The sequence below is a fragment of the Candidatus Dependentiae bacterium genome, from assembly GCA_035445995.1.
Taxonomy (GTDB): domain Bacteria; phylum Babelota; class Babeliae; order Babelales; family Vermiphilaceae; genus DAOMRS01.
This window is the reverse complement of sequence record DAOMRS010000001.1, coordinates 865,074-980,416: the sequence shown is the minus strand read 5'-3', so window position 1 is coordinate 980,416 and position 115,343 is coordinate 865,074. Positions and strand designations below refer to the sequence as shown.

The following is a 115,343-nucleotide window of genomic DNA, read 5'->3' as shown; positions in this document are numbered from 1 at the left end:
GCATGTATATGACATTGATGTATTTTTGAAAAAATTATCATCACTATCCAAAGCAAAAAACTTCACACTATTCATGTCATCAGGAGCAAACACCTTAAATCCCCGGATTAAAAATAAATTAATCAAGCATCATCATGAACACGAATATCAAACTAGACAAACTACATCTGGTCACAAGCAACGTGATTGCCTGGAAGGATTTCTGTCTGTTCGTAGAAATATTATTAAAGAGTATGCACCCGCTCTATCAGACGCTGAACTAAATCATCTAGCACAAGCTACACGAGGCAAAATTAAAAATGATATTTATACCACAATAGATACATATAAAAAAAATAAGCTTTTACCTGCAATTCCAATTACCTCCGACACATGTGATCCGCATACAGGCAACTGGTCAGAACATTTACTCGATCCTTACCACCTGAAAAATATTTTATATAAACAAGGATTAAATGCCCAGGTACTGTGTGGTTATTATGGTCATCAATCACGTACCATCAAAAAATATGTATGTAATCTATTCAATGCATGTATCACATTTGCACCAACCACATTAGCTTTACGGCTTGCTCCTTTTTATACAATTTATGGTAAAAAAAATTAATAAAAATAATATTTTCGCAATCCCTGCCAATACCCTTGTACATAATCCAAGCGTCGATACAATAATGCCTCTACAAACAATCCCAACACACTCCACCAGTAACAAATAATTTTTAATCGATTATATGGATAAAAATTCTTAAAGAATAAATAACTATAATTGTGTATAAACATCGCACGATTAGTTATTACCTTATCACGACTGATCGGACTATTGTAATGGTATAACTGCGCAGCCGGATTGAAAAACAATTTGCTCGTCAATGAAACCCGACGAGAAAAATCACAATCCTCCATATATGCATAACCACTCAGTTGTTCATCAAATTGTTGTGTTTTAAATACTGATGCACGATACGCCATACAACATCCACCTAGTACTTCTACCTCTCGCATGGCATGTGTACCATACGCATGCGTAGGCATGCCGGACCAGGTAAAACTACCTGTTGCATGCACACGACCCAACAAAAAAATTCTACGTATTACTCTACACCATAATTGTGCACGAGGCGGAATATTCTGCACCGTTCCCATACCGCCACTATAAATCGGTTGCTCAGAAAACACTTGTTGCATGGCAGCAAGATAGTTCGGCTGCAACTCTACATCATCATCAAAAAAGTAAAGCACATCACCAACCGCATATTGCACACCAATATTGCGTTGGTATGGTAATCCTGGCGTAGTATGTACATACGTAAGTTGAGTTGTAGGAAAAACATGAGATGCAAAAATTTTTTGGAAATTTTGGTTATATTGCAACGGTATATCACTACTATCTACAATAACAAGCTCTGTTGGTAGCTGTGTCTGTTTTTGCAAGGAATATAAAAATTTTTGTATATCATCCAGTCTGTTGCGTGTGCATATGATCACGCTGTTGGTCAATTGCGCCATACCCCTTCTCCTTCAAAGCCATATCTATTTTTTGAACCAAGTCATCTACATCACCTTGTTGATATAATATGGTGCCTTCCGGCCGCGTGCATACATTGCTTGCTATTGCAGGAGTACCTAACCATAATGATTCAGCTACACTTATACCAAACGTATCTGCACATGTCGGACGGACAAACACATCTACCATTTTTAATAGTGGCCATAATTCTCGATTTCCTGAAAGTATAAATATATGATCAATCAAATCATACATCTGTATTTGTTTCAGAATTTTATGAAAATGATATTCATCGCCTATTTGAGCTATTGCAATTACCATACCAATTTGCGGATATGTATTGCGCATAATGTTGAGCATCTCAATTGCCTGGTCAATACCATATAAATCTTTATGTTGCCATAATACAATACGAGATGCATTCATACCAATAATCGGAGTATATTGTTGCAAAAACGAAACCAATTCTTGCGGATATGTTGCCAAAATAGATTTTTCTGCGTGAACATTTGGTGGTAAAAAAGGACTTTCTATCGAATAATCATGTAGCTGTATACCGCCTGCTTTATATATTTTATACGTAACATCACCAATGGGTATTACATGTACCAATTGAGCATAGTAGTTAAATATATATTTCCAAATCCTACCTCGCGTATATATGTGACGCGCATTATGATCAACAACAATTACTTTAAATCCATATATCAATTGCACACAATTAATAATCCCCAATTCTACCAACGCTAGCTTTGAATACATGGTGTGGTACACAACATACGCTGGGTATTTGTACAACAACCAGAAAAAAAAATAGAGAAAATACAACAAGTAGGTAACTAATTTAAATGGTAAAAACCTTAGCCATCTAAATTTATATAATCGATCATTATAAAAATGAAACACCTGATTATTTTGCTGTTGGAGTTTATGCATCACCCGTTCAATATGAACAGAAATCCCTCCAAGCGGCGGCGGATAGGGGCCAATAATTACAACACGAGAATTATTAATGGAATCTGAATAACGATGTATAAAATCCATTATTGTTTAAATAAAAATCTCAATGGTGAATACCGTAACCGTAACTTCACAATTGACCCTAACATATAAAACCCTGAACGCAAGGTAAGTTTGCTTCCCGTTTGATCATGCCAAACTGTCGGGTGCTCCTTGATTACAAATCCATTTCGTTTGCATAAACATAATAATTCAACATCAAACGCCCATTGGCGAATTCTTAATCCAGGTACTATTTGTTGAAGCGTATGCCGCTTGAACACTTTTGCGCCACATTGTAAATCATCATACTGCAATCCAAATAATAACCAGACTAATGATTCATAAATTAATCGACTTCCCCACCGCTTAATCCATGGGCGTGGTGGATATACCACCGAATTTGACATATAACGACTTGCAATCACACCATCACATGCATCAAGGTTAATTACCAAATCATCAAATGCCTCTGGTGCAGTTGCCATATCAGCATCTACAAAACCAATCACATCACTATCACGCGTTAATGCATCTGCAAAACCAAGCTTAATCGCAAGTCCTTTGCCCGCATCACATGTATCAATGATATATAAATTATCCATGGAACTAGCAACTTCTTGTACAATGCCTAGCGTGTTGTCTTTACATCCATTGAGTACAACAACTAATTCAAAATCAAAATCACCACGCCGTTTTACCTCAGTAAAAAATTGATGGTACGCTTGCAATGTACGTCTAATACGACGTTCTTCATTATATGCAGGAATAATAATACTTAGTTTCATACGTTATCGAAATTTAAATTTGCGTAATGCAATAGAACTCATCCCCAATAAAATAAACCCATGCCAAAATCTTCTAATATTGGTTTGCCCATACGTGCGACTTTTATATGGCACCGGTAAGTCAACTATCTTTAAGGTACGTTTTGCCGCGCCAAAAAGCAAATCAAAATCACCAAAAGGATCAATTAAACCAAAATAATGACGGTTTGCCGCAATGCGTTCATAATCTTTGCGCCACAGAACTTTGGTACCACACAACGTATCTTTTATTCGTTGCCCAAGCGTCCAAGAAAACAACACGCCAAAGAAAAAGTTTGCAAGCATATTCAAAAACCGCATGGCACCTGGTTCCATACTATACACCAAGCGCGACCCGTTAATAAATTCTCCTTTACCACTCACAAGCGCGTCAAAAAACTTCGGTAACTGTTCAGCGGGCATGGTCAAATCACCATCTAAAATCATTAATATGTCACCCGTTGCATGTGCAAACCCTTTACGCACTGCATCACCTTTACCTTTGCCACCTTGTACAAACCATTTAATGTCATGCGTATCTTTGTATGCATGTGCTACACGTTGAATTTCTTCTAGCGTATTATCTTTAGAACCGCCTTCAACAAAAATCAATTCTGTATGTGACCCTAGGCGTGGGCATTCTTTGACTACACGTTCAATATTACCTGCTTCATTGCGGCAGGTAATAACAACCGATACCGTAGCATTTTTCTTGTGCACACGCGGCATAGGGCGTGCCACCACCCACTTGTGCAAACATAGGTTGCGTATTACTGGTAACGGCGCAATCCATGCATTAATAAACCATGAAACAACAGGTATATACATGGGTAACAACATATACGATCCGGTAGTTACTACATCAAATCCCGCAAGATGCAGTATATTGTTCAAGTCGGCAGATGCTAACCAATTCTTAAACTTGGTCTGCCGTCGTAATCCTAATTTTTGTGCGATACGCAAGATTGGCTCCCACACATAGGAATATGTTTCGACTACAATACGTGTGTGTGCATGTGCATGGTGCTGCACGTTTTCTAGCAATGCCTGCACATCATCGCATTCCATGGTAACAAAGGATAACAGAATATAATCAAATGTTTGCGTGCTATCTAAGGCATCCAATGTACCCTGCACAAATTGATAACGCGGATAGTTTTTTCTTGCGTATGCAATGCACTGTGGATCTACATCAAGACCAATTGCATGCATCGGTTTAATCGCATCAATCAGATAGCCATTTTTACAATTAATATGGAGCACCGATGTATCATGAGGAACTATAAATTTATAAAATGATTGAACTAATGAATGGTAATATTTATTTTTGTTGAGCCAATACGAAAAACTCTGTCCATTAATATTCTCTTGCGGTTGTATCGGCGGTTGAGAATTTTGAGGTAGTACATCAGATGTTTGTTTTTGCATACCCTCTCCTTCATGTTATGCTAGACATGCACATGTACTTATAACGTAAATACCGTATAGTGACAAGAAATGATTATTTTTAAACCGCATCAAGTATTTGATCATATAGATCCCTACTTACCGGAGCACCCGATCATTATAGAAGCAGGTGCATTCACCGGACAAGAAACAGTAACCATGGCAACTCGCTGGCCACATGCAACCATACATGCATTCGAGCCGGTACCTGAACTTTTTGCACAATTAGTTGAACGCACTAAAAACTTTCCAAACGTACATTGTTATAATCTTGCACTCAGCACAACAAATGGTACTGCCACCTTTTATATTGCAGAAAAACCTGACAAACCCGGTAGACCTTCGCAAGCTGGCTCTTTGCAAAAACCAAAAGAACGTCTCAAGCATTCACCTATACAATTTCCATACACCATAGAAGTACATACCATCACGCTCGATAGTTGGGCACAACAATACAACATCGATCATGTGGATATGCTTTGGCTCGACATGCAAGGACATGAATTGCCAGCCATGCAAGCAGCACCACACATACTCAAAACAGTATCTATAATTCACACCGAAGTTGGATTTATTGAGGCATATGAAAGGCAACCAACGTATGCAATAGTAAAATTATGGCTTGAACAAGAAGGATTCACTTTGATTGGAAAAGATTTTATTGATGAGCACCAATGGTTCTTTGGTAATGCATTGTTTGTGAAGAAATAAACTAATTCGATCTTTTATATATTCAGTATTTTTATAATTTAATGTCCATTTCCTCTTTATTCTTGCTCTATAATTTTCAAATATATTATTTTTAAAAAAGTATACTATCTATTAAAAAATAGGGGAAAATATGGTAATGACACGTACCTTCATACTGGGAATATTTTTAGGAATAATCAATTGTTTTATTATAGGCAAACCACTTGAGTACATTACCAGCGATGCACTCATTACACGCGAGCTTGCTCATGATGCTATTATTAGAAATGAACCTGACTTTGAAACTGATTTCTTAGTATTGCATTGTTTGATAAAAAAATATCAACCTAAAAAATTATTTGAGGTTGGTACTTGTCAAGGATATGGAACGCTCATTATGGCCAATGCTTGCCCAACTTGTACAATTATTAGCCTTGATCTTCCACCGCATACTCCTCCATTTAACTTAAAGCCATCTGATATTGGTCGTATGTGTAAAGGACGCTATCAACAAGTTTTTGGCGAAAGCCTTACATATAATTACAAACAGCATTTCCCTATAGATGCATGGTTTCTTGATGGAGCCCATGATTATATACATGTAAAACATGAAACAGAACAAGCACTTCAATCAGAAGCAATATTAATTGTATATCATGATACTGATATCCCGGAAGTGCTACAAGCTATCATAGATGTCTTAGACAATACTGAATATAAAATTTATCGGATTACCGATACACGCGTAAGTTATGCTGTTAAAGAATAACAATATTGATTTATAGGAAATTATTATGAAAAAAATAATAAATGTATTGATTTACTTATTCATACATACAGCAGTAATAGCCTCAGATAAAGTTCTTATTATTACACACCAATTTAATCGTCCAGACCTCATAGGAATACAACACAAAACATTTCAACATTTTTTAGAAGATGAGTATGAATTTGTAGTATTTAATGATGCTAATAATGAAAATATGGCAGCTCAAATTACCAACGCATGTATCAGTTGCAATATTAGATGCATACGAGTCCCCCAAGAAATACATACTCGCCCCTATCTACCGCGAGAACCTAGAGATCCACTACATCGCCCTAATATTAGACATGCTAATTGCATTCAATACTCAATGGATATACTCGGATTTGACCACAATGGCATAGTGGTAATTATTGACTCTGATATGTTTCTCATTCGACCATTACACATCACTGCATACATGCAAGATAAAGACATCGCCTCACTGGTAAAAGGAAGCATTAATGATGTAATTTATTTGTGTCCAGCATTATCTTTTTTCAATATGAGTACATTGCCAGACAAAAATTCATTAAATTTCAATTGTGGTATGGCAAACGGTGCCATTGTAGATTCAGGCGGCTGGACTTATTATTATCTGAAAAATCATCCTAATATCCAAATAGAATATTTTGATTCTATTTGGAGCTACAATTTGTTTTGTTCACATAACATTGAAAGTAAACCTGTAGATAATTCTACCCCTAGAGAAATCAAGATAAACACTTATAAACAATTAGGATTTAATGATAAAGAAATTAATTTTTTTCTCCAGCAACCAGATACCTTTGAAATCTACTTTGATAAACACTTCTTACATTATCGTGCAGGCACAAACTACAATAATTTATCCCAAAATTTTCACCATCATAAGTTAAAAATATTCAATGAGTTTCTTGATAATATTTTACAAGATTAATCATTTTGATAGAAACCATCATCAGTAATACTTAGGAATACGTCATTTTGTACTAATAACAACAATGATCATAAGTTGCAAACAATACTAAATTATGTATGTTTACAATTTATGATCACTTTTAAACAATAAAAATGAGTAATATTATGAAGTATAAAATCCTATCATATCTTTTGTTCTGTCTATTTTTTCACAATATATCACAAACCACCCAAAATAATTTAGAGTTATTTGAGAATAAAAACATACTGATCACCGGAGGCACAGGTTATCTAGGGCGTGCTCTGACCACAGAAATTCTCAAATATAATCCTCATCGCATAGTGATATTCAGCAGAGACGAAGTTAAACATTTCAATTGCTCAAAAATATTTAATAATAATCCCAAGATACAGTATGTAATTGGCGATATCAGAAATTATGAATCATTACTCAGAGTAACTAAGGGTATAGATATTGTGCTGCATGCAGCAGCGCTTAAACGCATTGACATCCTAGAAACTAACGTCTGTGAATGTATACAGACTAACATCATTGGATCACAGCATATATTTGATGCTTGCGTGGCTAATAATGTAAACACGGTACTATTTGTATCCACAGACAAAGCTTGTTTGCCAATCAATACCTATGGTGCATGCAAGTTCATTAGTGAAAAAATATTTACCAATTATGATCAAAGTACCATTAAAACAAGATGCTTAGTTGTGCGCTACGGTAATGTACTCGAAAGTACTGGATCAGTAATTCCTATTTTTACCGAAAAAATAAAAATGGGGCAAGATATTCCACTAACCGATAACAGAATGACTCGATTTATTATAGATAAACAAGAAGCAGTTGAACTTATTTTTGATGCATTGCGCTATGGTATTGGTGGAGAAATATTTGTAAAACAACTACCGGCATTCAAAATAACCGATCTTATTGAAATTCTTAAAGAAAAATTTAGTGCTGATAACAACGTTACCATAACCGGTATTAGACCTGGTGAAAAATTACATGAAGCAATGGTTAATCATACTGAAATGTTACGTGCATATGAATTCAAAGATTATTTTGTAATTATTCCTTCTACACAGCAAATATTTTATAACCAAGAACCTATATACATGCAATATGGCACATTATTTAGCACAAAATTTGAACAAGATGTGTATAGCTCCGATCAAGCAGTTATTACCAAAGAACAAGTTAAAGACTTATTCGAAAAACTTGGTTTATTATAAATAAGAAGCTTACTTTTTTTTCTTTAATAATGCATAACTTACACAACTATTAATTTTTATACCACTATTAAGAACTTTGGCGTCTCTATTACGTCTTTCATAATACACAAAGTTATCTTGATTTGATCTAATAACATCACCTACAATTACTGCATCATCCTGATATAAAGTAAAATAATCCTGAATTAAACTAAGAAATTCCGGCAGACCGAATGACCGCTTTATTCTTTTGAACAACCCATTTTGCATAAGGCTTTGTTCCAAAGTATTCCAGCCATTACTATAGGTTATTGGTTCATTCTTATCCCATTCTTCATCCAATGTAATAACTAACAAACCATCATCTTTCAGAACTCTATGTGCCTCTTGAATTGATTTCATAAAAATATCATATGGAATATGTTCAAACGTACTAATACAATATGCAACATCAAAATATTTATCAGGGTATTCGAGCTGAGCCATATTCATGTACATAATTTCAAAATTATCTTGAACAATCAACTCCTTGCGCATCCTACCATCAAAATCTATGCCTGCATAAAATGCCGGTTGTAAGTTGTTAACTACATAGTGATACCAATTGTATTGCGATGGTAATCCAACGCCTAAATCTATAACTTTTTTACCTTTAACCGGAACTATGCAACTTACCCACGCATATTCATAGGGGCGACTTCCCCAATTGCCATACCTTATGTTTCTAATAACAGGGTCTGATGGAATAAAAATACCAACATACTTTCTGTTGCGATAAAGGATATCTAACTGAGTATTATCAGATTTAATGGTAAAAACAGACATTAACGACACTATCAAAGAAAAAATAATGTTCTTATTTTGCATACTACTACCTTTTAATATAAATACGTAAAAACTAATGTAAGCAACTATAGCAAACGTAGTTATTTCGTAAACCCCACTTTTTTATATAATTTTTTTTGTTATAGTTGGTTCATGTATCATAAAAAAAGGAGTCATCTTGGTCAGAAAAATTTTGTTTGTAATACTGTTATTACCCATTAGTACAAACTATGCTACAGAAAAAATTCTTATTATTACCCATCAATATAATCGTCCTGATTTTATAGAAATACAACATAAAACATTTAAGAAATTTTTATCTGATGATTATGAGTATGTAGTATTTAATGACGCACATACACAGGGTATGGCAGATAGTATTGAAGGTACCTGCAACACACTAAACATACGCTGTATTCGAATTCCGCAAGACATTCACACACGCCCTTATTTACCACGGCAACCAGAAGATCCACTACAAGGCACAAATGCCCGACATGCTAACTGTGTTCAATATTCAATGGATCATCTTGGATTTGAGCATGATGGGATAGTATTTATAATTGACTCTGATATGTTTCTTATTCGGCCATTTAGTATTGCTACTTATATGCATAATACAGACATAGCTACTCACTTTAAAAGAGAATATTTGAGAAGTAATAATGTCCAATATATATGTCCTGCTATATGCTTTTTGCATATGAATAAACTTCCCGATAAAAAATCTCTTAATTTTAATTGTGGCAAAATAGGTGAATTAGCCGTCGATTCAGGTGGTTGGACTTGGTTCTATTTAAACCAGCACCCACAATTGCAGTTAAAGCACATTAATATTACCTGGAGTTTTCAAGTTTTTTGCCCCCACAATATTGTAGGGAAAAAAATAAATACTGATTATTCTGATCAAGAAAAAACTATTTTTTTACAAGAACAAGGATTTAGCTCCCAGGAAATCAATTTTTTTCTTAAAAAACCTGATACGTTTGAATTATTTTTGGACAATCATTTCTTACATTATCGAGCAGGCACTAATTACAATAATCTTTCACAAAAATATCATCATAATAAGATGAAAATATTCAATGAATTTCTTGATGATATTTTACACAATTAGTCATCCATATGTTTCTTAATAAAAAAGGAAAGTATTTATGAAAAAAATAACCATATTAGCACTATGTTTTTTTACAAACTTAATAGCCGATCAATATATTATTCCTCTACGAAACACAAAAGATAGAGATTACTCACTGCAAAGCTCTTTTTTAGATATACTTGCTAATATTACCCAAGCTGACGTATTTATTGAAAGTGGCACGTTCTTGGGAAATACCACTGCTAAAGCAGCTAGGTTTTTTAAAAATGTACACTCTATAGAATTAGATCAAAAGCTATACATAAAAGCAAAAAAAAGGTTTGAGTATACAAAGAATATACAAATCCATTTCGGCAATTCTTCTCAAGTTTTGCAACAAATTCTTCCCAATATTCATGGTAAAATTTTATTTTGGCTCGATGGCCATTATTCAGGGCCAGGAACGGCCTTTGAAGGAACATGCACGCCTATATTAAATGAACTACAGGCAATCAAAGAAGCTGGCATTACTAATGCTATCATTCTAGTTGATGATATTAGATTTTTTGATCATCTGAAGGATATTTCAAATAATGTATCACATAAAGGATACCCATCCATACTTACCTTATATGAAGCAATAATGAATATTAATCCCGATTATCAATTCAAAGTTTATGGTGATATAGCCATTGCTTATACAAACGATGAGAATTTTTGCTTTTCTCCTCTTGTTGAAGCATGCACAATAAGCAGATTGGCTGATGATTTACCTTTTAATACACAAGACATACTTAAAGCAGAAATAATAATTGGAACTACCACTGGAATAGAACAAAGTATCATACAAAATCTCTACAAAATCTTTGAAGTCACTGAACATTACCATGAAGTTGGAAAACATTACAGATTCTGGAATGGCCTCACATTATTGTATCAGCATCAGCTAGAAGAAGCGGAAAAAAATTTTAAAAAAGCAATATATTTAGGATTAGATGAGGCACGGATAAATCCGCATTACTATCTATATTTACAACATATTACTGAAAGTGAATAATCATGCTAAAACAACTAATTAAATATAATTTATTTATTGTTCTTGTTTCAATATTACTTTTAGATAATTTGAATCTTAACGCATACTCATTTAACAAAATAACAATTTTAAGTAATCCTTACTCCAAAGATGGACCTGGTTCTGTATTATCTAGTTTATTAGATGGGTTACAAAAACTAAATATCAATTTCAACCACAATCCACAAAATATACAATTAGTTGGTGATGTCGTTGTTGTATTATCAGATATCAATAAACTGCGTCAAGCTATTAATTGGAAACAAAAAAAACACATCCAGCGCTTAATTGCAGGGCCTAATTTAATTCTTCGCTCTTTTGATCATGATCACATTATTGTATCTCCAGAAATAGACATGAACATCCAGCCATCTGAATGGCCTATTATACATTTGCAACAAGATGATCCCCGCCTAAACGGGCGTATAAAAGTATGGTACGCAGGTATTAATAGCAATACATGGCAACCACCATCTGAAAAAATTGATTCAAATAAAGTACTTGTGTACTGGAAATCTTCAACTCAACAATTATGTGAAAATGTTGAGAATTTATTAAAAAAATATGGTTGGGATCCAATACGTATTACTTATGGTCAATATAACCATGCACAATATAAACAAATTTTATCTGAAAGCGCTTTTGCTATTTTCCTCAGTAGATCAGAATCACAAGGTATGGCATTAGCAGAAGCTTGGGCAATGAATGTACCTACGCTTGCCTGGAATCCAAAAGAACTTTTTGCACATGGCAAACAATATAACCCCGTCTCCTCATGTCCTTATCTTACCCCTGTAACAGGCCATGATTGGAAAGAATTATATGAATTTGAAGAACTTTTAAAAACCATACCTGAGAAATTGAATGATTATTCCCCTCGTACATGGGTACTTGATAATATGACCACGACAATTTCGGCTCAAGTTTTGCTTGATATTATTAAATCAACTTAGAGAATAAATAATGAATAAACTACTTTTTATATTTATTTTTTCAGTAGCCATATTTAACTCAATAACACCTACAATACGTATCTTATATACTGCAGCATTATTAGATCATACATATGAGCTTCGTAAAAAAGAATATATTTACTCTCTCAATATCCTCGCATCATACGGCTACACACCCTATATTGTAGAAGCATGCAAAATAGGTGATACTTTTTTTGACCAATATAGTAACACCGTATGTTATTCACAAGTTAATAACTCGCAACTGCATAATAAAGGGGTAAATGAAGTTCGATCTATACAAAAAGCTCTTAAACAATTTAAGTTTAATGAAAATGATATCATCATTAAATTAACCGGGCGGTACTATTTTTCTTCTGATTATTTAATACAACTTATTAAAAATAATCCTGATACTGATGCTTTCATCAAGCTAGATTCATATGGCCAAGTATTTGGTGCCTGCTATGCCCTACGATATAAACATTTTGAAAATATGATTAATAATATAAACCTAACAACCATGGAACATAAAATGATTAATATAGAACGCATAATAGCAAATTATATCTATTCTCTTGAACAAAAAAGAGTTATGTATATAGATACTATTCACGTTAATGGACGAGTTTTTGGATGGGGAAATATATCCGAAATGAGACATTGGTAATTAATAACTAATTTTATAAAAAAGGTAAAAAATGAAAAAAATAATATTCATATTAATGTTAAATTTAATTTGCAACGTTCAACCGTATGAACAAAAAATTTATTTATATTCAAATAATAGCCACTTAAAATCCAATGTCACACTAGCTTTAGACGCATTAAACATTAAATATGAATCAGTTAATTCAATAAAACAAAATGATAGTGAAAATCTCTATATAATTTTTGATCTTTTCAAAATACATGAATCAATGCTCCCAAAATATTATATATGCTATCAAACTTTAGACTTAAGTAGTAACAGTCTAAACAATGAATATTTAAAAAAACTTTCAAATGCCATTGCTGTTTGGGATTATAGTCAGGAAAATATCAATAAATATCGATCAAAAATATATAATTATCTTTATTACCCCAATAATTATGAATTTATAGATCCGGTAGTTTTACCTTGTATTTTACCCATTTCTACTCTCAATAAATATAAGGAACTTTTAATTTACAGTAACCAAAAGGACACCGATATATCTAGCCACTTACCAACATTATTCTGTATTGGAATAGAAAAAAACCCCAAAATAATTGTAGAATGCGGAGTGCGTGGAGGTGAATCCACACAAGCATTTCGAGAAATTATTCAACATACTCACGCAAATATTATTGGAATAGACATAACGCCTGACTGCGCTGCTGCATATAGCAATATCCCCAATAGCTTATTTTTATGTATGAATGATTTAGATTTTGGTAATTATTATGAGAATAGTACATTTAAAGATTCAAAAATAGACATGGTGTTTATCGATACATCTCATTTATACGAACATACACTAGCAGAAATAAAACTATTTGATACTATGCTAAACAACGGTGGATTAATTATATTTCATGATTCAAATGTTACGCCTTTAAATAATGGCACTACCTATATTCGATTAAATGGCACTTCAGGATTTGCTGTTGGAAATACAAAAGGAGTAACACAAGCAATAAAAGAATTCCTGTCTTTATCATTTGATGAAAGCAAATATCTCAACACTACTTGTATAAAAAATGAATATTGCTGGCAAATAATACATTATCCATTTTGTAATGGTTTAACGATATTAAAAAAACAAAACATATGAGCTAAAAAATCATCTAAAATTCATTAAAAAAAAGGAATTAATAAAATGATTAATATTAAAAAGAAGTATATTTTTAATATTTTTATAAATTTTTTTTTTATATTTGTTTATGCATCAGACAAAGTACTTATTATAACACACCAATACAACTGTCCTGATTTTATAAAAATACAGCATGCAACATTCAAAGAATTTCTATCTGATGATTATGAATACGTCGTCTTTAATGATGCACCTACAGAAAAAATGGCACATAAAATTGAAAACACCTGTATAAATTTAGGCATACACTGTATACGTGTTCCGCAGGAAATTCATACTCGTCCATATTTATCAAGAAACCCAAATGATCCCTTGCAACGTCCCAATATTAGACATGCTAATTGTGTTCAATATTCCCTTGATATATTGGGCTTTAATCATAAAGGAATAGTTTTGGTACTTGATTCTGATATATTCCCAATTAGACCCTTCCATATATCTAATTATATGCATGGAAAAGATATTGCAGCCTTTATAAAAAGAGCACCTAACAACGTATTTTGTCTATGTCCAGTTTTATGTTTTTTAAATATGAATAACCTTCCAGATAAAAAATCACTAAATTTCAATTGTGGAATTGTAAATGAATCGGTAACTGATTCCGGTGGATTCACGTATTACTATTTAATAGAACATCCCACTCTAGTTGTTGAAAATATCAACGTATTATATAGTCACCAACTTTTTCTAGGTGATCGTGGTATTAATAGAGAAGCAGATGATATAAAATATGTTCCTAATGCCGTAAAAAGTGCTTTTTATACAAATTTAGGATTCAATAAAAAAGAAATAGATTTTTTATTAAAAAAACCAGATACATTTGAATTTTACCTCAATAATCACTTTCTTCACTTTCGTGAAGGAACAAATTATAGCAGCGCATCAAATAATTTTATAAATTACAAAACTCAAATATTTAATGAATTTATTAACTCTATAGTACAACCATAGGAAAGTAATATGTACAAAATATTTACATTTATCATTCTATTTATATCATTTTCTTCTGCAATAGCGGATCATCCAATACTTATCATGACTTATGTTCACAGTAGACCAGACTTTATAGAACTACATAAAAAAACATTTAAAGCCTTCTTACAAAATGATTATGAATATATTGTATTTAATGATGCACCAAGCGAATCAATGCGCAAACAGATAGAACAAACATGTAATAATCTCAGCATTCAACATTTTCGGGTTCCACAACATCTACATATTCATGGGAGAACATCTCCTGGTCATCGACATATGGATGCCATTAAATATTCACTAGAAGTAGCAGGATATAAACATGATGGCATTGTCGTAATGATTGATGCTGATATGTTCCTTGTAAAACCATTAAATATAATTGAATATATGCAAGAATATAATTTTATTGGTGGATATCAAGATCGTACCAAAGGAAATATAAAGGTTATTTATACGTCTCCGTGCCTTACCTTTATGAATATGCGTACATTACCAAATAAAGATACTATAAGCTTTGAAGGCGGTTATATTCATGGGTTGGCATGTGATGTTGGTGCTCATACATATTATTATTTTAAAAACAATCCAACCATCAACTTATACTTATACACCGCTGTATCAAAAGATAATCTGTGTAATTTGAGCAATACCGAATTACAAGCTTTAGGATACGATACAAACACCATTGATTTCCTTGCTGCCGTAGATAGAAGATATGGATTTGAATTTCATGGAGACACGTACTTTATACATTATTATGCTGGTGGCTCTAATTGGCCTGGTTATTCATCAACTTATTTACAAGAAAAAAATAATTTACTAAACAACTATATTAACCAACAAATTGAAACCTATAAAAATGAAAAATAAAACATTAATATTACTAAATTTTTTGATACTACACTCCATTTCGGCCAATTCAAAAACATTCTTGGTATTCGGTGGTAAAACTGGCTGGATAGGTCAACAACTTGTCACATTATTAGAACAACAAGGTCACACACCTATATGTGCTACATCCCGCTTAGAAAATAGAGAACACATAATTGCAGAAATAGAATCAACCAAGCCTGACTTTATTATCAACACAGCAGGAATAACTGGGCGCCCTAATGTAGATTGGTGCGAAGACCATAAAGAAGAAACTATGCGGGTAAATATTATTGGTACGCTCAATCTGATAGATATTGCACATATTAAAAATATCCATATCACCAATATATCCACCGGTTGCATTTATCAGTACGATGAAACTCATCCGCTAGGTAGTGGCATAGGGTTTACCGAATATGATGAACCGAACTTTACTGGTTCTTTTTATTCATTAACTAAAGTCCTGCTCGAAAAGTTCGTTATCCAATACCCCTATGTATTACATTTGCGCATCCGCATGCCAATATCTGATGACTTGAATCCACGTGGATTTATTGGAAAACTTGTCCAATACCCAAAACTGGTCAATATTCCTAATACAGTATCAATACTGCATGACTTACTCCCCATCATTATTGAAATGACAGAAAAAAAAATTACTGGCATATATAATTGCGTAAATCCAGGCACCTTATCACACAATGAGATTATGGAATTATACAAAAAATACATAGATCCCAGCCATGTATATGAAAACTTTAGCCTTGATGACCAAGCAAAAATATTAAAAGCGGGTCGTTCAAATTGTCAGTTGGATGCATCAAAATTATTGCAATACTTCCCTTATATTCCACACGCCAAACAATCTATTATTCAAGTATTTGAACGTATGCAACAACATATAAAATAAAATACTGCTCTTTCTAATATTAGATTTTCATGGTATACAGGAATTTATATCAATATAAAAAGGATAGATCATGAAAAAATTACTTCTGTTATGCATATTTTTTTGTACTACTCATACAACATTTGAGTTTATTGACTATAAATCACAAGGTGCTCTGAGCAAACAATTTATTAATGAAATTGTTCGTGTATTCCAGCCTAATATATTTTTTGAGACAGGTACCTATTCTGGTGCAACAACACATAATGCTGCATCATTTTTTAAAGAAATATACACCGTTGAACTGGACCAACGGTTATACCAATCAGCAAAAAGAAAATTAGCATCTTATAAACATATACAAATCTTCAACGATAAATCAGCTAATGCTATTACTCGCCTGGCATCACAACTACACGGAACTGTTGTGTTTTGGCTTGATGCTCATTACAGCGGCAATGGTACGGCAATGACATTTGATGATCCAACAGCAGCTAAAGCTATTACTCCCATACGAGAAGAATTACAAGCTATAGAAGAAGCTCATTTAGACAATTGTATTATTCTAATTGATGATATGCGTGGATTTGGCATCACTATATCAGGTGAAGAATACCTCGGCTGTTGGGCATATCCAACAATCCAAGAGATACGAGATCAATTATATCGTATTAATGGTAATTTCAATATTGTGCTTCTAGGTGATATTTTACTCGCATATGACCAGACTAAATATAATCCATCATTTTCAGAAACAGTACAAGCATGTACAAAAACACGATTATATGATGGATATAATGTAAGTGATGCTGAACTTATCGCATGTGAACAAACTATTATACATGCACCTGAGCATGAGAAAAAATTTATAAAACATCTTTATAGTTCTATGACCGAATACCGTGACCCTATGTTCTGGCATGATTTGTGGTATGGATTAACTGAATTAGGATCACATAATTATGCACAAGCATATGAGGCATTGTGCAAGGTAAAAATACGAAAAAATAAATTAAATAATGATGCAATGCCACATATGCATCCCCGTATTGATACCTATATATCGATGACGCATTAAGATACATTTAAAAAGGGAAATATAATGAAGCGACTCCTGTTATTTTTTTCTGTTGTTCTTATTAACATACTGGCCGCTTCTGAGGCTACTGTACAGCGCTTTGTAATCGTCACTGCAAGCTATAATAATAAAAACTACTGTACCAACAATATCATGTCTATTTTAAAACAAAATTATGATAATTTTCATCTGATTTATATTGATGATTGTTCAGGCGATGGCACTGCAGATGCAGTAGAAAAACTTGTAAAAGAGCTCGGGAAAGAAGAACAAATAACCTTGATTCGCAATACTGAACGACATTATGCATTAAAAAATCAATATGATGCTATACATACCTATTGCACTGATAGCGATGTAGTTGTCATTGTAGATGGTGACGATTGGTTTGTGCATGCCGATGTGCTTACGTTTCTGAATAAAATTTATACCGAGTCCCCACACATTTGGCTTACATACGGACAGTTTAGAGAATGGCCAAGTGGCCATATTGGTTTTTGCCAGCCAATGCCTGAAGAAGTCATTAAACACAATCGTTTTAGAGATCATGTTCACATACCATCACATTTGCGTACCTTTAAAGCAGGCTTATTCAAAAAAATTAAACAAGAAGACTTAATGTATGAAGGCAAATTTTTTCAGATGACAGGAGATATCGCAGCTATGTTCCCTATGATAGAAATGGCTCGCAATGGACATTTTGTATTTATTCCACAAGTACTGCTCATATATAACGCTGCAAATACATTAAATGATCACAAAGTATCTAAACGATTACAACGTGACCTTGATCTATATATTCGTAGTAATCAACGGTACCCTGCACTTGATACACTTGAATAAGGAATACCATGAAACACATAGATACGATATTTGGTTGGCTATTAATCCTATGTATTACTTCCTCACTTAATATACATGCAACTCAACAATATAATATTGGGCTTCTTATTGTAGCAACCGGTAAATATATACAATTTGTTCAACCTCTGATTGAATCAGCGCGTAAACATTTTTTACCACATCACAACATAACTTATTTTGTCTTTACCGAAGGAACACCGCCTGCCGGCAATGACATTATTAAAATTCATCAAGAACGTCTTGGCTGGCCTTATGACACCATGATGCGTTATAAAATGTACGCTGAACATGCAGACGCATACAAAGATATGGATTATTTATTCGCAACCGATGCAGACATGTTATTTGTAAATACCGTGGGAGACGAGATTTTAGGTGACCGGGTAGCTACACAGCATCCAGGCTTTGTTGGCAAACGTGGCACCTATGAAACACGCTCAATATCTAGAGCCTATGTTAAACCAGGCGAAGGTCGATATTACTTAGCCGGTGGATTTAATGGTGGCAGCAAAGATTCATTTTTACAGATGGCACAAATAATTACTCAAAAAATACTGGAAGATCTTGAACATAATATTATAGCTATTTGGCATGATGAAAGTCATTTAAATCGTTTTTATATCGACAATCCACCTACTATAATATTAAACCCTTCTTATTGTTATCCAGAAAGTTGGCAACTACCTTATCCAAAAAAATTACTCGCTTTAGATAAGAATCATAATGCAATACGAGCTTAAAAAAGGAATATCATGAGAAAAACGGCATATTATGCAATCTTACTTATATCATATACATTACCTATAATTTCTTTTTCAGCTATAACCACCAAACTCAAGCCGTATAAACAACTTCTGGAACAAGGAACTTATGAAGGTCAAGATTGGTCACATTTTAAAGAAAAACCAAAATCACGCTATTACACATTTAAAAAAGCATTTGAATATTTTGAAAAACATAATGGCACGAGTGTTGTAGAATTGGGAACTACACGTAGCTTTACTCACGGTGGACATCCGGGATGTAATAAAGATAACCCTATTTATTGGACGCCCAATAACCCAGAAAACTGGGATTGGGGTGCAGGAAGTTTTACTCGTATGGCAGCAGAATGCCTTGAACACCTTGGTACTATCATTCATACGGTAGATTTGGTAAAAGCACATATTAATCGATGTAAAATAATTACCCAAGATTTCAAGAATATTGTTTACCACGTACAATCATCACTTGATTTTTTGAAGAATGCCAAGCCAGAAAGTATCGATTTATTATATATGGACACCGGTGATATGACACCAATTGAACCATCTGCACAACTGCATCTTGCTGAAGCTAGAATAATCGTAGAACATAACGTAATTGCACCTCACGGTATTATCTTGATTGATGATGTGCGTAATCAAACTCCTAAAAAATTTGGGGAAACTTCAGATTTAGGAAAAGATAAATACTCTATTCCATACCTACTCGAGCATGGTTTTGAAATAATTGCCGATGAATATCAAGTTATTTTACGTAAAAAATGAAAACAAGGCCCTGTATGAAATTATATAATTTTTATTTTTTATTTATTATGGTGATAAGCAACATACTCAATGCATCTAGTCAATCACCCAAAATACTACATGTAAGCTTTCATCAAGGATGTATCAGAGAATTTAAGTTTATCGCTCAAGAGCTTGGGCTTGATTTAGAGTCTGTCTTCATACACGATTGGGTACGCAATAATAATTATGATGGCAAAACAACTGGCAATGCTGTTTATAATATCACTCATCAACGCGCATCTGATATATGGCAGTTACACCACCATTATTTTGAACAATTTGATGTCATTATAACATCTGATACAGCCCCACTTTCTCGCATATTTTTGCAAAATGATTGGAAAAAACCACTTATTATTTGGATCTGTAATCGCTTTGATTATGCTGATTTAGCTTCTGCACAAGGTTCATTTCCTGACCCAGCATATTATCAATTATTCAGACAAGCAACCACACAGAAAAATGTCCATCTCATTTCTTATAATGCATTTGAACATTTTTTTGCTTTACACAAAGGTATCGATATTGGTACAGATGTCATCCAACCATCAGGCATGTTCAGAAATGAAATAAAACAATCATCAATTCCTGAACATATAAATAAATCTGAAACATTCTTTGTACCACCACGTGGTAATGATGAATCAATGCGTATAGTACAAGAATGTAGCAAGCTAGGTATTTCATGTTATCGTGGTATGTATAATGGCCCTACCGATTTACAAGAATTCAAAGGAATTATCCATTTCCCTTATGCTTGGTCTAATCTTGCATTATTTGAAAACATACAATTAGGACTTCCATATTTTATTCCATCAAAAACATTTATGTTGAATGCACTACGTAGTGGGAAAGCGTGGTGGCCGGACCAAAATTATATGTATACCTATGCACATCTATCCGAATGGTATAATTCTGATAATCAAGAATATTTTATCTACTTTGATTCCTGGCAAGATTTAAAAAATAAAATTGATGCCACTGATTTTAATATGGTACATGAAAAATTAAAACGACTCGGGCAGCAACACAAAAAAAAAGTAATAAAACAATGGCAAGAAGTTTTTGATACTATAAAAAATGACAATCAATAAAGAAAACTTCCTTTAGTGTTAATCATAAATTATTCATTAAGAATCAAATAGATTTATTTTTCAACCGTTTGTATGGTTGCTTGTTCCGAATATACTGCTCACAATCACGTTGTAGTTCAGGATCAACTTTATTGTCATTCAAATTATTGTACATATTATATACATACAGCACATCCTCTATAAACTTATATTTACCATCTACCATTTCGAGCATAGGAAACATAAGTGCCATATCCCATGCCATTGGTAAAAAGTCTCCATTGCTGTCCAAAAAATCATCATACTTAATTTGCTTGAATAACCAAGCATAAAAGGTACGCAAATGAGATGTGCACCATGGTGCTTGACGATATCCAGCTTGTTGAACTATTTCCTGATCCAAAGGTTTGCAGTAACCAACATATCGCGAAGGATATTCTTGCATCTGACCATAGGTAAGCCATACGTGTGGATTTTTATATGCTTCATTTATAGTAATTAATACACTGTCTCGCTTGAACCAATCATCGCCATCAAGTAATACTACAATATCATCATCATTGCAAAATGTATAAATTGCGTAATAAATATTTGCTAATGCACCACGTCTATATTCATTCCTAACTAAGTACACCCGTTCAGCTTGATTGTATTCTTCTACCAATTGCTTAACAAAATCTGCTGTACCATCAGTTGAACAATCATCTATGTATACGAGTATATAATTATCATATTTTTGCTTGAATATTGAATCTATATTCCTACGATACCAAGTAGCATTGTTGTAACTGGGAGTCACAATTACCATGCGTCGTTGCTCGCCGAGTACTTTTCTAATTCTACTGCGCTTAGGTTTTTTCTCTTTTTTTTCAGTACTCTGTGTTTGTTTTTTTGTTAGAGATAATAAAGGATTATGCACTATTACAACAAACATTAATAATATGCTGATAAATTTTTTGTTCTTCATGAATATACTTCTACCTCTTTTATAAATACAGACCCTATGGTATAAGTATTTTACTATTAACATGACGTATAAGTTTTATCAATCGTAATTTCTAAAAAAAGGAACTTTCATGAAGAAATTATTACTTGCTATTATGAGTATACTCACATGGAACAGCATATATACCACACCGCAAACACGTTATGCTCTGCCTTTTGACAAAGTAATTATTTGGGGACATAAATTACACACACATACGCACTCATATATTCATTGGGCTTTTTCTCGTGCGTTTAAACATTTAGGATATGAAACTCATTGGGTTGACCATACTGATTCACTCGCTCATATAGATTTGAGTAACAGTTTATTTATCACAGAAGGCCAAGTAGACCGTGGCATTCCTATTCGCAACGATTGTTTATACATTATTCATAATTGCAAACCGGATAAATACAAACAACTATTTGCATCTGGTCGTTGCATGATTTTGCAAGTGTATACGCATGATTGCGTTAAGCGTAACGATCCTGAAATCTCAAAATGCTTCCATGCAGACCTAGCCAATAAAATAATATATATGCCTTGGGCAACTGATTTATTACCACATGAGATTGATGCAATAAAACAAGATTTACCTCTGGTGCATAAAAATAAATCTGCATATTTTGTGGGTACTATAGGAGCTGGTACATTCGGTAATATTGATCAAATTAATCAATTCAAAAAAGCATGTTCAGAAAACAACATTACCTTTGAATCTCGCAAATCAGTCAGCATGGAAGACAATATCAAATTAGTTCAACAAGCGTACATGGCACCCGCCCTGCAAGGTGAATGGCAATGCAAACAGGGGTATATTCCTTGCCGCATATTCAAAAATATTAGTTACGGACAAATGGGTATTACTAACTCACAAACAGTATATGAACTTTTTGAGGGTAAAATAGTATATAATGCAAATCCATATCAACTATTTTATGATGCAAAAAAGAAACTAGATAGCTTAGACATGCAAGAATTATATGAGCTTATGGATTTTGTACGGGATAATCATACGTACTTGAATAGAATTGATACATTGTTGCATTTTTTTGAGCAGATTTATGCGCAACACCAACCATAAAAAATATGAAAAAAATATTACTTTTACTCTTCATCACAACAACTGTTTTTGCGCAAGAACATAAAAAGACCATTCTCGTCACCGGTGGTGCCGGTTACATTGGATCACATACGGCATTATTACTTGCCCAGGAAAATTACCAAGTAATTATCCTTGATTTATTGTTGCACAATCAAAAATTCGACCATCCATGGGCAACACTCATATATGGTGATTGTGGTGATAAAGACATACTTAACCACCTATTTGCCACATATAATATTCACGCCGTCATGCACTTTGCAGGCAACATAGAAGTTGGTGAATCAGTCAAAAGCCCTCTTAAATTTTATTCCAACAATATAAGTAATACTATTAGCTTACTAGATGTGATGCGAGTACATGGATGTCACTTATTCATTTTTTCTTCCAGTTGTGCCGTATATGGCATACCACAATGGTTACCCCTTACCGAAGATCATCCTACAAAACCTATTAGCCCATATGGACACACCAAATTAATGATAGAACACATTTTGCAAGATTGTGAATCTGCTTATGGAATTCGCTCAGTAGCATTACGCTACTTTAATGCAGCAGGCGCATTGCCAGAATCCGGGTTGTATGAACAGCATGAACCGGAAACGCACTTGATTCCCCTTTTATTACGAGCCGCATATACAGATAAGCAATTCCATATTTTTGGCACAGATCATGCTACACCAGATGGTACGTGTATTCGCGATTTTTTACACGTGTGGGACATTGCACATGCTCACCTGCAAGCCCTACACTATCTTGAGCAAGGCAATCCGTCTGACATATTTAATTTAGGGACCGGCAAAGGAACTTCGGTACAAGAAATGATTTCTGAAGTCAAAAAGATATGTAAGAAAGATATACGCATCATCCAGGCAGACAAACGCGCTGGTGATCCAGCAATACTGGTTGCAAATGCAAATAAAGCACACAACATTCTGGGGTGGCAACCGCAACATTCTGATATATCTTCTATTTTGCAAAGTGCATATAAAAGTACCTGTTCTTTTAGATAGGATTAAGAAACTTATTACGTATACTTTTATCTCCTCGATATCGGCAATGCTTGAAGGGAACCTTGCGAGGAAGATAAATAGATTTAATATAAGGATTAAAAAAACATACATATGTAGAAACATTGCTAGTAATATGAATCAAATAATCACACTTTGCAAGAAGCAGGCAATCCATCAACGCACCAAGACCTCCTTGATAACCAGGTTTAGCTTTATGCCAATGATCAGGATGAGTAATCCAATAATTTGAATTTTCATAAATAAGCCCTGGATCTTCTTTAGCTGTTGCTCGATAGGTATCTATGTAAATTAATTTTTCTTTATATAGTCGTTTAAAATGATTTATAACCACATGACTATCAGAAGCTAAAAATATCTTAACCTTATCTGCGCTATGCCTTTTTAATAGATCATTCACTTCTTTGCAATAGGTATCTAATGATGGATGCCCATTCGGCGTTTCATTCACATGAGCTTTTGCATAGCGCACGTGAACACCAATACATACATTATCTTGCATATATTTTTTATAAAATGAATCTACTTCATCTGAAATGTGTTTTTTTATGTGAATATGCTGATTGATTTTTTCATGAACAAATAATCGGTAAGGCAAGTAATCATCATAACGTATCCATTGCGCTACACATAATTGGTCGTGTAGTTCATGCACAGAACAATTACCTACTTCATAAACCGGCTCACTTGGATCAATAGATTCTTCAATAATAACAGGTTCAAAATATAAATCCCAGCCATTTTCATAAGGTTTATCTTTAAATGGAAAAAATTGGTCAGTCCAGTCAACGTACATTGACCTTATACCATCCAGTTCATAATGAATAAGACTACTAATGACTTTTCCAAATTCAGCAAAAAAACCTGCTCCTAGATGTGTTAATATTACTGCATTGACTGAACGGGTTGCAAAGCTATCATTAACATATTTAAGAGTAATATCTACTAATGCCACATTATTCTGAACAATAAGCATTCCAATAAAAACTAAATATTTTTTCATAATCTATTTTCCAAAATTTAGAGAAAACTTATTTAAAGTCATTTTTAACGTTCAATAAACGTTAACCCATATTCCATATGTGCACTTTTATTTTGGATCTTGAATAATGGATTAATATCTATTTTAAGCCCCTGCATGAATGTTGCTAACAATTCATGTGGTGGTACGTCCATGCATCTATTCTGATATTCATGCTGCACACGATTAAGCGGCAAGTTCACAATTTTCGATTGTCCATAACATAAACCACAGCGATGTTGTACTGCATGTGTTTTCCGTGACCATGCTGCTTCTAAGGTATTGGGATGATGATACTGCATATTATAGAACCAGCTTTTTATATCTGATTTACGTACCACCGTCATATCTACTGAATTTGGATAGCCCCAATCACCTGACCCTGTGCTAATTTGCCATGAATAAACATCATCAAAAATAGCCTGTAATGGGGGTAATGGTTGTGATCGATTTAATGAATAACAATAATTCAAATTTCTACCCAAGCGTAAATAAAAGCCATAGGCATCAGTTTTTTGTAACAAGAGAGCACAATCACGCAGATCAATGTAATCTTTTACAATAATGTCATCCACCGCAAATACCACAAATGCATGTGGCGATTTGAACGTTGCATCCAACGTTAATGGCTTGAAATCTTGGCGCGGATTATTACCTTGTTTGTGATATATAGCACCTGAGAAATCACGCTGCACCATTTGGTATCCATTACCATACTGCTCATTACTTGCACGGTAAATAATATGCACCTCACCGTTGCCCGTAATATATTTTGCCGCTGATTCTAACAATGCATACAACTGCAAGGGGCGATCAAAAGAAAAAATCACCATATCAACTAAATAATCTTGATCGGTGGAGAAAGTAGTAGCAGCAATATTGAACAAAAAAACGAATACAAAAAAATTAAATCGAGAAAAAACCATACTATTTCCTTATCTACTCACTCTGAGCTCTATATTTCTCTAATACCTCACGTAACTGCTCATCTGGTAACAATTTAAATTTGTTATGTCGTACATCAGTAAAAAATTTTTCATATCTAGTATAACTCCTGATCAATTCCTGCGTTTCTGGCGTAAATAAATCTTTATACATGTTGAATTCTTTAATTGCTGCCCGTGCATTTTGTTGATTTATGTCACCACGCCGTAAATTGCCATCAGGACTTATGCGGTGCCAATAATAAGTATTTGGTACAATCACAACCTCAGTTCCAGTCAACAATTGCCGTAACCCAAATCGCCAAGTCTCAAGCGCACGACCTCGATAGCAACCAGCACGTTCATAACTAGCACGAGTAAATAAATAATTGCCAAGTAACCAGGCGCTACGTTTAATTTGCAATCCATCAGACAACGTACATACACCATTGGTAGACTTTAGACACCACGCCCATGCAAATTCACCAGGTGTTTTAAAAAATCGAACATGACCAAATGCAACTGCCTGAACATCGAGCTCATCAAGCACATCAACCAATTGTTGCACAGAATCCGGCTCTAGAATATTATCTGAATCAAGATTAAATAGTAAGTCACCCCGTGCATGCGCTATGCACGTATTACGCGCTTTGGATGGACCTAGATTATGTTCGTGTACATAGAAAAAAAAATTCTCATATCTATTTTTGTATGCTTGTAAGATAGCAATTGTATTGTCTGTTGATGCATCATCAGTTACCACTACTTCCCATGGGATTTTTAAATTGGTTTGCGCATAGATCGAATCAATTGCTGCGCAAATAGTATGTGCACGATTGTAGGTAGGAACAATAAAACTCAAGAAGTAATCCGATGAAGCAAATAGAGCATAATTTAAAAAACAAGAAAAAAAAATTGCGGCTATAAAAATTTTCATACTACCCTTGTGTTCATGATCGTTTACCATAGCTCAGCATCTAACTTTGGTCAATTAACAAAATAATATGTTTGGTGTAATTTACTTTCTTCCTCTTTGATAGCAGCATTATAACCAACAGCTGTTGATAGGCCTTTGGGGTTATAATAATATAAATTATATACACCTGGTACTTTTAAAAATTGTGCACCATTCACTGCTGCTCGTAACCAAAATTCCCAATCGCCAGCATGTTTATATGATTCATCAAATAATCCATATTTAGTGTGCATAGATTTACGCCACATGGGGTGGTTGTTCGGCAAAGGCTGTTTCTTTAATTCTTGGAGACTAAATTCAGGCATCACTCGTACATGGCTATGATTATTATTGGCAAAGGTTTCATTGGAATATCGAGTAACATAAAAATCTGAATACACAAGGTCAGCTTCTGGATGAGTATCAAGTGCTTTTTTGTGCTGCTCATAACAATCGAACTTTAGCCGATCATCAATATTAGCATTGGTTATATACTCTCCCTGGGCCATGCTAATCGCTATGTTCCACACGGCATACAACCCCGGATCATAATCTAATTTTTTATAAATAATGTTCGGATACATCTGCATGTATTCAAAAATAATATCTTCTTCATGCCCCGGCGAATTTGCATTGATAATAATAAGCTCACATGTAGAAAATATAGTTTGTTGCACTATGTCAGCTAAAAAACCAGCAATAAATTGATCACCTGTATAAACTGATGTAATGATAGATACCGATGGGATATTTGCAGGCAAAGTAACACAAAATAAAAAAAACAAAAGGTATAAATTTATGAACAAATTAAAATTTTTACTTTTAGTAGTAATCATTTTACTCATTTATACTCACCCTTGTTTATCAACTACCACTCATGTAGTAAAAAATCTTATAGAACAACACAAATCAGCATTTGTAGGCATAACATATGATCCAAACATAAACCCACTTACATTATTAGAAAATTATTTCATAAAAAAAATATTTGTTATAGATCCGTATAACCAATTTAGACAAAATACATTATGTGACAAGCATCGCTTGAGCCTCATACACCTGAGTATCAAGGAGGCAGCAATATGCTTTAATCCCGATTTACTTGATTTTATATATATCTTTGACAAATCCAATGTCCAAGAATATTTGTACATCTGGTGGAACAGCATTAAACCAGGAGGTATATTAGCAGGGAATATGCATAAAAAAACTAATTTCATAAATGAAATACAACAATTCTGTACCCAAAAAAACATTATGTATCATACGCAGGACGAGCAGATTTGGTGGCTACAAAAACCACATATTCTATCATTTATTATTCCTACCTATAATCGTGCTCATGTTATTTGCGATGCTATAGATTCCATATATAACCAGAAAAATTTGACCGTGGATTTTGAAGTTATTGTCACTGATGACGGCTCTACAGATAATACTCTAAAACTATTAGAAAAATATGCCCAAAAGTATAGCAATTTTCATTATTATCAACATGCTCAGAATCAAGGCGCTTCTGAAACTCGTAACACATGTATAGCACATGCAAAAGGTGATTTAATTTTTAATCTTGATTCAGATAATATTTTAGCACCCGACTCAATACAATCACTCATTACTCACATGGATCAGACTAACGCTGATATTGTAGCATTCGAACACCTCATATTTTTTACACAAAAAAATAAAGAAATAAATAGATGGACATTTGCAACAGACAAAGAATTTTTAGATTTCACACGTGCATTTTCACCTGAAAGTCCTCTTGCCTCTGGCAATTACCTATTTACTAAGAGAAGTTTTGATAGAGCCGGTACATACCAAGGTCGCTATGTCGAAACATGGCGATTTGGATTTAGACAAATGGCCCATGGCGCAAAAGTAGCAATTCTACCCGATTCTTTTTATTGGCATAGAAAGAGTAAGGATAGCAATTGGGAAAAGGGACAAAAAAGAAACCGTAATGATACAGAAATGTTACGAGAATTGCGAAACCATCCTGAATTGTTTTCAGACAATGCCAATAGTATTTTTGAAGCATATACTCATCGTAAAGAAAACGGGATTTTTGCTGACATACGTAATAAAAAATTTTGCTTAATACCTGATAAAGCGCTTGAACACCTCTTTGATGCTTACACATATGAACAACATCATTTATATACAGAAGCATTGAAGGAATATCATATAGCAATTGAATATGGATGCAACGTCAAACACTTAGAGTCAAGAATACAAAAAATAGAATGCCTATTTTAAATAAATATGCAATGCTGATTCCTTATCATTTATATGTTCCCATTTTATTGTAGATACTTTATCATGGCTCTTTACATATGCCTCTAACATAGATTTATTATATTGATTGTGATATATAAGTGCTCCTCTACTCACTGTTGAATAAATTTCCTCAGTATCAGAAGGCTTAATAAAAAATATTATAAGCACCTCTTTATTTGCAACTCGTATAAGTTCATCTATAGCTTTTTTATAATAACTCAGATGCTCTAAAATATGCCGTGCATAACAAACATCAAAAAATGATGACTCATATGGTAAATCTTCTATACTTGCTTGTACAACGTCCAAGCCAAGTTCTTTACCATATGCCACTAATTGCGGGGTAATATCTGCTCCATAATATTTTATGTTAATGCCGTCTTTTATATACCCTGCAAACTCCGTACATAAACCACATGGAACATCTAAAATATTTTTATACCCCTTCTTTTGTATATGCTTTCTCATTTTTACACGAGATTCAGCATTTTCATCACCAAGCCAACACCTGAGAGTTTTTATTGATTGGTCCATATTTTTAAACCACCATTGTTCATGCTCTTGTAACACAAAAGATTCATGTATAACCGGCACACTTAATGATTTATATTTCTCTTTAGCACGTATGAAAGACTCACAATTAATCTGTAATGCAGTATTAATTCTTTTACCCCTAGCACGCAAACCTTGACTTAAAACAACTGGTGTTTTTGCATAGTTACCTCCCGCCATTTCAAGCATAGGAAGCATACATGCCATGTCCTGTGCAGCTGGTAAAATATTCCCTTGTATATCTAAAAAATCATCGTACTTAATCTGCTTAAATAACCAAGCATAAAAGGTTTCTATACAAGATTGATGCCATGTGGCTATGCGATATGGAAAATTATCTACCAGGTCATGAGAAATACGATTAGTACCATATGGATAATGCTCTTGGTTATGTGTAAGCCAAACGCGTGAATCATTATATACTTGATTAATATTAGCAAATGCATAATTATCTTTAAACGTATGAGTACCATTTACCAAAACTACAATATCATCATCTTTACAATAACCGTGAACGGCATAATAAATATTAGCCAATACTTCTTTTTTTCTTCTGCCTGTTATTATATGCAATTTATCTTTATATCTCTTATTCATAATATAGGTAGAAATTAAACGATATGTGCTAGAACTAACATGGCTATCAATATAAATAACTTCATAGTTACTATATTTTTGTCTAAAAATAGAATCTATTTGTGCAAAAATATCAGATATTTTTTTTTGACTTGATACATCACGTGTATAGCTCAATATAATAACTATAATACGTCGTTCACTTACCTGAAAATTATCTATTGTTTGCGTACACATAACAGTATGAGTAACTAACACCAAGAGTAAAAAAGTCTTTGGAAAAAACATAGCTACATCCTTTTATGACAATATTTATAATAAAAGCATAGAACAGACATTCTCGCATGCTTTCACTCTCTCATATCTATCCAAATTATTGACTTTGGACCACAGCAATTTCTAAAATTTAACCATAACAAAACATAAATTAAAAAGGGATATTATGAATAAGCTAATCCTATATCTTGGATGCGCAAGTATATTACTTACGCAAACACACCAACAATATGCAGAAAAATCAGTTGACCGTACTGAATACGTTGAACAACTACGGAAAATGCAAGAACAACTTGATGAAATTAAAGGAGTACTTGCAGCACAAGAAACAGACGTGGAAAAACGCTTTTTTGGCCTAGATTTGCTCAGTACCTTATCATGCGAACGCGAAACACTGGATGACATACTGGCATCAGCACCACATTTGTTTGAGCAAGTTCTTGGATTTTTAAATACATTCTTAGCATATATTGTTGAATTACCAAACTTGGTCTTCAGTCCAGGCACATGCCCTGAAGAAGAATCTACTGTACAAACTGCTGCATAAAAGTTAATCGTAAAGCCCACTCACTAAAAATAAGTGGCTTTATTTTACTGGTAATTCGACCCAAGGTAATTTTACCGCATGACCGTGTGGATACGGCAACCATTCATAATTTCTCACCTCAGATAAATGTAAGTGACAACATTGAATGGTCAAGCATGGATTCAAAACATCCAGACCTACTCGCTGTGCTTCGTAGGCAATGCGCCCGTCACAATGATGTGTACCAATAAAAATTGCATCATCAATAAATGGTACTAATGGCGCTCTGAATACCCAGGCATCCTGGGATGCAATTGCCGGCTGACCATTTGGCCAAATATACGGCTTAATACTGCCATCTTTTTGTACATTCCACCGCGTTAACGCCAAAAATTTGTTAGTCAGATCAAAATGATCAAGTACAAACAAAGTGGCATTAAAATAAATATCTGCATTGGCAATAATAATGCGACGCCCTGCATACAATTGATTTGCTAGTTCAAAACATGCGCCATATGTTGGTCGCGCAATACAATATGAAATGTTAACTGTTTTTTCACACAATATATCGTGAATATAATTGGAATCAGTATCTTTGGTTGTATCATACAAAACATGGATTGTATCAATACCCGGATGAGAAAGATTTTTCTCCAAACAGGTAATAAATTCTGCCGCTCTATTTGAATCCTGTTCGTTGTACAATGTAGTAATTAATACAAATCCATCATGTAATGCATACGACACACTCACTCCTGCGCATAGCAGGAGCACTAAAAATTTCTTCATAGTGTCCACCCCTTTTTTGAATAACATCCCTTTAATTAGTAACGCATATGTGGCACTATTGATGCAATAATTTCATGACATCCATGCCATGTGCCAATAATGAATCGCAAAACTCTCTGGCTTAATCCATGTAGCAACATTTCCGTCTTCGCGCTGATCTTCTGGCAATGGATAAAAATAAGAAACCGGAAATAATACACACCTACTCGATGTATCACCAATCACATCAAATATGCATCGTGTGAAAAGTAAAGGCCCTGTACTTTGTAAAATGCCTAGCATACTTGTATCATCAAGTATTGTTTGTGCAATTCTATCTATGCAATTATATAAAATAGGATGCCCTGGTGCAGCACCAATGAGTCCATTATAAACAGAAACCACTCGGCCATACGCAATACCAGCAAAAAAATCACAACAGTGATGCAACATATCAAATGGCTTTATACAGACAAAATCAGTATCGACATACAGTCCACCTATACGGTATAAAATCTCATACCGCGCAATATCAGATTTTTGGCCAAGATTTTTAGCTGCATCATATATAGCTTTGTTGGTTAATCCAAATGCTTCAATTTCCAATTCTGTCCACAAGATATACTGCCAATCGGGATGATGCTGCCGCCACGATTGTTGTAACTGTTTATAATAATCAGGTAATGGACTACCTAACCAAATCTGATGAATTATTTTTGGAATGCGCGGGTGCTCTGTATATAAACGTTCTTTCAAAAAATATCGATCATACTGCTGCTTGGCTAATTGCCAATCGGTATGCATATATGCAAGCAATGGATAATAATATGTGCTTGGCGCCATTCCGGTATGAAAATCAACAAACATTATTCCCTTACATGCACCATACCATAGCAATAACCAAATAACGCTGCGTACATATATCATTTTGAACCGGGTGCGGTACCTTGATTCCATGACACATACCAATTATGGATAGCAAAAGTTTCCGGACGCACCCAATTATGCACCTGTTCATAACTATTGTATTGCAAGAATGTGTTTGGCCATGGATAAAAATAATTTACCGGAAATACAACTGCACGCCCGATAGATGGATCATTAATCATGCTCAAAAAACAACGTGTCACATGATATGGTCCAGAGGTATACAGAATATTGATAATTGGATCCTTGTGATGCACTTTGGTACAATCAAGCGTATCAATACAACGTTTTACAATCGGATGCGCCGGTACACACGCAATTAAACCCGTATACGCAGCAAATTTAGGACCAAATCCACTACCAATATAAAAATCACAGATATGATGAAATATATCATGTGGGCGGAGTGCTTCAAAATCAGTATCTACATACAAACCACCAAAACGATATAAAATCTCATAGCGTGCAATGTCTGATTTTTGTCCATAATTGGTGGCTACATCGTATGCGGCTTGGTTAATTAATCCAAGTTGTGCAATTTCCTTATCTGTCCACAGTATATAGTGCCAATCCGGATGCTGATCCAGCCATGTTTGCTGTAACTGTTTATATTTTTCCGGGAATGGACTGCCAAGCCAGACTTGATGAATTATTTTTGGAATACGCGGTTGCTGTGCATGCTCAAATTCATCAATAACATATGTATCATACAATGCCTTAACCTGTTGCCAATTAGGATCTGCTAATATTTGTGCATGAAAATAGCGATCAGAATTGGACATAGCGGCATGAAAATCTAATCCAAATCCATGAGGTACATTTTTATTTTCCATTTTGATAGCTTGTTTTACCGCAGCCAATTGGCGAATATAATAATCTGCAAAAAATTTCTCATTATGTGTAAATTTATTTTTTAACATTTCATATTGTTGTTCCAAAAATTCCTGCGTTACTTGCGCCCAATCATCAATCAACAACACAGGCAAATCTTTGAACAATGGATCAAGCGGTGAATGTTTGACTATGGGAATACAATCCATTAATAATGCCTCCCAGGTACGATGACAATCAAGACTTGATCCTGGCGGGCTCATCGTGAATTTTGCTCGCGCTAAATCACGCAAATAGCCTTCATACGGTTTGCGTTCTGCATGGTACACAAAGTCTTTGTTGGCAAAAGCATTATGAATATCTATACGTTCTTGTTGCCCTATATGTGGCGTGTTGATGTCAAAGTTAATACATAACAAAGTATCTTTTTGTATGGTTGGTAATTCTTTGCGAACCGTATCGACCACCCGCGTATCACCATGCGCCCAATATTTATTAGCAATACCCAGTGGAAGTGGAAACATTTTTGGATGATCTGGCAACATCGTATTTTTTGCAAACCAAGCAACCAATTTCGGATCATTTAAATATGATTCATACGATCCGGGTGCATGGAAGGTACTATTGTGCGTCACCAAAATATATCGTGCATTAATTTGCTGATGAATAGAGGGGAAAAAAGAATGTAGATAGTTTGGATTAACAAAAACAATATCACCATCTTGCACTGCCGCAGGATCAAAAGGAATCTTAGTCTCATCATAGATATGATCGCATAGGGCACGGATAGTATCCCCTGTTATATACGGGTAACTTGAAATACGTTGTGTCGGGTCAATAGGAATACCAGGATACAGGTACTGATTGGGTACAACTACCGATTGTGCCCCTATCAATTGAGGCATTATAAACAGTGTATATAGAAATGATCTATTATTCATTATATCCCCTTTTTCCCATCTAAACCTGTTTTTTACCAAGCATAATCAGGTTGGCTTATCAGAGTCAACAAAGGCCAGATAGTCTGACCAGGGTAAAACGTAGCCATTTGTACAAAAAAAGCATTTATTATAGACTATAAATAGCTGTTTTCAAGCTATCAAAGTTACACATAGAAAAGTTATTGGAGGTTTATCTATGTTATTCAATAAAAAGTATTTTTTAAGTCTTGGTATTTTGGTTAGTCTTACACCTGCCATGCAAGCGTTTAGCCTATTCACATCAACAGAAACTAAGCTACAAAATTCAGTTACCGTTGCTGATGTAGCAACATTTACCAAAGAACTTGAAGCATACAAAGCATCACATGATGCATCTGCCTTCAAAGCACTGTGTTCTGAATTGAACAATCAGGCAGAAACTACCAAAAAAATATTACAAGATGAGCTTGCTGCTTTGGGTGAAGGCAAAACAGTAAATGCTTGGCAATTGGCCAAAGGTATTGGGCAGACAATTATTGGGTCAGCTGCAGCTATTAGTGTAAGTAGTTTTGCCCCTTATTTGCTTTTTGATAGAGACACCATCCAATCATTTTCGTACAGCTATTATAAATTGAGTAATATTATTCGTTATCACATATCAAAGCCATTAATAATAGCACTTTATCTAGATCCTAATAGGTTGAAAGGGTATCAATATTCTTATCGCACTATTTTGGCAATTACAGCATATCAAGGCTTAAAGCATGGGATAACTAACATAAAAACTGGATATAACTACCGCCAATATCTTGAGCAACAGATTACAAATCTTGATGAGATTATAAAAATAATTGAAGTTGCACAAAAATAAGAACAATTAAACTGGAGATTTGCCCATGTTATTCAATAAAAAGCATTTTTTAATCCTTGGTATTTTGGTTGGTCTTACACCTGCCATGCAAGCTATCAGCATATTCACTTCAGCAGAAACCAAGTTGCACAATTCAGTTACCGTTGCTGATGTAGCAACATTTACCAAAGAACTTGAAGCATACAAAGCATCACATGATGCATCTGCCTTCAAAGCACTGTGTTCTGAATTGAACAATCAGGCAGAAACTACCAAAAAAATATTACAAGATGAGCTTGCTGCTTTGGGTGAAGGCAAAACAGTAAATGCTTGGCAATTAACTAAAGGTATTGGGCAAACAATTATCGGATCAACTACTTTAATGAGTATAACTAGTATTCCTGTTCTTTATTTTTTTGATAAATATACCATTAAGTCATTATTATATAGATACTATTATAAACTAAATAAACATATTGTTCCTTATATTTCAATTCCGTTAAAGGCACTCTTTTACTTAGATCCAGATTCTTTTGATTTTGATTTATCAAATCCTGTAGCACAGGGATATATATGTTCTTATTTTACTGTTCTATCAATCGCAGCATATCAAAGTCTAAAACATGGAATAGCTAACATAAAAACTGGTTATAACTATCGCCAACATCTTGAGCAACAAATTACAAATCTTGATGAGATTATAAAAATAATTGAAGTTACACAAAAATAAGAATAATTAAATTGGAGAATTACCCCATGTTATTCAATAAAAAGTATTTTTTAAGTCTTGGTATTTTAGTTGGTCTTACACCTGCCATGCAAGCGCTTAATCTATTCACATCAACAGAAACCAAGCTAAAAAAATCAGTTACCGTTGCTGATGTAACAACATTTACCAAAGAACTTGAGGCATATAAAACATCACATGATGCATCTACCTTCAAAACACTATGTTCTGAATTGAACGATCAGGCACAAACACACAAAAAAATATTACAAGATGAGCTTGCTGCTTTAGGTGAAGGCAAAACAGTAAATGCTTGGCAATTGGCCAAAGGTATTGGGCAGACAATCATTGGGTCAGCTGCAGCTATGGGTGTAAGTAGTTTTGCCACTGATTGGCTTTTTGATAAAAATACAATCAAATCATTTTCATACAGCTATTATAAGATGAGCAAATATATTCTTAATTATACTCTAACGCCATTGATAATAGTAGCTTATTTAGACCCTTCTTTATCTTCCTCAATAACTAGGGCAATGATGTGTATAGGTTCTTATTCCACTATTTTGACTATTACAGCATATCAAGGCTTAAAGTATGGGATAACTAACATAAAAACTGGTTATAACTACCGCCAATATCTTGAGCAACAAATTACAAACCTTGATGAAATTATAAAAATAATTGAAGTTGCACAAAAATAAGAACAATTAAATTGGAGATTTACTCATGTTATTCAATAAAAAGTATTTTTTAAGTCTTGGTATTTTAGTTGGTCTTACACCTGCCATGCAAGCGCTTAATCTATTCACATCAACAGAAACCAAGTTGCACAATGCAGTTACCGTTGCTGATGTAGCAACATTTACTAAAGAACTTGAGGCATACAAAGCATCACATGATGCAGAAGCCTTCAAAGCATTATGTTCTGAATTGAACGATCAGGCACAAACACATAAAAAAATATTGCAAGAGGAACTTGCTGCTTTGGGTGAAAGCAAAACAGTAAATGCTTGGCAATTGGCCAAAGGTATTGGCCAGACAATCATCGGATCAGCTGCAGCTCTTGGTGTAAATAGTGTTGCAACTCCTTGGCTTTTTGATAGAGATACCATAAAATCATTTTCTTACAGCTATTATAAGCTGAATAAAAATATTTTTAATTATACTCTGACGCCATTAATGATAGTAGCTTATTTAGATTCTCCTTTACCTCCCTCAATAACTAGGGCAAAGATATATATAGGTTCTTATTTCACTATTTTGGCAATTGCAGCATATCAAGGCTTAAAGCATGGGATAACTAACATAAAAACTGGTTATAACTATCGCCAACATCTTGAGCAACAAATTACAAATCTTGATGAGATCATCAATCTTATTGAAACTACACAAAAATAATACTACCTCATTCAAAAATAGTAAGGGATAACTACAACAATAGTTATCCCTTTTTTATTGCTTCTTTATTCTCCCTCACTTTTTTGTGTACACTCACCATTAAAGGGATAAAGGGGGAAATTATGAAAAAGCTACTATACATATTTTTGCTATATGTTCTTTCTACGCATGCGGCACATAAAATAACCATTATAGGCACTGGCTATGTAGGACTCGTCACGGGTGCTGGCCTTGCACAATTGGGCAATCAGGTAACCTGCGTAGATATTGATATGAAAAAAATTGAGCAATTGAATAACAATATAATCCCTATGTATGAGGCTGGATTAGACAAATTAGTGCACCAAAATCGCATAGCACAGCGACTTACTTTTAATAGCAATGTTGATCAGGCTATTCAAGATGCTGATATTATTTTTATTGCTGTCGGTACACCAATGGCAGATGATGGATCTGCTGATCTAACAGCAGTCCGAGCAGTGCTTAAAACCATTGCTCAACATATACATACACACAAAACTATTGTGACCAAAAGTACCGTACCCATCGGCACCGGATCATGGATACGTTCCACTTTGGAAAAAGATTACCACGTGCCATCTGATATGTTTGAGCTAGTTTCCAACCCAGAATTTTTACGTGAAGGAACTGCGGTTGCAGATTTTATGTACCCTGATCGACTGGTAATTGGCACAGAATCAGATTATGGCCGCGCCACCATGCATTCTATATATCAACAACTTATTGATGTAGACAATGTACCCGTGCTGTGGACAAATGTAGTTACCGCAGAAACCATTAAGTATGCTGCAAACGGGTTCTTGGCACTCAAACTGAGCTTTATTAATGAAATAGCAAACTTGTGCGATGCAACCGGGGCTGATGTACAAGAAGTTGCACATGGCATGGGACTTGATAAACGCATTGGTTCTTATTTTTTACAAGCGGGTCCTGGGTTCGGCGGTTCATGTTTTCCTAAAGATAGCGCTGCATTACTTCATATGGCATACGAACATAATCTGCCACTACTAACTGTACACGCATCACTCCATGCAAATGATATTCAAAAACAAAAACCGGTAGAAAAATTATTAAAACTCATGCGTCACCAACTTGCCGGTAAAACTATTGCGGTGCTCGGCCTGGCATTCAAAGCAAACACCGATGATATACGTTACTCACCAGCTAGCGTTGCAATTGCAATGTTATTGGAACATGGAGCTGATGTACGTGCATATGATCCGGAGGCCATGGATAACATGCGCATAGAATTTCCAGAGCTTACGTATTGTAATTCTGCGTATGAAGCAGTCACTCATGCTGATGCAGTACTCATCATAACCGATTGGGATGAATTCAAAACGCTCAATATTGCAAAATTAGGTGAACTCATGCACCACAAAGTATTAGTTGATGCGCGTAATATAATAAATGAACGTGAACTTGAAAAAAATGGATTTGTATTTGATTTTATTGGTCGATCCTATTTAGCGCAACATGCTGCAATACGACAACAAAGGGCAATCGCACGTGCATCAAGTGGTGCATATGGCCATGCAGCTTGATCAATACCTGCAATACTTGTGATTATTTCTTTTGGATATAGCGTCATGTTCCAATTATATGCAGCGCGCCATGCATACGCCGCATCGGCAAATTGCCATACATATATATCTTCATGCACATGCGTTAAGGGTGGTTTTTCTGGCTCTTGATCGAAATCAAGGCCTATATGAAAACTGTGCGCTTTTGTTTGCTGCAACAATTGTGCACACATGCGGACATCGATTGGTTGTATACATTGCATACGATCATGAGTAAGCATAATATGTGAAGCATCAATGGTAGTGAGCAAATGAGCCAGTTCATGCTCATGCTGTATTGTGTATACTGCATCAATACCGGTTGCATAGGTAGTTATCGATTGTCTGAGCTGTGCATCATCTATACCTCGTATAATCAGTGCGATGGTAGGATTTTGTACCGTTAGTGGTAATTGTTCTAACGGTTCATACTTACTGCGTGCACGAATCACATTATCTGCATGCACTTGTTCAATAAAAGCAATTTTATCATCATTGGTTTGAATTGAGCGATTGTACACATACAAAACTTCATCAATAAATTGTACATGCCCTTTTGCCATTTCAATCATGGGAAACATGAATGCAAGATCACACGCTACCGTAAAAAAATCGCCCTGATATAACAGATCTTGTAATTTTATCTGTTTGAATAATCCCGCATAAAAGGTACGCAAGGCTGATGTCACCCAGCTGCACTCACGATGGCAATTATGCACCACGGCAGCCGGCAACATCGGTTTACACCGTCCTACTTTGCCTGACGGAAACTCTTCATACTGTCCATAGGTCAACCAAATAGCCGGATCTGCATACGCTTGATTAACACGCTGTAATACCTGATCATGTTTGAACCAGTCATCACCATCAAGTTGTACTATAATTTCTTGATCAGCACACATATGCACGGCAGTATGGTGATTAGCAAGCGCTCGGCGTCTTGTTTTGTTTTTAACAAGCGTAAACTTATCAGTAAGATTGTATTTGGTTATATACTGTTCAACTAAATCAGCAGTTCCATCTGTCGAGCAATCATCAATGTAGATTACGCGATAATTTTCATACTGCTGTGTACGTACTGAATCAAGGTTTTTTTGATACCACTGCGCATTGTTGTAAGAAGGGATAATGACAACAAGCGGTTTTTGCGGCAAAGATTCACTTATTTTATATTTTTTCGTACGACTATTTTGAAATAAAAAAGGAAGCATACCAACAAGTATGCTTCCTGCTAGTAGTAACCAAAAAATTTTACGCACGCGCTAATGCCTTTTTGACAAATCCTGCCGGCTCGAGCCAGCTACCAGCCCAATGATGTACTGCAAATGACTCATTTTTACACCACACGTCTTTTGGTTGCATGCGTTGCTCATAACCACATGGATAGAAATAACTTGCAGGTAATGCGATATCTTTTAGCTCAGATGACCTGCCTGCAATTTTGTAAAATTCACGGGTAAAATAAATAGGCCCTGTTTTAACAATAATTTGTGGAATATGACGATAATTTTTTATATCTTCTACGCAACCGGCTAAAATAGGATGGTGCGGAATGGCACCAAATAATGCGGCACCAAGCTGCACGCGATTAGTATCTAGTGGTTGAATACCGGTATAAAAATCGTATGCATGGTGAAATATATCAAGCGGTTTGTAGCATTCAAAATCACAATCAACATAGACACCGCCAAAACGATATACAATTTCATAATCCAAGATATCGCCACGCTCGCCATAGTTGATTGATTCATCAAAAAAAGCACGGTTAGCAAATTGTAATTTATTGATATCAACTACAATCCGTAAGGAATCATTTTTGTTATCTGCAAGTAGTTTTTCCACCTCTTCAAACGAATAAACCACTATATCACCTTTATCATAATTGGCTGCGTTATCTGTCCAGAAAATAAAGGTCCATTCCGGGTGGAACTTTAGCCAACTTTCATAACATGGTTTATCTTTTTCTCGCATTGGGCTACCCATCCAAATATGGTGAATTATTTTTGGAATATGTGGTTGCTCTGCTATGGTAACTTTATTGAGTGGATTACGATTGTACAAATCTTTAAAAAAAGTCATAAGCGTTTGTGATCCTGCCTGTTTGTGCAATAAACCGGCATACGCATCAGACTGCATAGATGCATCAAATGGCACATATAAACTACGAGCCAATTTCTCGAGTTCTGCATTCCCCTTTATTCGACTATGCATCCACCAACTACTAAATCCTGCACCAAAAATTATTATAGACAAAATATATATATGTTTTTTATTCATGTTTAATCATTCCAACTTTGTGATGATTGATCATTATCAATAGTTCTAAATAGCATTGGCCGATATTGCTTTGGCATCCAACTTTTTGCCCAATGATGAACTGCAAATGAACCATTTTCTAGCCAACTAGTGTATACCTCATCGCGATTTTCCTCTTTTACAAATTGACGGCACCCAAGTGGATACAAGTAGTGCGCTGGCAATGCCACATCGCGACTTTCCTGTTGACCTGCTATTTGTAAAAAAGATTTCGAAAAATGTACCGGCCCGGATTTTTTTGGTGCACCATTATGATGCCAATCATCTTTGATAGTTGCTATGCAATGTTCCAAAATTGGATGTCTTGGATAACCGGCAAATAACGCCGCACCCAATTGCACAATCAATGTATTAAGTGGTTGCATACCGGTATAAAAATCATATGTGTAATGTAAAATATCTAATGGTCTGCCCAAACACTCAAAATCCATGTCTATGTATACACCACCGTAGCGATAAATAATTTCCCATTTTAGCAAATCTGACTTCATACCATAATTATCAATCTCATCATAAAATTTTTGGTTATCTAAGACGATTGCATGCACATCAACAACAATTGATGCCGGCAACTCATGTACCGCATGTGACACAATATCAAGTAACTGTTGTTCGGTAGTAACTACCACATCGCCATACACATAATTTTGTGGGTTATCCACCCACAAAAAATGACGCCACCCACGATCTTTATGATACTCTTTCCAACTTTGCATTAATGGTAAAAAAACTTCAGGCAATTTGCTACCAAGCCAAATTTGGTGCATATCTTTGGGAATTATTAAACCATCACTAATTGGCAACACAGATGGATTATTTTTTGCAAAAAGCACACGTGCATGATTCAAAAATTCAGCACCATCATAACCAGCAACTTGCTCGGTCACATCAATCGCTTGTTTGTGCATATGCGTCTGCATAGAAAAATCAAAATCTATGTATCGCCATGGCACCATATGTGTATAAGCTGCTTGCCAATCAGCTTGTAACCAACCTATACCTACACATACAATAATTAGAATCTTACGCATGATTTTTCCTTTCTTGAATTATGCTCGTTTCCACCACTCATCAACGTGCGGCGTTCGGAGTGCCGGTTCTTTTAATGGAGCATAACGTGGACGCTGACGAATTAAACGATTGCAATGCTGCTGCAATTGCAACTTTGTTTTAAAATCATTCAATGGAGTTGCCATATTGTATTCATACAAAACTTCAGGAATAAACTTACAACGCCCTCCTGCCATTTCAAGCAGTGGGAATACAATCGCCATATCCCATGTAACACTGAAAAAGTCACCATTATACATTAAGTCTTCGGTTTTTATTTTTTTGAATAACCATGTATAAAATGTACGTAAATGTGAAGTGATCCAGGTATAATTACGATATGCATTTTTCTCAATAACCTCACGAGGTATTGGACAACAAAAACCTTTTTTGCCATACGGATATTCAACAAACTGGCCATATGTCATCCAAACAGATTCATCTTCATATGCTTTGGCAACAATACTCAGAGCTTCATCAGTGTGGAACCAGTCATCGCCATCCAATAATACAATAATGTCTCGATCTGCACATGAGTAAACTGCATGATATATGTTTGCAAGTGCACCTTTATTTGTTTCATTTTTAATAAGTCGTACCCGGTGTGATTGCCCTTGTTTTTTTATATACTGTTCAACCAAATCTGCTGTGCCATCAGTTGAGCAATCATCAATATAAATTGCGCGCCAATTTTTGTACGTTTGAGAAAATAGCCGTGATAAATTTTTCTCATACCAATGAGCATTATTATATGAAGGTATTACCACTACAATTGATTTACTTGTTGGCATTAAGGTGGCATATCCTATTACTAGAGCACCCAATAATACCAAGCTCAACATCCATCGTTTCATAGCATTCCTTTTTTATCCATTAAGTAATGCAGCATTTCTACGAGCTATCTGCATTTCTGCTTGCATCATTTCTGTAACCAACTCTTTAAAACTTGTTTTTGGTACCCATCCAAGCAGTTCTTGCGCTTTGTGTGCATTGCCAATTAACGCATCAACTTCCGTTGGCCTGAAGTAGCGTGCGTCTATTGCAACTACAATTTCGCCGGTCATTGTATCACGCCCGACTTCCTCAAGCCCTTGACCTTCCCATGTAATGTGTATACCCACTATGTCAAAAGCAAGCTCTACAAATTCACGCACCGAATGATTTTCACCCGTAGCAATCACCCAATCATGCGGTTCATCATGCTGGAGCATGAGCCACATTGCTTCTACATAATCACGCGCATGCCCCCAATCACGTTTGGCATCAAGATTTCCTAAATAGAGCGTATTTTGCAAACCGCATTTGATACGTGAAACTGCCCGTGCAATTTTTCTGGTCACAAACGTTTCTGCACGTAATGGTGATTCATGATTGAATAGAATTCCATTACATGCAAAGATGCCATATGCTTCACGATAGTTTTTGGTAATCCAAAATCCATATACTTTTGCAACAGCATACGGAGAACGTGGATTAAATGGTGTATCTTCGGTTTGTGGTATTTCAAGTACTTTACCATACATTTCGCTACTGGATGCCTGATAAAACCTGGTAGTTTTCTCTAAGCCAGCCAAACGTATTGCTTCCAAAATGTTAAGTACGCCCACTGCATCAACTTCTGCGGTGTACAATGGTAATTCAAAAGAAACTTGCACATGGCTTTGCGCTGCTAAATTATATACTTCATCGGGTTGTATGGTTTGAATCAAGCGAGTAACAGTACATAAATCAGTAACATCGCCATAATGCAATACAAAACGTTTTGACTCAATAATATGTGGGTCTTGGTACAAATGATCAATACGTCGCGTGTTATTAATCAATGACGCACGTCGTTTGACGCCATGAACTATATAGCCTTTATTCAATAATAATTCAGATAAATAAGCACCATCTTGACCAGTTACCCCAAAAATAAGAGCTTTTTTACCCACAGATGCACTTGCATAAGCAGATATCACAAAAATACTGCACCATGCTACCCACGTATTCAGACGCTTCATGTACTTCCTTTTTTAAACTATGCAAAAATATTGTGTTCTTCGCACCATGCCACCGTTTTTTCTATGCCTGTACGCAATGAAGTAGGCGCCTGCCAGCCCAAACTATTCAAGCGATTTACATCAAGTAATTTACGTGGCGTACCATCCGGCTTAGTTGTGTCATAGACAAAGGTACCTTCATAACTAATTACATCCTTCATTAATTCAGCCAGCCCACGAATAGTAATATCTTTACCGGTACCAATATTGACGATCTCATTACCATCATAATTTTGCATTAAAAATATAGATGCATCGGCCAGGTCATCAACATACAAAAACTCACGCATTGGTGCACCAGTACCCCAGATTACTACTTCTTTTTGGCCAGTTTGTTTTGCCGTATAAATCTTTCTAATTAAAGCAGGAAACACATGTGAATTTTCTGGATGGTAATTATCAAAAGGCCCATACAAGTTGGTTGGCATACAGCAAATAAACTTGGTACCATACTGTTTATTATATGCATGACACATATCAATGCCGGCGATCTTGGCAACGGCATACGATTTATTTGTTTCTTCTAATGCACTACTCAGCAAATACTCTTCTTTAATTGGCTGCGGACAATCGCGTGGGTAAATACAAGACGAACCTAAAAATAATAATTTTTTTACCCCATGTTTATATGCTGCGTGAATAATATTACATTGAATCATCAGATTATCGTATGAAAATTCAGCCGGATAGGTCCAATTGGCCCAAATACCACCCACTTTTGCAGCAGCTAAAAATACATAATCAGGTTTTTCCGTTGCAAAAAACGTATCGACTGCCTGTTGATTGCGTAAATCAAGTTCATGATGTGTACGTGTAATTAAATGCGTATATCCTCGTTCTTGCAAGCCACGCACAATTGCAGAACCAACTAAACCGCGATGTCCTGCTATGTAGATTTTATCATTCAATTGCATATGTGCTTGTACATTCATAGCTAGTAACCCTACTAAAAAAAGAACATAAGACTTCATGTAATATCCTTTAAAAAAATGTTAATACTGTATGTGATGTATATATGACGAAGGTGTATGAATTTTTTTTTGTTCTCCTGTTTGATTATCAAAATATGCACAATCTGCTGCTACCATTATTTTTACTAACTCATTAAATGATATGCGGGGCTTCCATCCAAGAAGTTGATACGCTTTGGTGGCATCACCAAGCAATGCATCCACTTCTGTTGGCCTGAAATAGCATGGATCTATTTTTATCAATGGCTTTTTTGTTTTGCGATCAAAACCACTTTCTTGTAGTCCCACACCTTGCCACACAATATCCACACCAATTTCTTTAAATGCCAATTCTATAAATTCCCTGACCGAATGATTTTGACCACTAGCAATAACAAAGTCTTCCGGACAATGATGTTGTAACATAAGCCACATTGCTTCAACATAATCCTGCGCATGTCCCCAGTCACGTTTTGCATCCAAGTTACCAACATATAGACAATCTTGTAGTCCATACTTAATACGTGCAACTGCTCGTGTAATTTTTCTAGTCACAAACGTTTCACCACGGATAGGGGACTCATGATTAAATAAAATGCCATTACAAGCAAATATATTGTATGCTTCACGGTAATTCACCGTAATCCAATACGCATATAATTTTGCGGCTGCATAGGGTGAACGAGGATAAAATGGTGTTGTTTCTTTTTGTGGCATCTCTAATACTTTGCCATATAATTCACTAGTTGATGCCTGATAAAATTTAACTTTGTTCGCAAGACCTAAAATCCGTATGGCTTCCAATATACGCAGCGTACCAAGCGCATCTGATTGTGCAGTATATTCAGGTGTTTCAAATGAAACTGCAACATGGCTTTGCGCAGCTAAATTATAAATCTCATCGGGTTGCACTTCTTGCACAACTCGAATGATATTAGTTGCATCAGTAACATCACCATAGTGTAAGAAAAATCTTTGCCTACCATGAACGTACCTATCTTGGTACAGATGATCAATACGCGCGGTGTTAAATGAAGATGAACGGCGCTTAATACCATGTACTTGATATCCTTTTGCCAATAGAAATTCTGCTAAATACGCACCGTCTTGCCCAGTTATACCAGTAATTAATGCACGCTTCACTATAAATATCCAGCTAAATTATCTTGTTCTTTTAATTGGCTCACAATTGTTTTGACACGTTCTGCATCTTCTTTTTTGGTAATAAGCAGTACATCGTCAGTTTGTACTACACATAAATCATCCACCCCTATCAATACAGCAAGCGTATTGGAATGCACTAAATTATTATGCGCTTTGAGTGCAATGGTATTTGCTGACAGCGCATTGTGTTCTTTTTGCAAGCCAAGCAAAACACCAATATTACCAACATCACACCAATTAATATCTGTCGGCACCACCCATACGCGTGATGAATGCTCCAATACCGCATAATCTATAGAATTTTTTTTGACTTCGTTGTATGAACCGGTACCTTCAAATGCATTTTTTACACCATAAAAAATATCCGGAGCCAAGCGCTCAAACTCTCTAATAAATGTTAATATTTTGCCGCCAAACATACCAATATTCCAGAGCATGTTCTCAAGATCCATATAATATTGCGCCACTGCTTGCGAAGGTTTTTCATGAAAGCAAACTACCTTAAATGTGCCAGTCGCCATATCTAAATTATGATTGTCATATTCTATGTATCCATATCCCGTTGCAGGAAATGTTGGTTTTACCCCAAATAGAACAATTGCATCATTGTGCTGCGCAAAGGAAATGCCACGCACCAGCGTATGTTGAAATTTACCATAATTGTCCTTTGGAATAAATGCATCAGCTGCTAAAAAAACAACAATCGCATTGGGATTTTGTTCATACAATTCCAAACAACAGTACAAAATAGCCGGACCGGTATCGCGCAATCCCGGTTCTACAATAATTTTACCCGCTTGACCAGCCAAACATGATTTTATTGAAAGCACATGGTGAGGTGTAGTACTTACCCAAATGTTTTCCTTGCTATAGGCCAATGGCATTACACGTTCAAGTGCTTGTTCAAGCAATGTCTTTTCACCTACCACCGTTAACAATTGTTTGGGTTTTTCTTGACGACTTAATGGCCACAATCGCTCGCCATTGCCACCTGCAAGTAATACAAAATATACGTCCTTACTTTGCGCTATATTCATTACTGCCTCATTTGCTATAGGTATCATGCAGCTGAATAACGCTACACACATACTCACCCACTTCTTCATACTATCTCCTATATTTCTTGCTCGTATCCTTCATCTCCTACTTGATTCGTAATAAAAAAATCCATTACACCACGTGCTGGCCAAAACTGCAAACCATGATCTGCTTGTTTAGTTTGTTCATAAAACAAACCACATACATCAAGAACACGTTTTTTTGCTAACAGCTTACGATCAATAGCTTTAAAACGATCATGTCCTACTAAGAATACGGCAATATCGGTTTTAGCAAGAGCAAGAGATACATCGGTTGCATATGATCTGATCGTTGTAGGTAAATATTTTGGATTTACATGCGGTTCACATATAAGCCAAGAAACTGAATCATCATTAATCATAGTTTGTGCTATGTACAATGCTGGCGATTCACGTAAATCATCAACATTTGCTTTGTACGTGAGTCCAAATAAGGCCACGGTACATGGGCGTGTATTCTGCGTTTTCCAAGCATCTAACATCTGATTAATCTGCGCAATAACCTCTTGTGGTCGCGCATCATTGACCATACGAGCTGCATGTAATAACTGTGTATGTTCTGGAAATGTTTCAATCAAGAACCATGGATCAACAGCAATGCAATGGCCACCAACGCCAGAGGTCGGTCGTAAAATATTAACACGCGGATGTTTGTTGGCAAGCTCAATAACACGATAAGGATCAAGACCTGCTGCTCGTGCCATAGATGCAGCTTGATGAGCAAATGCAATTTCTACATCACGTGAACTATTTTCCAATAGTTTTACCATTTCAGCAGTTTTATCATCAGTCAAGTATAAAGAACCAGTTACAAACTGTTCATACAGTTGTTTTGCTTTCTTTACTGAAGTTTGGTTAATACCACCAATTACACGGTTATTATGCACAAGCTCATAAAAAATATTACCTGGTAGTACACGTTCAGGACAGTGTGCTACATAAAAATCTTTTCCTGCTATTTTACCAGTTTTTTCTGCAAGTCGTTGAGCAAGTTGTTGCGTACAGCCAACAGGAACGGTAGATTCCAAAATAACAACATTCCCTTTTTGCAATACCTTTGCAATCATATCTACCGCATGCCAAACATATGACAAATCCGCCTTTTTATCTTCAGTAAAGGGCGTAGGCACCGCAATTATAAAATAATCAGCCGATTCAGCAGTAGTAGTTGCACGGAACCTGCCTGCACCTTGCACAACATGTAGTTTTTCATAAATTTCCGGTTCATGAATTACCGGATCGCCACTATTAATTTTTTTCACACGGTTAATATCAATATCAACACCAACGACGATATAATTATGTTCTGCAAGTACAATTGCTGTAGGCAATCCAATATAACCAAGACCCAACATACACACGCGCTTCATATCTGTATCCTTTGTGGTCATATATGATTGAACAACCTGATCTTGAGGTACTATATAAGCATCTGACTGTTCAAACAAAGACCCGTATTTAGCTTGTAAAATAGAAACGATTTTTTCAGCTGCATAGCCATCACCGTAGGTTTGCGATGCAAAAGGTAAACTCAAAAAATCTTCTTGAATAACTTTTTCGATATATTGTTTTATTTTTGTTCCATCTGTCCCAACCACATGTGCAAGCCCGGTGAGCACACCTTCCATACGTTCAGTTTTTTCTCGTAGTACAAAAACTGGTTTTGATAAACTAACGGCCTCTTCCTGAATCCCTCCTGAATCAGTCAATACGAGATCAGCATGGTCAAGTAGATATACCATATCTTTGTATGAAAGTGCTTCACACATATACATATTTTCTACCTCACTTAATTGGCTTGCTAGTACGGCGTTTATTACATTGGGATTCGGGTGATATGGATAGAAACAAAATAATTCAGGATTATTCTGCAATATACTTTTTATAGTAGTAAGTACGCGCTCAATGCCACCATCAAATGATTCACGACGATGCATCGTCAAAACCATGATTTTTTTACCCTGTTCTTTGCTGTGCATTACACGACTAGCTATATCTTCACGAATGGTTACTACATTCGTTTTTATTTTCTCACGTATCAGGTGCAATGCATCTACTACCGTATTGCCGGTACAAAAAACCTGGTCTCTACGCGCACCATGCGCCAACACATTAGCAACAGCACTCGCTGTCGGTGCAAAATGATACGCAGAAACAATACTAATAATGCGTCTATTCATTTCTTCAGGAAATGGTGCATGTACATCATCGGTACGCAGTCCAGCTTCTACATGCCCAACCGGAATATGTAAATAAAATGCCGCAAGAGCTGCGGCCATAGATGAGGTAGTATCACCCTGAACTAACACTAATGATGGTCTAATGTCCGTAAAAATTTCTTTCGTTTTTTGCAAAATTGATTGCGTGATATAAAACAGATCTTGGCCCAACCGCATTGTATGCAATTGAATATCAGGAGTGATATCAAATAAATCCAAAACATCTGTTAGCAACTGGTCATGTTGCATTGTAGATACAACAACTACTGGCACACCCGCACGCTTGAGAGCGTGATATACAGGTGCCATTTTTATGCCTTCTGGACGGGTACCTATGATCATTACTATAGGGTGTGCACGCACTATATCTCCTTGTATGTCATATAAAATAATGCAAACAAGGGATAAACATAACATAAGGACTGTTCTTGGCAAGAGGCTAGTGAATCTTGCCAAATTTACCTTTTTTTGACCATTTGAAAAATAATCTATTTTCACTATACTAAAAATATAGGTAAAAATAGCCTATAAATGGAGGTTTTTATGAAAAAAAGATACTTGTTATTATATCTGACTATACTAGCGTCTAACCTGTCTGTGTTTTCTATGGAAAAAGAAACACTTGTACGCCTGCCCAATGAACTACTGGCCCATATAGGTACCTTGGTACAAGCAGGAGACCAGGGGATAAAAGACCTACAAAATTTCAGTAGTATATGTCACAAAATAGAAAAAACAGTTTCTCTCTCTTTAACACAAGCAGAAAAAAATGCGCTACTTTATGATATGGTTATCAAGCGTAATCCTGCCGGTGTATACAAGGCACTAGAAATTGGTGCACATATATCTGCCAATAAAACATTGTTACACCAGGCTATTAGACAAGCACACCAAGTAAAAGAAAAAAAGATATTACGAAAAACAAAAAAATATACGCATATTAATGATTTGGCAATTATCATGGCGCTTATACCAAATACTAGTAATCTTAATAAAAAAGATCACACGAGAAATGGTAATGGTAACACACCTCTGCATATTGCAGCAGAGCGAGAACTTCTAGATGTTGCTACATTACTACTAAGCAATGGCGCAAATCCAAACAAACAAAATAATGATGGCAAAACAGCAGCACATATATGGCCAACTAGTTATAAATTTGTGGAACTGTTACAAAGCTACCATGCAAATCTAGATATAGCAGACAATAATGGTGATAGGGCAGCTGATATATACATAGATATTTTAGGATTATTATAAATCTAAAAAAAAGACCCGGCGTTAATGCCGGGTCTTTTTGATACATTGCTCTACCATAAAAATAATGGCATATTCCTAGGTATCTTAATCAGATCAAAAAAGGAATATTATGTTTGCCTGTTTTTACACTCGTCCAACAAAAAAACAGTTTGTTTTATTGTTTCTTGCCGCTTTTATCATTCGTGCAACAATGTTTTTCTTTTTTATACAGCATACCCAACGATTCAATCGCTATCGCCAGCCAGACTCAGCTGATTACCATAATGGAGCCGTATGCTTAGCATATGGTAATGGTATGAGCCAACCGGGAAACAATAATCCTATTTTTTGGCGCACACCCGGCTACCCACTTTATTTGTCTATTTTTTATCATCTATATGGACTCAAAAGCGGTGCTTTTGAAGCCAATGAAACGGCACAAAAAGCCGCCCTATGGGTACAAATATTTGTATGTTCATTCATTCCTATTATTTTATTTTATCTTGCCTATCTACTGACTAGTAGTTACGTCATTGCATGGTTAACTGCATGGATTTCTGTATGCCATATTGGATTTATTCTTGCGAGCACATTCTTGTTAACGGAAGGGCTTGCAGTTATTTTTTTCTATCTATTTTTATTATTTTTTTTGAGGCTTTTGATTAATCCCAAAAAACAGAATTATCCAAACATCTTACTTGTAATGGCAATGCTCAGTATGTACACCTGGATACGCCCGATGGGTGAATTTGTAGCCATACTCAGTACAGCCATGTTAATTATTTTTGGGCAACATAGTTGGAAAAAAAACATACGAGATGCATTGCTTTTTTTTGGTTCTTTTTTTATAACTTTACTTCCCTGGTACATACGTAATTATCGGTTAACCGGCACATGGTTCTTTTGCCCACTCTCGGGTGTATATCTTAACGTTTTTTGTGCTCCAAAAATTCTACGCCGAACTACAGAAATGAATCTACATCAAGCGTGGCAATACTGTAGCCAACAAGCAGCGCTTGCTACTCAGCAAGCAACACAGGCATTACGTGGTACTGGCATGCTCCCTTCTCCTTTAATTAGCAAGCAACTAGCTGTACCTATTCTATGCGCTTACCCTTTGTATTTCATGTTTGATTGGGTAAAAGAAGTTTGTAAAACCACCTTTGATCTATATGCATATCAATTGATTGCAATTGCAAAAGGATCTTTCCATTACGATCCACTCGAAGAATTCTTAACTGAAAAACTTGCCGAATGTCTGTGGACCCAACCAGCACCCCTGTGGATACGCACTATTTGTTGGGCAGAATGTGCTTTTTCTATAGTGGTTTGGATTGGATTAATAGCCGGCGCATGGAAATTTTTCTTCAAAACATTTTTTGTGCAACACATAACTGATGAACAAAAAAATATACGTTGGATATGGTTACTTTGCGGCATAATAATTGGTGCAGTCATTAGTATGACTGGTGGATTTGGTTACGCACGTTTACGCTTGCCTATTGAGCCACTCATGTTAATCTTATCTGTGATGTTTTGGTATACTTTGTTCACCAAAAAAAGGACAAATAATTTATGAACCATTTATACGCGCCTTGGCGCAGTGAATACTCTGCAAGCGTAGCACATGCAAAACTTGAAACAACAACTGAAAAAGATTGTGTTTTTTGTAACCACCTACAAGACAATGCTGACGAGAAACATTTTATTCTCAAACGCTTTAAGCATACCTTTGTATTACTCAATCGCTATCCTTATAATGCTGGCCACTTGCTGATTCTGCCTTATCAACATATTGCTACACTACCAGAACTATCGCTTGAAGCACGCACTGAGTTAATGGAAGTTGCAGCGCACTGTTATACCATAGTCAAACAAGTACTTAGCGCTGATGGGGTAAACATGGGAATTAATTTTGGCAAAGCTGCTGGTGCTGGCATTCCAGCTCACCTACACCAGCACGTATTACCGCGGTGGTTTGGAGATACTAACTTCTTGCCAACACTGTCTGATACTAAACAAATATCATTTGATTTAAACGAAGTATATAAAAAACTTAAACCATCATTTGAAGATATTAAGATTACACTCCTGTAACCAACAACAATATGAAAAAACATTTATTTATACTCATTCTGCTGAGCGTTTGTTATTCTCATTGCATGGAAAAAGTGCCAGAGCAATCAAACCTTATTTTTTCACAATTATATGAACTTAATAAAGCATTGCTAGCTGCTCCATCACCAGATGAAGCACAAACATTACTTGATCAAGGCGCATGCATACACGCACGAGATGTCAATTTGAATACACCTCTACATCATGCAGCCTTAAAGGAAAATATATCTTTAGTATCTTTTTTGCTTGAACACAATGCAAACCCAAATATATGCAACCACTCTCAAGAACCACCTCTGTTTATTGCATTAGATAAAGGGTGTATAGACATAGCACAACAATTAATTACTCATAAGGCCCGCATTGACGCAGTTGATCGTCACTACAACATTATTCTACATCCGACGGCTGCGAGTGGAAATGCCAATGCACTAACGTATATATGTAATATGTTACAGGAACAACATCTATTGTCTGACATGATTAATACACCAAATGTAGTTGGCCAAACACCTCTTCATATAGCAGCGCAATACAATTATGCTACTATATTAAGGATTTTACATGCCTATCATGCAAATCTAGATATACAAGATAACTCTCATAAAACACCTCTTTATCTAGCAGCTGAAAATGGCCATGAAGAAAGTGCAACATGTTTATTAGAACTGGGTGCCAATCCGGATCACACAAAACTATCCCCTCTGCATATTACATTGATTAACCATCATAGTGCTATTGCTCGGCAGCTGATTATTCATGGTGCAAATGTTAATGCATGGGTAGCCGAAACTACTCCATTGCGATGTGCGGTAGAGCATAGTCGCGATCTGGTATCATTATTATTGCAATATGGTGCGGATCCAAACCTCGGGCGCCCTATTGATATAGTAATACAATGTGATGAAATTAATGTAGTACAACAATTGGCACAAGCCGGTGCTGATTTAGATTATACCCTACATAGAGCAATTGATTACAACGCACAAAAAACAATTATCTGGTTAGTAGAAAATCAATTAGTAGATATTAATCAACGCTTGCCTGAGTACCCATACTACCAACCATTATATATTGCAATACGCAACGGCAATGTTCCTATTGCCACATTATTGCTCATGTATAATGCTTGTGTAACGCCAATTAATGAGTACCTTTCAGCACTCAGAGACATTCGTGATGAAGCTACCATACTTAGCATGACTGCCCTACTCAAACAGCGAGGCATTGACCTTACGCATACGTTTACACAACACAACCGTAATACTTTATTGCACATTGCTGCACAAAAAGGGTTATATAAAGTGGCTCAACAACTAGTAGATGACGGTGCCTCAATTATTGCCGTCAACGCACGAGGTTTTATACCCTATAACTATGTATCACCTCAGCACGCAAATTATACTCAGTTAGAATCATTACTCAGACCACCGGCAATTTTTAAGCCAGCATCATGGGCCGTTCGTCTGGTAGCATGGCTAAAATTATCTCCCTCAGATGAAGCATCGGAACAAGAGCAAGAAATGAGTATAATAATACGGGATGATGATTGATAACCGCACGAAATCGCGATATCATAAAAATAATCACTCACTTTTAGGTCAAATATTGGCAAAGGATCGCATGAAGTCACTCGAAATTCGTAAACGTTTTTTTGATTATTTTGTAAAAAACGGCCATGAAAAAGTTGCTAGCTCATCATTAATCCCCGCTCAAGATCCTACTTTGCTCTTTGCCAATGCAGGTATGAACCAATTTAAGGACCTTTTTCTTGGTAACGAAACACGTAACTATACCCGTGCAGTATCGATCCAAAAATGCGTTCGTGCCGGCGGCAAACACAATGACTTGGATAATGTCGGATTTACAAAACGTCATCTAACATTTTTTGAAATGATGGGAAACTTTTCTTTTGGTGATTATTTCAAAAAAGAAGCTATTCACTATGCATGGGAATTTTTAACTAAAGAAATTAAACTCTCTGTTGACCAGCTCTATGTAACGGTATTCAAAACTGACGATGAGTCATTCGACATTTGGCACAACGTTATTGGTGTCCCAAAGGAAAAAATATTTCGCCTGGGAGAAGATAGCAACTTCTGGCAAATGGGTGATATTGGCCCCTGCGGTCCCTGCACAGAAATTTTTATAGACCGTGGATCAGATTTTGGATGTGGCAGTAAAGACTGTAGCCCGGCTTGCGGTTGTGATCGTTTCTTGGAAATCTGGAACTTGGTATTCATGCAATTTGAAAAGCAGCCAAACGGTGACTTAAAGCCTCTTAAACAAACTGGTGTTGATACGGGCATGGGACTTGAGCGTCTATGTTCTATTGTGCAAGATAAAGATTCAGTATTTGAAACCGATTTGTTTGCCGGCATTATTAAACGCGCCGAAGAATTAACCGGTAAAAAATATACACAATCAGATACAATCAAAGTTGCTTTTAATGTACTTGCCGACCATATTCGCGCAGCTACTTTTTTAATTGCTGATGGTTGCGCACCATCAAATGATGGTCGTGGTTATGTATTACGTAAAATTATTCGTCGTGCTGCACTATTTACTCAAAAACTAACTGAAAAAAATATATTCCCCGAATTATCTCAAGTAGTAGTACAAGAAATGGGCGATATATATCCGGAACTCAATAATAATGCACAGCTTATTTTCAAGGTACTCGATAGTGAAATTAGTAAATTTGCTACTAACTTAGAACGGGGACAAGTTATTTTACAAAATTATCTTGAAGAAGGTAAAAAACACAAAAACATCTCCGGCGAACAAGCTTTTAAATTATATGATACGTATGGATTTCCAATTGAACTTGTTGTAGCTGCTGCACGCGAACATGGTTATACCGTTGGCATGAAAGAGTTTGAGAAATTGATGCAGCAACAGCAAGAACAATCTGGCAAAAAAATGACCGATGTGCTGAGTCAGCTCGATTTTGGACAAGAAATCACCTCTGAATTTACCGGATACAAAGAACTTGAAACTGATTCTGAGGTTATTGCACTCGTGCATAATGACCAACCGGTCACCTCAGTAGCCAAAGGACAAGTTTGCTATGTAATCACCCGAAAATCACCATTTTTTATCGTTGGTGGTGGCCAAGTACCTGATCATGGTTGGTTGATTATTAAAGATCACAAAGCACCCTTAGAAAGTGTACGATTTATCAACACCGCAATTGGCGCACAAATTACCGCACCAATCGATATTAAAGTTGGTGACAAGGTAACCTCAATCGTTGATGAAACTTGGCGTACAAATGCTATGAAAAATCATACGGCTACTCACTTGTTGCAAGCAGCACTTATACAATTGTTTGGTACTCATATTAAGCAGGCTGGTTCATTGGTACATCCAGATTACTTGCGATTCGATTTTAGCTACCATGAGAATCTTACCGCAGAAGATATCAAGAAAGTAGAAGAACTAGTAAATGAAAAAATACGTGCAGATATTCCGGTTGATGTAATATATACCACACTCAAAGATGCACTTAATAAAGGAGCTCTTGCGTTCTTTGGTGATAAATACAAACCAGAAAATGTACGTATGATTAAAGTTGAAGATTTTTCTGTGGAACTGTGTGGCGGTACCCACGTACCACGCACTGGCGTAATCGGTACCTTCAAAATTACTGATGTTATTTCCCTATCTGCAGGACATCGTCGTATTATTGCAGTGACTGGTCCACGCGCCACTGAATTATTTCATGATACATTTGATACTATCAAACAATTGAGCCAAGAATTTAAAGTAAAACGTGAAGAAGTTTTACACACAGTACTAAAATTTAAAGAACAAACCAAAGAGCTACAAACACATATTAAACAACTGCGCACCCAGCTTTGGCAAACACAAATTCCTGTCTGGCTACAACACATTGAAACTATTAATGGGTTACCATTCTTATTTTTGGATTTGCAAAATTTTGCCGGGGATGAACTACGCGATATTGCACATGCACTCAATAAACAGCATCCAGGATTTTATTTTGTGATCAGTCAATTAGATGGCCGCTCATTCTTCTTTGCTGAACTCGCAGAAAAATTTTTTGACACCATTAACTTGCAAAAATTTGGCTCATGGTTGCAAGATGAACATGGACTCAGGGGTGGTGGCAAAAAAAATTCACTCCAGGGCGGTGGAGGTAAATTTGATGCAAAATTGAAAGAGTCTATGACTGAGTGGTTGATAAAACAGAAATAGATAATTAAGGGAGAGCCATGAAAAAATGTGTAATGCTTGCCATCCTATTCTCATATGGTTGGGCTTGTGGGTTTCCTATACTTGGGCATATCAACGTCATCGAAGATAATCCTCGATACAAAAAGACAACCCTAAGATCTATGCGCGCCTATGCTTTAACCGCAGAAAATAGTTCTTGCATCCCTATAGACTATGAAAAAACCACAAAAGAATTTAAAAAATCGATAGGTTCTCTATTGGCAAAACTTATAGGTCTATTTACTTATAAAAATGATCAGTATCAAAAATTGCATGAGGAATAGTAATACGCCATTGGCTTAGCATATTGTTCTGCCATAGGCTCCCAATTTCTGTATTATTTAATTTTTTACCTATTCTATTGCCTTTTAAGATAATAATCCTTTACTTTAAGTATTAGGGAGTAATTTGCTTAAAAAAAGGACCAGTATGAAATTAGGTAAAAAATTATTGATAGCCTTAGGGCTCACCGCCCTATACCCCATGGCCAGCTATGCCGGCTGGAAAAACACCTTTGTTAACAAAACAGATAGCACCATACAACTGAAGGTGGTTCATGATGCATGGTCTACTTCGACCATAGACTTGCAACCCGGTGCTTCTAAAACTATTGAAAATCCTGGTATCTCATGTGTAGTAAGGATTGAATTAAAAGCGGTAAGTGGCCAATTAAATGGCTATACTGGTCGCTACCCGGGACAAATGGGTGCCGGTGGCATCCGATGCGGTAATAATACGTATACGTTCTCACCTGCCGTAAACAATAAAGGTGAAAAATTCATTAGATATTCTTATAAATAGTAGGAAATAAACCATGAATATAAAAAAATTATTAATACTTACGATTATCGGTTCACTGTATACTGCTGGCGCATGGGCGTATAAAATCCAATTAAGTAATGAAACTGAAGGCGATATAGAAATATCAATTTTACTCGGATCATGCAAAAAACAGGTTCGCCTACTGCAACCAGGACAACAAGACACCGTTGATACCGATATATGCTGCACAGGTTCAGTAAATATTATTGGTAAGTCAGGCCCGGTAGAAGGATTACAAATTAAAAATTATCGTCCTAAATTTGGTAAAGAAGAAATAGTAGTTCCGGTATTTGGATTTTTATGTGGTAACTATACGGTACGCGTACAACAAGATCCGGCAACCAAAAAACTGCATATTGTAAACGGTAATGGTAAAATTGCAACACAAAGTAAGTAATTATAATCCTGCGTGCTCTGCAGAACTATACATATAATTCTTCTATCATACGGACTGCATCATTAATTAATTGGTCAATTTCTGCAGGGTCTTCGCTAAAGTTCTGCAACACATAATTGCCGACGTCCTCTTTGCGCTCTGGACGACCAATACCAAATCGCAGACGTGCAAAATCTTGGCCACAAAATTCCATAATAGAACGCAATCCATTGTGACCTTTTGCACTACCGCCTATTTTAAAAGACAGTTTACCAAATGGCTGCTCGAGCTCATCATGAACTACCAAGATATGTTGAGCTTCAATTCCTTTTTTGAGTAGAAATGGAATTACCTTACCTGAACTATTCATAAATGTCTGAGGTTTGATAAGTATGACCTGATGACCATTAATAGAAATATTTGCATATTCCATATGTTCTCTTGCCTGCCAGGTAGCATCATAATGCATAGCCAATTTATCAAGTACCCTGAACCCGATATTGTGCCGCTGATAAAAAAATTTAGGACCCGGATTTCCCAGACCAATAATTGCTTTGATTTCTACATCTGCAAGTAGGTTCTTATTCATACCAAATTAATCTCCACGTATGTGCATTGCATTATACCGAACTTCATGATTTGCTATTGCAGGTGTTGCAAAAGACTTGTATATTTCTTGCACTATCAGTGAGGTTATATCAAATGTATGTATTTTTGTGTTTAATGTATGCGCAGAAAGCTCTATGGTATTACTGACAAAAATTTTCTTGAATAGACTTGCCTCTATGCGCTCACACGCATCGCCTGAAAGCACAGGATGTACAAATAACCCATATACCTCACGCGCCCCATGTTCTTTTATTTTTGCACATGCTTTGATTGCCGTACCACCTGTATCAATAATATCATCAACTACAATAATTGCCTTATCCGCACAGTCACCACCTTCCATACCAATTACACGAGTTTTATTTGGCTCATAGCGCTCCTTGTGTAATACCACACAATCAAGTACAAGTTTATATGCAATGGTTTGTACTCGTTCGCGAGCACCTTCATCAGGCGCCAACAAACATGCACCTGCAGATAGGTCAATTGATTCTGCTATATAGTGTGCAATAAAATCAGTCAATTGAATATTGCGTACAGGAATAGAAAAAAAATTTTTTATAGAAGATTTGTGTAACTCAACCGTTATCAATTCATCTACACCCGCCTCTTCAAGTAATCGTGCAAGCACTTGTGCATGTCCCGGTTTGCCAAATATAGTGCTTGCATCATGCCGTGCATACCCAAAATAAGGAATTACGGCAATAACTTGCGTAGCCCCAGCATGTTTTAATTCTTGGGCTAAAAAAGCAACTTGCATAATATGTTCATGCACGGGATTATTGGTCGATTGAATAATCACCGCCTTGTTACCTATCCAATAGGTTGGATTGTCTACGGTAACTGACATTTCACCATCTGCAAATTTTTTTACAATGGCCTCATGGAGCATTTTGTTCATAGCATCAGCAATGCAACCGGCCAATCCATGTTTATTATCTATAGTAATGAGTGCAAAATTCATTTCCTCAAACCTTTTTTAATACCTATTATAAAAATATAGCGGCTGATGAATACATCAACCGCTTGTATTTTTATTTACTAAAAAATATTTATTATGCTGCTGCTTTTTTGTCAGCTGGCTTAGTAGTTGCAGCTACCGCTGTTTTTGGGGTAATTTTTTTACCATCTGTAACTTGTTTTTTAGATGCTGCATCCATGTTTGCAACAAGTGTTTTGGTCAAATCTGTTTTTTCTGAGCGATACACGATACGACCAGAAGCAGTATCTTGTATAAGGTCATAATTATTTACTTTGCCGTATTCATCGATAACTGCTTGTGCTTGTTGAGTAAGGCTTTCACTTGCATACTGCATAGCACGCTTTAGTTCATCTTCTGACTTTTTGATTTTGTTTTCTAGATCATTACGCAAGCCCATCAAGCGTGTTTCTTCTTTTTCACGCGCATCTGCACTAATAGCAGCTTTTTTACTATTGTACTCATCGACTGCTTTACTTAAAGCTTGTTCATCTTTCTGAATAGATGCAGTTAGTGCTTCACGTTTTGCTTCCATTTCTTGAGTCGCTTTCTTGCCTGCTTCTGAATCTCTCATCAGTTCCATAATATTCATAGTACCGATCTTTAAGTTGGCATCTGCTGCACCATGAGCCATATTGCCTAACCCGAGCATACCCGCTGCGGCAAGTGTCATAATTTTTTTATTCATAGAGATCCTTTCATAAATGCTGTTTGTACACGCTCTCGCTTTCAAAATATTCTAGTTAATAAGTTTAGACGCATGTCTAAAATAGTCAACTAGGCCCGTCTGAGCCATGTGTGTACTATAAACTTTCGCACCTCCTCCAAGAGTACAATTGGTGCAGAAACTGCTACTACTACAAGCCAATCATGTATATCAAGTGGCACTGTTTTGAAAATATAATTCATAAATGGCGCATATATAAGTAAAAATTGCAAACTTAACACAAGCAGTGTTGCAGCAATCAACCATCTATTTGTAAAAAGTCCGAGTTTGAATATAGATTGCGTTTCTGAGCGACAATTCCAAGCGTTAAACCATTGAAACATTGCCATGGTCAATAACGTCATTGTACGTGCATACGTTATATTAACTTCATAATAATGCCAAAACACACATAACGAGCCAATGCCCATAGGAATAGCCATAAATAACATTTTTAATAACAAAGTACTATCAACCAACCGTAACTTTTTTTGCAACCAATCTTTAGATAGTAAACCGGGCTCCTTAGGCTCCAAAGAAAGCCCTATATCCAAAAATCCATCCGTGACTAAATTAAGCCATAGAATTTGCGCTGCAGTAATTGGTAATGGCAACCCCGTCATAAGAGCAAATAATACAATTAATATTTCGCCCATATTAGTTGCAAAAAAATACAGAATTACCTTGCGCAATGTATAAAAAATATGTCGCCCTTCTTCCACCGCATTCATGATATTAACAAATGAATCATCCAACAATATGAGGTCTGCTGCTGCTTTTGCTACCTCAGTACCAATACTACCCATAGCAATACCCAAATCTGCTGCAACTAACGATGGTGCGTCATTGATTCCATCACCCGTCATGGCAACTATTTTGTGCTGATCATGGAGCAATTGAATAATGCGCATTTTTTGCTGAGGTGTTACGCGTGAAAATACCGTAACATGCGCAAGTTTATCTTTCAGCTGATCATCAGATAACGCATCAAATTGAGCACCATCAAGCACTTCATCACCTTCGCTAAAAATATCTGTTTTCTTTGCGACATATAATGCCGTTTTTTCATGATCACCGGTAGCCATAATAATATGTAACCCAGCCTCACGTGCTGTATAGACTACACGCTCAACTTCCGGACGTATTGAATCTTGAATCCCCATAAAACCAAGTAATGTCACCTCGTTTTCTAATAACTTTTTATACTGTGCACGCTGCTCACTTTCTTCTAGCTGATCACTCGGTATATCAGATGGCTTACATGTTTTTGCTCCAATGGCCACTACACGCAGTCCATCATCAAGCAATGTTACCAGCTCTTGCTCTGCAGCACTTTTTGTGCCAATCATACGATCAATCAGAGCTTCAGGCGCACCAATTACATATGCAATCACTTGGTCATCATGTTTAAAAAAACCAGCATGGTACTTTAATTGCGAATCAAATGGTATCTCATATATTTTTTTATACTCTTTTGCTAGTGCATCGTGCGTAAACCCAAGCTTTTGCGATGCTATAAGCAGCGCTGCTTCCGTTGGGTCTCCCTTGATATCAAATAAGCCTAATTTTGATAAATAGGTAATTTCTGCAGTATTGAGTAATGATGCAGCAACACCCATTTGGTATAACGCACTTGAAGGCGCTGGGGCTTCAACAACAACCCCATCTTTGAGTACCTGACCTTCTGCATAATAACCTTGGCCGGTAACCATATAATCTATATCATCGGCATATATGCGTGAAACTACCAACTCATTGCGCGTTAATGTGCCTGTTTTATCAATAACAATTACATCTGCACGTCCAAGCGATTCAACTGCTTGCAAATTTTTGGCAAGTACATTGCGCTTTGCCATTCTGAGCGCACCTGTGACTAAAACAAGTGTCAGTACAACCGGCAATCCTTCTGGTACTACACAAATAAACAATGCGGTCAGTATAACAAGCAGTTCAGTCAATGGTCTGCCAGTTGCAAAACCTATTACAAATAAAAAAACACACATTGCTAAAATAAATAGCAATATTACATATGAAAGATGTTCTAATTCTTTTCTGAGCGGGATATCTGTCTGAATTTCTTCAACTGTTTTATGGATTTTACCAATCTCTGTATCTACACCAACTGCAGTAACGATTGCTTTACCTGAGCCAGCCATGACATAGGTGCCCTTGTATACCATGTTGGTACGTTCTGCTAATGGTACTTCATCGGTAAGTAATGCTTCTGTTTTATGGATAGCCTGTGATTCGCCTGTCAGTGCTGACTCCTCAACTAGCATATTATTTGACTCTATCACACGGGCATCAGCCGGCACACGTTGCCCTTCTTGTAATAAAACAATATCGCCGACTGCCAAATCACTATCATCAACTACCATTTTGGTACCATCACGCACTACAACAGTGGTTGTTTTGATAAACCGTTTCAAACTAGCAATAATATTTTTGGTACGCCCTTCTTGAATAGTACCAACAATAGCATTCAAAAAAAGAACACCACTAATAATAAATGCGTCTAATTTATCTTCACCAACAAAAAATATAATAGTAGCAGCAATAAGCAAAATATAAATCAAAGGACTTTGAAACTGACTTAAAAAAATAGATACCCAGCCACGCTGTTTGACATCAGGCAACCTGTTAGCGCCATATGTTTGCCTATGTTCGGCCACTGCTTGTTGTGATAACCCTGTGTTTGTATTCGTTTTTAGTTGCGAGGCAACTTCCTCTACCGATTTCTGATAATATTGCATAAAAAATGCTCCCAACACTTCATTAGAAACTACGTGCTGAGAGCATAATATGAACTCCCTGCAAGATCAACCCTGATTCCTTAATCTAGACACCAGCAAAGTTCGTTTATCTTCGCGGCAACTCGTATACCAGTAAATTTGGGGTTGTCTGGACAAGGGCAAAGACGCATACCCATTTCATCAGGCGCCAAAAGAAGTGCTTGTGTAGCATATAGCAGTAATGCAGTTACAGATATTGTTATCAGTTTTGCATATCGGGATATATTATCTGTTGTCTGATATTGTTGTACTACTGCTTGCGGTGCAACGAGTACTTGCTGCGGTATATTTTTGTTTGCTAATACACTCTGAAGACTTAATCCTAATAATACTAGCATAATTATGTTATTACGCTTCATGCTACTTCCTTGTTTTAAAATTTTTTACCATTATAGGATGGTTCACAGTAATTAACAACTCTAGCACTGCATCTTGCCATTCCATGCGGGTGCCGGTGTACATATATCGATTATTAACCAATGCCATAATAAATTTTTCTGACCATCACTGTGACCAATTAAATAGCACGTATACTTGTGATCTGCTCGCTCAAGATATGAACTATACGTAAGATCAACCGAGATATAAAACTAAAGGTTACATATCATATTGTGACGCACTATACGCCAAGATCAAAATAAATCCAAACGCTGCAAGCAATGCTGTTGAATCTTGCGACATACGCTTGTACATACTTTGCAAAGTAGTGGTAATAGTTTGTGGTTTTGCTGGCATTTGTTGTGGTAAGTCTTTATGTGCTGATACTCCTTGTATACATAAAACTACGAGCAACAACATAATGAGGTGACTACGCTTCATACTATCTCCTTAATATTAGATGTTAACACCAGAGTAACATACAGTAATTTCCCATATCAACATATCTTGTCAAGCTAATTACAGGTACAATAATAATCTACTTCAATTAATTGCTCACTACCCTGTTTACTTAATTAAACGCTTGCAAATGACATTGCAGTTGCGTGACGTACTATTTTATCTTATTCTTAAATTTGAATTATAACATTTTTGTATGGTATTTTTTTATGAATGCATTTGCTCAGTTACTCACAAATCCCGCAATAATAAGTTTATTGGTTGGTGGCTTTATTGGTACATACGCCACATTAAAACTACCAAGTGCTTTTGTTGAATTAATTTCTATATATCTTATTTTCACCATAGGTTTTAAAGGTGGTTTGTGTTATGGTGCTATTGATCAATGTACAACCAGCCCGCTTGGTAGGTTGGCAATCATCGGAATATTATTAGGGTTCATACAGCCACTCATTCATTATTACATTCTAAGAAAAATAACTACATTACATAGAGAAACAATAGCAGTCATTGCTGCAGAATACGGATCCATCAGCATTGTAACATTTATTACGGCAGTTACCTTTTTAAATGAGCGGGCAATAACCTATGGCCGATTTATGCCTGCTGTTGCTGGTATCATGGAAATTCCTGCTATCATCACGGGATTATGGATTATAAAACATGATCAACATAACCTTGGCCTATTTCCATTATTGAAAAATATTATGCAGGCAATGTTAACCTGCAAAAAATTAAGCTTTATTTTTATCGGATTTGCGAGCGGACTTTTTTTAAGCCAATATCCAATAGACTTTATCAGCCAAGCAATAATCTGGCCATTCACTGCCATACTCATATTGTTCATGATTGATATTGGCACAAAAATTGCAACACAAAAAAATGCTATTAAACAGTTCAGCCCTGCGCTTCTTGGTTTTGCTATCGGCATGCCCATTATTAATGGATGCATAGGATTATTGGTAGCTTCTCAATTTGCTGAACATTTCGGGTCAGTACTACTTTTTGCAGTACTTACTTCAAGCGCATCATATATCGCCGTACCAGCAGTTATGCGCACACAAGCACCTGATGCGCAAGAAGCTATATATCTACCTCTCGCGCTAGGTGTTACACTACCCTTTAATATCATTATTGGCATTCCGCTTTATTATTATATTGGGCAATATTTACATATGTTCAGTATATAAACATTAATTACGCTTACTTTTTGTGTGAGTGTGTTCTAATGATCTTGCCATCAACTATAAATACACCATTGCCAGCATGATGTATCATCTTAACTTGTTTTTTAGTAGTACTTACCCACGCTTTGACCACCTCAAGAATAAACAAGTTATATTTTGATACCATTTTTGTATCAACTACCTTGCACTCAAGATTAGCATAACATTCTTGTATCATCGGTATTTCTACATGCGATGCTGGTTCAGCAGACAATTCAAATTTCTTAAACTTATCAATCTTTGATCCGGTAGTATTGCCAATACCAACAACCTCTTGTATAAGTTCCACTGTAGGAATATTGATAACACACTCTTTTGTTTTTTTGAGTGCCGCAAATGAATAATTATCTTCACTCATAATGCATGCAATAAGTGGTGGTTCAAATTCCACCATGGTAAGCCATGACATAGTCATAATATTTGGTTTACTCTTGTATGCAGTAGTAACCATAACAACCGGGCCTGGTTCAATCAATTGATATACTTTTGCCAAAGGCAATGACTTTTTTGTCTTCATACCATCTTCCTTTTTTGAAAACATTCAAAACAAAATTACTATAAAAATAAAATAACCACCTCACAATAGGTGGTTATCAAAACTACAAAAACTTATTTTTATATTATAGATTCTGCGCATTCAATACTTTTATATAAAATAAATTTGGTAATATATTTTGTATTGGAGCAGAAAATTCACGCTCAAAACCTTCTTTTTCGTAAAAATTATGATTAATGGTATTATCCAAATCAGTACATAACATTACTTTAGAAACTCCTTGTTTTTTGAGCTTCTGCAATGCATAGTGTAAAAGTTGTCTGCCATAGCCTTGATGCTGATACTTTGTATCAATACCAATTAATTGTATAAATCCATATCCACTAAAATACCAACTAATCAGCTTGAGTGGATCCAAAAAATGTTTAACATAAAATATTGGCTTTGTAGCATAATTTATAAAACCTATAGTGTTACCGTCCACCCGTATAACATGCGTCATATAATCAGTACTGGATAGATATTTTTTTGTTGTACCATCGGCACACCCATGAGACTCATGAGTAAGAGTTGGATATGCTTTTAAAATTTCTTCAATAGCCGACATGTCCCGTTCTTCTTGAAATTGCTCAATCGTTACTTCTGATCGAGCCTGATGAAATAAACCTGCCACTAAAAATAAACTTAGAAGCTTGGTATTCATATATCTCCTTTATTTCCTTTTTAGACCATACATTGATTTAAAAAAGATCATAAATAAGTTATGAAACATTGGCAAATAATTAGGATGATGAGACATCATAAGAAGGCTGATACAAAAACATCGAAAAGATTCACTAATAATAAATGGTCGTGCCATACGAAACTGCGCAAGCAGCGTAGTATAGTAGAGGAGTTATTATGCACTTCGAACTTTTGATTGGTCAACAAGTAAAAAAATGATATTTTTTAATATATTGCCCAAAGCCATATAATAATCTAGGTACATCATGACTACTTTACCTACCTTACTTATTAAAACACTACATAATAAAGCACTCATACAAAAAGCAAAAAAATTAGATAATACAGGCATTGTGATACAACAAAACGAATATTCTTTTCTTAAAATTAAAGATGAGTATATCCATGACTTGTATAAATTATTAGATAACACTAAAGCACAAAAACCAGATTATTTTTCTAAACCTGAAATGATTGGAGCACATATTACTATTGCATATCCAGAAGAAAATATAACATTACACACAGATGATATTGGAAAAAATCATAGCTTTTCTATAAAAAACTTTAATCATGTTACTTTGGGAAATAAACAATATCTTGTATTAATAATATCTTCACCTTCACTCATCCAGCTCCGTGCAAAATATAACTTACCGAGCAAACCTGACTATAAAGGTGTTGCTATAGACTTTCATATAACAATCGCTACGTATAGTTAAAATTTTGCAACTCCTTTCAGGATAACCTGCCAATCACCAAATAATATTGGACTAGCAGACAGGTTCAAATTAGAGAAATTATTGAATTTAAAGCTGTCATATTCATACAAAGCTCTACAATAACGTTTTACATTATAGCTTACTACCCTACAATGCTAAAATTTTGAAAAATTTCTATGGTTGCGTATTTAGATAAACACCCCTTGCAACTCCATATATAACTGTTGCAAAGGTTGGAAATGCTCCTAAAGCAAAACTTGTTAAAAAATTAACTGTAAGATCTTTTTTAAGCCCAAACATCTTCCAAAGTTTATCGCCATCACCATCGGGAATACTAATTGGCGTTAAGCCATAAATAAATTCACCAAACATTTTTGAGCTTTTTAAAATATTAAATGTCATCATAAATATATCTGAAAATGAGAGTATTTTATAATTAGCTTGTTCAACAAAAATACGCGTGATCTCATTTGAAAGATCTTTATATGCATCCCGAGGAGAACTCATACTTTGTTGTAAAGTTTCTTTATTTGATAGATTGTATTTCATTTTTTTGTGTAAAGCATTTGTCGCCACCATAATTGCATAGTTAGAAGCCATCCCTGCTAATGGACCAGCGGTAGTACCTATTATACTTTCCTTTCCAAATCCCATATATGAGCCAAAAAAAGGCATAAATACGGCTAATAAATGCTGCCCTAACTTACATTCAACATTTACTACGCCACCAAATGATCCAGTTAAAAAATAACCAAAATAATGTCCATATTCATGTGCATAAACAATTGGTAATTCCGTGATGATATGAGCGCAAAGTGCTAAACCTAAAGCAGTAGTAATCTTTGCCGTTGTTTTAACAGCATTATATGAACGACTAATTAGGCTTTCTTGTGGTGCAGTCTCTATATTGTCAGCAATTACAACATGTGAAAGCAAGGTAGAAATAAAAAAAGTAAATGCAAAAAATTTGTGAAATTTCCTCATTTTTATAGCCTCCATAGGAAAACATTAGAAGGTACTCCCAGAAAAGAAAAAATACCCTTTATATTACTGTACTTAACGGGTATTTTTTTGCAAAAGGGTACCCCAAAATAGGTACATATTCATAAAATTCTGAAAGGAATGGTTCATATAGAAAACATTCCTTAAAAAAATAGCAACGACTCAATGAGTATTAACCCAGGCGTCACTCTTCGAGCTATGCCGCATCATAATAGGCCAATAATACTTATCCGGACTTACCAGCTCGGCAAGCTTCGCAGGGCATACTTCGCTATCAATTTTTTCTATTAATATCTATTCATCTGAAAAATGACCTCCTTCGTTCTGCAAATTACGAAGGACGCCTCGCGCCATACGAAACTTTTTGAAACTCAAACAATATCTATCACAGAAAAATATCTTCGTAAAAATATGCGGCCTGCGTTAGTTTTTAGATAGTGTTCAAACCGTAAAGCCTTTGATTCTTGATCAAATCCAAGAAAACCAACCAATGCCCACGGCTTAAAATCTTTGGTATATATGGACTTTCCGGAATTATGATCCGATATTCTTTGCTTTAAATTCCGCGTAAAACCGATATATGTTTTTTCTGGAAAAGAACTCGATCTGAGATAGTAAACATAAAACATGGAAAAATATATCCTAAGATTCAGAATAATTATTATATGAATTCATTTGAAAAAACTGGCCTGCCAGTCATTTTTCAATCCTCTTTAGCGCAAAAATTCACGTCGAAGCAAATAAAAATGACTGGTGGAGGCGATGGGAATCGAACCCATGTCCGTAATACTGCAAACCGTAAGCACTACATGTTTATTCTTCGAATATACGTATATAACACCTCGAAGACACAGCATGTTATATAAGGCAGCTTCGTGATACTACAGTGAGCTACGTCTCTGCAAAACCTTGCTCACGAGTCCTATCTTGTATAATACGAATCAGCACAACTGATAGACACGTCACACTGATAAGACCACTTATCGACTAGGCGAAAGCTGGTTGGGTCATTTGACCCTCAAATGCGTTTGCATTTATTGTTTTAACTAATTGTTTAACGAGCACTTAGCCAACGCTCGACATGCTCTCAAGACCTACAATAAAACGTCGAAGCCAGTACGCCCCCAGGAATTTCAATGAAAAGTAGCCTGTAAAAAGGCTTATTTAAAGAATTGATCTACTTTTAGAGTATCAGACGTAAGCCTATAGTGTCAATCACTCGCCCTTGAGTGCCCGCCTGGTCTCTCGCTTGATATCCTTTTCTTTAAGTTCTTTTTTGCGATCAGGTGCTTTTTTATGCTTGCAGATGCCTAGCTCAACCTTGGCAATGTTACGGTTGTTAAAATAAACCTTGAGTGGAACTACCGTAATCCCCTTTTGGGCTATCATCGTAATTAATTTGTTCAATTCACGCTTGTGTACTAATAATTTACGCGTACGTTTTGCCGCATCTTCTGATTTGGTATACGCCTTATCATACGGGGTAATATGGGCATTGACCAAGAACAACTCACCCTGCTTGATGTGTGCAAATGACCCGACTAAAGAAACAGAGCTGGCTCGCATAGACTTAACTTCATCACCAGTCAGCACAATACCCGCTTCTATTTTGTCTAAAATTTCATAATCATGAAACGCTTTTTTATTCTGTGCAACTATCTTCATGCATTATCCCAGACTGCCCATGCGTTGTGAAACAATATGATGTACCACAAAATAAACAACTATACTTAATAAAAGCCCTAACAAATGCCCACCAATCATAAATGCCCAGAAAGAAATGCCAGACATACCGGTATGACGTGTAATAAAATTATTAATAGAAGATACCCAGCTTGGATTCATATACATGGCATCAATACCAAGCCAATAAAAAATATGATCACCTACTACATGGCCTGTCGCATAAATAGGAACCATGGTCCAAGGATTATTGAGTAAAATAGACACTGCAAATAAGAGCGCTGCGTTAAGAGCAAATAACCATGCAAAAAGAAAAACCATAGCCGTGTGGAACCCAACAAAGGGAGAAAATGCTATAAATACACCAAAGGCAAATGACAGCGCTGCTTTGCGTGGTGAACGTTCTATGAGTATCATCTGCTTTAATTTTTTGGTTAATGTTGCTATCATAACTTTCTTTTATAGATGGGCTATAAAACCCCTCATTTGAAAAAAACAAACAGTTTGACTATGCTAAGCTTATGTTGTGGTACGAATAGTAAAAAACCTAAACGTTTATATAAGGGATAATCAATGATTAAATATACGTACCTGTATAATGCCCATGCTACTTTTTTAGTATTGCTTATTTTAGCTTCTTTGACAAGCCAATGCGCTAACCCTCATACACCATTAATGCTTGGTTCTATGCAATTCCCACAAACAGTAGAATCCATACCTGTTCCGAGTGTATATTGGATGGGGAAAAAGATTCCATGTGAAGTACACGATGCCACCAAAAAAGTTACCTTCGATTTTCCTAAAGGAAACAAAATCCAACATTTTTACATTCTAGCAACCGAATCAATTAGCTATCAACTAAAAAAAAGTAAAAAGCTTGATCAACAAACTATCGATTATATAAAAGTTGATCATGATCAACATTATAAACTCTATAAGCTCAGTCCATCTACAAATATCAATGATGATCAAACTACGTATGTCTGGAACATACAACCGATTAACCTCAACAGTCAGACACGCCGTATCCCCGATGCAACCATTATTGTACTTTGCAACCCTGATTATATAAAAGAATTAGAAGGTGGTAATGAATTAACACTCCCAACTATTGTTATGCAAGCAGACATGGTAGAACGTGCAGGCTCACAAGAAAAATTACAAGAGAATGCTATTGTCTTACAACTTGCATCACTTGATACAGATACTATACATGCACCACTCAAGCACGTAGTAAAAAATATTGGCCATCGAACCTTAATTGCACCAACTACTTAATATGAAAAAATCACTTTTGACCCTTGGTATAGAAACATCGTGTGATGAAACTGCTGCAGCAGTTTATGATAGCGAACGCGGCATTCTTTCTAATGCCCTTTTTTCCCAGACAGAATTACATAAATTATTCGGTGGGGTAATACCAGAACTCGCTTCTCGTTCGCAGCTGGAAAAAATTACGCCTATTGTGCAGGCAGGACTTGCCAATGCCGGCGTCAACTTAGCAGATATTGATGTAGTAGCGGTCACAAATAAGCCAGGATTGCCTGGTTCATTATTAGTAGGCGTATGCTTTGCAAAAAGTATTGCGTACGCTACCAAGAAAAAAATAATTGGTATCAATCACTTAGAAGGGCATGCATTTTCTTCATTCTTAGAACACAATGTCCCTTTTCCACACCTATGCTTGACCGCATCTGGCGGTCACACTTCTTTGTATTTAATTACCGGATTTGGTGAATATCAAGTACTTGGATCTACTCGTGATGATGCCGCCGGTGAAGCATTCGATAAAATTGCAAAACTACTTGCACTACCATACCCAGGTGGCCCAGTTATTGAAAAACTTGCGCGTGAAATGAGCTTTGAAGATTTTTTCAATTACTCACGCTCGAATACTGACACGCTGGATTTTAGTTTTTCCGGTTTAAAAACAGCCGTACTTTACGACTTGGTCAAGCGCAATGCCTATGATATGAAAACTAAAACACTGCTCGATACCAGTGAATTACTCAAAAAACAAGTAGCAAGCTCTTTGCTTGTATGTATTACCGATATTTTTGAACACAAACTTGCACGTGCACTCAAAGAACATCAACAAGTGAAAGCTGTTACGTTTGTAGGAGGTGTTGCATGCAACACCTATATCAAAGAACGCTTACGTGATTTTTGTGCTAAAAAACATGTTGCTTTTTTCACCCCATCACGCCAATATTGCACTGACAATGCAGCCATGATTGCATTTGTAGGTAATTATAAAGCGTTACAAGGTAAATTTGATGATCTTAGTTTGGATATTTTTTAATTAATCTTAAATTCTGATGAATACCCAACGTATGATCTAATGTTGTGATCTAACCCAGATTTCCAATCACCATAATGCACAATACGATATATACCCGGTATAATATTTTTTGGTATACGCCACGCAATAGTCACTAATGAATAGGCAATACCTTCACGGTCCCAATGATATTCTGTGTCCCAATCATTGTCAGTACGTATAGTAACCCATGTACCATTTTCCTTACGTTGTACCTTCAAGAAAGTATCTTGAATGCGATAATTATTTTTAGGATGCGCTCCCCAAAACACTGCTTCTACTCGATCACCCGGTTTGTAAATTGAGCGAACATTCTGTTTGATATCGCCAAAACTTTTAAATAAGGGTTTATCATCAAACACTACGCCCGTCTGCAAATTCAGATGTACAATGCGTGCCAAATCCGGTGGCATTGGCCCGCGTGGAACTGATGTATTATCAAGGAATGCTTGCGCAAGTTTGTCATATTCTTGTTGCAAAGCAGCAAGAGTCCATGGCCCAAAATGTGTCGAAGCACCTTCGTATCGTTGCACTTGATATTCTTCATAGGTAGTAACATAACCTGCATATCCATTTGCTAATGTAGTCAAAATAACATCCATTATTCCAACAGATGCTAACTTGTTAGCTACCATTTCCCTAAGCCGACGACCTGCCATAGTAGTAAGCTCGAACGGTACTCCTACTAGTGCAATGTTACCTACAATAAAAATTTGAACTGGTAAAATTTGTGGCGTCCATGGATATGGCTTTTTACTACCCGTTTCAATAGCAATTGGCTTTATGCCTTGTCGTGGCTTGGTTACTAATGCACACGCAATATTTGGAAATATATCAGTCACATTATTACAAGTAATGCCTTGTTTACCAAAACCTTCTCCATCTTGCGTACCAGCTAACATAGAAATGCCTATTGCAGCCGGAGATGTTGTATGCGATGTACCGTCAGTAAATTTTGGATCAATAGCAACATCATCCATAGCAACAAATGTATGTCGATAATCAACTGCACCATGTAATTGTGTACCTGATGCATAAAAAAGTTCTTTGGCTTTTTCATACTGAGGTTTACCGGCATTTTCTACATCTTGTATTCCCTGCAATCCTGAACCACCTGGGCGGCCTAATTTATTTGGTGAAATATCACCAGAATTAGACTGTACAAATGCAGCAACAAATGATTGTGAATCATACGTAGATTCAAAATCTTTTTCTAATAAATAAGCTGCATACCCTTTGTTATCACCATGCACTAGACGGTTTTGATTGCCCATAGAAGTACCATGTAATGCAAACCAATTTATTACGCCAATTGGTTCACCGGTAGTACGAACAAATTTAAGTTGCACAACTTGCGTATCCATATTACTAACGTATTTATCACGTTCATTTTTTGGGTTTTTGACATATGCTGACGGGGATCTATTAATACCAAGCATAGGCAAATCTGAGTACGCTATATCTATGTACGCGGAAGCCATGTTATCATGTGCACGAGCAATAGCACGCACTATACCATCAACAATCGTATTAAAATTTTTACGATCAAATCCAAGAGTACTCAAATTATAAAAAGCATACGTAGAGTAACCGCCAGGGCCACTATGTTGGTGACTTGCTGCTAACATTACATTATCATGATCATAAAGACCATCGTATTTTTGCTTGAGAATACGGACAACTTCTTGCTTAATTCCTAAAAATAGTTGACCAAGATCTGCTTCTACAAATACAACGCGTTTACCATTACAGGGAGATTCGATAACAAACGCTCGTGCCCACAACCGTTGGTATAACCCTTTTGTTTTTTGCTCGAGTAACCCATATCCCATCATGCCTTGCTCTGCAACCGGCCCAGTAATATCGTATATCCCAGCACCAACCTTAAATTGTATATTCTGTAAGCACGTAGCTTGATCAATAGGAGTTATTGCATAAGCAGGTGCAGCATACAAAAATATAAAAACTAATACATTGAAGAACTGTTTGTTATATCGATTCATTACATTCCTTGTGCAAAAAATTATCAAACAATGCTAGTGTAATACATGAATTTGGCAAAAAACAAACAATTTATGTATAAAAAAAAGACCACCGTTTTTGCGGTGGTCTTTTTGTCTTATTGTCCGTTTGATTTTTTATTCATGGACTCTACAAAGTCCTTGTTTGTTTTGAATTTCTTCATTTTATCAATCAAGAATTCCATACCTTCAACGGTGTTCATCGTTGCCAAGAATTTCTGTAATACCCAGGCTTTATTCAATTCTTCTTCATTCAATAACAAGTCATCACGACGTGTACCTGAGTTGAGTAAATCGAATGCAGGGAATATGCGACGGTTAGAAAGTTTACGCGTCATATGAATTTCCATATTACCCGTACCTTTAAATTCTTCGTAAATAACTTCATCCATACGCGAGCCGGTATCAACTAATGCCGTTGCAATAATTGTAAGAGATCCTGCTTCTTGTGTGTTACGTGCTGCACCAAAGAATCGTTTTGGTCGTTGCAATGCATTCGCATCAATACCACCAGTCAATACCTTACCTGATGCAGGTGCAATAGTATTATACGCACGTGCTAAACGAGTAATAGAATCGAGTAAAATAACTACGTGTTTGCCTGACTCTACCAATCGTTTTGCTTTTTCAAGTACTAGTTCCGCTACCTGCACATGGCGCTCAGCTGCTTCATCAAATGTAGAGCTAATTACTTCTGCGTTAGTACCTTGTACAACACGCTTCATATCAGCTTTCTCTTCGGGGCGTTCATCAATACCCAGGAACATTAAGTGAATATCCGGATGATTAGCAATAAAACTTTTAGCAAGCTCTTTGAGCAATAATGTTTTACCTACTTTTGGCGGTGCAACAATTAAACCACGCTGGCCATGTCCAACTGGCGTAAATAGATCCATGATACGAGTAGAAAGTGCTTTAGAATCGAATTCCAAATCAAATTTTTTCTCAGGGTGCAATGGGCTCAATTGGTCAAAATGAATACGGTCACCTGTTGCGCTTGGATCTTGGTGATTTACCTTGCTTACCTTGAGTAAGGCAAAATATTTTTCACCCTCTTTTGGCTTGCGAATTACACCAGTAATCGTATCACCCGTGCGTAGATTAAAACGTCTAATTTGCGAAGGAGAAACATAAATATCATCTGGTCCTGATACATAGTCATATTGCGCAGAGCGTAAAAATCCAAATCCATCAGGTAGTTTTTCCAATACGCCTTCAACTTCCATCTCTATATCAGGATGCTCAAGTACGTATTTAATACGCGTAATAAGATCGTCTTTACTCATGAGTCCTGCACCCACAATACCCAAACGGCGTGCGTACATATTAAGCTCATTGAGATTCAACTCGTGCAAAGGTCTTGACTTAAGATCTTGTGGCTGTTGTTGCTGTTGCGGTGATTGTTGTTGGCCAGGTCGCATGCCATCGCGGCGATGATCATATTTTCCGCGTTGTTGGCGAGTATTTTTACCATTACTACTTCTATTTTGTCTTGCTTGATTAGGCTGATTACCCTGACTTGGTGATTGATCAGGCGTATCCAATTGGCTCGGTGCTGGGGTAGCTACCGGTTCATCAATATGGCGTGCTTCTTCAAGAGCAACTTCTTGTTTCTTTGTGTTATCGTTTTCGTTCACAGAAAAACCTCCTACTTAAACAAAGGCAGTACATGCCATATACTCCTTAGCATACTGGCGTACTGATTGTCAGATTCACTAAATTTTTTACTATATTTCATACTATCGACTCTGATATTGTCTGTATAAACACAAACAATTATGCATGTGAAACATTACTATCTTAGGTTGTGGCCTCATATAAGGCACATGCATCAGAAAAACATGCTTACTTTACACACACAGCATGTTATACATAGGCATAACGTTTAAAAAACTTTTAATCTCATGCCATACATAAATGTCACTATCTTGTTCTTACGTACTATTTACGATATAGCAACATCATAATTGGACTTGCAATATAAATAGATGAATAGGTACCAAACACAATACCTACTAACAATGCAAGTGAAAAATCTCGTAGTGCTTCACCGCCAAGTATAAACATTGAAGCAACCGTCAAACCAGTGGTAAAACTGGTCAATAAAGTACGACGCATAGTCTGATTGATACTAGTATTGACTATATCATACAGTGATGCATTACCCATGGTTTTTATATTGTCACGAATACGTGCAAAAATAACAATAGTGTCATTAATTGAGTAACCAAGAACTGCCAAAATAGCACCAATAACATTAATTGAAATCTCTCTATTGAATAATAAGAATACTGCAAGCATAACAAGCGCATCATGGAACAATGCTGCAACTGCTCCCACTGCAAATCCCAAAGACCAGAAGCGGAATGCAATATATCCAAGCATTGCAATAAGCGCATATATAACTGCCCAGATAGATTTCCAACGAAGCGACGCACCAACACCCGGTCCTACAGCTTCACTTTCTTCAATGGTCACTTGTGTATCGGTAGCAACTTCTTGTGCTGCTACACGAATACGCTCAGCCAATCCCTTAACATCATTTGAAAATTCTTTAACACGTACAAGATATTCTGTACTTGAAAAATCCCTGATGACTACTCCATCCCATCCCTTTTGCTCAAGTACCTCTTTCAAGCGCGTTGCGCTAATTTTTTGGTTAAACTTGAGAAGTACCTGCGTACCACCGGTAAAATCAATGCTATAAGTAAATATTTCACCCTTTGTTTGTAATTTATAGGTTGCAACGCCTATCATTGATGCTAACAATAGGACAGAAAACAATGCACACAAACCACGGTATTTCAATATATTTACCATAACAAAGACTCTCCTGTTAATGGGAATAGATACATCTTGGGTTATTTCTTTTTTTTTGAGAGAGATTTATCGATATCAGTATGATTAATTAGGCAATACAGAAACGTATTTGCGACCCTTCATACCATGGTGGAATTTAATTTTACCCGGCCCTTTTGCAAAGAGGGTATCATCACTACCACGGCCAACCAGCTTACCTGGATGTACACGGGTACCACGTTGGCGAACTATAATCTCACCACCGTTAACCACCTGGCCATCAAACAACTTAATACCTAATCGCTTACTATGACTTTCTCGATTATTCTGCGTCGATCCACCGGATTTACTCGTTGCCACCGCAATTCCTTAGAAGTTTAACCTTTTTACTACCTGGACAAGGCCAAGGAAAAAGATACTATTTATTGAACTTTATTAAGATATGATTCAACTGAAAAACAGGCTTCTTTTTTAACCTATTCACCATTAAATATGCCCAATTTGCCCTTAATTGTCAATAACCTTGTAGGAGCCTGTTTTTTAGGTATCACAAGGCCTTTTTTTACACCTCATACCTTGTACTTTTTACTATATCGTCTAAGATTAAGCTCAAAAAACAATCCATCAAAAAGAGGAACACTATGAAAAAACTCATATTATTATTGCTCAGCTTCCCTACAGTCTACGCTATGCAAGACTTGCCAAAAAGTGTGCAATCTAACCTACCTTGGACATTTGAGGAATTACAAGAAGACCATAATGGCTTTGAGCTCATTGGTCATAGCAATCAATATAAAATATTAAACAAATTAATCGAACAGGCTTTTTCTGAACAATTCTGGACAAATCAACAGGGTAGATTATTAGCCTATGCAATATGGTCAGGAAAATTGTCACAAAAAAGAAATAGTTCTAGACCTGAGTTTGAGAGAACTATAACATCAAAAGACACTCCTGAGGGTCTGTACATTATGAAGCAATTAAAATTACTAAACGAATCCAAATTACTAACAGTTTATTACAGCGGTAACGGATTTAATTTTTACAACGCTATCAATCCTGAAATGAGTAAACAAGATGCTGTAGATTTATTTAATAGAATAAAAAAAGCTAAGTTACGTTATTCTCAAGAATTTCTATCATCTGAATCAGTTAATTCATGTTCAAATTCAAGTGCACAATCTAACTTACCTTGGACATTTGAAGAATTACAAGAAGACCATAAAGACTTTAAGCTCATTGGTCATAGCAATCAATATACAATATTAGGCAAATTAATCGAACAGGCTTTTTCTGAACAATTCTGGATAAATCAACAGGGTAGATTATTAGCATATGCAATATGGTCAGGAAAATTGTCACAAAAAAATAATTCTAGACCTTATTTTCATAGAAATATAACATCAGAAGATACTCCTGAAGGCTTGTACATTATGAAGCAATTAAAATTCCTAAACAAATCCAAATTACTAAAAATTTATCACAGGGGTCACGGATTTAATTTTTACGAAGCTATCACTTCTGAAATGAGTAAACAAGATGCTGTAGCTTTATTTGATAACATAAAAAAAGCTGAATCATATTATTTTCAAGAATTTCTATCATCTGAATCAGTTGATTCATGTTCAAATTTAGATGATGATTCAAATTCAAGTAGTGAACTATAAGCAGTCTTCATGCCCCGTACTCGTGAGTCGGGTTTTTTTATTTGCTAATATCATGCCAATTGTAGCCGGTACGTGTAGTAACTACCAATGGAACCTGCCAATCGACTACTGATTCAAGTACGTCTTTGGTCAATTGTTCTGCACGATCTGCTTGCTCTTGAGGCCTTTTTTTACACCTCATTCCTTGCACTTTTTATTATACCGACCTAGAATTAATCGCAGGTAAAACAATATCAAAAAGAGGAACCTATGAAAAAACTCACGTTATTATTATTGCTTAGTTTCCCTACAGTCTACGCTATGGAAGATTTGCCGAAAAATGTGCAATCTAACTTACCTTGGACATTTGAGGAACTACAAGAAAAGCATAGCGATTTTGATCTAACAAGTAAGGTAACTAAAAAAAAATTGATCTCTAGATTATTAAGATATAATTTATCCAAAGAATTCTGGACAAATAAACGTGGCACATTATTAGCATATGCAATATTATCAGAAAAATATAATAAATATCTTGGTTATTATAAATATATAAGTTTAGATGATACCCCTGAAGGTATTTATATCTTTAGGCAATTAGTATTAAAAACATCCGTACCTATACCTATTGGTATAAGTCATGAAGACCTCTCTGTTTGGTACTATAATATTACTAGCGAGATGACTCAAGAAGACGCGACAGATATATACAATGAGCATATTGCTTTGGTAGAAAATAAAAAGAAAGCTGAATTATATTATACCCAAGAATTTCTATCATCTGAATCAGACAACTCAGATGATGATTCAAATTCAGGCAATGAATAATTATCATCTACAAACAGTTTGTATGCCCTGCATTCCGCAAGCGGGGCTTTTTATTTGCTAATATCATGCCAATTGTAGCCGGTACGTGTAGTAACTACCAATGGAACCTGCCAATCGACTACTGATTCAAGTACGTCTTTGGTCAATTGTTCCACACGATCTGCTTGCTCTTGAGGAACTGAAATTAATAACTCATCATGAATTTGTAGCAACAAGGCTGCGTCTGGAATATGCCTTTTCAATTCTTGATCCAGCTTGATCATACCCAGCTTCATGACTTCTGCTGCGGTACCTTGCGCCACCGTATTAATAGCAACACGTCGCGCTTCTTCATATAGAGTTTTATTTTTTTCATAAATTGCAGGTACATAACGACGACGATGCCAGAGTGTTTGCGTATAACTGTGTTGCTTGGTGAATGCCACTATACTTTCCATCCAAGATAAAACCTGTGGATACTGATCAAAATATTTTTCTATGTAATGTTTTGCATCTTTGAATGAGATATCTAAATCTTTAGATAACCCATATGGTGTGAGGCCGTACAAAATACTAAAATTAATACGCTTACCAACTTGCCGTTGTTCATTGGTTACACCTTGCAGTGGCACATCAAACAAACGAGCTGCTGTCTCTGCATGAATATCATGTCCCTGCAAAAATGCATTAATTAAATTTTTATCGCCAGACAAATGTGCCAGCACACGCAACTCAATTTGTGAGTAATCCGCCGACAAGAATATGTTGCCTGTTTTAGGCTTGAATGCAGTGCGAATTTTTTTGCCAAACCCCAGGCCGCCGCCCACCGGAATGTTTTGTAGATTTGGTTCAGAACTTGAAAGTCGTCCAGTCGCCACACTTGTTTGGCTAAATGTTGTGTGAATACGTTTGGTTTTAGGATTCACGTAAGTCGGGAGCGCTTCTATATAGGTGCTTTTTAACTTAAACAATTCTCGGTATTGCACCAACAATGCCGGCACCGGATGCATATCTGCCAAAATAGTAAGCACTTCTTGATCGGTTGAATAACCTGTACCTTTTACATTCTTTTTTTGCGGAGGTAACTGCAATTCTTGGAACAACAGTTGTTCAACTTGTTTGGGTGAATTGAGGTTAACTGTTTGTCCTTTAGGGACATAGCTTTCAATATCAGTTTGAATCACATCCAAAGCTTTGGTTACGGCTTTATTCAACTGATTAAGGTAATCAACATCAATTGCAATGCCTTCTTTCTCCATATCATAGAGCACGTTAATTAATGGGTGTTCTATGGTTGCATAGAGTTCTTGCATGTTTTCTTTTGCGAGTGCTTCTTGTAGTGGTTGTACAAGCTTGAATGTTTGGTGTGCATCAGTAGCTGCATACAACAATGCCAAATCAAGTGGTACTTGCGAAAAATCCTTATATTTGTTGTGTGTCACTACATCTGCAAAACTTAGCATTGGCTCATTAAATAAGTATTCTGACATTGCCTTGAGTCCGGGCCGTTGCCAATCTTTGTTGGTCAAATAAGATGCAATTAACGTATCAAGAGCAAGCCCTTCAATTTCTATACCATAATTACTCAGTACTAATTGATCATACTTTGCATGGTGCATATATTTTTTTATGCTTGGATTTTGTAAAATTGGGCCTAATACATGCAAAATATCTTTGATATCTAATTGTGCTTGTCCATTATTATGGCCACATGGCACATAATATGATGTACCCTCTTGTACGCAAAATGACATACCAATTAATGTAACTTGCAAAGGCTGCAATCCATTTGTCTCAGTATCAAACGCAAAGGCACCTTTTTCTGTAAGCAATGTTGCTAACGCGGTAAGTTCTTCGTGCGTGGTGACTGCTTTAAAATCAAACTGCTTCCAGTAAGCAATTTTATCTTCAATACTTTTTGCGCGCACTTCTTTGGCAGCACCAATTTCTGCTAGCAAGCTTTTGAAGTTTAAATCTTCAAACAATGGACGAGCTTTAACCCAGTTAGCAGCATCAAATGCAAGATCTTCTTTGGATAAATTAGTTGGTTCATATTGCAATAAAAATAAATCACGACTCAAAAATGCATTGTCTTTGTTTTCTTGTAATGCAGTTTGCGTGCGTGCCTTCTTGACTTTATCCAAGTTGGCATATAGATCCTCAAGCGAATCAAATTCTTGCACTAAATCTAGTGCACCTTTTTTGCCAATACCATGCACACCTGGTATATTATCTGATGCATCGCCCAGCAGCGCAAAATAAAAGGGGAATTTTTCTACCGGAAATCCCATTTTTTCTTCAACCGCAGTTTTATCAACAATTTCATATTTAAATGGATCGAAAAGTACAATTTTGTCCGATACTGCCTGACCCATGTCTTTATCAGCGGTTATAAATACCGCCGTGTCACTTTTTTGTGTACGTTCTTTGGCAATGGAATACATAATATCGTCAGCTTCTACACCCTGCTTTGCAACTTGCTTCATACCAATCATATCAGCAAATTGGACAATAAATTCTTTTTGCTCGAACAAATCGCTGGGTGGTGCTTGACGCGTTGCTTTATACGCCTCAAACATGGTATGTCGGGTTGTTTTACCTTTGCTGTCCCACACAAGAGCAATATACTTGGGTTCAAAAGTATCAATTATTTTTTTTATCATACGGCAGAAGCTATAAACCGCTTGCACCGGAATGCCTTGTGGTGTATGCAACGGACGTAATGCATAATATGCACGATACAAAAATGAAGAACCGTCAATTAAAAAAATGGTTTTTTGAGGGTCTAATTTCACACAATTTCCTTTTGCGTTGGATACTATTGCAGGCATAATTTGGTATATAGTGAGTATACACTACAAATATATCTATTAAAAATTGCAGACACGTCATTAAATAAGTATGCTACATCAAAATCAGTATCAATCAAAACTACATACAAAGGAGTTTTATGATACACCCAAGAATATGGACCATGTGCATAGTTTCTCTTAGTATTTATATGGGCAGCAGCCACCATCTTAACGCCATGCTTGCCACAAGAACTTTTCTCTTTTCATCATATAATCAGTTCCGTATGCTTCACACCCACAAACGTCTAATCAATCAAGCAATTTTGGCAACTATTTTTGCAACTGAATGTAATAATCAAGAAAAAAAAAGAATCATTAGCCATCAATTAAGTCAAATACCTTATTACCATCCATACACAAGTAGCCTTAACATGACACTCTTTATACTCAATAGTATAGGTAATCATGATAATTTTATAACCACACCATATAACCGATTTGGATGGACCTTGCTACATGTGATAGCGCAAGAACCTTATCCGTATTTTTTTAGAATTTTATACAAAAATACAACTGGATTAAACATTGAAGTACAAGATAATATAGGTAATACACCTCTTCATCATGCTGCACGTAGTGGTCAATGGTACATGGTCAAATATTTGTGTGCAATAGGTGCAAATGTACATGCACAAAATAATCAGGGACTTACACCCGATCAATTGAGCGCAAAGTATGACCATGAACTTGTAACACATTATTTGCAAGCACAAAAAAAAGATACTTCTCATGAACAAGAAGAAAAATAGACAGGTCATTATATTATTATTTTGTGCTTCAGTTTTTACTGGTAGCCATCCCAGTGGTATAGCATTTGTGCGATTACGCAAACCACTCACCTATTACCAAGATGTATATGGTGATCCTGCATGGGGGTTACAAAAAACTTATTTACTTTTGGATAAACAGCGCCATCGTAGTCAAAAAACAGCAGGGCTTGCGGTGCTAAAATTAGATATGCCAGTAGGTAAAGAATATATGCATCGCGTACGCGCTACTCAACATGCATTACCTTACCTATTTGATGCCATCAAACACGATATAGATAATACACAATTATTAGCAAAAGTATCCGCACAAGATCTTAAAATGCAATTTACATTTTTGGGGGATGCATACATCGGACATATACAAGATAACAGCACTACAGATAGTTCTTACCAACCATTCCATCATAAAAATAAGATAAAAACTAAAAACTTTGCATTGGTGGGTGATTTTAAGATAACTAATATAGATGACGTGTTTACACAACTTATTAATGCAGGACTCAATCCAACAAGAGAATCCGATATAACCATTGTCGCGAATCTTATTTCTTATTATCTGGATCGCGAATACTTGACCACCTCAATTAGTGCAGATACGTATCAATACATACAGGGACAACAATTGGCAAAAACCATTGCGCAAGAAATTGATCTTGTACGTGTATTCAATTATGCAGCAGATGATTGGGATGGGGGCTATGTATTTGCCGGTTTATTAGGCAATGGTGATGTATTTGTGTGTCGTGATCCATCAGGCATCCGCTCTGGATTTTTATATCTAGATGATGATGTAATTGCCGTGGCATCAGAGCGTGCTGCGCTTATGCAAGTATTCAATACAACATCAGAGCATATAGTTAGCATAAAACCAGGATATATACTCATAATTAAAAACAATGGACATATCAAAGAGCAACAATTTATTAAGCAATTACCATTACGCCAATGCGCTCATGAGCGCATTGGTTCAAACACTAATGACTATGATATTTATGAAGAACACAAAACACTCGGACGCAATAATGCACAGCAGGTGCTTGAAGCCCTGAATTATAATCTAGAACACGTCATATTTGATTACATTCATGGTGCCGAAAGTGCATTAATTGGCATGCTTGAAGAAATTGACCAACTTATACACACTCGCCATGCAAACATATTATGGGAAAAAATAAAACACCATGATATATCACCAGAAGATATTGATATCTTTGCTAACTGCAAACCTCATTTTGAACGCATATGTAATGGGCAGCTAGCAAACATGATTTTGACTAAAGGCATCATTCAACCAGAAGATACATTTGTACTTATGGTTAATTCTATTGAACAAAGCCTTGCACAAAACCCATCATTCTTACACTACATAATTGATTTAAATCCCAAGCGAATTATTATTGTCAACGCATTTCCACCAACTATGTATCCCGACTGTTATGCTACAAATATGTATAACCTAGACGAATTGATCACCTTTCAAGCAATGCTAAGCTTACTCGCAGAACAAGAAAAAACAGAATATATACATGAAACAGCTCTAGCATGTGCAGCACAAATAAATACTGACTCAGCTCAAGCCTATAGCCCTATACAAGCACTGTATGAACACCTAACACTTGAACAACTTGTAGCAAAAAACGCAGAACTATTACTACCAGCTGGTACCACATGGCAAGGAGGACTCGACATTATATACCAAACCATAGATGGATTACATCACGCAATGCCAGATCATACGGGGGACTGGTGTTTTACCGGTAATTACCCCACACCAGGAGGGTACAACATATTAAATAAACATTATTTGAATTGGTACAACAGGTTAAGATAAAAAATTATCTTTGATTAACCCGCATGAATATGTGTAAGTTCATCTTGGTAAAAAATGTATAATCCAACAAGAACAATTATACCTGATGCATAAAAATTCCAGGTGATTTTTTCTCCAAACCAAAGCCAGCTGTAAAATACCGCAAAGCATGGCGCCAAAAAATCAGTGAATGAAAGAAATGTCACGCTATAATGCTTAACAAGGTTGGTATACAAATTTTTGCAAATAACATTACTAATTATTACCAAAACCATCAGACCAGTAAAAAATGATAATGGATTAGAAATATAACAATCTTCAATCGCAAAAGCAGTTCCTAGCCCCAATATTCCCGCACCAAACATAGAAATACCATTAATCATGCCTGATGCATACTCATGAGTTCGCACCAGTATACGTACTATAATCATGCCATATACATGCGCCACTACAGCACCAAGCGCTGCAAGTTCCGGCCATGAAATAAACACAAACTCACCAAGAGATCGTTCGGTTAATGATGTTGTTATAAGCATAGGAACCAATCCTATAAAGCCAATACTTAACCCAATCCATTTTTTCTGAGTAAGTTTTTCTTTAAAAAATATAAATGAAAATAATGCCGCCACAAAAGGGCTTACATTGAGTAAAAAAGAAAATTTACCAGGTTCTAAATAACTCAAGCTCCAATAGCGCAAAATATATTTCAGATAGACCCCTATTACCGTAAGTTGCAGATACAACCAAATGTGATTCTTTTGAAATCTAAAATGTGCACGCGGATTCAAGTACTGGTAACCAAGTAAAATTAATCCAGCTATACCCATACGTATACCAGATAAAAATGCTGGAGAAGTAAATTGCAATAGAAACTTACCAATGGGATTTGAGGCACCAAAAAACATGTGGAGTACAAGTATTTCAATCATGTTGCCTGCCTATAATATATAATATTTTGCTTTGATCATATCAAATACCACAGTAAATTGCACAGATCAATTATATAAGTTCAGATATTTGACAATACAGAATAAATATACTAAAACTTACCGAGCTTAACGCAATTATAAGCACCGCAAGTAGTTTAAGATTATATTGAGTACTCCTGCCTTTTCATTTTTTTAACTTGCGGTGTTTTTTCTGTATACTAATACTATGTTTATTAATGTGAGACTACTCAATGGGTTCAATGAACCCCTACTCTATCATATCCCCGAGCATTGGCAGCAGAAACCATCCATTAATTCTATTGTGCATGTACCAGTACGCAATCAGATTGTACCGGCCATAGTAACACAATTATTGGTCAGCAAGCCGGCACATATCACGTTTGCTATCAGAGATGCAGATCACCTGGAAGCGTTTCCACATGATACCTGTTATGCACAGTTTATTGCACAACTTGCACAGTATTATGCACTTGAACCACTGCACTTTGTCAAACGAATCAAACAATTTGTGACAGATACAAAAAAACAAGATGTTGAATATCAAGCACAAGAATACAGTACCCCTGCATTATTAGATGTGCAGCTGACCGATGAGCAACATAATGTATGTGCATTTTTAAAACCCCATATTACCACGCCACAATACACACCAACCGTGCTACATGGTGTAACTGGTTCTGGCAAAACTGAAGTATATAAAGAGTTAATTATGCATGCACTCACACACAACAAATCCGTGCTCTTATTATTGCCAGAAGTTACTTTAGCACTCGCGTTCGCACATCGGCTCAAACATGAACTGCCTGATCAAGTTACCTTGTTTAGTTTTCATTCAGCAGTAGGAACCAAAGAAAAAAAACAATTGTGGCAAGCATTGCTCGATGCACAACCAGTGGTGATTGTGGGCGTACATTTACCCGTGCTACTACCTATTGCAAATCTTGGATTAATTATTGTTGACGAAGAACATGAGACCGGCTACCAAGAAAAAAAACATCCCAAAATTAACTCCAAAGAAGCAGCCATTATGCGTGCATATACAGCTGGCATTCCGATACTACTAGGTTCTGCAACTCCATCAATCCAAACACTCCATAATGTGCAACAAAAAAATTGGCACTTTTTTCAACTACCTAAACGTTTTGCAGGGGCATTCCCCGCTATAAAAATAGTTTTGTTATCTGATAAAAAACAACGCAAAAATTTTTGGATTAGCCAAGAACTACAAAATGCAATCAAAGATAGATTACAAAAAAAAGAACAGATCATTATATTTTTAAATCGTCGTGGTTTTAGTTTTTTTGTGCAATGCAAACAATGTAGTTTTATATTCTCATGCCATGGTTGTTCGGTAAGCTTAACACTACACACAGATGGCCGTCTCACCTGCCATTACTGTGATCATAAAATGTTACTCCCTACCGCTTGTCCAACCTGCCATGCAGGTGAACATCAGTTTTTAAAAAAAGGTATTGGCACCCAACAAGTGGTCAGCATTATACAACAACTATTTCCAGAAGCACGCATTGCGCGAGCAGATATGGATAGCACGGCAAAGAAAAAAAACTGGCAAGAAACGGTAGTACAATTTGCAACAGGTAAGATTGATATTCTAGTTGGTACGCAAACCATTACTAAAGGATATGATTTCCCAAATGTTACTTTGGTTGGTATTTTATGGGCAGATTTGAATTTACATTTCCCCATCTACAATGCAGCAGAAACTACGTTGCAACAACTTATCCAAGTTGCAGGACGTGCCGGCAGACAACGTGCAGAAAGTTTGGTCATTGTACAAGCTATGGCAAACCACACTATATTTGAATACATGAATGAAATTGATTACATAAAATTTTTCACGCATGTTATGGGATCTCGCAAAATGCTCGGATACCCGCCCTACAAACGATTAGTAGAAATTGAACTTAAACACACCGATGAATTAACCGTTGAACGTGATGCACACACATTAATCTATGCATTACAAACAAACCGCTCACTCAAGAAATGGGATTTACATATTTTGGGTCCTGCAAAACCACCCGTGCATAAAATTAAAAATACATATGCACGCAAAATTTATATTAAGGGGGTTAGCATGCAGGAAATTGTTCTGTTGTTTGCTAGTATCAACCATAAGAAATACAAGAGTTCAATATACTTCTGTCCCAATCCAGTTACCTGATTACTTAAAAAATGTCTGACGATAATATTTAAGCTCGTCAATTGATTCTTTAATATCCTCAAGGGCACGATGCGTATCTGCTTTTTCAAATGGTGTAGAATCTGGATACCAACGTGACACTAGTTCTTTAATCGTTGTTACATCAATCAATCGATAATGCAAATATGCAACAATGGTTGGCATATATCTACGCAAAAATGCACGGTCTTGCCAGACTGAATTACCGGCAAGGAGCGCCGTGTCTTTAATACAATATTGTTGAATAAATTCTAATGTTTGTTGCGCAGCTTCTTGCGTAGAAATTCTGGATGTACGTACTTTGTCTAACAAGCCAGACTTGGTATGTTGCTCACGTGACCACATATCCATAATATCTAGAACTTCATCTGAATGATAAATCACCAATGATGGCCCATAGGCAAGAATATTCAGATCACTATCGGTAATGATAGTTGCAATTTCTAAAATAACGTTTTCCTCCGGATTTAACCCGGTCATTTCAAGGTCAATCCATACTAAATTTTGTTCTTGTTGAGCCATACATGATCTTTCGCTTTATTAATCTAATGGATGCAATCTAGATCCATTGACAGCATATGAAGAAGGCGGACTGTCAAAATGGTAACTATTTTTATGCGCAAGGTGTATTGTTATTTCGTTAGACTGGTTTACCATTAATTCTTCCCGTTTTTTTTCATATGATTTCATATACTCTTCTTCTGTCATTGGATTAAACCGCGCTTGCACTCTTTTTGCATCGAGCATTTTCTTTGTGGTATGAATAATATCTTCAAGTATACTTTTTACATAAGGTAGCTGACCACCTAAGTAATGAGCAAGAATTATTTTAAATGCATAATACTTATCATCAGATAATCGAATAAAAACATTACGTTTTTGCAAACGTTTATTCAGTGCTTGAGTAAGTTGATCAAGAGTAAGTTGATCAAGTTTGTATGATTTATCAGTAAATCCATAAAAATACAATGTCGTTTTAAAAAATGCTTCAAGTTGTTCCGGTGAAATGTTACCGTTTCTTGTATATACCGTTTGAACAGATGATTTTTTCAACTTATTTATATACCCATGGCGCAAGTCAACTTCTTTTGTACCAATGCGCACTGTTCCCTCAAAGTATTCATCTTGCGTAGTTTCTCTTGGTGAAGACATCGCACACACCTGATGCACTGTAACCATGTTAGATAATAACAACAATGCACATAAGTTTTTCATAGGTATATCCTTTACCATATGTAGATAAATATTTATGCTTATACAACACGCGACAATTACTCAATCTCATTTTTTAAGGAAATAACATGCAAAAAATTCGCGTTGGCGTACTGATGGGTGGCAAATCAATTGAACGAGAAGTTTCATTTAATTCCGGGCGTACGGTATGCGATCATCTTGATACATCACGTTACGAAATTATCCCTATTTTCCAAACCCTTGAAGGACACTTATTTATACTACCACTCCATTTTTTATATCGTGGTAAAATTAGCGATTTTCAGCATAGACTTTCTAAAGAAGCTCAAAAAATCATATGGGACAAGTTACCCGAACTCATAGATTTTGTCTATATTTGCACACACGGTAACTGGGCAGAAGATGGTACTTTACAAGGATTTTTGGAAGTTCTTGGTATTCCCTATTTAGGTTCAAAAATTTTGGGTAGCGCATTCAGCATGAATAAAATCATGCAAAAAGAAATTTTGCGTGCACATAACATTGAAGTTGCACGTGACTGTGTGCTAACACCAAAACACATAGAATCACTCGACGAATCAACTATTCTAGAACAACTTGCACAGAAAAATATCACATTCCCTTGCATAGTAAAACCATACAAAGAAGGCTCAAGCTTGGGGGTACGCGTCGTCACACATCCACAGGAATTACTGCCAGCAGTACATCATGCATGCACTATTAATCCTCAAACAAAGCAAGCGGTATTAATAGAAGAAAAAATTGAAGGAATGGAATTTTCTTGCATTACTATTACTGATTATAAAACCAATACACTTATATCATTACCACCAACCGAAATTGTCATCGAAAAAAATACTCATATTTTTGATTATGAACAAAAGTATATGCCAGGCCGTGCAACCAAGTTTACACCAGCACGATGCAGTGATGATCTCATCAAAAAAATTCAAGATACTTGTGTACAAACAACTCGCGCACTCGGACTTACTAATATTTCCCGCATTGATGGATTTGTAACACCAGATGAGCACGTATTTATTATTGATCCTAACGCTTTGTCCGGCATGGGCCCTGCAAGTTTTGTATTTCGTGAAGCAGCAGAAATTAATATGAGTCACACCAAACTCATTAATCATTTAATTGAAACAGAATTACATGCATATGGTATGCTCGACAAATTTATACATCAAGAAAAACTCGAAACAAAAACTATGAATACACGCAAATTACGTGTCGCAGTACTCATGGGTGGCGACTCTAATGAACGAGAAATATCACTCGAATCAGGTAGAAATGTTACCTATAAATTATCTCCTTACAAATATGAAGTACTACCCATCTTTGTAAACAGTTACATGCACTTGTTTCATATCAACCAATCATTATTAGTCCGTAATTCAACCAAAGAAATTGACGCCATTGTAACACCAGCTATGCAAATTACATGGCATGATTTACCACAACTGGCAGATTTTGTATTTATTGCACTGCATGGTGGTAAGGGTGAAAATGGTGCTGTGCAAGGCACGCTGGAAATGCTTGGTATACCATATAATGGCTCATCCGTACTGACAAGCGCTTTGTGCATGGATAAATACAAAACAACACAATTTTTACGTACACAAAATTTCGATGTACCACATGCATATTTAATTGATAAAGATGTGTGGCAACATAAAAAAGAACAACTCGTACAACATATAGAAGAAAACATCGCGTTTCCGTGCATAGTCAAACCGCATGATGATGGTTGCAGTGTCTTAGTAGAAAAAATTACCAACATACACCAACTCATACAAAAAATAGAATATCTTTTTACACAGAATAAATCCGCAGCTTTGGTTGAAGAATTTATTCGCGGCATGGAATTAACCGTAGGAGTAATTGGCAATGAAGCCCCTCATGCATTACCACCAAGTCAAACCGTTACTACGCACGATATACTTTCTATGCATGAAAAGTTTTTACCTGGTGCAGGCGAAAACCAAACTCCAGCACCATTGCCACCCTCTGCTTTAATGTTAGTACAAAAAACTATGGAACGTGCGTATGCAGCACTACAATGTAAAGGATACGCACGTATTGATTGTTTTTATCAATCTGCTCAGCAAAGCCCAACAGGCCAAGAACGTGTAGTTATATTGGAAGTTAACACATTGCCCGCTCTTACACCTGCTACCTGTATTTTTCATCAAGCATTAGAGGTAGGTATTAAACCTATGGATTTTATTGATCAAATTGTGCAATTTGGATTAGAAGAACATAGAGCTCACCATATAAGCAGCAGCCAATTGCCTACACAGATATCTGATTAGCATTGTCTTTATAAAAGCGGCTCAATTATTGTTATAATGCACCAGTAGCTCAGTAATGCTGCTAACATATTACTTATCCACGTAACAGCAATAAGCTTCCAAGTATTTTCTTCTGTCATAATATGCAGAGGAATTAAAAAAAGAGATTGCAACGTAGCATATACAATACCCAAATATATACATGCAAGCAGCGTATCATTGGTTGCTGCTGCTTCAGTCATATCTTCCGATGCAAAACGATATGCAATAAGACTAATGCCAAGAATCAGATATAACATAAATGAAAAAAAGTGAGCGCTAAATGATAAAAGTACCGCTCGTGTCAACGACATACCAAGAAGTATCCAAAATAAAAAACACAATAGAAATGTGTTAATTAAAATATGAAACCAATCATACGTAATACTAAAAATCCAAGCAGCTAGCACAAAATCTGCTATGTACGACATCATCTATTTGACCTCTTTTTCAAAAAAAATATTCATCTATAAGTTTACTTGAATGCCCCCTCAAAAACAAACTCTGTTATATTTTTTCTCATGCTTGGTTTTTCTTTTTCTTGTAAATCAGCTGGTAACTCCTCTTTGTTGCCTGGTTTACCAATGGCCGCCATTGCTTCTACGGTATACCCATCGGGAATATTTAATCTTCTTTTTGCACGTTCATAACTAAAACCTTCCATCCCACGTACTGCTAAATTATTGATGGTACCTTGTAATGCTAAATTTTCCCATGCAGCTCCGGTATCGAATGAATGAGTACGCGAATATTTACCACTATATTCAAACGTATCACACGATGCAATAACCAAGAGCACTGCAGCATGTTGTGCCCATTTTTTATTAGAATCATTCAGTAAATCAAAAAATATATCCCATGCAGGCGTATCTTTTTTTGCATACACAAATCGCCATGGTTGATTATTAAATGATGATGGCGCCCAACGTGCCGCTTCAAATAATGTCATAAGTTCGGCATCAGAAATAGGTTCACCTGACATAGCACGTGGCGACCAACGATGTAAAATGATATCATGAATTGGATAATCAGGTTTGCGATACGTCATTCTTGTCTCCTCAAAATCAATTGTGCAACACTCAAGAATATTTAACAAAAAATAACAATACGAGTTATAACGTGAAACAATATATTCTCTTATTTATATTCAGTACATTCTATGCATATGGCATGCAAGAACCTTCTGAGCAATTAAGCACACATCGTCACGGGTTATGGGAACAACTTATTCATTATATACTTCCTTCACATCAACAATCCGTAACAACATCTCTACGACCAGATGCACGCCTCATTATTCCCGGTAATCATACACCTAATAATAATCACACACCCGATATTAATATCAATCTTTATTTGTCACAGCAACAAGCAGTAAACACACGCACAGATATGCACCCTACATTTAATACAGCCATCAGCTCAAATGCGTATGCTCAAGCTGATGCATCTAATATTTTAAAAGGTATACCTAGTAGCTCGAGTGCTTATATGATAACCCATAAATGGCAAATTATATTAACTGGCGTGCTTACCTGTTACACGTATGTGTGTTACCAAGTGATAACAGGCAACTTATATCTTCAAAGAACCGATATATGGTCTGCATGGAAGGCCCCTTTGTCCCTACAAGAACTATGTGCTCTACCAGACAAAGACCTTACACAAGCACTTATTTTTGCTATACAAAACAAATATATAAACCTAACCGACCCTATGGATACCGGAGCTCCACTTGCTCAGTTTATGCATGAAATTGAATCAGAACGCATACAATTAGAATATTACCAGTATCTGCACAACTGGATTAAACGAACCCATACTACCTGGCTATTTCCCCTCAATACTTCCAAGTATAGCACCATAGAACAACGGCTAGACCGACTTGCCTTCATAAAACATCTTTTTGTGACCTGGCTCACGGAACAAAAGATAGACCACCAGTAAGAATCCAGCCTCTGCAGCTGGATAGCACCCCTACAACCATTACCCCTTTTTCAGGTTAAAAACCTATTTTTTTAATCATACTAAATCATACGCATATTTCCTTTTTGTAATATTATTGATTTTTACCCATAAAATTGGCTAGCATTAATATGAAGCTAAAATTTAAACATAAAAAATAAAAAGAGGAAAAAAATGAAACTAACCAATACGTTAATGCTCACTACCCTGGCTTTATTAAGCATAGGTAATACTGCATTTGGTCATATTTATTCGTTTACTAACCACACTAAAAAAAGAGTACATGTACGAGTTAAACTTGGTGGTATTGGTGAACCATGGTACTACGTAGGTAAAAATCCGTTCCAAACCAAAGAAAACACAAAAAACTTTATTCCAGCAGGCGAATCATATGAGTTACGTTTTGTTCTTGGTGAAGGCCCTGGTGATTATTCACGAAAATTTGGATTTTGCTTAGCATTCATCCAATATTCACCGAATGGCCAAACATGGTCAAATGTTGAACCAACATTTGTAGAATCAAAAACATCTAATGATCTACTGAGTGCGGCTACTGCATTTACTAAAGGTGCTACAGAAACTGCTGCAGCAGTACTCCAAAACATACCGGAAGTTAAAAAATCATCAAAAGACCTTGCTGATGAAGCAGCACGTGAATTAATTGAAGGTAAAAAATCTGCTGAAGAAACTAAAAAATCATTTCATGTTTCTCAGCTAAAAGGTGTTGCCGAGCTACCTCTTGATAAAATAGTTTCTTCTATCGGAACTATGATCCAAAAATCTATGTGTCGTGAACGTCACTTTGACATTATTCCAAACATGGTACTAGAAGCTACAACTCAAGAAACAGAAAAATCTGGTCAAATAACTGAAATGAGCGTTGCAGAAGCTATTGGTCAGCCATTGTTTATAACAATCGCAAAATAGGAATTAATAAGAATATTTTTTAATAAAAAAGGAGTTATTATTATGAAAAATATGAGTAAATTAATGTTAGTTACCCTCGCTTTATTAAGCATTGGCAACTCAGCATTTGCGTATATTTTCTCATTCACTAACCACACAAAAAATACAATCCATGTGCGTATGAAACTTGGTGGTATTGGTGAACCATGGTATTACCTAGGAAAAGATCCATACCAAACCAAAGAAAATACTAAAAACGTCATGCCTGCAGGTGCTACCTATGAATTACGCTTTGATGCAGGTGATACAGTAACTATGTTCCAAAAAAACTTTGAAAAAGATAAATACAAAAATGACTATGCACGTAAATTTGGTTTCTGCTTAGCATTTATCCAATATTCACCTAATGGTCGTACATGGTCAAACGTTGAACCAGTATTTGTAGATTCAAAAACATCTAATGATTTATTAAATGCTTCTTCTGCATTCTCTAAAGGTGCAAGTGAAACTGCTGGTAAAATTATGAAACAAATTCCACAAACTAAAGTTGTTGGTGAAGTAGTTGAAAAACTACCACTTGATAAATTGGTTTCATCAATTGGTACTATGATTCAAAAATCTATGTGTCGTGACCGTCACTTTGATATCATCCCAAACATGGTACTATCTACTGATACAAAAACTGAAGAATTGAAAGTTGCAGAAGCTATTGGTCAACCGTTGTTCATAACGGTAGCTAAGTAAGCCTCATACTTTAGCAATAAAAAAGAAGCTTTTAGCGAGTAGTTACTCACTAAAAGCTTCTTTGATTTAATAATAATTATTTACGATTGTATGAACCCACCGGCTCCCGATACACCACCAAGCAGATATTTAACATCATCGTCACCAAAGCGAGCACCCAAACCAAAGAAAGCGCTTGCATTACGTTTACTAACAAAATCGTCTGCTCCTGCCGTAATATAAATACTATTGAGGACAAACATACGGTTGATCCATTTGAAATATGGTCGATTATCATCACAACGATTCCAACCATGCATATCAGACAATTCAAGTGTAGTAACCCATCTAAATTGATCAGTACCAAATGGAATATCAACATCCACACCAGCACCGGCACTGCCTTCAAATAAACCAAATCTAAACGCTATATTTTGGTAAATTTTACCAAATTGTAACCCAATCTTGAGCGTATTTCGTTTATATTTTGTTTTGCGTTCAAATAATAAATCTTTTGGATCAATTTCCAATTGTTGCCCTTTTTCTACATCTACACTGAGTGAAAGTGGGCTGACTATCTCACCACGAGCATTTACATAATCACGCTCGGTTTTATCACGATAGGTATACCCTTTTTCGTTCGTTGCGAGTTGCAATAGATAAAAATGATCCTCATTTGGATGTATGCGCACATCGAAGTATCCTTTTGCATTTTCTAAGTGATAATTTTCTGCATGACGATAAAATCCTTCAAAGTGTGTATCGAATACAAATTGCACACGATCAAGTTTGGTAACATAATTTTTGAAACCTTGAACTGCTATCTTGAGATCATAATAGGTTTCGTCTTCATTCACTAATTTACCAAGTATACCTTTGCCTTCATCTATTTTTTCTGCAACAGAACTTACATTACGCAACCCGTCACGTGCTTGCACAGAGGCTTGTTCAAATGCCTCTACTGATGTTTCTATACGCGTAGCTACACGATCAAAATCACGATCAAAGGCATTGGAAATTTTATCCATACCTTCCCTGAATGCAGGGAATATATCTTTTTCAAGCTGCAGTGATAAACGTTCAACGTTACTACCGATTTCTAACAACTTATCAATGTTATCTTCATTACGTGAGAATGCGCGCTCAAGTGTTTGTGAGAATGCAGACATACGTTCTGCGGTAGTTTGCATGTTGGCAAAGAATTCATGTAATTGTTCTTGCCCACCAGAACCACCAACTACGTTGCGGAATGAATTAGTTACATCTTCAATATTGGTTGCTATTTTTTTTGCTTGTTGCAATAAATCATCAATAGATACAGGAGCAACTGCTGGTCGATCAAGTGCATCGCCCGGCTCTAAACGCTGAAGCAATGGATCACCGGGAATAACTTCTATAAAATGCGGACCCAGTAGACCATCTTGGCGTACTACTGCATGCGCATTTTGATACAGATTATAATCACGTAAAACCATTACGGTAGCCTGCGCAGTCATGTCTCCATTGGCAATGAGTCCAATTTTTTCAACCCAACCAACTTTTACACCAGCAATTTTAACATCTGCTTTGCGAGACAAACCTGAGATATCTTTAAAGTACATGACGTATTCAGTATATTTACCTCGGTCAAAACGAAAAGCACCGACCTGAAACCCCATGTAGATAAACACCGCAACGGCTAATAAAACAACAAAACCAACTTTCGTTTCTATTTTACCTTGCAACGCAATTCCTTTTTTATTACGTCAGAGCCAATATAATTTTTTTATGCTTACATTATACTCAATTTTACTATTGCGTACACGCGAGTACCGCTCTACAATCGCAAGTAATCGCTGTGTTACTAATCCTACAGTACCATGCACAAGTACGGTAAATGTAGTTGGCTCAAAAGTAACATCTAGCACTGAGTCTAATCCATTGGGCAAACTCTGCAACTCTTTTTCATACAATGGCTTGAGGAGCTCATCCCAATCTTGTTTCCATTGCACTGTTTTTTTGAATTTTTTATTCAATTTTTTTATTACATCTTCTCGCTTGGCACTATCGCCAGGTTGTGCTTGCTTGATTTGTAATATGCCAAGTAATGAATCAGAAAACAACCATGGTTGTAATGTATCGGTTCGGCTATGTACCGTAAAAATATCAGTTAAATAGATAACAACATCCTTGGACTCTTGCGTACGCGGCTCATAAAAAACAGCATTTCTAAATACATCAAACTCCTTGATAGTCAGTAGCTCAGTTACATCATTGAGGGGACGGCTTCTTTTTTTCAAAAACGCAGACAAGGCGTTGAATGTATCTTTGGCACCAGTGAGTACCTCTATACGTTTACACACAACTTCCATGAGTTTATGCCAATCGGCTGTCGGTTGTCCTTTGCCTTTGAATTCCTTTTTTTTATAATCATAGACAGTATTCAAATCTATTTTACCTTCTTCTGCCCCCAAACAAATTTTTATAACACCATCTATGCCATCTATATTTTTTTTCAATTGATATGTTTGCCAGCGATTGATGGTAGGTGTAATACGTTCCCATAGTTGTTTGGCTGGATCTGATTGCTGATTTGTATTTTCTTCTTTCTGATCTTTTGGTGCAACAAACAAAGTAAGCTGACTCTGTGCAATAGCCAGACCACCCTGTGCAAACATGATTGCCTTCTGTCGCTCAATATGTGAACGCATAAATGGTAAATACACCGAACCACGTAAAAAAATATAGGTACCAACTGCAATAGCACCAGTAATCATCATCAAAGTTACCAAAAGAATATAGCCTGCGTTATGCGCGTGCTTCATGTGTTTTACCTCTTGTTGGCGCCCTGCGCATTGTTTGTGCCTGATATGTTACGCGTTTATCTGATTGGACAGTCTGCGTATTAGAACGCCGCACAGTAGCACTTGCTGAATCACGCCGAACAGCCGGACGCTGTTGTGGCTGACGAATGCGTTCAGTTAATGTACGCGGTTGCGATTGTGCAGGTGTAGTAGCACGTTTTTGCGGTACCGGCTTAGTAGTTGCATCTAGGCTTGATAGAATATCAAATATAAAGGTAAAAGTTGTTGAACGTTGGAATGTAGCATCATCCCACAATTCAACTTTCATAATTACCCAATGAGGAATCGGTGGTAATTTCTGTTCTTCTGTACGTTCACCTTGCTGCACCGGCGATTGCCATTCCTTTTTAGTTACTCGTTCAAATTCCGGTTCTTGTTCTTGCGTTTTGTTTGCCTCAGGTGCCTTATTTTTCTCAACCATTGCAATATAATCAATGGCCACATTTTTTACGCCAGTAATTAGCTCATATGCACGTATTTTTGAATTCTCTGACGTGTAATCTTTTAGGTCTAATGAATTACCCTCTTGCCGCATAAGCACAAAAGAATTTGCACGTTTTTTTTCTGGAACCAATTTATATACCACGCGAACTATAGCTGGCTGTGGTCCCCCTACCCGCTCTGACCAATATGTAGGCATCGGATTATTGGTAATAAATGTCAGCTGTTGCAAAGTAGCATCTCCAACAAACACATGCTCAATTTTTTTCAGCTGTTCGTTTTGTTGGGTACCAGTTGTTTGTAATTCATCAAGTGGTATAAACGCGCCACTGATGTCTCGTTGTATTTGCGCATTATATAATGCCGCACGACCATAGATATCGGTAAAGCGCTCCACACGTATTTGTGATTGCACCATTTGGTTCCACAATCCAATAAGCAATACACTAATGGTGGCTGCTATCGCTGTTGCAAAAAGTACTTCAATGAGAGTAAATCCTTTGTGCATCATGACGCTTGCTCCGATGCTATGCATTGTAGCGTACATAACACATCATCTTTACGTTGATTGTTATATGACCACATAGCAGTAACACGCTCAGTATACATACCTTGCACAGAACTTAATGCAGATTTTTTATCAACAGGCTTAAGCTCGTAACGCAATATAGTTTCAGGGTTACTCACTCGTTTTTCAAGGGTAAATTGCGTTGTATTCTTTGGCTGCTGCTGGCGTGCATTAAATAAAAAATCACGCATAAAAAATATACGTTGCATATGGTTGGATACACCTGCTACACGGCGCAAAACATCCGCTTGCATAAAAAATAATGGACTCATTACCGCGGCAATAATGACCATAGCAAATAATGTTTCGAGTAATGTGAATCCAGATTTATGTTTGGAATGTATCATATACCTTAAATTGTGCTGAAAAAGGATTTAATACCAAGCCAACCTTGCGTGGACGATTATCTATTGTATCTTTTGTATCAAATAAATTTATAGTAACTTCTTGGGTAAGCCCTTGTGGCATAACCACAAAATAGGCACTTTTAATTTTTCTATCACTCATTTCATTTATATGCTCAATAAAAAACTGTTTGATTTCAAATTGTGGTTGCCACGTAAAAGAAGATCCTATGCCTCTGACTGGCTTTGTTTTGAGCTCACCTTTTTTTGGTTGAATATCATCAGCAACTTCAATATGCACACGTCTGCGGTCAAAATCAAAATTTACTGTATGTATTTTATGTTGTGCAATTGCCTGCTGCTGCGCAAACTGCGTAATGGCATTGAGCCGCGCTATAAACTGTTCTCGTTCATAGCGCGGGCCACGTCCTGCAAAATTGGGAATTATCATGGCTGACAGTACGCCAATGATCAGCATGACAAATAATACTTCAAGCAGCGTAAATCCCTGCTTGCCTATTAATTTATGGGGCATAAATCCAATCTTCTTTTTTGCCACTCTTACCACGTGAATACAATTCATATGGATTTTCTGCTTCCGGAGTAGGTTTATAAACAAATTTTCTACCCCATGGATCTAATGGTACTGCTTTTTTTGGTAAGTATGGACCTGACCAATTTGCGCTTTCTTCACCAGTTGGACGTTTAATTAAGTCACGCAAAGAATCAGGAAGTCTACCAGTATCGGTTTGGTATAATGTAATAGCTTGTTTAAATTGCAATAATGTTGTTTTTGCTGTATCACGCTTTGATCGCTCTAGGTAGTTAAACAATTGTGGAACAATTACTGCCATTAAGCCGCCAATAATAGCCATAGCAATAAGAACTTCCCACAAAGTAAACCCTGGTCGAGTACAGCGAACCGTTTGTCTTTCTGTCATTGTCATAATATCTCCACATATATATTGTTAAAACCCAGCACCACCAGCTTGACCCATCATATTCAATACTGGGGTCATAATTGATAACACAATTAAACCAATAAAAAGTGCAACCACAACCAACATTAATGGTCCGAGCGCACCGGTTAATTTATTAATTAATTCTCGCAACTCCTCTTCATAATTTTCTGCTACCGTTAATAACATGGTATCAAGCTTGCCTGTTTCTTCCCCTGTTTTTATTAAGTAGATAGCAACCGGTGGAAAGATATCTGTTTGTTTGAGGTACTGTGCAATCTTACCTTGCTTGATAATTTTATCACGTGCTTCATTTAGTGTATCGGTCAAAATGCGATTATCAATAATTGCAACTACTATATCAAGCGCATCAGACAAGTTTACCCCACCATTTAACAATAAGCCTAGCGTATAACTAAATTGTACCACTGCGCTTGTTTTTGCAATGTAACGAATCAGCGGCAAACGCAATGTTAAATTATCCAATGCACGCGCACCTTGTGGTGTTTTACGCCAATATTGGAATGCCCCTACCAAAATAATAAGAGCTATTAAAATAAGTAGATAATAACTTTTAACAAAGTTTGCAATGTTCATCATAAGCATAGTAATAGTAGGCAACGGTTGGTCTTGTGATGCAAGCCCTTCAGCAATACCGGGAATTACAAACACAATTAAGCCCACGACCACGAGTCCTGCAACAATTAATTGAATCAATGGATACCGAATAGCTCCAACCACTTGCTTTCTGATTTCTTCACGTCGCCCCAAATAATCGGTCAAACGGTCAAGAATAACCTCTAAATTACCACTTGCCTCACCGGCTTTGACTAATTGTACATAGATGGTTTCAAACACGTTGGGATATTTGGCCAAAGCATCTGCCAATGAAGAACCTTCTTTAACATCATCTTTTACATTGATAACAATGGTACGCAAACGACCTTCTACTTGGTCAATTAATAGTTCAAGTGCTTGTAATAACGGAACACCTGATTTTAATAATGTTGCAAGTTGTTTGGTAAATAGTATTTTTTCTTTGACGCTAACTGATCGTGTAAAAAATCGTCCAAACAAACCTTCTCGCGCACCTTCTTGTGCAGGTTCAATCTTAATGGGAAACAATCCCTTTTGAGCCAATTGTTCTCGCACAGCATTTGCAGACGGTGCATCAATAACACCTTTAATTTTTTTGCCGTCTTTGGTAAACGCTTGGTACGAATACAATGCCATAGTATAATATCCTTTTATAATAAACAGGCAATAAGAGCACAATCTATTGGCTGCACATATCATTGTATGTTATTCTTAACAGCATACAATGATAGTATTATTTTTTATACCATAAAGGAGTCATTGATGAAATCAAAAGCTCTCCTTGCATTAGTTTGCACGAGTATATCGCTATTTATCCACACACAATCAGCTGATGAATCTACCAAAATTCGTTCGTCTGATGTTACAGTAATTTTTAAGCAACTTAATAATCCGAATTTTGGCACAGATGTATTGCCACATAATTTTTCTTATTTAACCAATTTACTTGAATTTGGCAAAAATACACACAAAGGCCGTACATACATAGAACGCGTACTGCGCGTATTCAATCGACTTATTAAAGGAACTCCTTACATTAATGCGTATGCATTTTCTGACATGCTTGAAGTACTGCCCGGACTCCTTGAACAAGATTTTATTGCGCATAAATCAAAAGCATTTTTGAAAAACAGCTCATTATTAGATCTGGATATGTATGACCGATTCAAAGAATCAGTTAATAATGTACTTTATCACAATTTTTTGTCTGATTATGATGAGTTTAAAAAAGATCCCGATGATTTTCTTGCGGGCCTGACAACGCAAATTATTGATATTGTAGAAGAAGAAGTTAATATTGATCAATTGCGACATGTACTTCTACGCTTTTTAGAACTAGGCACTTCAAAGCTTGTATGGTCGCCCGAAGATCAAGAGTATGTTTGGACCTCTGTCAAAAAAATTTCCAATCAACTTGCCAAGTTAGTTGAATATAACGTATTGCAAGATCTTGATGACCTGGATGATATGTACTGGTCATTGATTCACCGGTTTTGTTTTTTTGTTGACATGACCCATACCTCACTAGACGTAGAATTCTACGATGCTATTCAACATGATTTAACCCGTGGCGAATTAACGCTTGTCGAGTTGGAAGAACAAGAAAGCTGGTTAGAAAGCAAAGAAGATTGCTTAACACGCACCATCAAAGCATCTAAGGCAAAAAAACTTGCGTATGATCAGGGTATTATTGCACGCACATAAGTGGTTTTAATTCTTGTTGTAAAATGCCAAAAAATTGCACAAATTCCTGCGTAATAGCAGGCCGCTCATCGGTTTTTTTAGGAAATTTTGTTTCTAACTTTTCTTTAAACACATCAAGCTCAACATACGGCAATCCCCATTCTTGTGCCTCTTGCTCTAGCTCTACATGCTCCATATACGTACACCCTATTTGCTTGATCCGCACATAAGCAACCAATTGATTCAGCGTTTTATAATATTCATCCAGTAATGTGTGATAATGTGCCGATATAGCCTCACGCAATAATGCCCGTATGTCTGCAAAAAAAATATGTGATTCTTGCTCTTGTTGTAATGCTTGGACATCATTCACTGCTAAATCATGCAATAAAGTATGCATAGATGGATCCAAGTTATGTATAAGATTATGTGCAAATTTTTTATGTAATGATTCAGGAAGCATGCCAACACATGAATTGACTACCGTTAATATAAATAACAATAACTGGTATTTCATACCTCTGACCTTTGGTATTTATTGTTGCAACAAACATAACATAATTGCATGTGCTTCTTGTTCAGCATTACCCATAGCAAATAATTGTGTACGAACTATAGGAGCATTGTTGCCAAACATTACATCTGCATAATCTTGACATTCTTGTGCATAGCAATGTTTTTTTAACCCCATGCGCTCTGCATATTCTTCTTGCGATAACATCTCAAGGTTCCAATCTGTTTCCCATGGATTGAGACCTTCTCCTTGTATAAAACAACCTTCAGACTTACGCAATGAACTATAAATTAAATTTTTAACCAGTTTTTCATAATTTACTATGAACCGAGCACGTTTTTTTTCTTCATCGGTATGTGGCTGGTTTATACCAACTCCCATAAACAACATAACCCCTGATTTATGAATCTCTTGTACAAAATTTGTAACTTCATTTTTTTCAAAACCACTATTCTCAAGTGTTTGTACAAAATCTTGCAGTAGTTGCGGATAAAAATCTGTTGGTAATGCAAGTTCTTTTTGAGATTGCATCCCATGTAGTTGAGTAAAAATCAGACATATTGCCAAAAATATCGTATTAATTTTCATATGATTTTCCTGTTATTTAGTTAAAAATAAGCTGTCACTTTTATTTCTGTAATAAATCTAACATAATTTTATGGGCTTCTTGTTCTATTTGTTTTGCAACTTGTTGTTTAATAAAATAATTTGCCACCCCTTGGATTTCCAAATACCTCTTGACTAACAATTCAAGGTTACTATGATATCGGAATAAAAAATTGTTACATTTTGTATCATAAAAGCTATTACCTACATCAATTGTATGTTCATAGTCTATCCCAAACTCAGGGTCACACTCATTAAACGTAAGTATAAATTTGCTTTTAGAATGTTGTTGTAAAAAGTCTATGTTGCCACACAATGATATTGGTATATCAAACTCCTGAATCATCTGCACAGTTTTTATTATGTTTTGTTTTTCAGCTGCATCTCGCAAAAATAAATTACTAACAAAGATTGCAAGCTCTTGTCGATATTCTTCTATTGGATATGCAAACTCTTGTTGTAATTCCATTGCATGTAGTTGCACAGCAACTAGAAATAAAATAAAAAATATATTTTTAATATTCATTTAATCTATATGTATTTTTATATATTTAATGATTCAAGCACCATGCTATGAATTTCTTGTTCTGTTTCCAAAGCTATTCTTTGCTTATTCAAATAACTTCTTTCTTGATCTGACATCTGTATTTTTAATGCTTCTTGTACCAAAGGCTTAAGTACAATCTGATACCTATTAAAAAAATCATAACAACTATCATCAAAAAAACTATCCGTTACATTATTTTTTATAGTACATGCCGAATCTAAATCAAATTCATAGTCTTCTTGAATAAATCGTAATACCTGTTTGTTATTATCAATATTTTGCTGAAAATCAATCTGTGTACACAATGCAAGTGAGATTCGGTGCCTCATAATCATGTTTATTGCTTTAATAAATTTTTCTCGCTGTGGTTTATACTGTACATGTGGCAATTTACTTATAAACATCGAACATTCATGTTTATACATTTTTAACTTTTTATCAGACTCCATAGCATATGTTTGCAAAATAGTAGTTATACTCAGAATAAGTAATATATTTTTTATGTTCATGTTACGTTTTCGCTTAAAAATCAACCGCCAATACTGTACCAACCATTCGCTCTAATACAACGCGCTTACCATTAAATGGTAGTCGTGCGTAGAATGATACATATGGTTTGACTCGTGCATCTTCCATATGTTCACTAAAATCATAATATGCATTCAGATATACTTGATGCGTAGTATAATCTTGTAAGTTTATTGCCGTATTTGCAACGTTGGGGTTAAAATCATTACATAGCAATGAAATTGTGTTTTCCCCTTGTTTAAAATACTGATAACCAACTTTAAATGAAGCACCACCAAAGAATTTATAAATATCAAAATACAAACTAAACTGCTGTGCCATACCAAAATCTGTATGTACTTCAGCTTTTTGTAATAACAATAATTCTGTTTGATCTACATCTGTTTTTATGCGATGTGTACGTATCTGATCAAAAACATGCGTTAATTGGACATCAACTCCTGCCTTGAAGTATTGTCCAAAGGTCAAATCAAGATTGAATGCAAAAATCAAACTTGCAGCACCATCATTACCAAACGGTAATGCAAATAATAGATCAGGATCCGAACGTTTTCCGGTTGGCATACCGAGCCCAAGCCGTGCATTGAGTAATACATTTTTCAAGAATGGTTTGTGTTGTTTAAAGTTTTTAAGCCATTCAATCATAAATACGACATCACCAATACCAGATCTACTCCAGGGCGTTAAATTTAAATCGCCAAGTTCTTTAACGGTAGCTGCCAAGTGGTCAGTCAAAAATTCTTTGACTCGTACATCTGCATCATCTTTACCATACGTCAAATCAGTCCAACATACACTGTTTAATTGCATACTATAAAATGGTATGTATACCGCTAAGGTAAAATGCTCATAAAACATTGCACGAGCTGCTAGGGCAAATGCATATTTAACATCAAAATTGCCATCGAATAACAAATGACCACGGGTACCGTTATCATTAGCATCTAATTTAGTACGCAATTGACCAATCTCAGAATTTGGATTAAAGCCATCGAGCATAGCCAATGCATTTTGCTCCACATTCCAAATACGCAACGGGTTCACGCTGTCCCCACTGGTATTAAATGCATGTGTACCAACACCACCTTCTGCATATGCTGCCACCTGCCACGTATGCGAACCAGTAAATGGCGGTCTGACTAATATATCATAGGGACGTAACAAGTTCATACTATAAACATTCGTATGAAGCGCACACACAAGAATAAAAATTTTAAATACGGTATTTTTTCTCACACAGATCATGTATATTCCTTGTGCTGTATTTATTCATTTATTTGTAAACCAAAATCACCACTTATGAGCCAACTACCTGATGCATATGAACGCAACATTGCACTCAGTTGACAACTACTTTCTATGGCGAGAGGTAAACTATCTTCAACTACTCCCACTTCTCGTCTACCACTTCCAGGTAACGCCGTACGCTGTGGCACACGCACTGACGGATTTACTACCAAATTACGATCTCGCGCTGCCATGTATAATGCACCATCAGTAATAAACAACAAACGCAATGCACCATAATTCATTAAGAATGAAAGTTTATCTTTGACAAATAAATCAGGAAGCGGCTGCATAGTATCATCATCAATAGCAATTCCTTCTACTGACTGAATGACATAGCGGTTGACTTGTGAATAACTTTTGCCACGATATGCACTGAGTACAAATAACTGGCCATAATCTCCGCGTGCTACATCTTGTGCAACACCAGTCTGACTCACTGCAACCAATTGTTGAATGGGGCCAATTTTTTCGGGTACTGCAACTTCAGTCCATAGCCCAATTCTATTTGTGGCACTTTGTATATTTTCGCCATTTGAAACTCTAAAAATTCCTGCACTCGTTGCAAGTACCGCAAACTTGTCTGAGACAATAACATCGGTCAATACATCACGCGTATTAAGTAATTCACCTGCAAGCGCAACAGTCACCGGTGTAAATTGACCCAATCCCGGATTACCTTGTGTTAGATCAATCCGATCCAATACTTGGTCTGTTAATATGTAGAGAAAATCTCCATCATGCATAATTTTACGCACAAATGAATAACTACCAAATTGCTTGAAAGACATGCCAGCACTCAATCCCGCAAAATCGGGACCAAGTCCAGTTGTTATATCCCAACCATTGCCATCCGCTGCAGACAATACTGCCACACCATGTGATCCACCCACAAATAACCATCCGTTAGTACCATCTGATGCTAATTCAGCTGCAATTATTGGTCCAATACCATCAAGAGCTCCACCGGATATACTCACTACTTTTGGATTATTTGCCGCAATTGGTAAGTTTTGAGTGATGGTACCATTTTGGAATGTGATATCTGCATTGAATGCACTACCAGTAATTGGACATAGCACACCATTTTCAACTTGCCCGGTTTGTGCAAGTACCACTTTTTCAAACCCTGTTGCAATTAAAAATGATGCATCGTGCACTGCTGCATTTGATGTATTGAATTCAAATAAACCTTGTATGCCTGCACCACTTTGTGGCAATGCAATACCAATAGCATTATTCAAAGGACGCAATCCATTGTCTGCACCATTGCCCCATTCAGTACGCTTGACATTAAAGGCAACCGATAAACCAAGATCTGGGTCCATAATTCCAGGTTGTTCCATATAAATAAAATTACCTTGTGGCGGATCAAATGCAAGTCCAAGTATTTGCTCAATAGTGCCTGCTACACGTTGCCAATTTGTCCATGCTTTTATTTTGCCAACATGATCAAAAATAGCTTGCGAGTAAAAAATGCCCGGTTTTTGATCTTCACTATCTGGTTCTCCCACTGATACAAAAACGGTATCTTCCCGCACAAATATTTGCGTTATATCACCGGCAGCAAGTTCGCCGCCTCCAACTAGTGCAGCAGGATCGGTAGAAATAGTCATATCGGCTTGTGTAGTTGCTTGAGTTGTAAAATTGCGCCCTAAAAACTTATATGGAATGGCTGTCGCAAAACGATCCACCGGATCACTGTTTTTATTGGCAATAGTACCATTATAAGAAGGATTATGCACACCACTAACTAGAGGTAATGCAAAAACACTGCGGCGTGTTGTATCACTTGGCGCACCATTGCCACCTACTACTAATAGATAATGTAAATTCGTACTAGTAAACATACTGTTTACCTGATGAATCGAAACTTGTGCACCTGCACCAACAGCACCAATTATTTTATTTTGTGCACCCGCAAAAACTGCATCGGGAGCTATCGGTTCCAATATCAATTGATGACATAATGAATCACGTATTTCATCATTGATTACAACTTTTTTCTTGGTTACTTGCACACGGCCAACTACTAATGCACGTGCTCCATCAGCACCTGCGCCTCCCGCAGTTACTTGCAATCCAATAAATAAACGTCCGAGTGTAGCATCCCAATGCATAGGAACCATCTGCCCCATGCTTGCCAAATTATTGTTAATTTTTACTGCATCAGTAGTAACATCTAATGCGAGCGCTTTTCGTGGCACAACATCAAAACTACCGGTTGGTGCATCTACCAACCCAAATACACGCAAATGATTATTACCTTCTTGCTGAATAGTCCCAAGAATAAACAATGCAATACCACTTCCTGCATCACCAAAATCCTGACTCATTGCATCACCATTTGGTTTGACAGCAGCAAAAGCATACGTTTGAGTTTGATCAGATAAACTTACAATGCCAGTAGTGGTCAATCCCATAGCATCAGGGATACCAGGAATACGTAATACTGCAATTTTATTAGGATTAATACTATCAAAGAAATAAATAGTAGATGGTTCATCTTGTGCAACAACAATTGGGTGGCCAACACCTCCAGTTGCATCACCAAAAATTAAGGTCATGAGTGAAATACCAGCATCATATAATGGATTTGGCGTATTTTGCACACCATTCAATTGCACAGTTTGCGGCGTAAGACCAACAAATTGCACACCATAATGAGGCACCTGAGAGATAGCAAAATTCTTCGATCTATCTAGCTTATGCTCATCAGGATGTGCCGCAACAAAAAAACTGCTATTGGTCGTATCGTACATGTGTTGCTGTAAGCCAAATGAAAAGCTAGGGCCTTCCGAGAGATCTCCTTTGATAGTAATGGCGCCATAATTAAATGCATGTGCAAATAATAAAAAAGAAGTAACAAGTGTGGTGATACGATTATGAATAATCATCATATACCTCTTCTCCTGTTTAAAATCATGATGTATACAGATGCTATCTTTTTAATCTGTAGAATATGTTAACAAGACAGTGTACGCCACTTGAGTAAAACTGTCACTTTTTAAGCACATTAAAAAAATACATTCTCTACATTATCAACTCAATTTATATTTCAAAATGTAAAAATATATGTTATATCTGTTTTTATAAGGGGTTTTATTTTACAACCATTACTTCATTAATGTAATTAGTGACATTATGCACGCAAAAATTTTTTCTGCTACCACTATTGGCGTAGATGCTTATTTAGTTCATGTAGAAACAGACATTGCTCTTGGTATTCCACGCTTTGATATCGTTGGCCTACCAGATACCGGTATTAAAGAAAGTAGCAAACGGGTACTTGCTGCGCTCAAAAATATTGGCATTCGTATGCCAAGTAAACGCATTACCGTTAATCTTGCCCCTGCAGATTTAAAAAAAGAAGGTACCCTATTTGATCTACCTATTGCCCTTGCTATCATACTTGCCAACAAATTTCTGGAAATACCAGAAGATGTTATTCAAGAAACATTATTTTTGGGTGAGCTTTCATTGGATGGCAATATTCGATTTATCAAAGGTGCACTTGCTATTGCTTATGATGCTAAGCGGATGGGTAAAAAGCGAATTATTTTACCTACTGCAAACGTATCTGAAGCTTCACTCATTGAAGGTATAGAAATTATTGGGGTAAATCATCTGACTGAACTTATTGCTTACCTGCGAGGTGAACACCATATAGCACCTGCAACCAGTGCATTTGCATCATTTATGGAATCGGTAACAAATGACACATCAATAGATTTTGCCCAAGTCAAAGGACAACAACAAGCAAAACGCGCATTGCAAATTGCTGCTGCTGGACGTCATAATATTCTGTTCATAGGCCCACCAGGTGCAGGCAAAACTATGCTTGCCAAACGATTACCGACCATTATGCCGCGCATGAACTTTGACGAAGTATTGCAAACAAGCAAAATATATTCGATAAGCGGCAAATTACACAAACAACCTCTGATTGCACAACGTCCTTTCAGAAGCCCACATCACACTATATCGCAAGCAGGGCTGATTGGTGGTGGCTCATATCCACAACCGGGTGAAATTAGTTTGGCACACAATGGCATTTTATTTTTGGATGAATTAACTGAATTTAAACGTGATACTCTTGAAGCTATGCGTCAACCGCTGGAAAACAAACGGGTACATATTTCTCGCGTACACCAATCAATTAGTTTTCCCGCATCATTCTTACTCGTTGCAGCGCTCAACCCATGTCCATGCGGTTTTTTGGGTGATAAAAAACGCACCTGCTATTGTTCACCACAACAAATCAGCCGATACTTGGGTAAACTATCCGGACCACTACTCGATCGTATCGACTTGCAAATTAATGTACAATCAATTGAGTATGACACTATAAAATCTTCTGATGGTCCTATACAAAGCTCCCAAGAACTATTTATTAATGTAAGTAAAGCACTTAATATGCAACATCAGCGCTTTAATCACGCAAATATGTATAATAGCTTTATGTCACCAGATCAGATTGAGACAACCTGCATATTAACAGCAGCAGCAGAAGAAATACTCAAAAAAGCATTCGACAAGTTGAACTTAAGTATGCGTGGATACCATAAGATTTTGAAAGTAGCGCGCACTATTGCCGATCTGGCAGAAAGCTCCACTATTGACGTGCCACATATTCAAGAAGCTATTATGTATCGCTCACTTGACCAACATCTGGAAAGACAACGCATATGATAGTTGGTATTGGCATTGATTCAGTAGATATACAGCGGTTTGCTCATTGGCATATATATAATCCACAGATATTACGGCGTATTTTTTCCGATCAAGAAATTGATTATTGCTTGCAAAATAATACAAAAAGCGCTGAACGCTTTGCCGTACGCTTTGCCGCCCGCGAGGCATTATTCAAGGCATTAACCATGCATGCACCAGGGCACAACATACCATTTTTAACATTATGTAGAGCAGTTTCAATTCAAAAGCATATGAATGTTCCAAGCTTACACATCAACTGGCCTACCATACAGCGATGGTACCCCTATGAACCAGTAACTCCTTTATTATCATTAACCCATACCCAACATATCGCCACTGCCTGGATTGTATTGCAAAAGCATGATAATTATCAACCCTAAAATCTCTTATTTTTACCCTAAGCGGGAAATATATGCTTCTTTAGGCCTTTTTGTTTGACAAAGCCCAAAAAGGGTATACTATTAAGGTTAAATAAGATTCTGAAATATTTTGCCGCGGGGTAGAGCAGCCTGGTAGCTCGTTGGGCTCATAACCCAAAGGTCGCTGGTTCAAATCCAGCCCCCGCAACCAAATTCTCAAGGGTATGATTCAATTCGTACCCTTTTTTGTTAGCTATCAATAAAATGTGGAGAAATCATATGAATTATACAGTAATCATTTTATGTTCTTTATTAGCATCACAAACATTATCAGCTATGGAAAATGTAGTATGGGTAGCAGGCGCAATACCTGTGTTGGGCAGTATATTACTACGCAAAAAACAATCTGAACAAATGCAAAGACATTCCCACAGCATTGCCGATCTTATTCACCAGAACATGATTCCCCTAGGATCAAAGTGGCAATTGCTTCAAGCAAAAGACCTGGTCAGTCTTGCCGGTATTGATAAATTATCTCACGTAAAAAATCTGGATCTGCGCGACAACAATATAGATGCTATTTCTAGTAATGATATTAACAAGCAACTTAGTTTAGAAAATCTTAATCTTGCTCATAATAATATTTCTCAGATACATACAGATATTTTTGTATGGTTACCACAATTAAAGCATCTTGACTTACGTGGCAACCCCATTTGTTTTGATGAAGTTAAAAAAGAGCAAATTCGCCAAGCTGTACCGGATGACTGTACAGTTGTTTTTGAAGATACAGTAGTGTCATTAGTTCATAGCAATTCATTTGAAGATGATCACACACTTTATTTTGAATACAACAAATAATATCGGACAATTGATATTCTACTCAACCTGGTAATTATTCGCTTTCTGCAAAACACTCTTCGCATTATCAAAGCTCAACCGCTTTATTGCATCATTAAAAGGTAACCAAATATAGCCACTATGTTCATGGGAAAGCATTACATCTTTTGTTTCTACACGACCCAAGAAAAAATAGACTGTTTTTTTGGTGAGTACACCATCAGCTTCTGTATAAACATATGAAAGTGATTCAGTAAATCCAGAAATCAACTCAGCGCTCAAGCCTGTCTCTTCTGCTAATTCACGTACTGCTGCTTGTTCTTTTGTTTCTCCTGCTTCAAGTTTGCCCTTGGGTAAATCCCAGTGCCCATGCGGATAGTACAATAACAAATATTCACGCATACCATTGTTGTCATAAAAAACTATGATGCCGGCAGATTCTAACTGTCTCATGTAAAAATCCTATTGCTCTAAAAAGTAAAGTTTAACTTTAAAATGTGTGCGCGACCACCAAAGCACATAAAAGAATGCAAGTGACAATGGCCCAACCCATATCCATAAACCAATATTTTCCAAGAAAAAATATGCAAAGGTCATTGGTAACCCTGCAAATAACCAGTCCAACGCATAGTACAATATGGTAAATGGTATGCCAACAATAATAATTTGTATTAAGTAATGCAATGCAAATATAGAAAACCGTCTAAAATCAAAAGATATATGCATAAGCTTCATCAAGATGATTACAAATAAAGCCGTACGAATTATTTCTGCAAAGCTTGTTGCTAATGCTAATCCGGTAAGGCCCCAAATATTGATCAAAATACTATTAAGTATCGCATTACACACCACAGAAATCATCGTAATACTTGCAGGTACCCATACACTATTTTTTGCATAATACATGCTTAATAAAATCTTATTAATTGCAAAGAAAAATAACCCAAATAGAAATGCACGTAAAATATATGCCGCTTGTACTACATGTACCATGGTAAACTTTTGGGAAAGAAACAACGTTAAAAATATTTTTTCGGCAAAAAAGAACATTAACACAGAAATCGGAATCATAACCCAGAATACTAACTTAGCCGCTTCAAGCACATACAATTTCAAGCGGCCAGGAGCTGCTAATGCTACACGAGAAAAATGTGGTAATAAGATAGTAGAAAGTGCCGCAGCAAAAACACCTAGGGGTATTCCCATAAATCGATTGCCATAGTTGATAAGCGAAATACTGCCAACTCCTAAATAAGAAGCAAATCGCTGATCAATAATAAGCCCAATTTCCATAACACTCATGCTAATAAAGCAAGGTAAAAACTTCACGACTACATGCGTAAATCTTCTTACATCTTCAATACGTATACCATCAAAACTAAAGTTTAACTTAAGATATATAATCAGATGTGCAAAAAACTGTATAAACCCACCGAACAATATAAACCAACAAAGCACTGTAACAGGTAATGCAAAGTAATTACAAATAAGAAGCGCGCTAATAAATACGAGATTAAGTAATACCGGAGCAAACGCAACAATAAAGAAATGATCAACCGCCTGCAATGCCCCTGCAAGCAATGCACTGCTTGAAATAAATAAAATAAACGGCATAAGAATCTTTAAAAAAGATATAGCTTTTGCAATTTGCTCAACCGGAAAACCGGGTGCAAATAAAGAGATAACCCAATCAGCTTGCCAAATAATTAATGCAGTCAAACATACAAGAAATCCCTCAAATGCTACAAACCCAAATGTCATTAATTGGCCAACTGATTTTTTGCCCGACGTGCGCATGGTCTGAATAATAGTAGGCACAAATATGGCAGATAAAGCTCCCTCTGCAAATGTTTTACGTAACATATTTGGAATTCTAAATGCAGTTAAAAAAGCATCAGAATCCATACTTATACCCAAATATTCAATCATCAACATCTCACGTATAATACCAAGGCAACGACTGAGTAAGGTGAATATGCTAAATTGTTTTGTTTTTTGTACAATTGCTTTGCGAGTAACCATGCCTGTCCTTTGCTAAAAAAGGTTATACTATGGGCATTTAAGTATAAAAATATTATAGTGAAAGTATAGTATTATCTCGGTTGTAACACACCTTGTTCCAGATAATA

Annotated in this window: 114 protein-coding genes, 1 tRNA gene and 1 other RNA gene (2 of these 116 cut by a window edge); 53 read left to right on the top strand and 63 right to left on the bottom strand. The window is 36.2% G+C overall.

Annotation, left to right across the window (positions count from 1 at the left end; translation table 11 throughout):
• Positions 1-607 carry the 3' portion of a hypothetical protein gene (locus PK943_04735; protein ID HRN78522.1) on the top strand. Its footprint begins 485 nt before the window's first position, so only the last 607 of its 1,092 coding nucleotides appear in the window; its start codon lies off the left edge, out of view; the stop codon is at positions 605-607.
• Here PK943_04735 and PK943_04730 read toward each other — a convergent pair.
• The 4 genes from PK943_04730 to PK943_04715 all read right to left on the bottom strand — a co-directional run bounded on the left by PK943_04730 (position 604) and on the right by PK943_04715 (position 4,740).
• Entirely contained in the window at positions 604-1,506 is a 903-nt protein-coding gene (locus PK943_04730; GenBank protein ID HRN78521.1) for a glycosyltransferase, read from the bottom strand. The genes PK943_04735 and PK943_04730 overlap by 4 nt on opposite strands.
• Entirely contained in the window at positions 1,454-2,443 is a 990-nt protein-coding gene (locus PK943_04725; protein ID HRN78520.1) for a glycosyltransferase, read from the bottom strand. Before PK943_04725 ends, PK943_04730 begins: the two co-directional genes overlap by 53 nt.
• Before the next feature lie 107 nt (positions 2,444-2,550).
• Entirely contained in the window at positions 2,551-3,294 is a 744-nt protein-coding gene (locus PK943_04720) for a glycosyltransferase (protein ID HRN78519.1), read from the bottom strand.
• A 3-nt stretch (positions 3,295-3,297) separates the two neighbouring features.
• A complete protein-coding gene (locus tag PK943_04715) occupies positions 3,298-4,740 on the bottom strand; it encodes a bifunctional class I SAM-dependent methyltransferase/glycosyltransferase family 2 protein (protein HRN78518.1) in 1,443 nt (480 codons plus the stop codon).
• Between the two features lie 69 nt (positions 4,741-4,809).
• On the opposite strand from PK943_04715, the gene PK943_04710 reads away from it, so the two are divergent.
• The 4 genes from PK943_04710 (at position 4,810) to PK943_04695 (ending at position 8,401) form a co-directional block, all read left to right on the top strand.
• Positions 4,810-5,469: an FkbM family methyltransferase gene (locus PK943_04710; protein HRN78517.1), complete on the top strand. Its 660-nt coding sequence runs from the start codon at positions 4,810-4,812 to the stop codon at positions 5,467-5,469.
• Between the two features lie 130 nt (positions 5,470-5,599).
• Complete coding sequence (locus PK943_04705) at positions 5,600-6,217, top strand: hypothetical protein (protein HRN78516.1); 618 nt, start codon at positions 5,600-5,602, stop codon at positions 6,215-6,217.
• 25 nt (positions 6,218-6,242) lie between these two features.
• Positions 6,243-7,172 (top strand): hypothetical protein, encoded by a 930-nt coding sequence (locus PK943_04700; GenBank protein ID HRN78515.1) that lies wholly within the window; start codon positions 6,243-6,245, stop codon positions 7,170-7,172.
• 146 nt (positions 7,173-7,318) lie between these two features.
• Complete coding sequence (locus tag PK943_04695; GenBank protein ID HRN78514.1) at positions 7,319-8,401, top strand: polysaccharide biosynthesis protein; 1,083 nt, start codon at positions 7,319-7,321, stop codon at positions 8,399-8,401.
• Between the two features lie 9 nt (positions 8,402-8,410).
• Here the strand turns inward: PK943_04695 and PK943_04690 are convergent, their stop codons facing one another.
• A complete protein-coding gene (locus PK943_04690; GenBank protein ID HRN78513.1) occupies positions 8,411-9,247 on the bottom strand; it encodes a class I SAM-dependent methyltransferase in 837 nt (278 codons plus the stop codon).
• 136 nt (positions 9,248-9,383) lie between these two features.
• Here PK943_04690 and PK943_04685 point away from each other — a divergent pair, with 136 nt between their 5' ends.
• The 13 genes from PK943_04685 (at position 9,384) to PK943_04625 (ending at position 21,475) form a co-directional block, all read left to right on the top strand.
• A complete protein-coding gene (locus PK943_04685; protein ID HRN78512.1) occupies positions 9,384-10,322 on the top strand; it encodes a hypothetical protein in 939 nt (312 codons plus the stop codon).
• 37 nt (positions 10,323-10,359) lie between these two features.
• Positions 10,360-11,340, top strand: a complete 981-nt coding sequence (locus PK943_04680; protein HRN78511.1) for a hypothetical protein — start codon at positions 10,360-10,362, stop codon at positions 11,338-11,340.
• A gap of 2 nt (positions 11,341-11,342) precedes the next feature.
• Positions 11,343-12,311, top strand: coding sequence for a hypothetical protein (locus PK943_04675; protein HRN78510.1), 969 nt, complete (start codon positions 11,343-11,345; stop codon positions 12,309-12,311).
• A gap of 10 nt (positions 12,312-12,321) precedes the next feature.
• Positions 12,322-12,981, top strand: coding sequence for a hypothetical protein (locus tag PK943_04670; GenBank protein ID HRN78509.1), 660 nt, complete (start codon positions 12,322-12,324; stop codon positions 12,979-12,981).
• A gap of 31 nt (positions 12,982-13,012) precedes the next feature.
• The gene (locus tag PK943_04665) at positions 13,013-14,107 is read left to right on the top strand and encodes a class I SAM-dependent methyltransferase (protein HRN78508.1); all 1,095 of its coding nucleotides are present in this window, start codon (positions 13,013-13,015) and stop codon (positions 14,105-14,107) included.
• Positions 14,108-14,152: 45 nt separating this feature from the next.
• Complete coding sequence (locus PK943_04660; protein HRN78507.1) at positions 14,153-15,100, top strand: hypothetical protein; 948 nt, start codon at positions 14,153-14,155, stop codon at positions 15,098-15,100.
• 9 nt (positions 15,101-15,109) lie between these two features.
• Positions 15,110-15,997: a hypothetical protein gene (locus PK943_04655; protein HRN78506.1), complete on the top strand. Its 888-nt coding sequence runs from the start codon at positions 15,110-15,112 to the stop codon at positions 15,995-15,997.
• Entirely contained in the window at positions 15,987-16,910 is a 924-nt protein-coding gene (locus PK943_04650) for an NAD-dependent epimerase/dehydratase family protein (GenBank protein ID HRN78505.1), read from the top strand. Before PK943_04655 ends, PK943_04650 begins: the two co-directional genes overlap by 11 nt.
• 70 nt (positions 16,911-16,980) lie before the next feature.
• On the top strand, positions 16,981-17,967 hold the full coding sequence (locus PK943_04645) for a hypothetical protein (GenBank protein ID HRN78504.1): 987 nt from the start codon (positions 16,981-16,983) through the stop codon (positions 17,965-17,967).
• A gap of 24 nt (positions 17,968-17,991) precedes the next feature.
• Complete coding sequence (locus PK943_04640) at positions 17,992-18,810, top strand: glycosyltransferase family A protein (protein ID HRN78503.1); 819 nt, start codon at positions 17,992-17,994, stop codon at positions 18,808-18,810.
• 8 nt (positions 18,811-18,818) lie between these two features.
• Positions 18,819-19,571, top strand: coding sequence for a hypothetical protein (locus PK943_04635; GenBank protein ID HRN78502.1), 753 nt, complete (start codon positions 18,819-18,821; stop codon positions 19,569-19,571).
• Between the two features lie 12 nt (positions 19,572-19,583).
• Positions 19,584-20,360 carry a hypothetical protein gene (locus PK943_04630; GenBank protein ID HRN78501.1) on the top strand — a complete coding sequence of 259 codons (777 nt, stop codon included), beginning with the start codon at positions 19,584-19,586 and terminating at the stop codon, positions 20,358-20,360.
• A 14-nt stretch (positions 20,361-20,374) separates the two neighbouring features.
• A complete protein-coding gene (locus PK943_04625; protein ID HRN78500.1) occupies positions 20,375-21,475 on the top strand; it encodes a hypothetical protein in 1,101 nt (366 codons plus the stop codon).
• Positions 21,476-21,518: 43 nt separating this feature from the next.
• On the opposite strand, the gene PK943_04620 is transcribed toward PK943_04625, so the two are convergent.
• The gene (locus PK943_04620) at positions 21,519-22,421 is read right to left on the bottom strand and encodes a glycosyltransferase family 2 protein (protein HRN78499.1); all 903 of its coding nucleotides are present in this window, start codon (positions 22,419-22,421) and stop codon (positions 21,519-21,521) included.
• A gap of 109 nt (positions 22,422-22,530) precedes the next feature.
• Between PK943_04620 and PK943_04615 the strand changes: the two genes are divergently transcribed.
• The gene (locus PK943_04615; GenBank protein ID HRN78498.1) at positions 22,531-23,526 is read left to right on the top strand and encodes a hypothetical protein; all 996 of its coding nucleotides are present in this window, start codon (positions 22,531-22,533) and stop codon (positions 23,524-23,526) included.
• Between the two features lie 5 nt (positions 23,527-23,531).
• A complete protein-coding gene (galE, locus tag PK943_04610; protein ID HRN78497.1) occupies positions 23,532-24,560 on the top strand; it encodes a UDP-glucose 4-epimerase GalE in 1,029 nt (342 codons plus the stop codon).
• Here the strand turns inward: galE and PK943_04605 are convergent.
• From PK943_04605 to PK943_04590, 4 genes are read right to left on the bottom strand one after another with little or no spacing between them, the layout of a single operon-like run.
• A complete protein-coding gene (locus PK943_04605) occupies positions 24,553-25,581 on the bottom strand; it encodes a nodulation protein NodZ (protein ID HRN78496.1) in 1,029 nt (342 codons plus the stop codon). The two genes, galE and PK943_04605, sit on opposite strands and share 8 nt — an antisense overlap.
• A gap of 44 nt (positions 25,582-25,625) precedes the next feature.
• The gene (locus PK943_04600; GenBank protein HRN78495.1) at positions 25,626-26,525 is read right to left on the bottom strand and encodes a hypothetical protein; all 900 of its coding nucleotides are present in this window, start codon (positions 26,523-26,525) and stop codon (positions 25,626-25,628) included.
• Positions 26,526-26,538: 13 nt separating this feature from the next.
• On the bottom strand, positions 26,539-27,459 hold the full coding sequence (locus PK943_04595; protein HRN78494.1) for a glycosyltransferase: 921 nt from the start codon (positions 27,457-27,459) through the stop codon (positions 26,539-26,541).
• 50 nt (positions 27,460-27,509) lie between these two features.
• Positions 27,510-28,322, bottom strand: coding sequence for a glycosyltransferase (locus PK943_04590; GenBank protein HRN78493.1), 813 nt, complete (start codon positions 28,320-28,322; stop codon positions 27,510-27,512).
• Here PK943_04590 and PK943_04585 point away from each other — a divergent pair.
• Positions 28,276-29,736, top strand: a complete 1,461-nt coding sequence (locus PK943_04585; protein ID HRN78492.1) for a glycosyltransferase — start codon at positions 28,276-28,278, stop codon at positions 29,734-29,736. The two genes, PK943_04590 and PK943_04585, sit on opposite strands and share 47 nt — an antisense overlap.
• Here the strand turns inward: PK943_04585 and PK943_04580 are convergent.
• Complete coding sequence (locus PK943_04580; GenBank protein ID HRN78491.1) at positions 29,728-31,173, bottom strand: class I SAM-dependent methyltransferase; 1,446 nt, start codon at positions 31,171-31,173, stop codon at positions 29,728-29,730. The two genes, PK943_04585 and PK943_04580, sit on opposite strands and share 9 nt — an antisense overlap.
• A 154-nt stretch (positions 31,174-31,327) precedes the next feature.
• On the opposite strand from PK943_04580, the gene PK943_04575 reads away from it, so the two are divergent.
• Positions 31,328-31,708 carry a hypothetical protein gene (locus PK943_04575; GenBank protein HRN78490.1) on the top strand — a complete coding sequence of 127 codons (381 nt, stop codon included), beginning with the start codon at positions 31,328-31,330 and terminating at the stop codon, positions 31,706-31,708.
• Between the two features lie 39 nt (positions 31,709-31,747).
• Here PK943_04575 and PK943_04570 read toward each other — a convergent pair whose 3' ends face one another.
• The 3 genes from PK943_04570 to PK943_04560 all read right to left on the bottom strand — a co-directional run bounded on the left by PK943_04570 (position 31,748) and on the right by PK943_04560 (position 35,154).
• A complete protein-coding gene (locus tag PK943_04570) occupies positions 31,748-32,476 on the bottom strand; it encodes a hypothetical protein (protein HRN78489.1) in 729 nt (242 codons plus the stop codon).
• Positions 32,477-32,548: 72 nt separating this feature from the next.
• A complete protein-coding gene (locus tag PK943_04565) occupies positions 32,549-33,382 on the bottom strand; it encodes a glycosyltransferase (GenBank protein HRN78488.1) in 834 nt (277 codons plus the stop codon).
• The gene (locus PK943_04560; GenBank protein ID HRN78487.1) at positions 33,379-35,154 is read right to left on the bottom strand and encodes a glycosyltransferase; all 1,776 of its coding nucleotides are present in this window, start codon (positions 35,152-35,154) and stop codon (positions 33,379-33,381) included. Before PK943_04560 ends, PK943_04565 begins: the two co-directional genes overlap by 4 nt.
• Positions 35,155-35,350: 196 nt before the next feature.
• Here PK943_04560 and PK943_04555 point away from each other — a divergent pair, with 196 nt between their 5' ends.
• From PK943_04555 to PK943_04535, 5 genes are all read left to right on the top strand, one after another.
• Positions 35,351-36,004 (top strand): hypothetical protein, encoded by a 654-nt coding sequence (locus tag PK943_04555; GenBank protein ID HRN78486.1) that lies wholly within the window; start codon positions 35,351-35,353, stop codon positions 36,002-36,004.
• A 25-nt stretch (positions 36,005-36,029) separates the two neighbouring features.
• Positions 36,030-36,713: a hypothetical protein gene (locus PK943_04550; GenBank protein ID HRN78485.1), complete on the top strand. Its 684-nt coding sequence runs from the start codon at positions 36,030-36,032 to the stop codon at positions 36,711-36,713.
• A 26-nt stretch (positions 36,714-36,739) separates the two neighbouring features.
• Positions 36,740-37,411: a hypothetical protein gene (locus PK943_04545; protein ID HRN78484.1), complete on the top strand. Its 672-nt coding sequence runs from the start codon at positions 36,740-36,742 to the stop codon at positions 37,409-37,411.
• Between the two features lie 25 nt (positions 37,412-37,436).
• A complete protein-coding gene (locus PK943_04540; protein ID HRN78483.1) occupies positions 37,437-38,108 on the top strand; it encodes a hypothetical protein in 672 nt (223 codons plus the stop codon).
• A 122-nt stretch (positions 38,109-38,230) separates the two neighbouring features.
• Positions 38,231-39,673 carry a UDP-glucose/GDP-mannose dehydrogenase family protein gene (locus PK943_04535; protein HRN78482.1) on the top strand — a complete coding sequence of 481 codons (1,443 nt, stop codon included), beginning with the start codon at positions 38,231-38,233 and terminating at the stop codon, positions 39,671-39,673.
• Here PK943_04535 and PK943_04530 read toward each other — a convergent pair.
• From PK943_04530 to wecB, 9 genes are all read right to left on the bottom strand, one after another.
• Positions 39,592-40,950, bottom strand: coding sequence for a glycosyltransferase family 2 protein (locus tag PK943_04530; protein HRN78481.1), 1,359 nt, complete (start codon positions 40,948-40,950; stop codon positions 39,592-39,594). The two genes, PK943_04535 and PK943_04530, sit on opposite strands and share 82 nt — an antisense overlap.
• The gene (locus tag PK943_04525) at positions 40,943-41,968 is read right to left on the bottom strand and encodes a glycosyltransferase (protein ID HRN78480.1); all 1,026 of its coding nucleotides are present in this window, start codon (positions 41,966-41,968) and stop codon (positions 40,943-40,945) included. Before PK943_04525 ends, PK943_04530 begins: the two co-directional genes overlap by 8 nt.
• A gap of 2 nt (positions 41,969-41,970) precedes the next feature.
• Complete coding sequence (locus tag PK943_04520) at positions 41,971-43,038, bottom strand: glycosyltransferase (GenBank protein HRN78479.1); 1,068 nt, start codon at positions 43,036-43,038, stop codon at positions 41,971-41,973.
• An 18-nt stretch (positions 43,039-43,056) separates the two neighbouring features.
• Positions 43,057-43,911 carry a glycosyltransferase family 2 protein gene (locus PK943_04515; protein HRN78478.1) on the bottom strand — a complete coding sequence of 285 codons (855 nt, stop codon included), beginning with the start codon at positions 43,909-43,911 and terminating at the stop codon, positions 43,057-43,059.
• 12 nt (positions 43,912-43,923) lie between these two features.
• On the bottom strand, positions 43,924-45,060 hold the full coding sequence (gene gmd / locus PK943_04510; GenBank protein HRN78477.1) for a GDP-mannose 4,6-dehydratase: 1,137 nt from the start codon (positions 45,058-45,060) through the stop codon (positions 43,924-43,926).
• A gap of 17 nt (positions 45,061-45,077) precedes the next feature.
• On the bottom strand, positions 45,078-46,013 hold the full coding sequence (locus tag PK943_04505; GenBank protein ID HRN78476.1) for a GDP-L-fucose synthase: 936 nt from the start codon (positions 46,011-46,013) through the stop codon (positions 45,078-45,080).
• 78 nt (positions 46,014-46,091) lie between these two features.
• A complete protein-coding gene (gene gmd / locus PK943_04500; protein ID HRN78475.1) occupies positions 46,092-47,192 on the bottom strand; it encodes a GDP-mannose 4,6-dehydratase in 1,101 nt (366 codons plus the stop codon).
• Positions 47,192-48,319 (bottom strand): mannose-1-phosphate guanylyltransferase, encoded by a 1,128-nt coding sequence (locus PK943_04495; GenBank protein HRN78474.1) that lies wholly within the window; start codon positions 48,317-48,319, stop codon positions 47,192-47,194. The genes gmd (PK943_04500) and PK943_04495 overlap by 1 nt, the downstream gene beginning before the upstream one ends.
• A gap of 8 nt (positions 48,320-48,327) precedes the next feature.
• Positions 48,328-50,928, bottom strand: coding sequence for a UDP-N-acetylglucosamine 2-epimerase (non-hydrolyzing) (wecB, locus tag PK943_04490; GenBank protein HRN78473.1), 2,601 nt, complete (start codon positions 50,926-50,928; stop codon positions 48,328-48,330).
• A gap of 126 nt (positions 50,929-51,054) precedes the next feature.
• Between wecB and PK943_04485 the strand changes: the two genes are divergently transcribed.
• The 8 genes from PK943_04485 to PK943_04450 all read left to right on the top strand — a co-directional run bounded on the left by PK943_04485 (position 51,055) and on the right by PK943_04450 (position 59,326).
• On the top strand, positions 51,055-51,771 hold the full coding sequence (locus PK943_04485; protein HRN78472.1) for an ankyrin repeat domain-containing protein: 717 nt from the start codon (positions 51,055-51,057) through the stop codon (positions 51,769-51,771).
• Positions 51,772-51,880: 109 nt separating this feature from the next.
• Positions 51,881-53,329, top strand: coding sequence for a hypothetical protein (locus tag PK943_04480; GenBank protein HRN78471.1), 1,449 nt, complete (start codon positions 51,881-51,883; stop codon positions 53,327-53,329).
• On the top strand, positions 53,326-53,847 hold the full coding sequence (locus tag PK943_04475; GenBank protein ID HRN78470.1) for an HIT domain-containing protein: 522 nt from the start codon (positions 53,326-53,328) through the stop codon (positions 53,845-53,847). The genes PK943_04480 and PK943_04475 overlap by 4 nt, the downstream gene beginning before the upstream one ends.
• Before the next feature lie 11 nt (positions 53,848-53,858).
• Positions 53,859-55,421: an ankyrin repeat domain-containing protein gene (locus tag PK943_04470; protein HRN78469.1), complete on the top strand. Its 1,563-nt coding sequence runs from the start codon at positions 53,859-53,861 to the stop codon at positions 55,419-55,421.
• A 70-nt stretch (positions 55,422-55,491) separates the two neighbouring features.
• Complete coding sequence (gene alaS / locus PK943_04465) at positions 55,492-58,089, top strand: alanine--tRNA ligase (protein HRN78468.1); 2,598 nt, start codon at positions 55,492-55,494, stop codon at positions 58,087-58,089.
• Positions 58,090-58,106: 17 nt separating this feature from the next.
• Positions 58,107-58,391, top strand: coding sequence for a hypothetical protein (locus PK943_04460; GenBank protein HRN78467.1), 285 nt, complete (start codon positions 58,107-58,109; stop codon positions 58,389-58,391).
• A 145-nt stretch (positions 58,392-58,536) separates the two neighbouring features.
• Positions 58,537-58,908 carry a hypothetical protein gene (locus PK943_04455; GenBank protein ID HRN78466.1) on the top strand — a complete coding sequence of 124 codons (372 nt, stop codon included), beginning with the start codon at positions 58,537-58,539 and terminating at the stop codon, positions 58,906-58,908.
• A gap of 13 nt (positions 58,909-58,921) precedes the next feature.
• Complete coding sequence (locus tag PK943_04450; protein ID HRN78465.1) at positions 58,922-59,326, top strand: hypothetical protein; 405 nt, start codon at positions 58,922-58,924, stop codon at positions 59,324-59,326.
• A gap of 25 nt (positions 59,327-59,351) precedes the next feature.
• On the opposite strand, the gene pth is transcribed toward PK943_04450, so the two are convergent.
• The 6 genes from pth to PK943_04420 all read right to left on the bottom strand — a co-directional run bounded on the left by pth (position 59,352) and on the right by PK943_04420 (position 65,210).
• Positions 59,352-59,894, bottom strand: a complete 543-nt coding sequence (gene pth / locus PK943_04445; GenBank protein ID HRN78464.1) for an aminoacyl-tRNA hydrolase — start codon at positions 59,892-59,894, stop codon at positions 59,352-59,354.
• Positions 59,895-59,900: 6 nt separating this feature from the next.
• Positions 59,901-60,878, bottom strand: coding sequence for a ribose-phosphate diphosphokinase (prs, locus tag PK943_04440; protein HRN78463.1), 978 nt, complete (start codon positions 60,876-60,878; stop codon positions 59,901-59,903).
• Between the two features lie 91 nt (positions 60,879-60,969).
• Positions 60,970-61,581, bottom strand: a complete 612-nt coding sequence (locus tag PK943_04435) for an OmpH family outer membrane protein (GenBank protein ID HRN78462.1) — start codon at positions 61,579-61,581, stop codon at positions 60,970-60,972.
• A gap of 89 nt (positions 61,582-61,670) precedes the next feature.
• A complete protein-coding gene (locus PK943_04430) occupies positions 61,671-64,352 on the bottom strand; it encodes an HAD-IC family P-type ATPase (GenBank protein ID HRN78461.1) in 2,682 nt (893 codons plus the stop codon).
• Between the two features lie 80 nt (positions 64,353-64,432).
• Positions 64,433-64,750 (bottom strand): hypothetical protein, encoded by a 318-nt coding sequence (locus PK943_04425; protein HRN78460.1) that lies wholly within the window; start codon positions 64,748-64,750, stop codon positions 64,433-64,435.
• 238 nt (positions 64,751-64,988) lie between these two features.
• Entirely contained in the window at positions 64,989-65,210 is a 222-nt protein-coding gene (locus PK943_04420; protein HRN78459.1) for a hypothetical protein, read from the bottom strand.
• Between the two features lie 227 nt (positions 65,211-65,437).
• Here PK943_04420 and PK943_04415 point away from each other — a divergent pair, with 227 nt between their 5' ends.
• Complete coding sequence (locus PK943_04415) at positions 65,438-66,418, top strand: sodium-dependent bicarbonate transport family permease (protein HRN78458.1); 981 nt, start codon at positions 65,438-65,440, stop codon at positions 66,416-66,418.
• A gap of 13 nt (positions 66,419-66,431) precedes the next feature.
• Here PK943_04415 and PK943_04410 read toward each other — a convergent pair whose 3' ends face one another.
• Positions 66,432-66,971 carry a flavin reductase family protein gene (locus PK943_04410; protein HRN78457.1) on the bottom strand — a complete coding sequence of 180 codons (540 nt, stop codon included), beginning with the start codon at positions 66,969-66,971 and terminating at the stop codon, positions 66,432-66,434.
• A 103-nt stretch (positions 66,972-67,074) separates the two neighbouring features.
• Positions 67,075-67,653, bottom strand: coding sequence for a GNAT family N-acetyltransferase (locus PK943_04405; protein ID HRN78456.1), 579 nt, complete (start codon positions 67,651-67,653; stop codon positions 67,075-67,077).
• A gap of 286 nt (positions 67,654-67,939) precedes the next feature.
• Here PK943_04405 and PK943_04400 point away from each other — a divergent pair, with 286 nt between their 5' ends.
• On the top strand, positions 67,940-68,395 hold the full coding sequence (locus PK943_04400) for a hypothetical protein (GenBank protein HRN78455.1): 456 nt from the start codon (positions 67,940-67,942) through the stop codon (positions 68,393-68,395).
• 174 nt (positions 68,396-68,569) lie between these two features.
• On the opposite strand, the gene PK943_04395 is transcribed toward PK943_04400, so the two are convergent.
• The 5 genes from PK943_04395 to PK943_04375 all read right to left on the bottom strand — a co-directional run bounded on the left by PK943_04395 (position 68,570) and on the right by PK943_04375 (position 71,530).
• On the bottom strand, positions 68,570-69,379 hold the full coding sequence (locus PK943_04395; GenBank protein HRN78454.1) for a hypothetical protein: 810 nt from the start codon (positions 69,377-69,379) through the stop codon (positions 68,570-68,572).
• Between the two features lie 389 nt (positions 69,380-69,768).
• Entirely contained in the window at positions 69,769-70,026 is a 258-nt protein-coding gene (locus tag PK943_04390) for a GIY-YIG nuclease family protein (protein HRN78453.1), read from the bottom strand.
• A 122-nt stretch (positions 70,027-70,148) separates the two neighbouring features.
• Positions 70,149-70,523: a transfer-messenger RNA gene (gene ssrA / locus PK943_04385) on the bottom strand.
• A gap of 89 nt (positions 70,524-70,612) precedes the next feature.
• Positions 70,613-71,062: an SsrA-binding protein SmpB gene (gene smpB, locus PK943_04380; protein ID HRN78452.1), complete on the bottom strand. Its 450-nt coding sequence runs from the start codon at positions 71,060-71,062 to the stop codon at positions 70,613-70,615.
• A gap of 3 nt (positions 71,063-71,065) precedes the next feature.
• The gene (locus tag PK943_04375; protein ID HRN78451.1) at positions 71,066-71,530 is read right to left on the bottom strand and encodes a DUF2062 domain-containing protein; all 465 of its coding nucleotides are present in this window, start codon (positions 71,528-71,530) and stop codon (positions 71,066-71,068) included.
• Positions 71,531-71,653: 123 nt separating this feature from the next.
• Here PK943_04375 and PK943_04370 point away from each other — a divergent pair, with 123 nt between their 5' ends.
• Together PK943_04370 and tsaD are read left to right on the top strand one after the other, a co-directional pair.
• Positions 71,654-72,358 (top strand): hypothetical protein, encoded by a 705-nt coding sequence (locus PK943_04370; GenBank protein HRN78450.1) that lies wholly within the window; start codon positions 71,654-71,656, stop codon positions 72,356-72,358.
• A gap of 1 nt (position 72,359) precedes the next feature.
• Positions 72,360-73,382, top strand: coding sequence for a tRNA (adenosine(37)-N6)-threonylcarbamoyltransferase complex transferase subunit TsaD (gene tsaD, locus PK943_04365; GenBank protein HRN78449.1), 1,023 nt, complete (start codon positions 72,360-72,362; stop codon positions 73,380-73,382).
• Here the strand turns inward: tsaD and PK943_04360 are convergent.
• From PK943_04360 to rpmA, 4 genes are all read right to left on the bottom strand, one after another.
• Complete coding sequence (locus PK943_04360) at positions 73,379-75,403, bottom strand: neutral/alkaline ceramidase (GenBank protein ID HRN78448.1); 2,025 nt, start codon at positions 75,401-75,403, stop codon at positions 73,379-73,381. The genes tsaD and PK943_04360 overlap by 4 nt on opposite strands.
• A gap of 116 nt (positions 75,404-75,519) precedes the next feature.
• On the bottom strand, positions 75,520-76,776 hold the full coding sequence (rho, locus tag PK943_04355; protein HRN78447.1) for a transcription termination factor Rho: 1,257 nt from the start codon (positions 76,774-76,776) through the stop codon (positions 75,520-75,522).
• A gap of 586 nt (positions 76,777-77,362) precedes the next feature.
• The gene (gene secF, locus PK943_04350; protein ID HRN78446.1) at positions 77,363-78,241 is read right to left on the bottom strand and encodes a protein translocase subunit SecF; all 879 of its coding nucleotides are present in this window, start codon (positions 78,239-78,241) and stop codon (positions 77,363-77,365) included.
• Positions 78,242-78,325: 84 nt separating this feature from the next.
• Positions 78,326-78,580 carry a 50S ribosomal protein L27 gene (rpmA, locus tag PK943_04345; GenBank protein ID HRN78445.1) on the bottom strand — a complete coding sequence of 85 codons (255 nt, stop codon included), beginning with the start codon at positions 78,578-78,580 and terminating at the stop codon, positions 78,326-78,328.
• Between the two features lie 281 nt (positions 78,581-78,861).
• Here rpmA and PK943_04340 point away from each other — a divergent pair, with 281 nt between their 5' ends.
• Positions 78,862-79,887 carry a hypothetical protein gene (locus PK943_04340; GenBank protein ID HRN78444.1) on the top strand — a complete coding sequence of 342 codons (1,026 nt, stop codon included), beginning with the start codon at positions 78,862-78,864 and terminating at the stop codon, positions 79,885-79,887.
• 37 nt (positions 79,888-79,924) lie between these two features.
• On the opposite strand, the gene PK943_04335 is transcribed toward PK943_04340, so the two are convergent.
• Positions 79,925-80,068, bottom strand: a complete 144-nt coding sequence (locus PK943_04335) for a hypothetical protein (GenBank protein HRN78443.1) — start codon at positions 80,066-80,068, stop codon at positions 79,925-79,927.
• A 68-nt stretch (positions 80,069-80,136) separates the two neighbouring features.
• On the opposite strand from PK943_04335, the gene PK943_04330 reads away from it, so the two are divergent.
• Positions 80,137-80,694 (top strand): hypothetical protein, encoded by a 558-nt coding sequence (locus tag PK943_04330; GenBank protein ID HRN78442.1) that lies wholly within the window; start codon positions 80,137-80,139, stop codon positions 80,692-80,694.
• A gap of 50 nt (positions 80,695-80,744) precedes the next feature.
• Here PK943_04330 and polA read toward each other — a convergent pair whose 3' ends face one another.
• On the bottom strand, positions 80,745-83,468 hold the full coding sequence (gene polA, locus PK943_04325; GenBank protein HRN78441.1) for a DNA polymerase I: 2,724 nt from the start codon (positions 83,466-83,468) through the stop codon (positions 80,745-80,747).
• Positions 83,469-83,623: 155 nt separating this feature from the next.
• Between polA and PK943_04320 the strand changes: the two genes are divergently transcribed.
• Entirely contained in the window at positions 83,624-84,274 is a 651-nt protein-coding gene (locus tag PK943_04320; GenBank protein HRN78440.1) for an ankyrin repeat domain-containing protein, read from the top strand.
• A complete protein-coding gene (locus PK943_04315; protein HRN78439.1) occupies positions 84,255-86,126 on the top strand; it encodes a hypothetical protein in 1,872 nt (623 codons plus the stop codon). Before PK943_04320 ends, PK943_04315 begins: the two co-directional genes overlap by 20 nt.
• Before the next feature lie 14 nt (positions 86,127-86,140).
• On the opposite strand, the gene PK943_04310 is transcribed toward PK943_04315, so the two are convergent.
• A complete protein-coding gene (locus PK943_04310) occupies positions 86,141-87,034 on the bottom strand; it encodes a DMT family transporter (protein HRN78438.1) in 894 nt (297 codons plus the stop codon).
• A 226-nt stretch (positions 87,035-87,260) separates the two neighbouring features.
• Here PK943_04310 and priA point away from each other — a divergent pair, with 226 nt between their 5' ends.
• The gene (gene priA / locus PK943_04305) at positions 87,261-89,240 is read left to right on the top strand and encodes a primosomal protein N' (protein HRN78437.1); all 1,980 of its coding nucleotides are present in this window, start codon (positions 87,261-87,263) and stop codon (positions 89,238-89,240) included.
• Here the strand turns inward: priA and orn are convergent, their stop codons facing one another.
• Positions 89,241-89,780 (bottom strand): oligoribonuclease, encoded by a 540-nt coding sequence (gene orn, locus PK943_04300; GenBank protein ID HRN78436.1) that lies wholly within the window; start codon positions 89,778-89,780, stop codon positions 89,241-89,243.
• Between the two features lie 18 nt (positions 89,781-89,798).
• The gene (locus tag PK943_04295) at positions 89,799-90,473 is read right to left on the bottom strand and encodes a hypothetical protein (GenBank protein HRN78435.1); all 675 of its coding nucleotides are present in this window, start codon (positions 90,471-90,473) and stop codon (positions 89,799-89,801) included.
• Between the two features lie 86 nt (positions 90,474-90,559).
• Between PK943_04295 and PK943_04290 the strand changes: the two genes are divergently transcribed.
• Positions 90,560-92,770, top strand: coding sequence for an ATP-grasp domain-containing protein (locus PK943_04290; GenBank protein HRN78434.1), 2,211 nt, complete (start codon positions 90,560-90,562; stop codon positions 92,768-92,770).
• An 8-nt stretch (positions 92,771-92,778) separates the two neighbouring features.
• Here PK943_04290 and PK943_04285 read toward each other — a convergent pair whose 3' ends face one another.
• Both PK943_04285 and PK943_04280 read right to left on the bottom strand, forming a co-directional pair.
• Positions 92,779-93,222, bottom strand: coding sequence for a hypothetical protein (locus PK943_04285; protein ID HRN78433.1), 444 nt, complete (start codon positions 93,220-93,222; stop codon positions 92,779-92,781).
• A gap of 41 nt (positions 93,223-93,263) precedes the next feature.
• The gene (locus PK943_04280) at positions 93,264-93,836 is read right to left on the bottom strand and encodes a nitroreductase family protein (protein ID HRN78432.1); all 573 of its coding nucleotides are present in this window, start codon (positions 93,834-93,836) and stop codon (positions 93,264-93,266) included.
• A 71-nt stretch (positions 93,837-93,907) separates the two neighbouring features.
• Between PK943_04280 and PK943_04275 the strand changes: the two genes are divergently transcribed.
• The 3 genes from PK943_04275 (at position 93,908) to PK943_04265 (ending at position 96,403) form a co-directional block, all read left to right on the top strand.
• A complete protein-coding gene (locus tag PK943_04275; protein ID HRN78431.1) occupies positions 93,908-94,735 on the top strand; it encodes a hypothetical protein in 828 nt (275 codons plus the stop codon).
• Between the two features lie 192 nt (positions 94,736-94,927).
• Positions 94,928-95,680: a hypothetical protein gene (locus PK943_04270; protein ID HRN78430.1), complete on the top strand. Its 753-nt coding sequence runs from the start codon at positions 94,928-94,930 to the stop codon at positions 95,678-95,680.
• A 42-nt stretch (positions 95,681-95,722) separates the two neighbouring features.
• The gene (locus PK943_04265; GenBank protein ID HRN78429.1) at positions 95,723-96,403 is read left to right on the top strand and encodes a hypothetical protein; all 681 of its coding nucleotides are present in this window, start codon (positions 95,723-95,725) and stop codon (positions 96,401-96,403) included.
• Between the two features lie 80 nt (positions 96,404-96,483).
• Here PK943_04265 and PK943_04260 read toward each other — a convergent pair whose 3' ends face one another.
• From PK943_04260 to PK943_04230, 7 genes are read right to left on the bottom strand one after another with little or no spacing between them, the layout of a single operon-like run.
• Positions 96,484-98,106 (bottom strand): MlaD family protein, encoded by a 1,623-nt coding sequence (locus PK943_04260; GenBank protein ID HRN78428.1) that lies wholly within the window; start codon positions 98,104-98,106, stop codon positions 96,484-96,486.
• 21 nt (positions 98,107-98,127) lie between these two features.
• Entirely contained in the window at positions 98,128-99,186 is a 1,059-nt protein-coding gene (locus PK943_04255; protein HRN78427.1) for a hypothetical protein, read from the bottom strand.
• Positions 99,170-100,177 (bottom strand): prepilin-type N-terminal cleavage/methylation domain-containing protein, encoded by a 1,008-nt coding sequence (locus PK943_04250; protein HRN78426.1) that lies wholly within the window; start codon positions 100,175-100,177, stop codon positions 99,170-99,172. Before PK943_04250 ends, PK943_04255 begins: the two co-directional genes overlap by 17 nt.
• Positions 100,174-100,581, bottom strand: a complete 408-nt coding sequence (locus PK943_04245; GenBank protein ID HRN78425.1) for a prepilin-type N-terminal cleavage/methylation domain-containing protein — start codon at positions 100,579-100,581, stop codon at positions 100,174-100,176. Before PK943_04245 ends, PK943_04250 begins: the two co-directional genes overlap by 4 nt.
• The gene (locus PK943_04240) at positions 100,562-101,113 is read right to left on the bottom strand and encodes a type II secretion system protein (GenBank protein ID HRN78424.1); all 552 of its coding nucleotides are present in this window, start codon (positions 101,111-101,113) and stop codon (positions 100,562-100,564) included. Before PK943_04240 ends, PK943_04245 begins: the two co-directional genes overlap by 20 nt.
• Positions 101,103-101,525 carry a type II secretion system major pseudopilin GspG gene (gspG, locus tag PK943_04235; GenBank protein ID HRN78423.1) on the bottom strand — a complete coding sequence of 141 codons (423 nt, stop codon included), beginning with the start codon at positions 101,523-101,525 and terminating at the stop codon, positions 101,103-101,105. Before gspG ends, PK943_04240 begins: the two co-directional genes overlap by 11 nt.
• 21 nt (positions 101,526-101,546) lie before the next feature.
• Positions 101,547-102,770, bottom strand: a complete 1,224-nt coding sequence (locus PK943_04230; GenBank protein ID HRN78422.1) for a type II secretion system F family protein — start codon at positions 102,768-102,770, stop codon at positions 101,547-101,549.
• A gap of 126 nt (positions 102,771-102,896) precedes the next feature.
• On the opposite strand from PK943_04230, the gene PK943_04225 reads away from it, so the two are divergent.
• Positions 102,897-103,838, top strand: a complete 942-nt coding sequence (locus tag PK943_04225) for a hypothetical protein (GenBank protein HRN78421.1) — start codon at positions 102,897-102,899, stop codon at positions 103,836-103,838.
• Here PK943_04225 and PK943_04220 read toward each other — a convergent pair.
• From PK943_04220 to PK943_04195, 6 genes are read right to left on the bottom strand one after another with little or no spacing between them, the layout of a single operon-like run.
• A complete protein-coding gene (locus tag PK943_04220; protein HRN78420.1) occupies positions 103,822-104,334 on the bottom strand; it encodes a hypothetical protein in 513 nt (170 codons plus the stop codon). The two genes, PK943_04225 and PK943_04220, sit on opposite strands and share 17 nt — an antisense overlap.
• 18 nt (positions 104,335-104,352) lie before the next feature.
• The gene (locus PK943_04215) at positions 104,353-104,919 is read right to left on the bottom strand and encodes a hypothetical protein (GenBank protein ID HRN78419.1); all 567 of its coding nucleotides are present in this window, start codon (positions 104,917-104,919) and stop codon (positions 104,353-104,355) included.
• 40 nt (positions 104,920-104,959) lie between these two features.
• A complete protein-coding gene (locus PK943_04210; protein ID HRN78418.1) occupies positions 104,960-105,463 on the bottom strand; it encodes a hypothetical protein in 504 nt (167 codons plus the stop codon).
• A gap of 17 nt (positions 105,464-105,480) precedes the next feature.
• Positions 105,481-105,993, bottom strand: a complete 513-nt coding sequence (locus tag PK943_04205; protein HRN78417.1) for a hypothetical protein — start codon at positions 105,991-105,993, stop codon at positions 105,481-105,483.
• 13 nt (positions 105,994-106,006) lie between these two features.
• Entirely contained in the window at positions 106,007-107,257 is a 1,251-nt protein-coding gene (locus PK943_04200) for a hypothetical protein (protein HRN78416.1), read from the bottom strand.
• Between the two features lie 20 nt (positions 107,258-107,277).
• A complete protein-coding gene (locus PK943_04195; protein HRN78415.1) occupies positions 107,278-110,199 on the bottom strand; it encodes a hypothetical protein in 2,922 nt (973 codons plus the stop codon).
• A 244-nt stretch (positions 110,200-110,443) separates the two neighbouring features.
• On the opposite strand from PK943_04195, the gene PK943_04190 reads away from it, so the two are divergent.
• The 4 genes from PK943_04190 to PK943_04175 all read left to right on the top strand — a co-directional run bounded on the left by PK943_04190 (position 110,444) and on the right by PK943_04175 (position 113,235).
• A complete protein-coding gene (locus PK943_04190) occupies positions 110,444-111,991 on the top strand; it encodes a YifB family Mg chelatase-like AAA ATPase (GenBank protein HRN78414.1) in 1,548 nt (515 codons plus the stop codon).
• Positions 111,988-112,395 carry a 4'-phosphopantetheinyl transferase superfamily protein gene (locus PK943_04185; GenBank protein HRN78413.1) on the top strand — a complete coding sequence of 136 codons (408 nt, stop codon included), beginning with the start codon at positions 111,988-111,990 and terminating at the stop codon, positions 112,393-112,395. Before PK943_04190 ends, PK943_04185 begins: the two co-directional genes overlap by 4 nt.
• 113 nt (positions 112,396-112,508) lie before the next feature.
• Positions 112,509-112,585, top strand: a tRNA-Met gene (locus tag PK943_04180).
• A 68-nt stretch (positions 112,586-112,653) separates the two neighbouring features.
• On the top strand, positions 112,654-113,235 hold the full coding sequence (locus tag PK943_04175; GenBank protein ID HRN78412.1) for a leucine-rich repeat domain-containing protein: 582 nt from the start codon (positions 112,654-112,656) through the stop codon (positions 113,233-113,235).
• 18 nt (positions 113,236-113,253) lie between these two features.
• Here the strand turns inward: PK943_04175 and PK943_04170 are convergent, their stop codons facing one another.
• The 3 genes from PK943_04170 to PK943_04160 all read right to left on the bottom strand — a co-directional run.
• A complete protein-coding gene (locus PK943_04170) occupies positions 113,254-113,667 on the bottom strand; it encodes an NUDIX domain-containing protein (GenBank protein HRN78411.1) in 414 nt (137 codons plus the stop codon).
• Between the two features lie 9 nt (positions 113,668-113,676).
• Positions 113,677-115,236, bottom strand: a complete 1,560-nt coding sequence (gene murJ / locus PK943_04165; protein HRN78410.1) for a murein biosynthesis integral membrane protein MurJ — start codon at positions 115,234-115,236, stop codon at positions 113,677-113,679.
• Between the two features lie 71 nt (positions 115,237-115,307).
• Positions 115,308-115,343, bottom strand: the final stretch of a protein-coding gene (locus PK943_04160) for an ABC transporter ATP-binding protein (protein HRN78409.1). It continues 645 nt past the right edge of the window; only the last 36 of its 681 coding nucleotides appear in the window; the start codon falls outside the window, past its right edge; it ends in the stop codon at positions 115,308-115,310.

Coding starts and splice junctions, on each gene's coding strand:
- PK943_04605 (HRN78496.1), bottom strand. CDS start 25,581: ATGAAAAAATATTTAGTTTTTATTGGAATGCTTATTGTTCAGAATAAT.
- PK943_04200 (HRN78416.1), bottom strand. CDS start 107,257: ATGATCTGTGTGAGAAAAAATACCGTATTTAAAATTTTTATTCTTGTG.
- PK943_04480 (HRN78471.1), top strand. CDS start 51,881: ATGTTTGCCTGTTTTTACACTCGTCCAACAAAAAAACAGTTTGTTTTA.
- PK943_04680 (HRN78511.1), top strand. CDS start 10,360: ATGAAAAAAATAACCATATTAGCACTATGTTTTTTTACAAACTTAATA.
- PK943_04185 (HRN78413.1), top strand. CDS start 111,988: ATGATAGTTGGTATTGGCATTGATTCAGTAGATATACAGCGGTTTGCT.
- PK943_04720 (HRN78519.1), bottom strand. CDS start 3,294: ATGAAACTAAGTATTATTATTCCTGCATATAATGAAGAACGTCGTATT.
- PK943_04660 (HRN78507.1), top strand. CDS start 14,153: ATGATTAATATTAAAAAGAAGTATATTTTTAATATTTTTATAAATTTT.
- PK943_04315 (HRN78439.1), top strand. CDS start 84,255: ATGAACAAGAAGAAAAATAGACAGGTCATTATATTATTATTTTGTGCT.
- PK943_04635 (HRN78502.1), top strand. CDS start 18,819: ATGAAACACATAGATACGATATTTGGTTGGCTATTAATCCTATGTATT.
- smpB (HRN78452.1), bottom strand. CDS start 71,062: ATGAAGATAGTTGCACAGAATAAAAAAGCGTTTCATGATTATGAAATT.
- PK943_04690 (HRN78513.1), bottom strand. CDS start 9,247: ATGCAAAATAAGAACATTATTTTTTCTTTGATAGTGTCGTTAATGTCT.
- PK943_04240 (HRN78424.1), bottom strand. CDS start 101,113: ATGCCCCATAAATTAATAGGCAAGCAGGGATTTACGCTGCTTGAAGTA.
- PK943_04370 (HRN78450.1), top strand. CDS start 71,654: ATGATTAAATATACGTACCTGTATAATGCCCATGCTACTTTTTTAGTA.
- priA (HRN78437.1), top strand. CDS start 87,261: ATGTTTATTAATGTGAGACTACTCAATGGGTTCAATGAACCCCTACTC.
- PK943_04590 (HRN78493.1), bottom strand. CDS start 28,322: ATGAGTAAAATGATTACTACTAAAAGTAAAAATTTTAATTTGTTCATA.
- PK943_04570 (HRN78489.1), bottom strand. CDS start 32,476: ATGAAGAAATTTTTAGTGCTCCTGCTATGCGCAGGAGTGAGTGTGTCG.
- PK943_04470 (HRN78469.1), top strand. CDS start 53,859: ATGAAAAAACATTTATTTATACTCATTCTGCTGAGCGTTTGTTATTCT.
- PK943_04495 (HRN78474.1), bottom strand. CDS start 48,319: ATGAAGAAGTGGGTGAGTATGTGTGTAGCGTTATTCAGCTGCATGATA.
- pth (HRN78464.1), bottom strand. CDS start 59,894: ATGAATAAGAACCTACTTGCAGATGTAGAAATCAAAGCAATTATTGGT.
- PK943_04475 (HRN78470.1), top strand. CDS start 53,326: ATGAACCATTTATACGCGCCTTGGCGCAGTGAATACTCTGCAAGCGTA.
- PK943_04640 (HRN78503.1), top strand. CDS start 17,992: ATGAAGCGACTCCTGTTATTTTTTTCTGTTGTTCTTATTAACATACTG.
- PK943_04450 (HRN78465.1), top strand. CDS start 58,922: ATGAATATAAAAAAATTATTAATACTTACGATTATCGGTTCACTGTAT.
- PK943_04270 (HRN78430.1), top strand. CDS start 94,928: ATGAAACTAACCAATACGTTAATGCTCACTACCCTGGCTTTATTAAGC.
- PK943_04585 (HRN78492.1), top strand. CDS start 28,276: ATGAACAAATTAAAATTTTTACTTTTAGTAGTAATCATTTTACTCATT.
- PK943_04230 (HRN78422.1), bottom strand. CDS start 102,770: ATGGCATTGTATTCGTACCAAGCGTTTACCAAAGACGGCAAAAAAATT.
- PK943_04705 (HRN78516.1), top strand. CDS start 5,600: ATGGTAATGACACGTACCTTCATACTGGGAATATTTTTAGGAATAATC.
- PK943_04420 (HRN78459.1), bottom strand. CDS start 65,210: ATGAAGCGTAGTCACCTCATTATGTTGTTGCTCGTAGTTTTATGTATA.
- PK943_04515 (HRN78478.1), bottom strand. CDS start 43,911: ATGAAACGATGGATGTTGAGCTTGGTATTATTGGGTGCTCTAGTAATA.
- PK943_04630 (HRN78501.1), top strand. CDS start 19,584: ATGAGAAAAACGGCATATTATGCAATCTTACTTATATCATATACATTA.
- PK943_04425 (HRN78460.1), bottom strand. CDS start 64,750: ATGAAGCGTAATAACATAATTATGCTAGTATTATTAGGATTAAGTCTT.
- PK943_04250 (HRN78426.1), bottom strand. CDS start 100,177: ATGATGCACAAAGGATTTACTCTCATTGAAGTACTTTTTGCAACAGCG.
- PK943_04205 (HRN78417.1), bottom strand. CDS start 105,993: ATGAACATAAAAAATATATTACTTATTCTGAGTATAACTACTATTTTG.
- PK943_04545 (HRN78484.1), top strand. CDS start 36,740: ATGTTATTCAATAAAAAGTATTTTTTAAGTCTTGGTATTTTAGTTGGT.
- PK943_04520 (HRN78479.1), bottom strand. CDS start 43,038: ATGCGTAAGATTCTAATTATTGTATGTGTAGGTATAGGTTGGTTACAA.
- PK943_04265 (HRN78429.1), top strand. CDS start 95,723: ATGAAAAATATGAGTAAATTAATGTTAGTTACCCTCGCTTTATTAAGC.
- PK943_04410 (HRN78457.1), bottom strand. CDS start 66,971: ATGAAGACAAAAAAGTCATTGCCTTTGGCAAAAGTATATCAATTGATT.
- PK943_04675 (HRN78510.1), top strand. CDS start 11,343: ATGCTAAAACAACTAATTAAATATAATTTATTTATTGTTCTTGTTTCA.
- PK943_04430 (HRN78461.1), bottom strand. CDS start 64,352: ATGCAATATTATCAGAAATCGGTAGAGGAAGTTGCCTCGCAACTAAAA.
- PK943_04375 (HRN78451.1), bottom strand. CDS start 71,530: ATGATAGCAACATTAACCAAAAAATTAAAGCAGATGATACTCATAGAA.
- PK943_04320 (HRN78440.1), top strand. CDS start 83,624: ATGATACACCCAAGAATATGGACCATGTGCATAGTTTCTCTTAGTATT.
- PK943_04415 (HRN78458.1), top strand. CDS start 65,438: ATGAATGCATTTGCTCAGTTACTCACAAATCCCGCAATAATAAGTTTA.
- gmd (HRN78477.1), bottom strand. CDS start 45,060: ATGAAGCGTCTGAATACGTGGGTAGCATGGTGCAGTATTTTTGTGATA.
- PK943_04225 (HRN78421.1), top strand. CDS start 102,897: ATGAAATCAAAAGCTCTCCTTGCATTAGTTTGCACGAGTATATCGCTA.
- PK943_04710 (HRN78517.1), top strand. CDS start 4,810: ATGATTATTTTTAAACCGCATCAAGTATTTGATCATATAGATCCCTAC.
- PK943_04550 (HRN78485.1), top strand. CDS start 36,030: ATGTTATTCAATAAAAAGCATTTTTTAATCCTTGGTATTTTGGTTGGT.
- PK943_04645 (HRN78504.1), top strand. CDS start 16,981: ATGAAAAAATTACTTCTGTTATGCATATTTTTTTGTACTACTCATACA.
- prs (HRN78463.1), bottom strand. CDS start 60,878: ATGAATTTTGCACTCATTACTATAGATAATAAACATGGATTGGCCGGT.
- PK943_04175 (HRN78412.1), top strand. CDS start 112,654: ATGAATTATACAGTAATCATTTTATGTTCTTTATTAGCATCACAAACA.
- PK943_04525 (HRN78480.1), bottom strand. CDS start 41,968: ATGAATAAAAAACATATATATATTTTGTCTATAATAATTTTTGGTGCA.
- PK943_04310 (HRN78438.1), bottom strand. CDS start 87,034: ATGATTGAAATACTTGTACTCCACATGTTTTTTGGTGCCTCAAATCCC.
- PK943_04340 (HRN78444.1), top strand. CDS start 78,862: ATGAAAAAACTCATATTATTATTGCTCAGCTTCCCTACAGTCTACGCT.
- gspG (HRN78423.1), bottom strand. CDS start 101,525: ATGACAATGACAGAAAGACAAACGGTTCGCTGTACTCGACCAGGGTTT.
- PK943_04540 (HRN78483.1), top strand. CDS start 37,437: ATGTTATTCAATAAAAAGTATTTTTTAAGTCTTGGTATTTTAGTTGGT.
- PK943_04170 (HRN78411.1), bottom strand. CDS start 113,667: ATGAGACAGTTAGAATCTGCCGGCATCATAGTTTTTTATGACAACAAT.
- PK943_04400 (HRN78455.1), top strand. CDS start 67,940: ATGACTACTTTACCTACCTTACTTATTAAAACACTACATAATAAAGCA.
- PK943_04280 (HRN78432.1), bottom strand. CDS start 93,836: ATGACGTATCGCAAACCTGATTATCCAATTCATGATATCATTTTACAT.
- PK943_04620 (HRN78499.1), bottom strand. CDS start 22,421: ATGAAGAACAAAAAATTTATCAGCATATTATTAATGTTTGTTGTAATA.
- PK943_04700 (HRN78515.1), top strand. CDS start 6,243: ATGAAAAAAATAATAAATGTATTGATTTACTTATTCATACATACAGCA.
- PK943_04655 (HRN78506.1), top strand. CDS start 15,110: ATGTACAAAATATTTACATTTATCATTCTATTTATATCATTTTCTTCT.
- PK943_04695 (HRN78514.1), top strand. CDS start 7,319: ATGAAGTATAAAATCCTATCATATCTTTTGTTCTGTCTATTTTTTCAC.
- PK943_04560 (HRN78487.1), bottom strand. CDS start 35,154: ATGAATAATAGATCATTTCTATATACACTGTTTATAATGCCTCAATTG.
- PK943_04665 (HRN78508.1), top strand. CDS start 13,013: ATGAAAAAAATAATATTCATATTAATGTTAAATTTAATTTGCAACGTT.
- PK943_04650 (HRN78505.1), top strand. CDS start 15,987: ATGAAAAATAAAACATTAATATTACTAAATTTTTTGATACTACACTCC.
- PK943_04485 (HRN78472.1), top strand. CDS start 51,055: ATGAAAAAAAGATACTTGTTATTATATCTGACTATACTAGCGTCTAAC.
- PK943_04190 (HRN78414.1), top strand. CDS start 110,444: ATGCACGCAAAAATTTTTTCTGCTACCACTATTGGCGTAGATGCTTAT.
- alaS (HRN78468.1), top strand. CDS start 55,492: ATGAAGTCACTCGAAATTCGTAAACGTTTTTTTGATTATTTTGTAAAA.
- PK943_04435 (HRN78462.1), bottom strand. CDS start 61,581: ATGAATAAAAAAATTATGACACTTGCCGCAGCGGGTATGCTCGGGTTA.
- galE (HRN78497.1), top strand. CDS start 23,532: ATGAAAAAAATATTACTTTTACTCTTCATCACAACAACTGTTTTTGCG.
- PK943_04565 (HRN78488.1), bottom strand. CDS start 33,382: ATGATATATGTACGCAGCGTTATTTGGTTATTGCTATGGTATGGTGCA.
- PK943_04575 (HRN78490.1), top strand. CDS start 31,328: ATGAATAAGCTAATCCTATATCTTGGATGCGCAAGTATATTACTTACG.
- PK943_04460 (HRN78467.1), top strand. CDS start 58,107: ATGAAAAAATGTGTAATGCTTGCCATCCTATTCTCATATGGTTGGGCT.
- PK943_04390 (HRN78453.1), bottom strand. CDS start 70,026: ATGTTTTATGTTTACTATCTCAGATCGAGTTCTTTTCCAGAAAAAACA.
- PK943_04220 (HRN78420.1), bottom strand. CDS start 104,334: ATGAAATACCAGTTATTGTTATTTATATTAACGGTAGTCAATTCATGT.
- PK943_04580 (HRN78491.1), bottom strand. CDS start 31,173: ATGTTTTTTCCAAAGACTTTTTTACTCTTGGTGTTAGTTACTCATACT.
- PK943_04335 (HRN78443.1), bottom strand. CDS start 80,068: ATGAGGTGTAAAAAAAGGCCTCAAGAGCAAGCAGATCGTGCAGAACAA.
- PK943_04195 (HRN78415.1), bottom strand. CDS start 110,199: ATGATGATTATTCATAATCGTATCACCACACTTGTTACTTCTTTTTTA.
- PK943_04210 (HRN78418.1), bottom strand. CDS start 105,463: ATGAATATTAAAAATATATTTTTTATTTTATTTCTAGTTGCTGTGCAA.
- PK943_04670 (HRN78509.1), top strand. CDS start 12,322: ATGAATAAACTACTTTTTATATTTATTTTTTCAGTAGCCATATTTAAC.
- PK943_04290 (HRN78434.1), top strand. CDS start 90,560: ATGCAAAAAATTCGCGTTGGCGTACTGATGGGTGGCAAATCAATTGAA.
- murJ (HRN78410.1), bottom strand. CDS start 115,236: ATGGTTACTCGCAAAGCAATTGTACAAAAAACAAAACAATTTAGCATA.
- PK943_04255 (HRN78427.1), bottom strand. CDS start 99,186: ATGAAGCACGCGCATAACGCAGGCTATATTCTTTTGGTAACTTTGATG.
- PK943_04725 (HRN78520.1), bottom strand. CDS start 2,443: ATGCATAAACTCCAACAGCAAAATAATCAGGTGTTTCATTTTTATAAT.
- PK943_04455 (HRN78466.1), top strand. CDS start 58,537: ATGAAATTAGGTAAAAAATTATTGATAGCCTTAGGGCTCACCGCCCTA.
- wecB (HRN78473.1), bottom strand. CDS start 50,928: ATGTTATGTTTATCCCTTGTTTGCATTATTTTATATGACATACAAGGA.
- PK943_04600 (HRN78495.1), bottom strand. CDS start 26,525: ATGGTTTTTTCTCGATTTAATTTTTTTGTATTCGTTTTTTTGTTCAAT.
- PK943_04615 (HRN78498.1), top strand. CDS start 22,531: ATGAAGAAATTATTACTTGCTATTATGAGTATACTCACATGGAACAGC.
- secF (HRN78446.1), bottom strand. CDS start 78,241: ATGGTAAATATATTGAAATACCGTGGTTTGTGTGCATTGTTTTCTGTC.
- PK943_04595 (HRN78494.1), bottom strand. CDS start 27,459: ATGAAAATTTTTATAGCCGCAATTTTTTTTTCTTGTTTTTTAAATTAT.
- PK943_04360 (HRN78448.1), bottom strand. CDS start 75,403: ATGAATCGATATAACAAACAGTTCTTCAATGTATTAGTTTTTATATTT.
- PK943_04395 (HRN78454.1), bottom strand. CDS start 69,379: ATGAGGAAATTTCACAAATTTTTTGCATTTACTTTTTTTATTTCTACC.
- PK943_04295 (HRN78435.1), bottom strand. CDS start 90,473: ATGAAAAACTTATGTGCATTGTTGTTATTATCTAACATGGTTACAGTG.
- PK943_04330 (HRN78442.1), top strand. CDS start 80,137: ATGAAAAAACTCACGTTATTATTATTGCTTAGTTTCCCTACAGTCTAC.
- PK943_04625 (HRN78500.1), top strand. CDS start 20,375: ATGAAATTATATAATTTTTATTTTTTATTTATTATGGTGATAAGCAAC.
- PK943_04715 (HRN78518.1), bottom strand. CDS start 4,740: ATGCAAAAACAAACATCTGATGTACTACCTCAAAATTCTCAACCGCCG.
- PK943_04505 (HRN78476.1), bottom strand. CDS start 46,013: ATGCAATTGAATGATAAAATCTACATAGCAGGACATCGCGGTTTAGTT.
- PK943_04405 (HRN78456.1), bottom strand. CDS start 67,653: ATGAATACCAAGCTTCTAAGTTTATTTTTAGTGGCAGGTTTATTTCAT.
- PK943_04245 (HRN78425.1), bottom strand. CDS start 100,581: ATGATACATTCCAAACATAAATCTGGATTCACATTACTCGAAACATTA.
- PK943_04215 (HRN78419.1), bottom strand. CDS start 104,919: ATGAAAATTAATACGATATTTTTGGCAATATGTCTGATTTTTACTCAA.
- orn (HRN78436.1), bottom strand. CDS start 89,780: ATGGCTCAACAAGAACAAAATTTAGTATGGATTGACCTTGAAATGACC.
- tsaD (HRN78449.1), top strand. CDS start 72,360: ATGAAAAAATCACTTTTGACCCTTGGTATAGAAACATCGTGTGATGAA.
- PK943_04555 (HRN78486.1), top strand. CDS start 35,351: ATGTTATTCAATAAAAAGTATTTTTTAAGTCTTGGTATTTTGGTTAGT.
- PK943_04535 (HRN78482.1), top strand. CDS start 38,231: ATGAAAAAGCTACTATACATATTTTTGCTATATGTTCTTTCTACGCAT.
- PK943_04730 (HRN78521.1), bottom strand. CDS start 1,506: ATGGCGCAATTGACCAACAGCGTGATCATATGCACACGCAACAGACTG.
- PK943_04285 (HRN78433.1), bottom strand. CDS start 93,222: ATGATGTCGTACATAGCAGATTTTGTGCTAGCTGCTTGGATTTTTAGT.